The organism is Micromonospora sp. NPDC048040 (assembly GCF_055587185.1).
In genome coordinates this window covers 1-115,343 of sequence record NZ_JBVJGT010000009.1, presented here as the reverse complement: position 1 = coordinate 115,343, position 115,343 = coordinate 1, and the positions used below count along the sequence as shown (strand labels likewise).

Here is a 115,343-nt window from a genome sequence, read left to right as displayed (position 1 = left end):
GCAGGCCGACGGCCGCCGCGTGCGGGGTGGTGAGGAAGCCGGTGAAGAACCGCGGGTTCGGCGCGGGCCCGCCACTCGTCTGCAGGGCGAGTCCATCCTGTCCCAACGCGGAGGACCCCAGATACCGGTACGTCTGCACTGCGTTCACGTCCGCGGACAGTAGAGGACCCCACCGACAGGAATCAGGACCGTTTCCCGTCGGCTGCGATCCGGACCCGTGCGGCCTTTCCGCGCGGTGGCGGCCATCGCTCCGGGTCGTGGCCTCCGGACCAAGGAGGCGGGCCAAGGACCGCTGGACGTGCGACGCCCGACCCTCGTCAGGACGCCGGGGTCAGCTCGATGAGGAACTCCTGGTGGGCCTCGCCGGTGCACGGCCCCTGCATCGCCTCCGCGCCGATGGGCGTGCGGGCGTCGTCCCGGATGCCGATGCACAGCCCGCTGGCCGCCGGCCGCAGCCGGTAGCCGCCCGGGACCGGGGTGTCGACCTTCTCGGCGGCGAAAAGTTGTTCCCTCCTGCTGGCGCTGCAGTCCGTCCAGGGTTCGAGCATGTCCTGGGCCGGTGGTGACTTCAGGACGGTGAGGCAGCCGAGGCCGAACTGAGGATGATCCCACTGGATGTGGACGAGGTTGTCGCGGACGGGTTCGAGGCGGGTGCGGGGCAGGTCGGGTTTGTCGCATGACTGCAGGGTCGCGACCGAGCCCTGGTACCGGCCGGTGCGCTCGCGCCCTTCCGAAAGGCACAAGGCGGGTGAGCCGACCGGATGGATCTGCGCCCACGCCCCCTCTTCTGGCAGGTCCAGGCTGCCGGAGACGACGGGCCGCTCCGGCTGACGGTCTGGCTGGTCACGATGCTCTCGCTGGTCCGTCGCCCACACCGCAAGCGGGATCGCCAGGCCGGCGGCAGCCAGCAGGGCGACGGCAGGGCGCAGCATCGGCCACCTGCGTCGGACCGGTGGGGCGTCACCCGGATCGGGTGCGTCCGGGGGCGGTGCCGCGGGCTCGGTCGCGGCGCCCAGTCGATCCCGTGCCCGCAGCCAGACCTCCACGTCCTCCTGGTCGCCCCCGCAGGCGCGGACGAACGCGGCGAGGAGTTCGGCGCGCGGTAGCGCCGGCCGGCGCAGGACGTCGGCGATGGTGCTGCGCGGCAGCGCTTCGCCGCCCGCGACGGCCCGTTGTTCGAGCTGCCGGTACGTACACCCGGACCGCTGCTTGAGCCGTGCCATGAGCGCGACGAGTTCAGCGACGGTGGCAGCCTCATCCGGTCGTTCGTCCCCCGTGGCTCCGGCCGACATGGCCCACAGGCTATCGCCACAACTCGATCGGCGGGGGCCGGGTCCGGGCGGTGAGCTGTCCGGACAGGTCCGAGGTACCGCGCTGACCAGGCCGGACATGGCGGCCGTGACCGGGACAGGCGTCTGTCCTTGCCGGACACACCGGTCCTCCCGAGGCTGAAGGGGCCTCGCCGTCGCGGCAGGAGCGCGCGGCGGCGGAGGACCCGGCAGACCGCTCCCGGTCCGGCCGGTCCGGGTACGGCTCGTGCGTCCGTCGCCGCTCAGGCACGGCGGGAGGCGGTGACCCGGTGAACGAGACGGATGTCGCACTGATGTGGGAGGCGGAAGCGTGGCCCTGCCCGAATCGATCCGATACCGGATACTCGGTCCCGTACAGACGAAGTCGGCCGACGGCACCTGGCAGGACTTTCGGCAGGACAAGTGGCGCACGCTGCTCGCGGTCCTGCTGGTCCGGTCGAACCACGTCGTGCCCTGCGGCGAGTTGGTGCGGCAGCTGTGGCCGGAGGAGGCGCCGGGCAGCCAACGCAAGCTGGTGCAACAGTACGTCCACCGACTCCGCCGGAGCCTGGACGACCCTGACGGCGAAGTCCTGCGGACGCGGCCCGCCGGGTACGAGTTGCGGGTGTCCCCGGGCGAGCTGGACGTGGACCGGTTCGACGCGCTCTGCGCGGACGGCCGACGGGCGCTCGCGACGGCGGCGTACGAGGAGGCGATGGCGCACTTCGGCCAGGCGATGGCGCTGTGGCGCGGAACGGCCATGGCGGACGTCGGGAACGCCCCCGTGGTCGCGGCCGAGCGGATCCGGATGACCGAGCGCCGGCTCGCCGTGACCGAGCTGTGGTTGCGCGCGGGTCTGGCCTGCGGCCGGCACGACGTCCTGATACCGGAGCTGGAATGCCTGGTCGTCGCGCACCCGCTGCGGGAACGCTTCCGGGAGCTGCTGATGACCGCGCTCTACGAGACCGGCCGGCGGGCGGACGCCCTCAGCGTCGCCCGGCACCTGCGCTGCCTGCTCAGGGAGGAGCTGGGCATCGACCCGGGGGCCCAGATCCAGCGGCTGGAACGGACGATCCTGCTCGGGGAGGACGTGGACCTGTCGCTGCTGCGCCCGCTCGCCGTGCCCACCGATTCCTGACCGGCAGGTCACGACGGGGCGATCCGGGTGCCACCTCCCGACACCCGGATCGCCCCGTCCCGACGGGGGCGCGACGCTCAGGCGGCCACCACCTGGTGCCCTCGCTCGGCCGGCCGGCCCGGATCGCCGCCGTGCCCCGGGGCGTCCAGCAGCAGGACGTTCGCCACCCGGTGCGGCATCGCCACCCGGAGCAGGCCGTAGCCGATGCCGGCGAGCCCCATCAGCAGCCCGGGCGTGCTGACCTGCTCCGGGACCCCGGCCCGGGGCGCGCCGGCGAGGACCTGCTCGGCGATCGCCCGCGCGCACCGCAGACCCAGCGCCGCGCCGTCCGGCTCGCCGAGTGCCGAACTGGCCGCCAGCATGGTCTCGACCAACCCGAGGTCGCCGTGGCAGATGGAGTCGTTGCCGATGCCCGTGTACCGCCCGTCGGCGACCAGGTCGCCGCGGACCTTGCCGGTCGCGATGTGCAGGTCCTCGCGGATCAGGTCGTGCCAGGGAGCCAGCACGGGCAGTCGCAGCATCACCGCGCGTGCCAGTCCGATCCCGGCGGCGCCGTGGCACCAGGCGTTCATGAAGGCGCCCGGACCACTGATCACCCGCAGGTCGGGCCAGTTCCGGCGTTCCGGCGACAGGTGGTGCCGCTCGAAGCGCAACGCCCGCCCGCACACCTCGGCGAGCTGGTCGTCGCCGGTGAGCTGGGCGATCCGGGCCAGTGCGTACCCGATGCCGCTGGCGCCGTGGGAGAACCCGAGCAGCGCCGGCGCGTTCTCGTACTCGACCTGCCATCCTGTCCCGCCGGGCACGTCGATCGCGCGGTCGGCGATCGTCCTGCCGGCCGCCTTGAGGGCGTCGAGGGTCTGCTCGTCGGGATGGGCGTCGTGCAGGGCGAGGATCGCCAGCGCCGCCCCGGCGGTGCCGCTGATCACGTCGAGCACCTTGTCCTCGGCGAACCGTTCCTGGCACAGCACTGCGGCCTGCCGGGCCGCGTCGACGAGCGCGGGCGCCCGCAACACCTCGGCGAGCTGGCCCAGCACGTAGACGAGGCCGCCCAGCTCGCTGAAGCCGCCGATCGGCAGCCCGGCCCCCCGGTCCGGGCTGGCGGCGAGTTGGCGGGTCACCTCGGCGAGCTGGGCGGCGAGCTGTTCGGCGGGCCGGCGGAACCGGGCGTCGCCGGTGACCGCGCCGAGCTGGCCGAGGAACAGGGCGACTCCGGCGACCCCGCTGTACAGGTCGATGCCGGCGTGGCCGACCTTCCAGTACCGGTCGCCGATGAAGTTCACCGACAGCCACGACGGCGCCTCGCCGTCGGCGGCCAGCGCGGCGTCGAGCAGCAGGTCCGCGATCGACCGGGCGGCCCGCACGGCGAGATCGGCGTCGATCGGCGCCTCCGGCAGCGGCCTGGACTCGACCCGCTCGGCGCGGGGCGTACCCACCGTGAGCCCGGACATGGAGGCGCGGATGCACCAGAGCTGTCGCCGCAGGTCCTCCTCGGACATCGCGCCGATCCGCGCCCGCACGGCCGCCAGTCCGCTGGTTTCCAGGAAGTCGTGGGCCACCACCCCCTGCGCGTCGTAGAGGTCCGTCGAGCCGGGAGTGGTGTGGAACGCCGGGATGTCCTGGTCGGCGAGCTGTCGATGTTCGCTGCCGAACAGCACGTCGCGGTCCGGCAGGTCGACGAACGCGGAGGAGAGCACCTCGTGGAAGATCTCCCGGTCGAGCGAGTCGCGCAGCAGGTCCGGGTGCCAGGACTCCGACTGGACCCGGCCGTACGTCATCGTGGGGCGGGGGATGAACCGCACCTCGTCGTCGCGGAACCGGGCGATCGGTCCGCCGGCGGCGAGCAGGTCGTCGCGGTGGGCGGCGATGATCCGGTAGCAGTCGGTGAAGCCGGCGGCGAGGGCGTCGGTGTGGGCCAGCGCGTTGACGGGCCGGCCGTCCAGCCGTACGCGGTTCTGCGTCTCCGGCATCTCCCGGCGGTCCCGCACGACCCGCATCTCGTCGGTGCCGCCGGCGACGAAGGTGGGCAGGCGGGCGGGTGAGAGTTGGCCGCCGGAGCCGGCCAGGCCGCTCACCTCCGCGTCGTAGATGCCCTCGTCGTCGGCGGTGATGATGCGCTCGGGCAGGAGGCCGACCCGGAGCACCGAGTCCCGCACCACGCGGGGCGCCTCGCCGAAGGTGAGCGGCGCCAGCTGCGCCCCGGTGACCCGGGGCAGCACCTGGAAGATCGCCTCCAGATCCACGGGGACGGGGTGCTCCCCGGACGCGATGACGTTCTCCAGGTGCAGGTCCGAGCCGCAGAGGGCGTGGAACAGCGCCAGGAACGCGCCCTGCCGCCAGAAGAAGCGGTCCACCTGCTCCTCGTGCTCGCACGACGCGACGTCGACGTGCTCCACCCAGCCGTACCCGCCCCGGTCGAGGACGAGCAGCGGCCGCAGCGGGTGGCGGAGCCCGTGGCCGTTGAGCCAGTCGAGGACCTGGTTGAAGTGGACCTCCACGCTGAGGCTGCGTGGCTTGTACACCAGCTTGCGGCCGTCGGTGAAGGTGAGGATCGCGACGGTCTGGCCGCCGCGGTGGGTGTCACCGGCGCCGAAGCTCACCCGGGCCAGGTCGGCCAGTCCGTGCCAGTCCCCACCGAAGGTCTGCCGCAGCTCGGGCAGGTCGGCGAGGAGCCGTTCGGCGAACCGGGCCCGGACGTCGACGGTGGTGCGCAGGCAGGTGACCAGTTCCCGGGCGAGCACCGGGTACTCGGCCAGGATGCCGAGCGCCGTCTCGGGCGTACGGATCTGCGCGATGAACGACGACATCCGCTCGGCCGGTGTCACCCCGGCCAGCCGGCCCTCCACCCGGGCCACGTTCACCTCGAGGATCATGACAGAGATGATCATTTGCAGGAGTCGATCGAGCGGCGGTTGCAGCAGCGAGTGGTCCGCCGGCAGGCGGCCGTCGTGGCCGTGCCGGGCCGCCAGCCGGGCCACCCGGCTGCCCAACTCCTCCTGGCCCCACGCCAGCAACGGCGCGATCAGGTTCAGGAACACCACGTTCCCGGCCTGGTCGTGCCCGTGGTCGTGGTCGTCGTGATCGCATCCGGTCGCCGGGCCGCCGCCGGCGAGGTCGTCGAGGCGCGTCGACCCGAACCGCCGCCACGCCTCGGCGATCACGCCCAGCCAGGCCGGCCGGTCGGGGATCCTGGCGGCGAGCGACTCGGCCGGTTCGGCCAGCAGCTCGACGATCCCGTCCTCGGCCAGCCCGAGTCGTTCCCACCGGTCGAGCGAAATGTCGGTGCCGCGCAGGATGTGGCCGCCACGCCAGGCGTCCCGCCGGCGGCGACCGTGGTCGTGTTGCTCCGCCGTGATTGACGGCGTGCCTCCGACCCGTTCGGACCGGGTCAGGCCACGCCACCAGTTCGGCGCCTGAAGAATCTCGTCGAACATTTCTCCGCCCTCATTTATCCGCGTCCGGGGCGGCCGCGGCTGTCGTGGCCCGGCCCTCCGGCCCGGGGTGGACACCGTCACCACGATGCCCACCCCGGCCTGCGTGGAAATCGGTCAGTCGTCGGTACCGGAATGCGGTTCGCCGACCGCCGTCAGCAGCTTCCCGACGTGCATCCGGCCGTCATGATCCAGCAGGTGTTGGTGCAGCCGAGGCTGCCCCACTGGCAGGTGAAGCAGGTGTAGAAGGTGAACGCCCGGTCACCGCCGAAGATGTCCGCCAGATCCGAGTCCAGGCCACCGACGGCGCCGACCGGGCTCTCCGGCAGGAGGGCGATGTCGGCGTCGTCGAGCGTGGTGCGGAAGGCGGGGTCCTTCCATGCGCGCACAACCGTGTTGTTCATCAGCATCCCCAGCAGGTGCGGCAGGTCCACAGCGGGTAGCAGGTGAGGCAGGTGCGGAAGGTGTAGGGCTCCCCGTTGCAGCAGCCCATCGTCGCGGTGGACTCGGTGCCGGCGCCCCGGGTCCCGTCCGTGACCATCTCACCCAACTCGACCCGGCCGACCGGGTGGGCCGGCAGCATGGCGAGTTCGCTGTCGTCGAGAGTGGCCCGGAAGACCGGGTCCTTCCACGCCCTCGCAGCAGTTTCCATGATTTCTCCGATCGATAGAAGAAGTGTCGCCACGCCTGCCGATCCACCCCGGACGACGGGTGCGGCAATTGCGGCGGGCGGCGATGAGCCCGCGGTCAGAACAGGCGACGGAATCGGAAACTCGGCTCGGCCAGGAACCGGTGCCGCCCGATGACGGCAGAAACCACACTGGACGCCGCCGGCTCACCGGTCAAGACCGACGGCGACCGGTTCTACCGCGACTGAATCGGCAGCGAACCGAGCGTCGACCGGAAAACAACCAGCGTCTGAAAGGCTCATCCCGCTCGGCCAGAACAGCGACGGTTCGCGATCTGACGAGGGGAGGTGACAGAAATGACGGAACGACCGGAACTCGTCGAGGACCCGATCGGTCAGCTGGACCTGACCGACCTCGACCAGGAGATCAACGGTGGTAGCAGCGCGGTGTGCTTCACCATCACGGTCACGATCTCCACCTTCAAGCACAGCATCTGTGGCACCTGCGGCATCTTCAGCGTCGGCTGCTGCTGATCCCGCGATGGCGATCGGCACTCCGGTCGCGTCACCGGGTGGGCGGAGGCGTCCGCCGTCCCCGCCCACCCGGAACCCGTTCCATCGTGACGAGCCGCAACGGAGAGACGTGATGGCCCCACGCAACACCGCAACGAGCGATCGCGCCGACCTCGGCAGCGACGTGTTCGACCGACCAGCCTGGTGGGCTGCCCTGTCCCTGGAGGAACGGCGGCGTGTGCCGGTGCCCGACACCGAGGCCGCCCGCAGCCGGGGCGCGCGCCGGCTCGACGCCTGGCGGACCGTCCGGGCCGCCACCGGCGGACTGGAGCCGAACCTCGCCCGGTGGCACGAGGCGGGCCTCAGCGAGGAGGAGTTGGGGCTGCTCCTCGGGGAGTCCTCCGACAGCCTGCGCGACCGGGTGCCGCAGCCACCGTCCTGGCTGACGAGCGTGGCCCAGGCGTGGTCCACCGATCCCGCCGACCTGCCCGCGTTCGACGCCGGCCCGACGGCCGACCTGGGACCGACCGCCGACCTGCTCGCGCTGGTGCACCCGTTGTCGCTCCGCTATCAGCAGCGGTTGCACGAGGAGGTGCGCCGACTCGCCCGCGACCTCGGCCACCGGGGCGAGGTTCCGCCGCACCACCCGTTGCTGCGGCCGAACCACGAGGTCCACCTGGCGATGATCAGTCCGGTGCTCGCGGTCCACCTGCAACGCGCGCGCAGCGCAGGGACGCTCTCCGGTGACACGCCGGCAGCACGCTTCGGCGACTTCGTCCGGCAGCTTCGCCAGCCCGCGTACGCCCTGCGGATCCTCGCCGAGTATCCGACGCTCACCCGGGAGCTCGTCGACGAGATGGAGACGTGGCTGGCGGTACGGAGCGAGCTGGCCCGACGCGTACTGGCCGACCTGCCGGCGCTGCGCGCGGAGTTCGGCCTGACCGCTACCTCGCTCGACGATCTGGTGGAGGTACAGACCGGTGCCGGCGACACGCACCGCGGCGGGCGGAGCGTCGCGATCCTCACCTTCGCCGGCGGCGGCAAGGTGGTCTACAAGCCGCGCCCGCTCGCCGTCGAGTCGCACTTCTACGCCCTGGTCGACTGGCTCAACGCCAAGGGAATGGCCTGCCCACTGCGTCGGCTGACCATCGTGGAGCGGGCGGGGTACGGCTGGGTCGAGTTCGTCCACCCCGAGAGCTGCGCCGACGAGGAGGGGCTGCGCCGCTTCTACTGGCGCCAGGGCGCCTACCTGAGCCTGCTGTACCTGCTGCGCGCCTCGGACATCCACCTGGAGAACGTCATCGCCGCCGGCGAGCACCCGGTGATCGTCGACCTGGAAGCGATCTTCCAGCAGGCTCGGCCGACCACCGACACCCGGCCGCTGGTGCTGCCCGCCGAGGCGATGCACCGCATCGAGGAGTCCGTGCTGTCGATCGGCCTGCTGCCGCAGCGCCTGATCCAGCAGGACGGCGACGCGGTGGTGACCACCGAGCTGTCCGGGATGGCCGGCGGGCGGGGGGAACTGAGCCCGATGAAGGTGCCGCGGTGGCAGGACACCGGCACCGACCGGATGCGGCGGACCCGGGCCCGCATGGAGATGCCCGGCGGGCACAACCTGCCGACGGTCGCCGGCACCGCGGTGGACCCCGCCCGGTACAGGGCCGACCTGGTCTCCGGTTTCGAAGCCTGCTACCGGCTGCTGCTCGCGCACCGTGACGAGCTGGCCGCACCCGACGGGCCGGTTGCCGCGTTCGCCGCGGACGAGATCCGGTTCATCGTGCTGCCCACCATGGTGTACGGCCGTATCCTCGGCGAGTCCTGGCACCCGGTGGTGCTGGGCGACGCCCTGGACCGGGAGTGCCTGTTCGAGGTCCTCGCCACCCGCCATCCCGAGCTGGTGGCTGACCGAGCCGTCGCCGCCAGTGAGATCCGGCAGCTCGCCCGGCGGGACATCCCGTTCTTCCGGACCCGACCCGACTCCCGGGACCTGTACGACGACCGCGGCCTCGTCGTACGCGACTTCTTCCCCCACCGCGGACTGGACCTCGTCCGGGACCGGATCGCCGGGCTGTCCGCCGCCGACCTGCGCCAACAGAGCTGGGCCGTGTCGGCGTCGCTGGCCGCGCTGCAACTCGGCGACGGCCAGGAGGCCGTCGCACCCCGCACGCGCGTGGCGCCGGCCGAGGAGATCGACCAGGCGCTCGCCGAGCGTGCCGCCGTCCGCCTCGGCGACCGACTCCTCGAGACCGCGCTCGGCGACCCGGCCCGGCCGGTGTGGCTGACCCTCGCGCTCGTCACCGACCGGCACTGGAGCGTCGTACCCACGGCGTTCGAGAGCTACAGCGGGCTGTCCGGGATCGCGGTGTTCCTCGGCCAACTCGGCGAGCAGACCGGTCTGGCGCGGTTCCGGTCCGCGGCCGAGGCGATCGCCGCGATGCTCAGCGGACACGTCGACGCCCTGCTCGACTGGCCGGAGACCGACCGTGACCTGCTCGGCATCGGGGGCTTCAGCGAACTGGGCGGCTACGTCCACGCGCTGACCCAGCTCGGCGCGCTGTGGCGAGCGCGACCGCTGCTGGACCAGGCACGACGGCTCGTCCCGGAACTGCTCCGGCGGTTCGACGGCGACCGCCACCTCGACGTGGTCGCGGGCACCGCCGGCGCGGCGCTCGCGCTGCGCGCCCTGCACTCGGTCGAGCCGGACGAGCGGACATCGGTGGCGCTGCGGGCGGCGGGCGACCACCTGCTCGCCACCGCCTCCGCCCACGACCCCGGGTTGGCGTGGCCGTCCGCGATCCCCGCGCGATCGCCGCTGCTCGGCTTCTCGCACGGGGTGTCCGGCATCGCCTACGCACTCGCCGAGATCGCCCGGGTGACGGGCGAGCAGCGCTACCTCGACGCGGCCGAGCGTGCCGTGCGGTACGAGCACCTCCAGTACGACGCCGCCGCAGCCAACTGGCCCGACCACCGCGACGTCACCCCGCCGGGCACGTTCATGAACGCGTGGTGTCACGGTGCGGCCGGCGTCGCGCTGGCCCGCGCGGCCCTGCTCGGCACCGTGCGCATCCCCGAGGTGCGTGCCGACCTCGACGCGGCGGTCGCCTCGGTGCGGCGCAGCCTCACCTCGGGCGAGCTGCTCACCGGCACCGGCAACGACTGCCTGTGCCACGGCGACCTCGGCCTGGCGGAAGCCCTGCTCACCGCTGGCCTGGCCACCGGCGACGGAACGCTCGTCGCGACGGCGCGCAGGGCGACGCGCGCGGTCGCCGAGACGGTGCTCGCCGGCGAGGAGCTCTGCGGCGTACCGCAGGGGATGCACGTGCCGGGACTGCTGATGGGCACCGCCGGCATCGGCTACGGGCTGCTGCGGGCCGCTCGGCCCGACCTCACGCCGAACGTCCTGCTGCTGGCTCCGCCGGTCGGCGCGGCACCCCGCGACCGCCAACCACCTGGCCCGGCCACCGCCGCCGCCCGTGCCGTCGCCGAGGAGGAAGCGTGACCCGCGTACCGGTGATCGTGCAGATGAGCAGCACCGAGTGCGGGCCGAGCTGCCTGGCCATGGTGCTCGGCGGGCTGGGACGCGCCACCGAGGTCCGGGAGCTGCGCGCCCACTTCGGGGTGGGACGCGACGGCACCAGCGCCCGCCGCATCCTCGAGGTGGCCCGCGAGTACGGGCTGGCCGCACGGGGACTGCGGGTGAACCAGGCCGGGCTGGCCAGCGTCCGCCTGCCTGCCATCGCACACTGGGGCGAGGACCACTTCACGGTGCTGGAGAAGGTCGGGCCGCGCCGGATCCGGATGGTGGATCCCGGACACGGCCGGCGGCGGCTGACGCACGAGGAGTTCTTCGCGGAGTTCTCGGGCACCGTGCTGGAGTTCACGCCGGAAGAGTCGATGCGGCGCCGGCGCCGCCCGATCCGCGACCACCTCGCCCTGCGGTTCCTCCGCGACCTGATCCGGCTGGCGCCGCTGCTCATGGTGTTGGCCGTGGCGCTCTCGGCCGTGGTGCAGGTGCTCGGGCTCGCCTCCGCATGGGCGACGAAGTACGGCGTGGACGTCCTCATCGGGCAGCGGGCGGACACCCTGTCCCTCTTCGCCCTCGGCGTGGGCGCGTACATCGTGACGCACACCCTCGCCACCCTCTCCCGGGGGCTGGCGCTGCTGGTGCTCCAACGTCGGCTCGACGGCACCCTGGGTGAGCGTTTCATGAGCCACCTGATGCGGCTGCCGTACGCGTACTTCCAGACCCGCGGCGCCGGCGACCTGATGGGCCGGCTGAGCAGCAACATGGCGGTGCGGGACATGCTGACCTCGCAGCTTGCCACGCTCCTGCTCGACACCGTCTTCGTCTTCATCTACACCGCCCTGCTGGTGGCGCTGAGCCCGGCGTACGCCGCGGTGGTCGCAGTCCTGGCGGTCGCCCAGTTCGGCATCGTGCTGAGCACCATCCGGCTGGTCCACGAGCGTGCCCAGCGCGAGTTGGCCGCCGACGCGAAGGCGCAGAGCAGCGCGATCGACGCGCTGGCCGGGGCGGAGTTCCTGAAGAGTTCCGGGCTGTCCAACTGGGCGTTGCGCCGGTGGGCCGACCGGTTCACCGTGTCGGTGCGGGCCGGGTTCGAGCGGCGGCGGCTGGACCTCGTCAACGAGTCGGCGATGGGGATGTTCCAGGTCGCCGCGCCGCTGGTGCTCCTCCTGTTCGGCGTCGTCCAGGTGGTGGCCGGCCGGATGTCGCTCGGCACGATGCTCGGCCTGAACGTCGTCGCCGGGCTGCTGCTGGCGCCCGTCGGGCAGGTGATGGGTGCGCTGCGTTACCTCCAGACGATCGGGTCCCACCTGGAGCGCATCTACGACGTGCTGGACGAGGAACCGGAGCCGGCGCGCCCCCAGGCCCACCAGCCGGTCGAGCTGCGCGGGGAGATCGAGCTGCGCGGGGTCGACTTCCGGTACGACCTCGGCACACCGCTGGTGCTCAAGAACATCGACCTGCGGGTCGCGGCCGGGTCGAAGGTGGCGGTGGTCGGGTCGACCGGCTCCGGCAAGACCACCCTGGTACGGCTGCTCACCGGGCTGCTGCGGGCGAGCGCCGGGAGCGTCCTGGTGGACGGGCGGCCCCTCGACGAGTACGACCTGGAGCCGCTACGCCAGCGCTTCGGCGTGGTCACCCAGTTCCCGTACATCTTCGGCGGTTCCATCCGCGACAACCTGACTCTCGGCCGGCTCGACGTCACCGACGACGAGCTGCGCGAGGCGTTGCGCAAGGTGCAGTTCCTGCCGGATCTGGAGCGCATGCCGATGGGCCTGAGCACCGGCGTCGGTGAGGGCGGCGGCGCGCTCTCCGGTGGCCAGCGGCAGCGGCTGGCGATCGCCCGGGCGTTGCTGGCCAGGACGAGCGTGCTCCTGCTCGACGAGGCGACCAGCCACCTGGACACCCTGACCGAGGCGGCGATCGCCGCCGAGCTGTCGGCGCTCGGCTGCACCCGGATCGTGATCGCACACCGGATCAGCACGGTCAGCGACGCCGACCAGATCGTCGTGCTGCATCAGGGCGAGATCGTCGAGCGCGGTACCCACGAGGAACTGATGACATTGGGCGGCCGGTACGCCGAGCTGGCGCGGCGGCAGACGGGTCGGTTGACGGAGCGTGCGACAGCCGGGGGCTAGGCCGTGTCTCCTGGATCATGGTTTGGGGTGGTCCGGTTTTGCGCGTAGCCAGATGAGGATGTCGGCGATCTGCACGGTGGCGCGGTAGCGGCAGGCGAGTTTGTCGTACCTGGTGGCCACGGCGCGGAACTGCTTGCGTCGGTTCATCAGCCGTTCGATGGTGTTGCGCTGCCGGTAGCGGTGCGGGCGGAAGGTGGGTGGGCGGCCACCGCGTGATCCTTTCCGGGCCCGGTGGGCTTTCTGGTCGTCTTTCTCGGGGATGTCGTGCGGGATGCGTCGGGCCCGCAGCGAACGGCGGTTGCCCCGTGAGCTGTACGCCTTGTCCGCCGAGAGGGAATCGAGGCGTTTGCGCGGACGGCCGATCCGGCCGGGGCGTGCCACGGCCACGTCGTCGAGCAGCCGCACCAGTTGGCGGGTGTCGTGGTCCTGGCCCGGGGTCAGGTGGCTGGTCAGGTTCCGGCCTCGCCCGTCCCCGATCGTGTGGATCTTCGTGGTCCACCCGCCGCGCGACTTGCCGAGCCCTTCCCGTCGCGCTGCGTCACCACTGCTCAGCCCCCTTTACGCGCGCCGGCGGCATGCTGGTGGGCACGCACGATCGTGGAATCGGCGTTGCCGTGCCAGTCCAGGCCCCCGGCAGCGTCCGCGTCGGCCGGCAGCATCGCCTCGATCCGCGCCCAGGTCCCGTCTTCCTGCCAGCGGACGAACCGCTTGTACAGCGTCTTCCACGGCCCGTACCGTGCCGGAACGTCCCGCCACGGCACCCCGGTCCGCACCCGGAACACGATCCCGTTGATCACCTGCCGGTGATCACGCCACCGCCCACCACGCTGCGGTGTCATCGCCGGCAGCAACGCCGCGATGCGCGCGTACTCGACGTCCGTCAGCTCGAACCGTCCACCCACGACAGGTGTTGATAGCCGAACCTTGCCCCAAGATCCAGGAGACACGCCCTAGTCGAAGGTCCGCTGCTCGATGGCGGCGGCTCGTCGTGCGCCCGCCCTGCGGGCGCACGCGTGCGTCACGGTCCGCTCGAACACCGCGGAGCGCTGTGGGATGCCACGGGTACGAGGTGGTCGTGAACGACCTGGGGCAGTACTCGACCTGGCCGGCCGACCGGGAGCCACCGGCCGGCTGGTGGCAGGTCGCCGCACCACGGCAGACCGTGGGGGACCGGCGAGGCGGCGGCCCTCCTGTTCGCCGAGGCCGGCAAGCGGGCACTCGCGCGTCGTCTATATGTTCGGTAAGGAGCGGGCGTCGCCCTGGCCGCGCAATTTCGACCGAAGTCGTAGCCGAGATGCGTCGCGTTGCCGGGAAGTTCTTTCGTATCCGGCACATTCGCCGTGACCAGCGCCGATGTGGCTGAGGGTCGGCGGGGCGGATTATCGCGGGTTCACGGTTCTGTAGCCGCCATGCTACGGTCGCTCGAAGCACATGCACGGCACTCTATCTAAGGGCTGGACGCAGCCTGCGACTGCCGCCGATGTCTGGGCTTTGTGGGAAAGTTGAGCTAACGCCACGCGATACGGGGGTTTCCTGTGGCAGGCAGCAGAGTCATGACTGGCTCCCGGCGAACACTGGGAACGGTGGCCCATTCGGCCGGCGGTCGGGATTTCATCCGCGGCGTTCCCCTGACCTCGTCCCATGCGATTTGTCGGCATCGCGGTCCGTCAGCGGGCAAATGCGACACCCTTCACCGAAATGCATGTGCCGCGCCTTTGCCGGGCACCGCACATGTCCGATGAGTCATTTCGGGTCGACAGTGCGGAAGTGCGGATAACCACCAGCCAACTGTGGGATACGCTTTCCAGCCTGTCGATTCTTCGACGCTACGGCGACCGGGCTCCCTGGCCCTACACGCGCTGGTCGGAATGGGCCTACCGGCATCTCCAGCACAGTCCGAAGCTCACATCCGTGCGGTGGTGGCAGGAACAGCAACCGGCTCCCTGGCCGGAATTCGTGCGGCCGTTGGCGGTCCCCACCGGGCTCGGGTTGCGCAAGGAACTGGCCGCCTTGAGGTCCGGCGCCGACGCGGTGCTCGCCGAATGGGCGGCGAAACACGTCCCGCGAGAAGCGCTGCCGGGGACGGGTGACGATCCCACCGAAGCGGTGAACTGGCTGGCCGACGGTTTCGCCGCGTACTGGGAGCTGGCGCTGGCGCCGCTCTGGAACCGGATGGGCGTCCTGCTCGACGACGAGCTGCTGCACCGGGCGAAGACGCTGGCGACCGAGGGACCCGCTGTGCTGCTGTCCCAGGTGTCGGCGCGCCGCGGAGCTCAGTTTCGTCGTCGCGGTGACACCGGATCTGACCGTCGTGGCCACACGTACGTCATGCCGCTGATCTTCTACACGGACGATCCCGCTACGTTGACGGACGACGCGGGCAACGTCGTGATCGTCTACCGGGCCGGGGGAGTGGCGACCCTCGCCGAGGCGGTCGGCGACACCGGCGGCACCGCGGCCCGCCCCGCCGAGGCCGGTACGACGAGCAAGCTCGGCGTACTCATCGGGCGAGGCCGGTCGATGGTGCTGAAAGCGGTGGATTCTCCGAACACGACGGCGGGGCTCGCGGACGAACTCAGCCTCGCTCCCAGCACGGTGTCCGAGCACCTGGCCACCTTGGCGGAAGCGGGACTGGTGAGCCGGCGTCGAGTGGGCCGCCATGTGCTCTATGAAGTCAACTCCGTGGGCGCGGCGCTGGTCCGGCTGATGGACGAGTCGATGGACTGGGCCAGTCTGCCCAACAACCTGCCACGTCGTAGCGTGCCGCGGTAGCGCGTGGTCGGCGGGGCCCGACCCCGGACGTCGTGCACGACATCACGCGTCTGGGGCCGGGCCTCGTCAGCAGTCGGTCGGGAGCTCCGCTAGCCGCGGCTGGTGCCGGCGAAGGAACGGTCCCGGTCGGGACGGCGGGCGAACTGTGCCGCCTGCATGCGATACATGTCCGCGTACCGCTCGTTCGCTCGCATCAGCTGGTCGTGGTGTCCGTGTTCGACGATCTCGCCCTGCTCGAAGACGTAGACCCGATCCACTCGCGAGAGCGAGGCGAGCCGGTGCGTCACCAGGACGACCATGTGCCCCTGCTTGGCCAGCTCCATGGTCCGGTCGAAGATGTCGATCTCCGTCTGCGGGTCCAGTGCGGACGTCGGCTCGTCGAGGATCAGCAGCGGCGCGCCCCGGTACCAGGCCCGTGCCAGGCCGATGCGCTGCCACTGGCCGCCGGACAGGTTGGTGCCGCCCCAGAATTGCTGTGCGAGCAGCGCGTCCCAGCCGTCCCGGAGATTTTCGATCACCTGATCCGCCCCGGTCGCCTCGGCCGCGGACCACAGGCGATCCGTGTCGGTGACCGCTTGCGAGCGGCCGATGGCCACGTTGACGGAGGCGGTGAACGGCCACTCGACGGGCTTCTGCGCGACCAGCGCCACGTGTTCGGAGAGCGTGGCCCGGTCCAGCTCACCCGTGGGCACCCCGTCCCACTCGACGGTGCCGCCGGTGGGCAGATAGAGCCCGCTGAGCAGCTTGACAAGGGTCGACTTCCCGGAGCCGTTGGCCCCGACCAGGGCCACGACCTCACCGCGCCGGATCGTGAAGTCGACGTTCCGCAACACGGGTGCGGGGGAGCTGGGGTACCGGAAGGTCAGGCCCTTCGTGGCGATGGTGGCGGGTGCGGTGGCGACCGGCTGCCCGCCGCCACTGTCGGACAGCTCCTCGGCGCGCTGGCACGCCTCCTCCCAGTCGGAGACGTAGAGCGTGTCCTCGAACAGCTGCTGCCCCTGGATGAGGAGCGAGCCGACGCTCATCGTCGCCGACCGGATGGCGAGCGCGGCCGTCGCGGCGAAGGCGAGGGGGATCTGCCCCTCGACGGCGGCGAAGATCAGGAGGCCGTAGGTCAGCATCATCGCGCCACCGGCCGCGGCGCTCGTGATCATCTGGACCCGTGCCTCGCGGTTCGCCAGCGAGATCTCCTCGGCCACGGACTCGAGCGAGAGCCGGTCGTGGTGGCCGAGCAGGAAGCGCTGCACCCGGTGCGCGCGCAGCTCCTCCGCGGCCTCCCGGGTGGTGAGCAGCCGCGCCAGCATGTCCAGCTGCCGCAACAGGGGTTGCCGGCGGCGCATCGAGGCGTGCCACCGGCCGGCGATGTGGATCGACGCCCACGCCCGTGGCACCAGGGGGAGGAAGAGCAGGGGCAGCAGCCGCGGGTCGAGCACCACCAGGACCGAGCCCACGGTCACCACGGAGATCAGCCCGCTGCACATCTGCACACTGCTGTCGATCACCCGCTTGAGGGCGTCGACACCGCGCCGCCCCGCCGCGACGAGGTCGTTGACCTCCGGGTCCTCGATCGCGCTGAGCCGTGCGTACGAGGCCTTGCCGAGCAGTTCGCTCTGGGCCGCGTGCGCCACCCGGGGGGCCAGGCGCCCGGAGAACCGCAGGCTGACCGACTTGCAGGTGCCACCGCACACGGACGCGGCGACGACGACCAGGAGGGGTGGCAGGAGCGCGGGCAGCCCCCGGCCGCCGGCGATGAGCCCGGTGAACAGGTCGCGCAAGGCAAGCAGGTTGACGGCCATAACGACGCCCGACAGGAGCTGGCAGCCCACCACGAGAACCAGCGCGACCCGGTCCACTGACCAGCTCCACCGCAGCACCAACGCCACGATGTGCGGGAGACGACGAACCATCGCCGCCTTGTTCGCGGAGCGTGCCTGGCGCCAGTTCTCCGGGGCCAGCCGGATACCTTTGCCGAACAGCGCGTCTTTCGTCACCTCGTCTTTTGCCGCGCCGTCTGTTGTCGCGGCTTCCTCAGTCACTGCGTTTTTTGCCACGGCCGGCCTTCCTGACGCAACCACACCATCACCACCACGTCTCAGGAATTGGTGGAACAAATCTGGCAAGAACCTGCGATCAGGTTGAATGGCAGTGAGCCGGCAGGGTGGCCGGCCGTGGGTTCCACATGGCGAAACAGAACCGCGGTCCACGTGTTCAGTGAATTGTGTACCGCTGCCCAGCCCGGCCCGATGTCCTCAGCCGGACGAGGGAAGGTGGATCAACTAGCCCGCGCAGCGGGGGCACTCGTACGCGATGGTGACCGTGCCGCAGGTGTAGGCGCAGGTGTTCATGCAGGTCGCAAAACACGTCCAGAACGTGATGGAGTCGGGGCCTGCTTCCGTGCCCGTCGCCTGGACGCTGGTCGTACGCAGATCGAGGTCGAACTCGCCCATTTGCCACTGCCTTTCTCGTCGCGTTCGGTCAATTGAAGGAGGCGCCGGCATGCTTTCCCTCCGAGGACGCAAGGTAGTCGTGTGCGAGGCGATTGCGCCATAATTCGGCTGCCGCCGAATAGTCGGAGAAGTGTTGACCAGCGGGGTTCGCGTCGTGTAGCCAGTTGTTGGCGGGTGAGCGACGAAAGGCTATGCGGTGACGGCGACTGGTGTACACGGAACCGGCGAGGACATGGTGACCGCGGAGGTGTCGATCGGCAGGCTGGCCGGTTTACCGACGCATTATCCGATGCCTATGCCCCCGGATGACCCCGGCGACCAGGACGGGGTTGTGACATTTCTCCGTGCGGTAGCGGCCGATCCGGTGCTCGCCGAGGCGATCACGGTCTCCAGCCCGTCGCTGGCGAGAACGTTGCAGGACGTCACCGAGGCGCGCCGGCTCAAGCCCGCGAAGCTGCGGCGGGCCTGTCTCGCGACGATGAGCTACCTCTCCCGGGCGACGCACCGCACCACCCCGTTCGGCTTGCTCGCGGGCGTCTGCCCGGTCGCGCTCGGCGACGAACCCAAGATCCGGATCGGCACCGAGCACGCCAAGGTCGCGTACGCCGACTACGGCTGGCTCGCCGGGCTGGTGCGTACGCTGCGCACCGATCCCGCGGTGCTGCCCACCCTCTCACTGATCGCCAACGACCTCTGCGACGTACGGGACGGCCGCTTCGTCCTCGCCTACCTGCCGGTCGACGACGCGCAGGCGAAGAACCGCGACCTGGAACGCACGGTCCGGCGAACCCGGGCCACCGCCCTCGCCCTGGCATCGGCGCGCACCCCGATCCGGTATCCGGACCTGCTCGCCGTACTGCGGTCGGAGTTCCCGGACGTCGAGCCCGCGGTCGTCGCCCGGGCGATCGCGGGGCTGGTGGAGAGCGAGTTCCTGCTGACCGACCTGCTGCCGTCCGTGACCGCAGTGGATTCGTTGCGCCACATCGTGGACCGGCTGCCGCACGACCACCCCGTCCGAGGCGAGCTGACCGAGCTCGACGAGCGGATCCGCGAGTACGGCGGCACCGGCATCGGGGGCGGCCGGGACTCGTGGCGGGACACGACCTCGCGCGCGAGTTCCCTGCACAATGCGGAGAACCTCCTGCAGGTCGATCTGCGCGTGGATGCAGACATCACGCTCCCGAGAGGGCTCGGCGCCGACGTGGCGGCGGCGGTCTCGATCGCGTGGCGGCTGCAGGGCGGTACGACCGACGCGGCGTCGGCGATGGCGCCGTACCGGATGGCCGCCGTCGAGCGCTACGGCGCGGGCCGGCTGGTGCCGCTCCGTGAACTGCTCGACCCGATCACCGGCCTGGGGCTGCCGGACCACTACGAGGGCCACCACCACGACGCGGATGGGTCGAAGCGACGCGACCGCGCGCTCGTCGCCCTGGCGCAGGAGGCGGCGTTCACGGGACAGCGTGAGGTGCTGCTGGACGAGGCGCTGGTGGCACGGCTGGCCCATCGCGACGGGGAGCCGGGGCCTTCCGAGAGCGCCGAGGTGCTGGCCGAGCTACTCGCGGACGACGACGAAGCCCTGCGCACCGGGGACTACCGCCTGGTGCTGACGAACGCCGGCAGCCGGCCCGGCGCCATGTTCGGCCGGTTCCTCCACGCCGTCGGCGAGCTGGCCGGCCCCGTCGCGCACCGGCTCCACGACCTCCACACCGCGGCGCCGGACGGCGAGGCGGCGGTGCCGGCCCAGGTGTGCGTGCCCCCGGGCGCCTCGCGGCAGTTCAACGTGCTGCGCACCCCGCTGCTCGCCGGCAGGGCGATCTCCATCGGCGGTGGGCTCGGCTTCCCGGGCGCCGATACCACGGTGAGCACGCTCGACGACCTGGCCATCGCGGCACACCACGACCGCATGGAGGTGCACTGCACGCGCACCGGCACCGAACTCGTGCCGTTCGCACCACACGCGCTGAACCCCGCGATGCTGCCGCCGGCGGCCAGGCTGCTGCTCGACATCGGTGCGCAGTGGGCGCCGCCCATCATGCCCTGGTACTGGGGCGCGGCGGCCAACGCGCTGCCGTACCTGCCGCGCATCCGGCACGGCCGGGTGGTGCTGTCCAGCGCGCGCTGGATCCCGGACGCCTCGCTCACCGGCAGCGACCTGAGCTGGGAGCGGTGGCGCGTGCGGTGGCAGGAGTGGAAGGAGCGCTGGCGGGTCCCCGACGTCATCTACCTGACCTTCGCCGACCACCGCCTCCGCGTGGATGTCCGCCGCGAGGCCGCCCTGCGCATGGTGCGCGCCGAACTCGACCGCAAGCCGGGCACGGCCATCTACGAGGAACCCGCGGGAGGCGAGTACGGCAGGGGGTGGTCTGCCGGGCACGCCAACGAGATCGTCTTCGCCGTACGGGGAAAGCAACAGGGAAGGCAGCCCGAGGGCGAGCGGCAGAGGAAGCACCGCGACCGGGTGCCCGCGGCCTCCGCCGCATACCCGCCCGGCGGTGAATGGCTCTACCTCAGCGTCCTCTGCCCGGCCGCGGTGCAGGACCAGATCCTCGCCGCGCACCTGCCCGAGCTCGTCGACCGGGCCCGCGAGTTCTGCGACCGGTGGTTCTTCCTGCGGTACGCGGAGGACGGCAAGCTGTCGCTGCGGATCCGGTTCCACGGCGACCCCGGCGACCTCAACGGAAGGCTGCTCCCGGCGGCACATGCGTGGCTGTCCGAGCTGCGCGTGGCACACCTGGCCGAGGAGATGCTCCTCAGCACCTACCGCCCGGAGATCGGCAGGTACGGCGGCCCGGCCGCGATCGTGGCCGCCGAGCACGCGTTCGCGGCCGACTCCGAGCTGGCGCTCGAGCTCACCGCCATGCTGGCCGACGGGCAACTGGACGTACCACGGAACCTGCTCGCCGCTGCCAACCACCTCGACCTGATACGCACCCTCGCACCGGACGACTGGAACACGTGGCTGGTCGAGGCGTATCCGAAGGACGACCGGCACCACAAGGCATTCCAGGCGCACCGCCGCCGCGCGCTGGAACTGCTCGACCCGGCCGACGACTGGGCAGCCCTCCGCGAGGTCCCCGGTGGCGAGCGGCTGCGCGACGCGTGGCGGCGGCGCGCTCCCCGGGTGGCCGCGTACGGGCGGCTGATCCGGGACATGGTCGCCGACGGGCGGCTGGCCCCGCACCGGACGGAGTTCAGCTCGCTGCTGCACCTGTCCCACAACCGGCACACGGGGACGGACAGGGACGTCGAAGCCTCCACCTACGCCGTGCTGCGCGGGTTCGCGCAGGCCCAACTAGACAAGGACCGGCACCTGGGATGACCACGACCATCACCGGCAACCAGGCGCTCCGGCAGGAGGCCGCGGCCGCCGTCGCCGAGATCGCCGCCCGGCTCGACGATCCGGAGCGCGTGGCCGCACTCAGCCTCGCCTCGGAAGAGGCCGCCAAGCCGACCGGGCAACCGTACAACCAACCCTGGATTCCGCTGGGCCTGGCCGACAGTTACGTCGGCGTCGCAACGCTCTACGCCGAGCTGGCGCAGGCCGGCGACGAACCGGACGACCGCTACCGGAAGGTCGTGCACGACTACCTCTCCCACGCGCTGCACAACCCGCAGGGAGTCCCGGCGAGCGGGCTGGGACTGTACATGGACGCCGTGTCGATCGCGTTCGTCGCCACCTGCGCCGGTGCGCGTACGGGTGACTTCAGCAACCTCGGCAGGCAGCTCGACGACCTCATCGCGCCCGATGCCGGCAACGGCATCGACCGCATCCGGGCCATGATCGAGGAGCGGGGCGGGGTCAGCGCCAGCCCGGACTACGACGTCATCTCCGGGCTCACCGGGCTCGGCCGGCTGCACCTCATGCGGCACCTCCAGCACGGGAGTTCGCGTGCCGGGCTCGACGCCATTCTCGGCCTCTTCACCGAAGTGACGACGGCACCTGACATCACGGTCGGCGGAACGCGGATCTCGCCCTGGTACTCGCTGGACCGGATCGGGAAGTGGCCGGACGAACCCGGCATCGTCAACCTGGGTATCGCGCACGGCATCGCCGGCCCGCTGGCGCTGCTGTCCTTCGCGCAGCGCGACGGCGTCACCGTGCCCGGCACGACCGAAGCGGCGGAGGGCATCGCGCGCCTGTTTCTCGAGTACCGCATGCTGGACGAGTTCGGCCCGTACTGGCCGGCCGGGATAACCGTCCAGGACGGCGCGATCGTGCCCTACTCCGAGGGGCGCATGCGCGACGCATGGTGCTACGGCTCGTTCGGCGTCGCGCGGGCGATGCAGGTGGCGGGCGAGGCCTTCGGGCGACCGGACTGGGTCCAGGAGGCCGTCGCCGCCGCGAACGCGGCGGTCCGCGCCGCCGAGGCGCGCCCCGAACTGGTGACCGACTTCGCGCTGTGCCACGGATGGGCCGGGATCCTGCACACCGTGCAGTGCATGGCCGCCGACACCGCAGACGCCGAGCTGGCCGCGGCCGCCGAGCGCATGGCCAGGCGCGTGCTCAGTGGCTTCGATCCGGACAGCGCGTTCTGCTACGTGGAGAACAGCATGCCCCCGGTGGCGGCCGACCGGCCGGGATTCCTCCTGGGTGCAGCGGGGATCGCCCTCGCGCTGCACGGGTTCGCGACGGGCCGGCCCTCGGTGACCATGTGGGACGCCGCGCTGATGTTCAATTAGCGGCCCGTGTACGACACGGACATCTGGTCGCGTGGGATCGCTCCCCGGGAGTGCTGCGCGGCAACGGCGAGACCGGCGGCGACGTCGGCCTCCGGGTGGGAGGCCGACGTCGTGGCGCGATCAGAAGGGCCACTGCTCGCGGGATCCCGCCTCGATGAGCGGGATCATCGCGAACGCCGCGTCGGACAGGCCGCCGAACGTGTGCCGGTTCCCGGCCGTCGGGGCGTGCCCGACCCGGTATCCGGCCAGGTTCCAGGTGTACACCGGCACCTGCCCGGGCACCGCCGCCGTCACGTCCACCGAACGGTGCCAGTGCGCCTGCTCGTCGGTGAGGATGACCACCCGGTCGTGCCCGGCGTAGTGCCGACGCACCGCCTTCTCGGTCTCGGTTCCGCCGCCGTAGAAATAGCCGTCCTCCTTGAACCGGCGCACCGCCGCCAGCACCGACTCGCCCGCGACGGCCGGGAACACCCGGGTGTCGTGGGAGAAGGACACGACCGTCGCGTCCTGCGCGCGGGCGGCCAGCGCCAGGCCGAACACGGTGGCCGCGTCCCAGCAGCGCAGCGTGCCGTCCTTGCTGAAGGCGCTGTTCATCGAGCCCGACGTGTCGATCAGGACCAGCGTCCGACCGTCCAGGGCCGGCACGTTCGCCAGCGCGTGCTGCAACGCCTTCTCCAGCGGGTACCCCCACCGCAGGCTCGGCGCCGCGTTGTGGGCCGACAGGAAACGCATCGGCAGCACCCGCGACCTGGCAACCTCGCCCGGGTCGGACAGCTTGGCCGCCACCGTCTCGGCGACGGCGTCACTGACGCCGGCCTGGTCGAAGTTGCGCAGGTTGCGCAGCAGCGCCAGGTAGCCCATCGTCGGGATGATCGCCTCCCAGGCCGGGGCGTCCATCGCCGTCTGCCGCCAGCCGGCGAGGGCCTCCCACGTCATGCCGGCCGCGCCCAGCACCGCCGGGTCGGTGATCTCCTGACGCCGCTCGACCGGCAACGCCATGAGCTCGGCCCGCGCCGCCAGCACGGTCAGCGACGCCGGCAGCGGGTTGTCCCGCTGGTGCCGCCGGTCCAGCGCGTGCCGGAACAGCTCACCCTGCCGCTCGTCCCGGGCGGTCGGGTGGGTCAGGTCGACGACGTCACCGAACCGGACCGCGTTGCGGTCGGAGTCGTACTTGAGCAGGCTCCGCTCGTGGTACAGCCGCACGGCCGCGTCCGCGATGCCCCGCTTGACCGGCTTCGGCAGCGCCCGGCCGTGGCGACCCAGCCAGTAGGCGAGGGCCTCGCCCGGCTCGTCCGCGCGCTGCAACGCCGAGTTCACGATGGACCGCGATCCGGGAATGCCGGCCGCCACCTGCGCGCGGGCACCCTCGAGGGCGGCCACGACAGCCGCCGAACGCAGCATCGCGCCGGTGCGCAGCCACGGCACGAAGCGGGCGAACCAGTCGGGGTCGGCGACGGCGACGGTGGCGACCAGCTCACGGAACCGAGCATCCCGGTCGGCGGCGCCCTCGTAGAAGGTGTCCTCGCCGACCATGTTCGACACGCCGAGCAGGAACAGTTCCGTGCGCGGCCCGCGGGCGAAACCCGGGGCGCCCTCGGCGGTGACGACCTCATGGTCGTCTTCGTGCCGGTTCTTGCGCAGCTTGAGGTTGAACTTGGCCATCACGTCCCCCATGTTTCGTACGAGAGGACGCGGCCACACGCACACCCGAGACCAGTGTCGGCGACGGACTTGTCCGCCGCTCTGTCCGATTGAGCTACCCGCCCGAAGGCATGGGGGGACTCGAACCCCCACCTGCGGATCCCGTGAAGTAACCGTCGCCTGCGCACCGGGTGTGCTGTGGTCGCGCCTCCCGAGATCGGAGCCGGTGACGGATGCGCCCTTCGCAGGGGCGTTCGCCCCTCCAGAGGTAACCGTCACCTTCGCACCGGGAAGTGCGGACCGACCGTAGCGGCGGCACCGGCGGCCGGGCAACGGAGTTTGCCGTTCCGCGATGGTGGGTGGCAGGAACGGTCGCGCCGCGTACCCGAGACCAGAAGGTCGACGACGGAAATGCCTATTGCTCTGCCAACTGAGCTACCAGCACTGAGGCTGGAGGGGACTCGAACCCCCGACCCATAGATTAGAAGTATCCGTCGTCTGCGCACCGGGTACGCGGCGTGAGCACGTCCCGAGACCGACGACGGCGACGGGCTCGTTTGGGAAAGAAGTATCCGTCACCTTCGCACCGGGACGTGCGGCAACAACGTACAGGCGGCGGCTCGGGAGCGGCAAGGGATTTCGCGTCCGTCAGACGTTCACGCCGCTCACCCGAGACCAAGGTTGGACACGGCGTGTGCGGGCTCGAACCGCAGAGCCCTATTGCGGGCTCTCTGCCAGAAGTAACCGTCTCCATCGCACCGGGTGAGCGGCGTGAGCGCGCCTCCCGAGACCAGATGCGGCAACGGAGACCGGCCCTCGCGGGCCAAGGTGACCTGGGCCGCTGGTCGACACCGCGTTTCGGCGGCGGCGGGATTCGAACCCGCGTCTCCCCGTGGGAAGCGGAAGTAGCCGTTGCCTGCGCACCGGGAGGTGCCCGACCACGGTAACGACCCCGTACACGTCGGCCAACCGCATTTATCTCGTCCCCTGAGCGGCGGAAGTTAGCGGCCGCCGCGCTTGTGCTTCGAGCGGCTTGTGAACGCGGCACCGTCCCGGGCTCGCGGAGTCGAGGGCTGCGGCGGCGTACGCCGAGGGAACCAGCGCCCGAACGGGACGCGGGACAGCGTCAGGGGGACCGCCACGACCAGGATCCCGAACCCGACGGCGCCCAGCCCTCCCTGTACGCGGCCCCGGTGCCCGCTGAGTTGGTCGAAATCGGTGACGAAGTCGCCCGGATCGCCCCGGTTGACCCAGATCCGCATCTCGTCGCCGACGGACCGGCACACCTCGAAGCAGGCGACCTCCCGCGTGTACGTCCGGCCGGACAACTCGTACCGGACGTGCATGGTGGTCGACGTGCCGCCACGCTTGGACCCGCGGTCGTGGACGAGTGCCCGCGCCGGCACGCCCTGCGCCCGCAGGTCGGTCTTCCAGTCGTCGAGTGCGTACTGGGTGTGGAACGGCAGCCAGAGCAGCGCGCCGCCGACCACCAGCAGCAGCACGCATCCGACGGTCACCCAGGCCGGGGACCGTCGCGGTGTGGTCGCGGCATGCACCCGGTCATCGTGCCGGCCGCCCGCAACCCCGTGGGCGCTCGACCCGTTCGGCGTCTCGCTCCCGATCAGAATCAGCTGTGACCGCTCCGACGGCCAGCGCCCGAGACCACTGGCTCCATGCGCCGTGCTCCTTCCGCCCGTTGAGGCTCCGCCGAGTCGACCTGACTTGATCTCTAACGGACGCGCAGATCAGCCGGTATCGACTGGGTGACCAACGCCGGTGATCAGCCCGGGGGCGATCGGGTCGACCATGTCGATCCACCACCGCGCCCCGGCCGGGAGGGTGCAGCCGAGCGCATAACCCACCATCTCGCCGTTCGTCACCCCGGTGGCCAGGGCGAAGCCGTTCCGTGCGGCATACGTTTCCAGGCGGTTCTGGTAGCGAGGTTCGCTGTAGAACGGATCGTGCAGGTTGTCGTTGTGCACCTCTCGGTATACGGCGCGCAGGTGTTCGTGCTGCTGGTGCAGGTCAGCCTGCCCGTCGCGGGTAATGGCCAGTGCCGTCACCTGGCGCCAGCCGGTCGCGGAGGGTGGAAACCGCGGCCGGCTTGCGGGCATCGCGTGGGACGGCGGCCAGTACCGCGGTGGCGACGGTGTCGACGCTTTCGATGCGCACGGTCGCGTCCAGGTCGTCGAGCACGTCGGTCAGTCTCGTCCTGCACCACGTCGAAGTCGAGCGCTGGCCGGAATCAAAGAAACCGAATGGTGCGCGCGGTCATTCCGGCATTCCTGTCCGTACTGCTGTCATGAGAATTCCGTTGAGGCCCTCCTCGAACAGCAGGTCGTCGTCCCATTGGGTGTCGTCGAGATGGCCAGAGGCGTTGAGGGTCGGATAGGCGTTGGCGTTGGCGCCGACATGGTCGCGGGCTGCGGCTCTCACGTCAGGGTCCGCGGTCTGGTGCCACGTGGCTTCCGTGAGCGAGGCGCCGATGACGTAGTTGGCCAGCATTCGCGTGGCCACCGCAAGCTGAAGTCCGCAACAGCCGCCGCGCACCAGCGCCGATTGCAGAAACTCGGTACGGGCCAGGACGTTGGGCCCGAGCATCGGACGTCCGACCAGCCTTGGTGCCCAGGGATGGCCCAGCATGGCGCCACGCCAGCCCCGGACGAGGGCGCGGATGTCCTCTAGCCAGTCGTCGCTCACGTCCGGAATCGGCACGTCGCCGAAGATCCGGTCAACGGCCAGGTCCAGGACGTCATCCTTCGTCCTCACGTGCCAGTACAACGCAGTCGCCGTCACGTTGAGCTGTTGGGCGAGGCAGCGCATCGTCAGGCCCTCGATGCCGTGCTCGTCCAGCATGGTCACCGCTGTGTCCACAATGCGCTCGAGGGTCAGCGGCGGTTTGCGCCGTGCACGTGAGGGTTCCGCCCGCAGCCATACCGGTGGCGGGGTGCGGCTGCCCCGTCGCCCCGCCGAGGGTGTCGTCGGCGCACCGGGCTCTGCGGTGGTCATAGAGCCAACTCTAGTCCGGTGGACAGGCAACTTAACAGCGGTAAGCTAGTTGAACGTACGAAAGGATGGCCTTGACGGTCGGCAAGGAGTTCGCCATGCCTCTGCTGCGAGTCCACCTCGACAGCGACCGGACCAATGCCCGTCGCGTCCTGCAACTGCATCAAGAGGGCAAGATCCATCACGAATCGCGGGAAGCTGCTCGGGAACAGGTGTGGCGCCAGGGCCGCATCCCGGCCGGTGACCCGCTCTTCGTCGGCATCACGAACGGCCGCCGCAACGTGCAGTTGCTCTACGACGTCGAGGTCTACTCCGACACAGTCCCTTGAGCACCCGCCAAGCTCGCGCCACCCAGGCGGTGGTGGACACCTCGATGAGGGCACCCGGGCTGCGCAAAACCGCCACAGCCCGGTCCGGCCGCTCTGAAGCCGCGGTGGCTGACATGCGCTGGCCCTGCCGAAGTCGGGAGCGGGAACTGCGCGGGGAAGTCGAGGGCACTCCCCGTATCCCTGGCTCGCTACCCGGGTGCCCAACTTGTCCATGCGTCGACCGACGTCAGCGGAGTCCGTGGCGGCAGCCGGACCGGACCGCGACGCAGCCAGCGCGGATGGAGGGGCGACTCATCGCGACAGCCGCTCGACGACCTCGGCGGTCGTGACCACCTCGCCGAGCTGGCCCCACGTCTCCAGGCTCGCCCGGTGGGCCTCGTCGGTCGCGGCCGTGCAGGCGTCGGAGACGATCACGGGCCGATATCCGTGGTTGACCGCCTCGAAGGCGGTTCCCGCCACGGACAGGTTGGTGGCGACGCCGGTGAACAGGATTGTCTCGATCTGCCTGCGCCGCAGCACCGTGTCGAGTTCGGTGCCGAAGAAGCCGGTGAGCCGCACGTGGGTGATGACGACGTCGCCCGCCTCCGGCGCGACCTCGTCGATGATGCGGGACTTCGGCGCGCCCTCCAGGAATGCCTGCCGCTCGGGGATCATGGCGAAGCTGGGCGTGTTGGGGATGAGGTCCGGGTAGCCGGGCCGGTGGGCGACCCGCGTGTAGACGACCAGCCCGCCGCTTGCGCGTACCGCCCCGGCGACCTGGGCGGCGTACGAGGCGACGCGGTGTCGGGCGACCTGCTCGGCGAAGAAGGGACCGAACAGCCCGTCGGGGCTGACGACCTCGTGCTGCCAGTGGACGCCGACCACCGCGGTGCGCGCCGGGTCGATGTCTCGCATTGTTCCTCCCGTCACGAGGCGGAGAGTTGTTGCGGTGCCGGCTGGTAGCCCTGCCTGCCCGCGGCGGCCGGCCCCCTGCCGTAGGCGTCGAACCGCCCCCACCGGCCGGGGATGCCGTGCAACGCCACGAAGTCGAGGTTAGCGGGGAGGGCGGGCCTGACGACGAGGTCTTCGCCCACCGGGTGGAGCCCGAGCATCGTCCTCAGCAGGAGCAGGGTCGCTCCGGCGGACCACGCCTGGGGGCTGCAGGCGGTGGGATAGTTGACCGGGTACCGGGTGTCGGTGCGAAAGGATCCGGAAAAGGCTTCGGGCAGCCGGCCGTCGTAGAAGACGGCGGCGTCCAGGATGCCGGCGGCGATCCGCGCCGCCTCGTCGGCGTACCCGTAGCGCCGCAGTCCCCAGGCGATGAAGGAGTTGTCGAACGGCCAGATGGTGCCCACGTGGTAGCCGATGGGGTTGTAGCGGCCCTGGTTCTCGGCCAGCGTGCGGACACCCCAGCCGCTGAACAGGGCGGGCGACATCAGGTGCCGCACCAGGGCTTCCGCCTTCGGCTTCTCGACGATGCCGCTCCACAGCAGGTGCCCGATGTTGGACGACAGGGCGTCCACCTGGCGGCCGTCGCCGTCGAGGGCGAGCGCCATGTACTCGCCGTCCGCCACCCAGAAGTCGCGGTTGAAGCGTTCCTTGAGGTCGGCGGCCTCCTGCTCCAGTCGGTCCGCGTACAGCGGGTCGTTCCAGACGCTGCGGGCGAGCCGCGCGGTGCGCATCTTCGCGTCGTACGCGTACCCCTGCAGCTCGCAGGTCGCGCGGGGAAAGCCCGGCAGCCGACCGTCGCGGTAACAGATGCTGTCCCAGGAGTCCTTCCAGCACTGGTTCTCCAGACCGTTCCTGGTGTTGCGCCGCTCGTAGGAGATGTAGCCCATGCCGGTCAGGTCGGCGTAGTTGTTGATCCAGTCGATCGCCGCGCGCGCCTCGTGCTCGACCGAGCGTACGAGGTCGACGTCGCCGGTCCACCGCTCGTACTCGTCGAGCAGGACGAGGAACAGGGGAGTGGAGTCGGCGCTGCCGAAGTAGGGCGTGTGCGGGGTCTCCTCGAAGATGCTCATCTCGCCGTACCGCATCTCGTGCAGGATCCGGCCGGGCTCCTCCTCCCGGAAGTCGTCGACGCGGCTGCCCTGCCGCAGCGCCAGCACCCGGAGGGTGGTGGCGGCGAGTTCGGGTGTGAACGGCAACGCCTGCAGACTGGTGAAGATGCTGTCCCGACCGAACATGGCCATGAACCAGGGCAGGCCGGCGGCGGGGACCCTCTTGTCCTCGGCGAGGAAGGGACTGAAGCGCAGCGCGGCCAGGTCGATCAGGCTCTGCCGGTACGTGCCGCTGAGCGGCTCCCAGCCGGATTCCAGGCGCGGCGCGTGGTCCAACCACTCCAGGAGATCCTGTTCCTTGTTTCTGCCCTTGCCTGCGGCCCGCCCCGGGATCACGAGGCGTTCCAGCCCTCTGGGCATCGGAAGGTCCGGCAGGGCGCTGAGTCTGACGGTCCATCGGCTGCGAGGTTCGAGGTGGACCTCGAACGTCAGGCCGTCGTCGTCCCATGCGGCCGGCGCCGACGCGGAGATGATCGTCTCCCGTCGGAACCGCTCCCGTTCGTAACCGAGGACGAGGCGCCCGTCGTCGACCCGCCGGTAGTGGCGGCCCTTCTTCCTCACCGCCGCGTCCTTGACCTCGAAGAGGTCCGCGAAGTCGGCGTCCGCCTCGATCCTGAGGGTCACGTCGGCCGGTTCGTTGGCATAGTTGATGACGGTCAGGTCCTCGTGGAGGCCGCTGTCCAGGCTGTGCAGCCGGCGCACCCCCACGGTGCTGTTGACGTAGACGTCCTGACGCCCCGGAACCTGGAAGAACCGGTTCTCGAAGTAGTGGATGTCGTCGATGGAAAGGGTGGTCAGTCGTTCCCCGTTCACCGTCAGCACCCACTTCGACAGCAGCCGGGTGTCGTGGGCGAAAAGGCCCATGGGAGCGTCGGGTGACGGGATGATGTCGCCCGAGCGGTTACACACCATGAAGGTGGTGCCGTCCAGGATGCCCACCTGATCCTCACTCATGGTCACCTCCTCGGCGCTCGGTCCCCGCCGACCTGGGTGGTGGCGGGAACAACCTACGGAGGCTCGCGAAGAGCCGGGGGCTGCCCGCCACGGTCGCCTCGCCGCGCAGGACGGTGGTCAGGAAGTACGCCTCGCCGCTGGCGATCCGGTCGAACACCGCCGCGTCCGCCTGGACGACCGCGTCCCCGCCGGTCGCCTGCTCCGAGACCGTGACGTTGCCTTTGTCGATGGAGACGAGCCAGCGGTCGACCCGCCCGTCCCGGCTGATCTCGAAGCGGACACTGCCCTCGTCGATCGCCGTCAGGCGGCGGTCGTGTCCACGCTGAGCCAGGCTACGGAAGAAAGCCTGGGTGGCATCCCCCATCGCGCCACCTCCTCAGGGCCACCATTCCCGCGAATCGCGGCTTCCGCCTCATCCGGAAGAGGTGAATTTCCCCGCCGCCGACCGCCGCTGTTGCCACCCCGGCGTCCTCGACGCCGCTACGCCGCCGGCCACCGTCAGGCCGTCCGCGTCGCGGCGCGCCGGCCCGGCCCGGCCGGCGGACCCTGGCCCGGCCGGCGGGCGACGCCACTAGCCTGGGACCCGATGGATCCCATCAAGGCAACGCTGCTCTTCGCCGCCGGTGTCGCCACGGGCGCCTTCAACGCGGTCGCGGGCGGCGGCTCCCTCATCGCCTTCTCGGCGCTGCTCGGCACCGGCATACCGCCGCTGACCGCGAAGCTGACCAGCACGGTCGCGGTGTTCCCGGGGAACGTGGCCAGCGTCGTGGGCGGTTACCGGGATCTGCCACCGCGGCGAGACATCAGGCGGATCCTGCCCGCCGCCGTGCTCGGCGGGGTCGCCGGGTCGGCGCTGCTGCTGCTGACGCCCAGCCGCGTCTTCGACATGATCGTGCCGTTCCTGGTGCTCGCCGCCTCTGCCGTCCTCGGCCTCCAGGGCCGCCTGAACGAGCTGGTCAGGCGCTCCGTGCTGCGTGGCCGACAGAAACACCCGGCGACGCTGCAGGTGCTGGTAGCCCTGGGCGGGGTCTACGGCGGCTACATCGGCGCGGGGTTCGGCATCGTGCTGGTCGCCAGCCTGGCTCTCCTGCAGCAAGAGCCGCTCACCAGGACGGTCGCCCTGAAGAACCTGCTGTCGGCCGTCATCTCGTTTACGGCGGTGGTGCTCTACGTCTCCTTCGGCACCGTCAGCTGGGCGGGGGCGGCCATCCTGGTCCCAGCGACCGTCGTCGGCGGCTACGTCGGGGCGCGGCTGCTCCGCAGGCTCCCCGGTGCCCCGCTCAAAGCCGTGGTCGTCACGTTCGGGGTGGTCTTCGGCCTGGTCCTGCTGTGGCGCAACGTGCTGTAGACCGGGTCAGTCGACGGCCGGGGCGGCTCGGCGCCGGCGAGGTGTCGCAGGACCGCCCGCGCGGTGCGTCGTTTGTGCCGGAAGGCCGGCGCGTCGACCCGGGGCGGCGCGAACGCCATGGCGTGCCGGCCGTCGGGGTACGGCCGCGCGCGTACCGGCGTGGCCCGGCGGCCGGTGTCCGTCGGGCGCGGGGGACCCGCCGAGTGGGCCCGGCCCCGGTCATCCGCGTCGGATGACCGGGGCCGGGCCGTCGCCGGTCAGGTCAGCGGCACGTGGCGGGCCAGCGCGGCGCCGCCGGCCTCGAACGCGGCCAGCAGGCCGTCGGCCGTGCCGCCGGTGACCGGGACCAGCACGGTCACCGGGTCGCCGGGGCGCAGCTGCACGGTCCGCTCACCGAGCGAACGGTCGCCGTCCCAGGCGTGCAGGTACGCGGTGCCCGCACGGTCGGCGAGGACCGTCACCTGCACCCCGCCGGCCACCTGGCGCTGGCCGGTCAGCCGCAGCGCCCGCTCGGGGAGCCGGGCCACGGCGGCCGGCGCGACGCCGTCGACAGCGGATTGCGCGATGGTCTGCGGGCTGTGCACGCTGCGGGCGGCGGTGTCCGGGAACACCGGCGCGCTGGGCTGCCGCTGGGTCGGGGTGTACCCGGGCAGGGTCATCAGGCCGTACCGGTACGGGTCGGCGCGGACGCCGGTGAAGGTGGACCAGCCCAGCCGGGACTGGGAGGTCAGGTCCTGGGTGTCCGAGTCGTAGACCAGCACGTTGAAGCCCATCCGGGCCGGGTCGACGGCGTCGGGCAGCACCGCGAACGGGATGCTCGCCTCGATGGTGTAGCCGGCGTACGGCGCGGTGACCTTGCTGACCACCGTCATTCCCGGTGCGGTCGTGGCGCCCGGGCCCTGCCGGTTGTCGGCGTCGCGCTGCCAGCACGGTGGGTTGCCGCCCGCGGGGTCGTCGGTGACCGGGAAGATGCCGGCCTTGAACACCGTCGAGGTGTCCGTCGAGTTCCCCTTCGGGTCGACGATGATCTCGACGCTGTCGGTACGCCGCTGCCGCTTGCAGTCCTGCGGCACCACCTTCTTGCCGAGCACGTCGTCGGTGACCTGGACGAACACCTTCAGCGCGTCCTCGGTCCAGGCGACGCGGCCCGTGGCCGAGGCGTCCTGCGGCGTGGTGGCCTGCCCCTCCCAGATCCGGGACAGGTCCAGCTCCTCGCCGGGGTACTCGCCCGGGGAGGCCACCCCGTCGACGGCGTGGTCGTGCCCGGCGTGCGGCACCTCGCTGGTGGGCACGATCTCCAGTGCGCCGGTTTCGACGGTGCTGCCGGCGGCGCTGGTGGTGGTGATGGTGATGCCGTAGTCGCCGCCGTCGCCGCCCTCGTTGGCGGTCGGCAGGGTGGCGTCGCTGTTGGTGACGGTGAAGGTGACCGCCCCGGTCGCGCCCGGCGCCAGCTCGGCGTAGCTCTTGGTCGCCGCGTCGGCGGTGAAGCCGGCCGGCAGGCCGAGGGTGACGGTGCCGCTCTGGGGGGCCTCGCCGTGGTTGCGCAGGTCGACCCGGACGGTCCGGCTCTTGCCGGAGCCGAGGGTGAGGACCGGCTTGATCAGGGTGTCCAGCTGCGGGTAGCCGCTGTCGCCGGCCCAGGTGCGGAACAGCCCGACCTCGGGCAGTGGCTCCAGGGTGCCGCGCACGTCGGCGACCACCCGGACCGCGCGGTCGGTGCGGCCGGCGCCCTGGCCGGTGGTCAGGTTCGCGCCGACGAGGTGCTGCTCGTTGGTGTCGGCGCCGGCGGGAACGGTCACGGTGAAGGTGACGGTCCGCTCCGTGCCGGCGGGGACGGCGCCGCGCAGTGCGCCGGAGCCGGTGGCGGTCCAGCCCTGCGGCAGCCGCAGGGAGACCCGCGGCGCGGTGAGCGCCCGGTTGTGCGGGGCGCGGACGTGCGCGGTGACCTCGACGGTCTCGCCGGGGGCGAGATCGAACCGGTCGGCGGTCAGGTAGAGCTCGGTGCCCTGGGGAAGCCCGCCGGCCGTGGCCGGCAGCACCGAGCCGCGCAGGATGGCCTCCGGCGAGGTGTCCGCCGGGTCGTACGGGACGCGGCTGTCGACCAGGGTGTAGAAGTCGCAGCGGATCTTCGCCGGGTCGGTGGGGGCGGCGGCGGTGCCGGCCCAGCCCTGGGTGACGTAGTCCCGGCGGGCGTCGACCTCGACCTCGGCCCAGGTCCTGCCGTCGGCGCTCGGGGTGCCCTCCCAGACGCCGAACACCTGGTCGGTCGGGACGGTCGGCACGAAGCTGGACGCGCACTGCGCCCCGGTCGCCGAGCTGCCGGTCCCGCCGGTACGCAGGAACTTCGCGGCCCGGAACGGCTTCAGGCCCTCCTGGGTGAGCTGCTCGGGGAAGGCGGCCGGGTCGGCGGCGGCGTGGAACGCCTCGGCGGCGAACCGGGCGGCCTGCTGGTGGTTGCCGTGGTTGCCGGGCGTCGGCGACGGGTTCATCGTCATGACGATCTCGGGCCGGGTCTGCCGGATCACCCGGACGATCTGGGCCAGGGTGTCGTCGTGCCCCCAGATCTGCTCGGACAGCGGCGCGGAGGCGGTGTACCAGAAGTCGACGCGGTCGAGGTTGTACAGGTTCTCCACGCCGGCCCGGCCGATCGCGGTGCGCTCCTCGCGCTCGCGGATGATGCCCAGCGGCGGGCCCTCCTCGAGGCCGACGGCGTTGCCGCCGCCCTCGCCGCGGGTAATGGTCACGACGCCCGCCTTGGCGCCGTGCTTCTCCTTCCACTGGCCGAGGGTGGCGAGGCTGCCGGCCTCGTCGTCGGGGTGGGCGCTGACGAAGAGGACGTCCAGGTCGACGGTGTCGGTCGGCGGGGCGTCGGTGGGGGCGGCTAGGGCGGCGGCGGGCGCCCCGGACAGGGCCAGGGCGAGCGCCGTGGGTAGCAGGAACGACTTGAGTCGCATGCAGGTCCTTTCGCGACACGCGAGGTCCGCGCAGCGGCCACCGACGTCGGGCGCACGGCGGCGCGGACGCGGGGTCGTGGTCGGACGGCGAGACGGCGGAGGTGGGGGGTGCGGGGTGCGGGGCGCGAGGGGCGCCACGGCACCGGGGTACGCAGCGGCACGGAGATCCGTACACACTGGAAGGCCTTCGCCCGGTGACGCTAGGGACCGGTGCGGCGGCCCGTCAATGCTTTGCAAGGTCTTTCTTTATTTGCGAAAGAAACAAACAAGGGGTCAGGCGGTCTTCCACGCCTCGGCCGGCGGCGCGCGTGCTCGACTCCGGCGGGATCCGCGAAGGGTGTTTCTGCTGCTCGTGAAGGTGGCCGCAAGGTAACGAGACGGTTTCGTTACTTGACTCAATAGTTCGTTCGCCGTAGGAAGGAAGTGTGACTGACGTGGTGACGCCACCGACGAGCCCGGTGAGCCGGGAGCGGTCGAAGGAGATCAAGCGGCTTTCCGTGATCTCGACCGCCCGCCAGGTGCGGGTGCTCTCCCGTGCCGAGCTGACCGAGCTCACCGGCCTGAGCCCCGCCACGCTCACCCCGCTCGTGCGGGAGCTGATCGCCGAGGGTTACCTCATCGAGCGTGGTCCCGGCGCGTCGCGTGCCGGCCGTCCCCGGGCGATGCTGGAGTTCAACCCCCGGGCCGAGCTGGTCGCCGCGGTCTCGCTGGAGCCGTCCCGGCTCAGCTGCGAGATCGCCGACAGTGACGGGACCGTGATCGCCCACCGCGCGGTGCGGCTCGCCGGCGACATCGTCGACACCATCTGCCGCTCGGTGCCCGAGCTGGTCGGCGACGGCCTGCCGGCGCTGCGCGGGGTGGCCGTCGCCGCGCCCGGCATCTCCACCGGCGGCGCCGTCCGCCTGGCCCCCTCGGTCGGCCTCGTCGAGGCGCGGCCGGTGGGGGAGTCGGTGCAACGCCGGCTCGGGGTGCCGGTGCTGGTGGACAACGACGTGAACCTGATGGCCGCCGGTGAGCACGCGGTCGGCGCCGGCAGCGACGTCGCCGACCTGCTGCTGCTGCACGTCGCCGACGGCATCGGCGCCGGCCTCGTGCTCGACGGGCAGGTCCGCCGGGGCGCCGGCGGGGCCGCCGGCGAGGTCGGCTTCCTGCCGCTGGACCCGGCCGACCGGGGCCACGACGGAATCGGCCCGTTCGAGGCCCGCTGGTCGGAGAACGCCATCGCCGAGCGGGTGGTGGCGCTGGCCCCCGGGCGGCGCCCGGACTCGCCCGTGGCCGCCCTGGTGGAGCTGGCCGCCACCGACGGACGGGCCGCCGCGTACCTCGACGAGCTGCTCGCGGCCTGGTCCCGGCTGATCGTCTCCTGCGTCTGCGTCGTCGACCCCGGGCGGGTGCTGCTCAGCGGCGCCGCCGCCCAGCTCGACGACGCCGCCGTCGACCGGCTCCAGGCGCTCGTCAGCGCCGCCGCGCCGAGCGCCACCGACGTCCGCCGGGCGGTGCTCGGCGACCGGGCGGTGCTGCACGGCGCCGTCAGCTACGCCCTCTCCGCGGCCGCCGCGGGCCTGCCCACCCTGCTGCCGACCCCCTGACCTCACACCCCGAACAACGTAGTTCCCCTCACCCCTCGGAGGTACCCCATGAAACGTCGCCTTCTCCTCGCCGGCGCGCTCGCCACCGTGCTCGCCGCCGGCACCGCCTGTGGCGGCGGCGGTGACGACGCGGCCAGCGGCGGCAGCGCCGAGAAGCTGACCATCTACACCGCCCGCGACAAGAAGGTCTCCGACTACGTCGTGGACCAGTTCACCGCCAAGTACCCCGAGTACAAGGGCAAGGTCGAGATCCTCAACCTCGGCGCCCAGGAGATCCTGGAGCGGGTGCGGGCCGAGAAGGCCAACCCGCAGGCCGACGTCTGGTGGGGCGGCACCCAGCAGGGCCTCGCGGCCGGCGCGTCCGAGGACCTGCTGACCTCCTGGCAGCCGACCTTCGCCAGCAAGATGGACGCCAAGTACAAGGACGCCGAGGGCCGCTGGTTCGGGGAGATCCTGCTGCCCGAGGTCATCATGTACAACAACAAGGCCCTCACTCCGGAGCAGGCCCCGAAGGACTGGGACGACCTGCTCAAGCCGGAGTGGAAGGACAAGATCATCATCCGGGACGTGGCCGCGTCCGGCACCATGCGGTCGATCTACGCCGCGATGATCGTGCGCCAGTCCGCGGACGGCAGCAACCCGCAGCCCGGCTACGACTGGCTCAAGAAGCTCGACGCCAACACCGGCGCGTACGCGGCCAACCCGACCGACCTCTACCTGAAGCTGTCCCGCCAGCAGGGCACGCTCAGCGCCTGGAACCTGCAGGACATCCTGCTGCAGGCCCACCAGTCGAACATGCCGTTCGGCTACGTCATGCCGGCCTCCGGCGCCCCGGTGCTGGTCGACGGCCTGGCCGCGGTCAAGGGCGGCAACAGCGAGGGCGCGCAGAAGTTCATCGAGTTCCTCTTCGACGACAAGCTCCGCGCCGACCTCGCCAAGGACTACTACCAGATCCCGGCCGTGGACATCGCCGAGAAGCCGGAGTGGCTGGCCCAGCTCCAGCTCAAGCCGCTGGACGTCGACTGGGACGTGATCGGCAAGAACGAGACCGAGTGGATCAACCACTGGAACAGCCAGATCAAGAACAAGGGCTGACCGCCCGGGCGCCGGGGGCGGGCCCGTCCCGTCCCCGGCGCCCCGCCGCCCGCCCCCGGGGCGCCGGCACGGTGTGAGAGGCGAGCCCCTCTCCGCCGGAGGCGTCAGGAAGGTGCCCTTCCCGTCTCCCGCCCCCCATCCCACGACCGACAGGTCCGGTACCGCACGAAGGAGAGGACCTCATGATCGATGTCACGCTGGAGTCGGTGAGCAAGCGCTTCGCGCGCGGCGGCGACACCGCGGCCGTGGACGACGTCGACATCACCATCGCCGCCGGGGAGTTCTTCACGCTGCTCGGCCCGAGCGGCTGCGGCAAGACCACGACCCTGCGCATGGTGGCCGGGTTCTACTTCCCCACCTCCGGCCGGATCCGGTTCGGCGCCGAGGACGTCACCCGCCGACCGCCGAACAAGCGCGACACCGGCATGGTGTTCCAGAACTACGCGCTCTTCCCGCACATGAGCGTGGCGCAGAACGTCGCGTACGGGCTCAAGATCCGCAAGGTCGGCCGGGCCGAGTCGCGGCGCCGGGTCGAGGAGGCGCTCGGGCAGGTGCACCTCGCCGGCTACGGCGACCGCCGTATCGACGAGCTCTCCGGCGGCCAGCAGCAGCGCGTCGCCCTCGCCCGGGCCCTGGTGATCCGGCCGCGCACCCTGCTGCTCGACGAGCCGCTGTCCAACCTCGACGCCAAGCTGCGCGAGGAGACCCGGGTGGAGATCCGCCGCATCCAGCGCGAGGCCGGCACCACCTCCATCTACGTCACGCACGACCAGGCCGAGGCGATGGCCATGTCGGACCGGATCGCGGTGATGCAGTCCGGCCGGGTGCAGCAGATCGGCGCCCCGCAGGAGATCTACCACCGCCCGGCGACCAGCTTCGTGGCTCGCTTCATCGGCCGCAGCAACGTGCTCTCCCTGCCGGTGGCCGGCGCCGCCGAGCAGGCCGTCACGGTGAAGCTGCCCGCCGGCGGCGAGATCGCCGTCCCCGCCCCGACCGGGCACGGCCTGCGCCAGGGCGACACCGCGCTGGTGTCGGTCCGCCCCGAGCACATCGGCCTCACCTCGGCCACCGACGCGGACGCGCTGCCCGGCCGGGTCACCGAGGTGGAGTTCACCGGGATGGCCACCAACCTCGTGGTCGACGTGGCCGGCGAGTCGGTGCAGGTCGCCGCGATCGACGTGCCGGACGGGATCGCCGCCGGCGACCAGGTCGGGCTGCGGCTCAACCGCGAGCGGATGTGGGTGGTGCGCCCGTGAGCACCATTCCCGCCACCCCCAGCCCGGCCACCGTCGCCCCGGTCACCCAGGAGCCGACGCCGCCGCGCGCGCCGCGCCGCCGGCTCGCCGACCGCTTCGCCGGCGGCACCGGCTCCCGCTGGTTCCCGTACGTCCTGGTCTTCCCGCTCGCGCTGATCCTCTTCGGGTACGTCGTGCAGCCGATGTTCGCCACCTTCGCCGAGAGCGTCGGCGTGGACGGCGTGGAGAACTACGGCGCCTTCCTCTCCGGCGACGGGGTGGCCCGCTCGTCCCTGGTCACCTCGCTGATCATCTCCGCGGCCAGCGTGCTGCTCTGCGGCATCGTCGGCGTGGCGATGGCCTTCCTGCTCAAGCGGTTCTCGTTCCCCGGCCGCCGGCTGATCGAGGCGATCATCCTGGTGCCGGCGGCCCTGCCGCCGCTGATCGGGGCGATCTCGTTCCAGCTGCTCTACAGCGAGACGGGCATCCTCCCGCGCGGGCTCCAGCAACTCTTCGGCACCGAGAACCCGGTGCTGCCGTTCAGCGGCATCGCCGGGGTGCTGGTGGTGCACACCTTCACCATGTACCCGTACTTCTACCTGTCCGCCTCCGCCGCGCTCGGCGGGATGGACCCCTCGGTGGAGGAGGCCGCGTACAACCTGGGGGCCGGCCGCGTGCGGGTGTGGCGCACGGTGCTGCTGCCGATGCTCACCCCGGCGCTGGTCTCCGCCTCGCTGCTGGTCTTCATGACCTCGCTGGCCTCGTACACCGCCCCGCTGCTGTTCGGGGTGGACCAGACCATGACCATGCAGATCTACATCAACCGCACCAACGGCGACCTGCCGATGGCCTCCACGTACGCCTCGGTGCTCGGCGTGGTGTCGGTGCTGTTCCTGCTCGGCATGCGCTGGTACGAGGGGCGGCGCAGCTACCGGTCCCAGTCGAAGGGTGTCGCCGCGCACCGGCGGGAGATCACCAACCCGTTCGGCAAGTGGCTGGCCCTGGTCGCGTCGATCCTGGCCACCGCCGTGCTGCTCGCCCCCGTGGCGACCATCGCCTTGGTGGCGTTCTCCGCCGACGGGTCCTGGACCACCGAGGTGATCCCGGCGGCCTACACCACGCAGAACTTCGTCACCATCTTCTCCGACCCCGAGGCGTTCCAGCCGATCCTCAACTCGCTGCAGATGAGCCTGATCGCGACCGTCGGCTGCGTCGTGGTCGGCGTGCTCATCGCGTACGCGGTGCGGCGGCTGGACTTCCGCGGCCGGGGCCTGCTGGACGTGGCGGTCATGCTGGCCTGGGCGCTGCCCGGCACGGTGGTGGCGATCAACCTGATCTCGGCGTTCAGCACCGGCAACGCGTTCAGCTTCGGGCAGGTGCTCATCGGCACCTTCTGGATCATGCCGCTGGCGTACTTCGTGCGGTTCCTGCCACTGGTGTTCCGGTCCAGCTCGGCCACTCTGGCGCAGATCGACCCGTCGCTGGAGGAGGCCGCGCGCAACCTGGGCGCGTCCTGGTGGCGGGCGTTCGGCACGGTCACCCTGCGGCTGATGCTGCCCGGCGTGGTGGCCGGCGCGCTGCTCGCCTTCGTGCACGGCGTCGGCGAGTTCGTCGCCTCGGTGCTCATCTACACCTCCGACACCGCGCCGATCTCCGTCGAGATCAACAACCGGATGTACTCGTTCGAGGTCGGCACCGCCGCCGCGTACGGCATGCTCCAGGTGGTCCTGATCTTCGTGGTGATGGTGGTCTCCGGCCGGCTGGAGGGCGGCCGGCGCTCCAGCCGGGAGGCGGCGCGGTGGACGGCGTGAGCGCGGCCTGGCCGGCGGGCGGCGGGCTGGTCCCCGCCGCCCGGATCCCCGGCGGGGAACTGGCGGCGGTGGCCGAGGCGGCGGACTTCGCGGTGCTGCCGGTCGGGGCGGTCGAGTGGCACGGCCCGCACCTGCCGCTCGGCACCGACCTGATCCTCGCCCAGGGGTTCGCCGCCGAGAGCGCGGTCCCCGGCAACGGCGCCGCGGTGCCGTCCGGCGCCGCGACCCCGGCCGGCGCACCCGGCACGACGCCGGGTCCGCGCGGGGTGCTCTTCCCCGCCGTGCCGTACGCCGCGTGCCCCGGCCAGACCCGGCCGTGGCCCGGCACCGTGGCGATCCGGCCGGAGATCGCGGTCGGCTACCTGGCCGACGTGATCGAGGGCATCGTGGCGGCCGGGTTCCCCCGGCTGCTGATCGTCAACGGGCACGACGCCAACATGTCCACCGTCCGGGCCGCCATGGAGTGGGTCTCCGGGCGGCGCACAGCCAGCCTGCTGCTGGTCAACTGGTTCCAGCTCGTGACCCCGGCCGAGACCGCCGAGCTGTACGGGCCGCTGCCGGCGCGCGGCCACGGCGGGGCGTACGAGACCGACGGGGTGCTCGGCTTCGACCCCGGCGCGGTGCGCCTCGACGCGGTCGCCGACCTGCCGCCGAGGCCGAAGCTGCCGGTGACCCACCCGTACGTGCTGGTGGAGTCCCGCCCCGACCCGTGGCAGGGCTGGTCGGGGCACGTCTCGCTGGCGGGCGAGGAGACCGGCCGGCGGGTCCGGGAGCTGGCCGCGACGCGGCTGCGGGAGGTCGTCGCCGCCTGGGTGGCCGCCCCGCTTCCCGCCCCGCCCACCGACGCCCCGCTGCCCGCCGACACCCCGGTCGGCGCCGCCCCGCCGCCCACGGACGTTCCGCCCGCCGGCACCCCGCCGGCCGGCGAGCCCGAACCAGAGGAGGCACCGTGACCGTCGACCGCGGACTCGACGTCGTCGACTTCCACCTGCACTTCCGCATCGGCGCCGACGAGACGATCCGGGCGTGCGAGCACGCCGCCGGCATGCACCCCGGCGGCGAGCACGAGCGCGCCGTCCGCGCCGCCGGCTCCGCCCCGTACGCGGCGCAGTGGCGGCAGGCGTGGGGCTTCCCCGACCCCGAGCCCCCCGCGTCGCGGTGGGAGGACGAGGCGGACCGGTGGGCGCAGGAGCTGCGCGCGGTCGGCATCCGCCGCGCCGTCTTCGTCACCGGCGGCGGCAACGACACCGTCGCCGACGTGGTGGACCGCCACCCCGACCTGCTGCTCGGCTTCGCCCACCACGACCCGTACGGCCCGGACGCCGCCGCCGAGCTGGAACGCGCGGTCGTCGAACGCGGCCTGCGCGGGCTGAAGCTCTTCGCCCCGCTGCTGCGCGGCCCGCTCGACGACGAGGCCCTCGACCCGCTGTGGGGCACCGCCCAGCGCCTCGGCGTGCCGGTGCTGATCCACATCGGCCACTACGGCAGCGCCGGCGGCCTCTCCCACGGCCGGTACGGCGGCCCCGACGAGCTGGCCCGGATGGCCCGCCGTTTCCCCGAACTTGCCGTGGTGGTGCCGCACTTCGGCGTCCAGCACGTGCAGGATCTGCTCTTCGCCGCCTGGGGCTGCCCCAACATCCACGTCGACACCTCAGGGTCGAACCAGTGGGTGCGCTGGATGCCGTACAAGCTGACGCTGGACGAGCTGTTCCGGCGCTGCTACGAGACCATCGGCCCGCACCGGATCGTGTTCGGCAGCGACTCGTCGTGGTTCCCGCGCGGCTACGTCACCCGCTACCTCGACGACCAGCTGCGGATCTGCCGCGAGCTGGGCCTGCCCGACGACCACCTGCGCGCGATCTTCGCCGGGAACGCCGAGCGTCTGCTCGGCCTCGACCACTGACCGGCTGACGACCGGGCGCGACGGGTGACCGGCGCGCCCGGCACGGGAAGGAAGGAAGTAGAGAACCGTCTTGACATCCTCCCGGCCTGAAGGGCCGGGATTCCCCCTGGTCGCCCGTGGGGGTTTCCTGCTTCGTCGCCGACTGCCCGCCCGGAGGGACTCCGTTGAGGTCTTACATCAGCTCCACAGGCGTTTTACCTGTCCGCCAGCCCGGCGGCCAGAAGGTTTTTCGCTGCGTTGATGTCCCGGTCATGGGTCACACCGCACGGGCATTGCCACGACCGGATGTTCAGCGGCAGGGATTCGGTCAGTTGCCCGCAGGCCGAGCACAGCTTGGACGACGGGAACCAGCGGTCCACCGCGATCAGTTCACGGCCGTACCAGGCGGCCTTGTACTCCAACATGGCTCGCAGATCCGACCAGGCCGCGTCGGAGATCGCGCGGGCCAGCCGGTGGTTGCGCAGCATGTTGCGCACCGTCAGGTCCTCGATCACGACCGTTTGGTTCTCGCGGACGAGTCGAGTCGACAGTTTGTGCAGGTGGTCCCGGCGCCGGTCGGCGATCCGGGCGTGAATCCTGGCGACCTTGAGTCGAGCTTTGACCCGGTTGGCCGAGCCTTTCTCCTTGCGGGCCAGGTCCCGCTGGGCCCTGGCGAGTTTCCGCCGGTCGGCCCGCTCGTGACGGGGGTTGGTGACCTTCTCCCCGGTGGACAGGGTCACCAGGCTGGTCAGGCCTACGTCGACGCCGACCGCCGTGTCGAGAAGTGGGAGGGCCTCGACGGTCGGATCTTCGACGAGCAGGGACACGAACCAGCGGCCGGCCCCGTCTCGAGACACGGTGACGGTGGACGGTACGGCGCCGTCGGGCAACGGACGCGACCACACAATGTCCAGCGGGGCGTCCATCTTCGCGAGAGTCAGTTTCCCGTCCCGCCAGCGGAACGCCGACCGGGTGTACTCGGCGCTGGCCCGGGACTTCCTCTTGGACTTGAAACGGGGGTACCGGGCGCGTTTGGCGAAAAACGCCACGTAGGCGGCGTGCAGATGCCGCAATGCTTGTTGAAGCGGAACGCTGGATACCTCGTTGAGGAACGCCAGATCCTCGCCGCGTTTCCATTCGGTAAGCGCCGCCGACGATTCCGTGTAGCTGATCGAGCGGCGTTGGGTGGCGTATGCGCGGGTCCGCATCTCGAGGGCTTTGTTGTAGACCAGACGCACGCACCCGAAGGTGCGGTGGAGTTGTTCGGCCTGCTCATCGGTGGGATAGAAGCGGTACTTGTGCGCCCGCTTCACCACCCCGCCCACATTTCACAGGCTATCAGTCCATTGTGTTACACGATTGTTGAGGGGAGGCAGCGGCGTTTCCTCCCGGCCCTGAACGGCCGGGTTTCCACGCCGCAACTCTGATGAACACACCCGCGCTGACCACCTACCAGCGGCACCACCTCCGGCCGACCTACGACCACCACGTCGGGTACCTGTTCCCGGCCATGGTGCGGGCCAGCCAGGCGCACGTGGTGATGCTGACCGAGCAGGGGCTCATCCCCGCCGAGCGGGGCGCCCGGCTGCTGCGCGGGCTGGCCGAACTGCGCGCCGACACCGCCGGTGCGCCGGAGTTCGACGGCACGTTCGAGGACACCTACTACCTGATGGAGAAGCGGCTGGCGCAGGCGTGCGGCATCCCCACGTCCGAGCTGGACGTGCAGATGGCCCGCAGCCGCAACGACCTCGACGCCGGGGTGTTCCGGATGCTGCTGCGCGACCAGTTGCTCGGGGTCCTCGACCGGGTCCTGGCCGCCGGCGCGACCGCCCTGGACTCGGCGCACCGGTACGCCGACGTGGTCATCACCGGCTACACCCACCGCCGGCCGGCCCAGCCCACCACCATCGGGCACGCCCTCGCCGGCTACGCCGAGGCCCTCGCCGGCGAGGCCGTCGCGTACGCCGACCTGATCGAGACCCTCAACACCTCGCCGCTGGGCTCCTGCGCGTTCGCCGGCACCGACCTGGACATCGCCCCGGCCCGCGTGGCCGAGCTGCTCGGCTTCGGCGGCCTGGTCACCAACTCCTACGAGGCGGTGGCCGGCGCCGACCACCTCGTCCGGGTCGGCACCCTCAACGCCCAGGCCCTCGCGACCGGCGCCCGGCTGGCCCGCACCCTGATGGACTGGCTGAGCTGGCGCTGGGTGACCACCCCCGGCGACTTCACCCAGGGCAGCAGCATCATGCCGCAGAAGCGCAACCCGGTGGTGCTGGAACACCTCGTCTCGATGGCCGGCGCCACCGCCGCCGACGCCGCCTCCGTGCTCAACAACGTCGGCGCGGCATGGTGGGAGGACTCCAACAACGCCACCACCGACGTGCAGGTCCGGCTCTGGGAGAGCAACGACCGCACCGACCGGTTCTTCGCCCTGCTCGGCGGCTTCCTCGCCGAGATCGAGCCGCTCGAGCCGCCGTCGCGGGAGGAGATCGTCGCCTCCGGCGCCACCACCACCGCCGCGGCGGACGCGCTGACCCGACACGGGGTGCCGTTCCGGGCCGCCCATTCCGTGGTCGGCCGGCTGGTGCGCGGCGGCGCCCCGGACACCTGGACCGCGCAGACCGTCCGCGCGGCGGCCGAGGGGATCGCCGACGGGCTGGCCGATGCCGCCGTCGCCGACCTGATCGCTGCCGCCGTACGCCCCGAGCTGGTGCTCGACCGCGCCCAGGTTGACGGCCCCGGCGCGGACGCCGTCCGGGCCCAGGTGGCGGTGCTGCGTGGCACCTTCGACACCGTCGCCGGCCGGCTGGCCGCCGTCCGGGACCGCCTGGCCGCCGCCGACAAGGCGCTGGACGCGGTCGCCGCCGAGCGGGCGGGCCGATGAGCGCCGGCGCGGGGGTCGTGACCACGGGGACGGGACGGTGAGCGTGCGGTTGGCCGGTCGGGCCGCCGAGGCCGCCGAGGCGGCCGGCGACGCCGGCGTGCTGCTCGGCATCGACTTCGGCGGCACCAAGATGGCGGTCGGGGTGGCCGACGGGCAGGGGCGGCTGCTGGCCCGCGAGCGGGTCCCGACGTACGCCGAACGGGGCGCCCCGCAGGCCCTCGACCGGGCGCTGGAGCTGGCCGCGAAGCTGGTGGGGGAGGTCGGCTCGCCGGTCGTCGCGGCCGGCATCGCCTCGCCCGGCGTGGTGCGGCCGGATGGGATCGACCTGGCCCCGAACGTGCCCGGCTGGGACCGGCTGCGGCTCGCCGACGCGGTCCGGGACCGGCTGGCGGTGCCGGCGGTGGCGGTCGACAACGACCTGAACGCCGCCGCCCTGGCCGAGCTGCGGATCGGCGCGCTGCGCGACGCCGACCCCGGCCTGGTGGTCGGCCTCGGCACGGGCGTCGCGGCGGCGGCCACGGTGCGCGGGGCGGTGCTGGCCGGTCACCACGGGGCGGCCGGTGAGATCGGCTACGCCGTGGCCGGCGGCCCGTGGCCGGGCACCATGCTGGAGCTGGACTTCTCCGGCCGGGCGCTGGACGGGCTCGCGGACTCGCTCGGGCTGCCGGGCGGCGCGCCCGCGCTGGCCGCCGCCGCCGAGCGTCCCGGCCCGGCCCGGGACGCGCTGACCGCCCGGGTGGACGAGCTGGCCCGACACCTGGTCACCTGCTGCCTGCTGCTCGACCCGCAGCGGGTGGTGCTGGTCGGCGGGGTGGCCGGCAACGAACTGATCCGGGGTCTGCTGGGGGAGCGGCTCGCCGCCGTCCTGCCGTACCCGCCGGAGGTGGTGCTGTCCCGGTTCGCCGACGACGCCGCGCTGCTCGGCGCGGTGATCCTCGCCCGCGAGGCGGTCCCGACGCCCCGGTGACACCCGGCGCTGACCGGCGGCCGGCTCCCGCACCGGGGGCCGGCCGCCCCGTCGTTGTCGGTGCCCGCCGATAGGGTCCCGGCCGTGACGCACACCGACTGGTCAGACGTACGCGGGCGGCTCGCCCGGCTGGCCGCCCACCCCGGCGGTGACAAGGTCTTTGGTGCCCACGCGCACCGGTGGACGCTGGAGCCGCCGCTGCGCGCCGAGGAGATGGCCGAGCTGGAGGGGCAGCTGCGGGTCGAGCTGCCCGAGGAGTACCGCTCGTTCCTGCTCGCCGCCGGCCGGGGCGGCGCCGGTCCGACCTACGGGCTGTTCCCGCTGCGCAGGGTGGACGGCCGCTGGGCGTGGGAGGGCGACGGAGCCGACCTCACCGATCGGGACACGCTGCACCAGCCGTTCCCGCACACCGAGCCCTTCAACCCGGCCGACGGGCTGCCCGAGCCTCCCGACGAGGAGGACTACGACACCGTCGAGGCGTTCAACGAGGCCGAGGACGCCTACTGGGAACGGCACGACACGTTGGTCTACGCCCCCGAGCACTCGATCGGGCTGCTCTACCTGTGCCATCTCGGCTGCGCGATGCGCGAGGCGCTGGTGGTCAGCGGCCCGGCACGCGGCCAGATGTGGGCCGACGACACCGCTGACGGCTCCGGCTTCCGGCCGCTGCGCGACGCCGACGGCACGCCGCTGGGCTTCGCCCGCTGGTACCGGCGCTGGCTCGACGAGGCCGACGCCGCCGTCGCCTGACCGGCCGCGCGGCCGCCGTCCGCTGCTGGCAGCGCAGCCGAACCGACGGCCGGCGAGGGCGGCAGAAGTGTCGGTGGGCGCGGTTACGGTGCGGGCATGACCGCCCCCGGAGACGTGCCGTCGGAGTTCCTCGACCGGCTGCGGCCGATCTGTCGCGAGCTGCCGGAGAGCTACGAGGAGCCGGCCTGGGTGGGGGTGCGCTGGCGGATCCGCAAGCGCACCTTCGCCCACGTGCTCACCGTCGACCCCGACCACCAGATGGCGTACGCCCGGGCCGCCGCGACCGACGAGCCAACCTGCGTGCTGACGTTCCGCTCGCCCCTCGACGAGGTCCACGCGCTGGTGGCCGGCGGTCACCCGTTCTTCAAGCCGGACTGGGGCGCCGACGTGCTGGGCATGGTGCTCGACGACGGCGTCGACTGGGCCGAGGTCGGCGAGTTGCTTACCGAGAGCTACTGCCTGCTCGCCCCGAAGAAGCTGGCCGCCCGGATCACCGGGCCGGCCGGGCCGGCCTGAGTCCCGGCAGCACGCCGGTCACGACGACCGCCGCACCCGGCAGTCGGGTGCGGCGGCGAAGACGTTCGGCACCGACCGGGCGCGTACGTCCGGCTCGGCCCGAGGTTGGCGCCCTAGGCGGCCGACGCGGCCGGCCGGGGGCGGCGCGCCGACCCGGCTGCGGCCGGCCGGTCGGTACGGTCCGGTTGCCTCGGGACGCCGGGCGACGACGGCTGCGTGGCGGAGTCGGCCCGGGCCACGCGCAGCGCGTGCTGGGCGTTGTTCCAGGCCGGGCAGGGCCACGCCTGGCCCGCGCAGAGCAGGTTGCGGCAGCCGCCGTTCCCGTCCGGTTCGTGGGCGTCGGCCACGTCCAAGGCGAGCTTCCACAGCAGTGGATCGGTCACCTCGTCAGGACGGTCGGCCTGGCGGTCGGACCGGTCGATGCTGGTGTCGGACACGGGTGATCCCCCCTCGGGCGCAGGTGCGACTTCCACCTTCTCCATTTTCCGTGCCGGTGAAACCTCTACCCCCGGCACAGCGTGGCAGGTGTCGGGCGGGTGCCCGGGGAGGCTCGCGCGGTCAGTTCAGGTCGAGTCGCACGGTGACAATCTTCCCGGCCGGCATCGGCAGCCGCACCTGCCGTCACCGTCGTGGTCGGCGGGTTGCCGAGCCTGTCGAGGACGTCTGCGCTGGTCAACACTACACCGTGCCCATCCGCCGCCAGCCCGGTGGTCGGGGCCGGTGGCGGGGGTGACGCTGGTCGGGCGATCCACCGCCGAGGGGCTAACGCCGACGGGCATGCTGCGCGGCGTGCAGGTAGGCGACCAGGAGGTCGACGATCTCGTCGGTCAGCTGTCGGGTGTCGGTGTCGCCTGGTTGTTGGCTGACGTACCGGTGGACCAGGGACTCGATGACCGCTACCACGATGCGGGCGTTGCGTGCTGGTTCGGGGAGGTCGAGGGCGGGGTCCTGGCGCAGGAGTTGCTCGACGGTGTCGGCGGCGTCGCGTTCGGCCTGGTGGAATCGGGCCAGCAGCTCGGGCGGGCGCGGGGACTCCTCGAACAGCACCTTGTGCAGGCGCGGGTTGCGGGTGTGCAGGTCGGCGTACGCGGCGACTGTCGCCGGCAGCCAGTGCATCAGCGTTGGAGGGGTGGCGGTGACGGCGAGGGCCGCTCGCACGGTTGCGGCGCTCTCGTCGATGTGTGCGAGTGCGAGGGTGAGCAGGATCGAGTCCTTGTTCGGGAAGTACTGGTACACCGAGCCGACGGAGAGCCTTGCGGCCTCGGCGATGCGGTCGGTGGTGCCCGCGGCATGCCCGTAGTCGGCGAAAACGCGAGCCGCAGCGTCGAGGATGCGCTGGCGGCTCTGCCGGGAGCGTTGCTGCTGGGGCGTTTTCCTGGGCTGATGCGATGACGGCCGAGAAGGCAATCGAGCTCCCGAATGCGAGTACCAGAAAGCGAGGAATCCCTCATACCATAGCCGGGAGCTGCGGAAACTCGCCTACTGCGAGGCGGTAGGCATGGCGAAGCCGAATGAGATCAGCGGGGAGGGACCGATGGTGGTCGCGCAGGACACCTATCAACACGTCACGCACTGGCACGCCTACCAGCGGTTCTATCCGGCACAGTTGCGCGTCACCGCAGCCAACGCCCCAACGGAGCAGTGGTGGAGGTGGCGTGACACGGACGTGCACCTGGACCGGCTGGCAGCGCCCGACGCACCGGCCAAGCTCATCCTGCTGCACGGCGCGGGCGGTTACGGACGCATGCTCGCGCCCTACGCGCGCCTGCTGACCCGCACCACACCGATGGAGGTGGTGGCGCCGGACCTGATCGGCTACGGGCTGAGCAGGATCGGCAAGCGACCGGTCGGCTACCAGGAGTGGATCGACTGCGTGGCCGACCTCGTCGTGGCCGAGAAGGCGCGCGACGGACGACCGGTGTTCCTGCTCGGGGCGAGTATGGGTGGGATGTTGGCCTACTCGGTCGCCGCCCTCGGGAACGTCGCCGGCCTGATCGTGACCTGCCTGCTCGACCCGCGCGACGTCGCGGTCCGGATGCGGATGACCCGCCTGCCGATCATGGGAAGGACAGCGCTGCCGATGTTGCACCACCTGCGCTGGCTGGGCCGGCTTCACATCCCCATGCGCTGGGTGGCGAACATGGGCGCGATGAGCAACGATTCCGCGTTGACGGCGCTGGTCGCAGCAGATCCCGCCGGCGGCGGCAATCGCGTCTCGCTGACGTTCCTCCGCACCTTCCTGTCCTCAGCGCCACCGGTGGAGCCAGAGCAGTTCACCGCCTGCCCCGTGCTGATGGCCCACCCGGCAGCCGACCGCTGGACCCCACCGGAACTGAGCCTGCCCTTCTTCGGACGTATCACTGCGCGCACGCAACTTGTGCTGTTGGGCGAAGCCGGGCACCTGCCGATCGAGGAACCGGGCCTCTCCCAGATGCGGCAGGCCGTCGACGGCTTCGTCAGCCAGCTTCTGCCGAGGTGACACCGCTGATCCTGGCCACGATCGGGGTGCGTGGCAGGACTGCGGCGGGCACCCTGGCGCTGCCGGCGTTCGTGCACTGCAGCGGGTGTCTCATCGCGGCGTTCGGGCGGCCACCCAGGGAGTTGAGGCCTGGTCTCGACTCGGGTCGGGTCTGGCGGGAACGGGGGAGTCTTCGTTTGCCTTGGTGGGCATCCGGCAGGCCTGGGCTATCGTCTGGGCCATTTCGTCGATGCCGTGGACCAGTGCGGTGCCGTTGATGTGCACATGATGCTGTGGGGCCGGGTGGGCATGGAAGAAGCTGCCGGGATGAACGACGATGCCGTGCCGACTGAGTCGGGTGCAGACCGAATGCTCGTCGGGAACCGGCAGCCAGATGTGGGGTCCCTCGGTCGGTTCGAGGTCGAATCCGCGTCTGGTGAGGGCCTGGCTGAATTCGGAATGCCTTCGCTTGCACTCCGCGATGAATTCGTTCGTGTGGCGTATCGCATCCGCGTCCGTCAACTGGAACGCCAGCGCGAGTTGCAGGACGCGGCTGACCCAGCGTGACGAGTAGGTGAGTCGCAGCCACATCATGTCGATGTACTCCGGCGAGCCGCCTACGACGGCGACGCGCAGGTCGGCGCCGAAGAAGAAGTTGTAGGCCTGCATGTGCACGACGCGGCTCGGAAGGCGGGTCGCCAGAGACCGCTGCGCTGACCGCATGAGGGCGGTCTGCGAAAGTTCGAAGATGGGAAACGCTTCGTTCTGGAGCAGGGAGGCCGCCCCGTCGATCCACTCGTCGCTGACTGTCAGTCCGGACGGCGCGTTTCCGCTGGGCTGGTAGATCATCGCGGTTGGTTTGCTGATCAGCGCAACCCGTAGTTGATCAAGATCTGGGCCGCCCGGTCGGTAGTCGATGGGGATCGTGGTGGCACCGATGGAATCCAGGATGTCGAGCACCCGTGCCTGGGTGGGTGACTCGATGATGACCCGATCGCCCGGGCGGACCACGGCGGCAAGCGCCAGTTCGATGGCGTCGATGATCCCGTGGGTGGCGAGAAAATGGTTCGTCTCGAACGGCCAGAAGGGCTGGACCGCCTCCGCCAACTCGGGGGCGACCGGGTCGGCGAAGGTGTTGTGCAGTGCCCGGTTGCTCAGCGCGTAGGCGAGCGCGGGTGCCAGGTCCGGAGGGGGCAGATCATCCCGTCGCAGATTTCCCAGATCGATGGGCATCGTCGACGAGGTGCGCACCATGCTGTCGAATCGCCTGGCCCGTGGCGGCTGCGGCGGCCCGAGGACGAAAGTGCCGCCGCGGCGCCGGGTCTCGATGACGTACCGGGAGCTGAGCGTCTTCCAGGCCTGCGCTACCGATGACCGGCTCATCCCCAGTTTGGCCGCCAGATCCCGCACGGTGGGCAGTTGCGATTGGGCCGGCAGGTCGCCGGACGCGATCAGGTCGAGGATCGCCCGGGCCAACGCATTGGTCGTGCGCAATGTGAGCCGCGACTGGATGAGTCGCATGCATTCCTGGCTGTCCAGCGGCGCTGGTGGTGTCACGGTTGGTGTCCTCCGAATAGCGAAACGCGCCCGAGGGTCAACGCCGTCGACCATCAAGCGCCGCGGTCGGCGGGGTAGGCGTGCCGGGTGGTGACTGTAGCCGCCAGGTGTGAGGCACGGGGGGCGCCGGCCCGCGGGTGCGGGGCCGGCCCTCGAGGAGGCGGTCGAGGAGGCGGTCGAGGAGGCGGTCAGGATATGTCCATAGACATTGTAATGTTGACCAGAACATAAGCCGAACTTAGCTTCTACGGCGTTGACCTCGAACTTTGAGGGTCCTGGCCGCGGAGTCCAGCCACCCTGGCAACCGCCCCCCGGAGTCGAACACCAGCCACACGACGTCGCGTACCCCCATCACTTGAACCAGAGGACGTGTGCCCGTGAAAGCCTCTCGACGCCTCGTGGTCGCTGTCGCGCTCGCCGCGCTGGTCGGGCCCGCAGGTTGCACGAAGATCGACGATGACAAGTCCCAGACGCCGACCGCCGCGAGCGAGGTTACGGCCGGCGGGACGTTGACCTTGGCCGCCACCAGCGCTCCGGTGGACTGGAACCCCCTGTCCGCCGCCGGCGACACCACCGGCCAGCGCCAGCAGCAGTGGCCCTTCTATCCGCATCCGTTCCTGACCAACCCCGACACCAGCGTGGTGCTCAACAAGGCGCTCCTGGAGTCCGCCGAGGTGGTTGGCACCAGCCCGATGAAGGTCGAGTACAAGATCCAGCAGAAGGCCGTCTGGTCGGACGGGACCCCGATCACCGGCAAGGATTTCGCGTACACCCAGGCGGTGCAGGACCCGAAGAAGTGCGCCGGGTGCAAGGCCGCGTTCACCGAGGGCTACTCGCTGATCACCTCTGTCGAGACCAGCAGCGACGGCAAGACGGTGACGATGACCTACGCGAAACCGTTCGCGATGTGGCAGGCCCTGTTCAACTACATCCTGCCGGCGCACGTGGCCGAGACCTACGGGGACCTGGCGACCTCCTTCAACGAAGGCTTCGGCAAGAACGTGCCGAAGTTCTCGGGCGGGCCGTACCTGATCAAGGACTACCAGGACGGCGTCTCGATGACCATGGTCAAGAACCCCAAGTGGTACGGGGATCCGGCGAACCTGGACACCATCACGACGCGTTACATCTCGGGCCAGGGCGCGCAGATCACGGCGCTGCAGAACGGTGAGATCGATCTGGTCTACCAGAACCCGACTCTCGACACCGTCAACCAGGTGAAGGCCATGAACGGCATGACCGTTCAGGTCGGTTCGACGCTCACCTACTTCCACCTCGGCATGAAGACCACCGGCGACGTGATGAGCGACGCGGCCCTGCGCAAGGCGATCGCCACCGCGCTCGACCTCGACGACATGCGTAAGCGCACGGTCGGCCAGTACGCGCCGGACCTGGTGACCATGAAGAGCAGCACGTACGTCCCCGGGCAGAAGGTGGGTGGCATCGACGCCTACCGCGAGAACATCGACGAGCTCAACATCGGCAAGGGCGACAGCAAGGCCGCGCTCGACATCCTGCAGAAGGCGGGATATCGCGTGACCGACGGCAGGCTGATCCTCCCCGACGGGAAGCCCCTGCGCGATCTGAAGATGTTGACCCTGTCCACCGACGTGCTCCGCATGGAGCTCGCGCAGATCACCCAGTCCCAACTCAAGCAACTGGGCATCACTGTGGCCATCGACGCGGCCGACGGCTCGCGCTACTCGCCGGCGCTGCGTACGGGCAGCTTCGACCTCATGGCCACCGGAACGGCGCTCGACCTGGGTGCGCTGTCCCTGCAGCAGTGGTACGGCACCGGCGCGGCCCGCTCGTTCGGCTACTCGTCCGCCGAGGCGGACCGGATCCTGGCGGCGGCCGCCACCGAACTCGATCCGCGCAAGCAGGTCGAGCTGATGAACGAACTCGACCGGACCCTGATGTCCGACGGTGTGGTGCTGCCGCTGTTCGCCAGCCCGCAGATGGCCGTCCACCCGAACAAGTTCGCCAACATCTTCATCAACCCCAGCAAGTACGGAACCACCATGAATGTCGAGCAGTGGGGTCTGCGCAAGTAGTCGCGCAATCATTCGAGAAAGGATTTAGATGACGATCGACTTTGTGGTGGCCACCCCGCATGACGCGGTGGAATTCAACGACGTCTACCGCAACACCACCGCGAGTGCCGGATACATCGCCTGCAACAACATCTACAACCGGGTGGTTCTCAACGAGTGGTTCGAGATCAACCCGTTCCCGGACCTGGCCACGCACTGGGAGCAGTTGGACGGGTCGCGCCGGTGGCGCTTCCACCTCAACCAGGCGGCCCGCTGGCAGGACGGCACCCCGCTGACCGCGCACGACGTCGTCTACACCCACCTGCACGCGATGAAGATGGGATACACCGGCGGCCGGTTCCTGAAGGACGTGGAGACGATCGTCGCGGTTGACGACCACACCGTCGACTACCACCTGCACACCCCCAACGCCGGATTCCTCGTCCTGCTGGGGAACTTCATCTTCACCCACATCCTGCCCCGGCACCTGTACGAGGGAACGGACTGGGCGACGAACCCGCACAACCTGAAGCCGGTCGGCTCCGGCCCGTTCCGGCTGGCGGAATGGATACCGGGCGAGCACGTCGTCATGGAGGCGGTGAAGAACCACTGGGGGCCGCAGCCGGAGATCGACCGACTGATCCTGAAGATCGTCCCGGACCGGGACGAGTGCGTCCGGATGGTGGCCCGCGGTGAGGCTCACTTCTTCCCCCAGGACACCCTGACCAAGGACCGGCTGCACCTGCTCGACGGCGCCACAGCGGACATCGAGCTGCTGCGTGATCCGGGGCCGGGAATGGCGCTGCTGGACTTCAACCACGGCCGGGAGCTCTGGCAGGACCAGCGCGTCCGGGAGGCGGTCGCCCTCGCCGTCGACCGGAAAGAGATCGCCGAACTCGGCGACCCGGGAGTTTCGCAGGCGTGGGACCACTACCTGCTGGGTTCGGTGGAGTGGGCGTTCAACCCGGATGCCAAGGCGCCGGGCCATGACGTGGAACGGGCGCGCGCGTTGCTCGACGAGGCCGGCGTGACGGCCGACGCCTCCGGCGTACGGGCCCGGCTCTCGATGTTCTACATGGACAGCTTCCACGGGCACAAACCACTGGCGGAGATGATCACCCGTCAGCTGGGCGCGATCGGCTTCGACGTCACCTTCGAGGGACTCTCGTCCGTGGACTGGGCGCGCCGGGTCACCGGCGCCCACGACTTCGACCTGATCATCGTCGGCGGATCGATGGCGCCCGACCCGGAGATCACCGCCCCGAAGTACACCAGCGGCGGCCAGGGCAACATGGCCCAGCACCACAACCCTGACGTCGATGCCGCCTACCTCGCCGCACGCACTGCGGGCAGCCTGGCCGAACGCGGCGCGCACTACCGGCGCCTGCAGGAGATCTGGGCCAGGGACACCGAGTGGGTGCCGCTGTTCTGGTACGGCACGTACTTCGCCCGCAGCAGCAAGTTCTACGGCTGGTCCGACCAACTCGGCTACTCCGTGCCCTGGTGGCACTGGGGCCGCATCCGCGCGGTCTGAACCCGCGGTAACCACAGACAGATCTTCCCGAGGAGAGGAGGCGCGGAGACATGATTCGGTTGATCCTTCGACGGCTGGCAAGCGCCATCCTGGTCTTGCTGCTCGCTTCCATCGTGATCTTCACAGTGATCTCGGTCTCGGGAGATCCGCTGGCCGAGCTCCGGGACCGGCAACCGCCGGTCCCGGAGTCGGTGATCGCCGCCGAGGAAGCGCGGTTGGGCCTGAACCGACCGCTACCGCTGCGCTATCTCACCTGGCTCGGCGGGGTGCTCACCGGCGACTTCGGTCCGTCGACGATCGCCACCCGCGACATCGGGGCCGAGCTGGGCACCCGGGTCGGGGTCACCCTGCGCCTGGTCCTGCTGGCCATCGTGCTGGCGCTCGTGCTTTCCCTGATCGCCGGCACGGTATCCGCGCTTCACCAGCGTCGCTGGCCGGACCTGCTGATGACCCCGGCCGCGTTCGTGCTTCTCGCGCTGCCGTCGTTCTGGCTGGCAGTGTTGTTGAAGCAGTGGGGGATCGGGCTGAACGACCTGACCGGCTACCAGATCTTCTACACGGTGGGGGAGGCGTCGGTGCCCCGACCAGAGGGCCTACTGCCCCTGGCCGGGGACATCGCCGGGCACCTGGTCCTGCCGACGATCGTGCTGGCCCTGGTGCACTTCGCGACCTGGAGCCGCTACCAACGCGCGGCGGTGGCCGAAGGACTGGCCGGGGACCACGTCCGGTTCGCCGTACTCAAGGGGCTGTCCCGCCGGCGCATCGTCAGGTCGTACGTGGTCCGCCCCGCGCTCATCCCGATCGTGACCATCGTCGCGCTGGACCTTCCGGTCGTCTTCTCCGGTGCGGTGATCACCGAGACGGTCTTCCAGTGGCGCGGCATGGGCGGGTTCCTGCTCGAGTCGATCGCGCTGCGCGACACGAACGCCGTACTCGCGTGGTTGCTCATCGCCGCGACCGCCGTGGTCGTTTTCAACCTTCTCGCCGACATCCTGTACGGCTTCGTGGATCCGCGGGTGCGTTATGCCAAGTCCTGAGCTCACCAAAGATCTGGCGATCGAACCCGGCGCGACGGGGCGTGAACCCGGGACGTCGAGGCTGGCCGTCACCGCCCGCCGGTTTCTCCGGCACAGGGTGGGCATGGTCGCCCTGGGCGTACTCGTCGTCGTCATCCTCGCGGCCGTCATCGTCCCGCCGCTCTGGCCGTACAACTACACCGACATCACGTCCGAACTGTCGCAGGCGCCGTCACCGCAACACCCGATGGGTACGGACACCCTGGGCCGTGACCTGTTCGCGCTGGTGCTACGCGGCATGCAGCAGTCGCTCCTGATCGCCTTCTCGGTCACCATCGTCGCCTGCATCATCGGCGTGGTCCTGGGCGTGACGGCCGGGTACTTCGGCAGCCTCGTCGACGCCACCGTGATGCGCGCCGTCGATCTCGTGCTCACGCTGCCCACCCTCGCCCTCGCCGCGTTCCTGGGCTCGCTGGTCGCCGGCCGGGGAGTCTCCTGGCTCGGCCTCGCGCTGGTCCTCGGGGCGCTCATGTGGACCTCGGTCGCCCGCCTGGTCCGCGGTGTGGTGCTGAGTCTGCGCGAGCAGGCCTTCGTGGATGCGGCGCGGGTGATGGGGGCGAGCCCGGCCCGGATCATGTTCCGGCACCTGGTGCCCAACGTTTCGGACCACATCGTGGTAGCCGGCACGCTGATGTTCGGCGTGGCGATTCTCGCCGAGAGCAGCCTGTCCTTCCTCGGGTTCGGGGTGCAGCCACCGGACACCTCGCTGGGCCTACTGGTGGCGAACGCGCAATCGGCGGTGCTGACCCGGCCGTGGCTGTTCTACTTCCCGGGCTTCCTGATCATCACCATCGTGCTGGCGGTCAACTACGTCGGAGAGGGGCTGCGGGACGCCTTCAACCCGAAGTCCTCGCCGACCAACCCCTTGGCGAAACCGCGCTCAACCGCCAGCCGTCGCCGCCGCGGGGAGCCGCCCGTGCGGGAGGTGGCAGGGGCGGGGGAGGCACTGCTGAAGGTGACCGACCTCTCCGTGCGGTTCGGTGCGCAGGTGGCGGTGGATTCGATCAGCCTGGAGATCCGGCCGGGCGAGGTGGTCGCCCTCGTCGGCGAGTCGGGGTCAGGAAAGTCACTGACCGGACTGTCGCTGGTGGGGCTGCTTCCCAGCAACGCGACGGGCACCGGGTCGGTCGTCTTCGACGGCGCCGAACTCACCGGCCTGAGCTTCGAGCAGTGGCGGACGTACCGGGGGCGGAGGATCGCGATGATCCTGCAAGATCCGTCCACCACCCTCAACCCGGTGCTCACCATCGGCGCCCAGTTCGAGGACTCGATGAAGCTGGCCGGCGCCGTCAGCCGCGACGAAGCCCGGCGGCGGGCGGTCGAACTCATGGAGAGCGTGGCCATCAAGGACGCGGAGGCCCGCCTCGACCAGCATCCCCATCAGCTCTCTGGCGGCATGCGCCAGCGGATCGCCATCGCCCTGGCGATGGTGCACGACCCGGATCTCATCATCGCCGACGAACCCACCACCGCCCTGGACGTCACGGTGCAGGCCCAGGTGATGGCCACCCTCGCGGTGGCTCGGGAGCGTACCGGCGCGGCCATGCTCTTCATCACCCACGACCTGGCCCTCGTCGCCGGTATCGCCGATCGCGTCGCCGTCATGTACCAGGGCGAGATCGTCGAAGAACGGGACGTCTTCGACATATTCGACGACCCCCGATCGGACTACACGCGGAAGTTGCTGTCGTTGGCCCCACGGCTCACAGGCAAGGCGGTGGAGGGGAAATGAGTGTGCAGACGCGCCCCGGCGATACCGCCGAGCTGCTGCGGGTCATGGAGCTGGTGAAGCACTTCGGCGCGCCGCGCGCGGCCCGCCGGCGCGGACAGTCCATCGTCCACGCCCTCTGCTCGGTTTCGTTCTCGGTCGGCCCGGCGGAGACCGTCGGCATCGTGGGCGAGTCGGGTTCGGGTAAGACCACGCTGCTACGAACCATCCTCGGACTACAGCGGCCGACCGCGGGCCGGGTGCTGTTCCTCGGCGAGGATGTCTCCCAGCTCAAGGGCGCGAGCGCCCGCGCGTTGCAGCGTGAGCTGTCGGTCGTCTTCCAGGACCCGTACACGTCGTTGGATCCGCGGATGACGGTGGCGGACATTCTCGCCGAGCCGGCGCAGATCCACGGCCTGCCGGCGACCAGCCGGAATGCGCTGGCCCTCCTCGATCAGGTGCGGCTGCCGGCGACCAGCCTGCGGAAGTTTCCGCACGAGTTCTCCGGTGGTCAGCGTCAACGCATCGCGATCGCCCGCGCGTTGGCCCTGAATCCGAAGCTGATCGTGCTGGACGAGCCCGTGTCCGCACTCGACGTCTCGGTTCAGGCGGCGATCCTGGATCTGCTCAAGGAGTTGCAGCGGGAGCGGGAGGTCTCCTACCTCTTCGTGGCGCACGACCTCGCCGTCGTCGCGGAGATCTCCCAGCGGGTCGGCGTGATGTATGGCGGGCAGATGGTCGAGCTGGGCGCGACCGAGCAGGTGATCGGCGAGCCGAGGCACCCGTACACCCGGGAACTCCTCGCGGCCGTGCCGGTGCCCGACCCGCGGATCGAACGAGCCAAGCCCCGAATGCTGCAGCGCCGGTGGCCGACGGAATCCGACGGACTGCCGCCCTGCCCGCATGGCGATCTTCGCTAGCGACCGCCGAATGGCCAGCTACTTGTCGAACTGCACAGAAACGGAGAGACGCGCCTATGTCTGTCGATTTCGTGGTGGCGACGCCGCATGATGCGGTGGAGTTCAACGATGTGTACCGGAACGTGACGGGTAGCGCTGGCTATCTGGCCTGCAACAACATCTACAACCGGGTCGTGCTGAACGAATGGTACGAGACCAACCCGTTTCCCGACCTGGCCACGCACTGGGAGCAGTTGGACGGGTCGCGCCGGTGGCGCTTCCACCTCAACCAGGCGGCCCGCTGGCAGGACGGCACGCCGCTGACCGCGCACGACGTCGTCTACACCCATCTGCACGCCAAGGAGATGGGCTATCAGGGCGCGATGTTCCTGACGGATGTGGAGACCATCGTCGCGGTCAACGACCACACCGTCGACTACCACCTGCACACCCCGAACGCCGGGTTCCTCGTCCTGCTCGGCAATTTCATCTTCGCGCACATCCTGCCCCGGCACCTGTACGAGGGAACGGACTGGGCGACGAACCCGCACAACCTGAAGCCGGTCGGCTCCGGCCCGTTCCGCCTCGCGGAATGGGTCCCCGGCGAGCACATCATCATGGAGGCGGTGAAGAACCACTGGGGCCCGCGACCGCAGATCGACCGGCTGATCCTGAAGATCGTGCCGGACCGGGACGAGTGCGTCCGGATGGTCGCCCGCGGCGAGGCCCACATCGTTCCCCAGGACACCCTCACCCGCGACCGGTTGGGCCTGGTGGAAGGGGTGCCGGGAGTCGAGATCCTCAAGCGGGAGGGTCCGGGCATGGCGCTGCTGGACTTCAACCACGGCCGCGAGTTGTGGCAGGACCGGCGGGTGCGTGAGGCGATCGCGTACGCGGTGAACCGGGACGAGATCGCCGACCTGGGCGATCCGGGGGTCTCCCAGGCATGGGACCACTACCTGCTCGGATCCTCGTGGGCCTTCAACCAGGACGCCAAGGCGCCCGGTCATGACCCGGAACGGGCACGCGCCCTGCTCGACGATGCCGGTGTCACCGCGGACCGGTCGGGAGTGCGTGCCCGGCTGTCGATGTTCTACATGGACATGTTCCACGGCCACAAACCACTGGCCGAGCTGGTTGCGCGCCAGTTGGGCGAGGTCGGTTTCGAGGTGACCTTCGCCGGCCTGTCGTCGGTGGACTGGTCCCGCCAGGTACGCAAGCAACACGACTTCGACCTGATCATCGTCGGCGGGTCGATGGCGCCGGATCCGGAGATCACGGCGACCAAGTACTCCTCCGGCGGGCGGAACAACATGGGCCTGCACCGCAATGCCGACGTGGACGGCGCCTACGCCGCCGCGCGGACCGCCGCGACGAGGAACGAGCGCCGCGAGCACTACCGGCACCTGCAGGCGGTGTGGGCCAGGGACACCGAGTGGGTGCCGCTGTTCTGGTACGGCACCTACTACCCGCGTAGCGAGAAGTTCTTCGGCTGGGCCGACCAGATCGGCTTCTCCGTACCCTGGTGGCACTGGGGACGCATCAGGCCGGTCTCCTGACCGATGACGACGTCCGGGTGGGCGTCGAGCAGCTCGGTGACGCGCTTGTCGCAAATGCGCAGGCGCCGGTGCCGAAGCTGATTGACGACCAGTCGACACGCCGCCCGGCCCTGCGGGCGGGCGGCGTGTCGGCGTCAGGACGCTCTGGAGTAGTTCAGAAGCTGCTGACCAGCTTCACGAATGCCTCGTCGATCTTGGCAGGGTCGGTGGCGTCGAACGCCTTGCCCGACGACGCCTTGGCGATCCGGTCCAGCGTGGCGAAGTCCGACTCCCGGTCGAAGGCGATGCAGAAGACCTTGACCGGGCGCCGCGGATCCAGGGCGACATCGGCGAGCAACCGGGCCAGGTCGTTGTCCCGACCGTACTCGTTCTTGCCGTCGGTCAGCACCACGACCGCGTTGATCCGTTCCGGGTCGTACCGGTCGAGCAGGTGTCCGTGGGCGGCCCGGACCGTCGCGTACAGCGCGGTGCCCCCCTCGACATGCAGGCCACCGATCCGGCGAGTGATCCGCTGCTGGTCGAAGTCATCGAGCCGGACCTCCTCCCGGTACGGGCCGTCGGGCCGCTTCGACGTCTCCGAGGAGAACGACCAGAGCCCCACCCGGTCCTCCGAGTTGAGCAGCGCGAGTCCCTTGGCCGCCGCCGCCGAGGCGACCTGGAAACGGGTACGGTCGCCGACTGCCGCCTCCATCGATCCGGAGGTGTCCAGCGCGATCAGGATGTTGGCCTTCTTGCGCAGCGTGCTCCAGCCGTCCAACATCGCGTTCACCACGGCCGGGTCCGGCGGCTCGAAGTAGGTCAGCCCGCCGGTGGGCTCGGTGCCGACGCTGGCGAGCAGTTCCGCCGGGGCCCGGCGTTCGTGGTCCCGGAAGCCGAGCCGGGCGAAGCTCCGCTGCTGGGCGTCCTCGGTCAGGAAGGCCAGGAAGTCGGCTGCCGCCACGCGTTGCCGTTCGTCGGCGGAGGGGAGCACCACGAACGGGTGGTCCAGGTTGAAGGTGCCCTCCTTCGGGTGGACGGCGATCAGCGGGACGTTCGGCCGTTGGCCCCGCTCCTGACCGTCGTGCGTCGGGCTCAGTCTCCCCTCGTTGTAGAGGTGGACCAGTTCCTCCTGCATGACCATCGCGCTCATGTCGTCCGTGCTCCCGTCCCCGCCGGCCAGGTCGGCCTCGGCGAGGTCCCGCAGCAGGTCCACCACGTCGTCGCTGTAGTGCGACACGTTGGCCTCGATCCGCCGGACGAACTGGGTCACCTTCGGGTCCACCAGGTCCGACCGGGTCAGGTCGCTGGACCGCTGGGCGGCGGCGTAGTAGGTGGCGATGGTCGCCGCCAGCCCCGACGTGGAGAGGTTCGGGTTGTCCTTGCCGAAGGTGAAGCGGCCCCACTCCGGCTTACCGAAACCGGCCCACCCCTCCCGCCCGGAGAGGCCGAGGATGTCCCCCCAGCCCAGCGCTCCGCGCTGGCGTACCAGTTCGCCCTTCGGCTGTCGCATCGCGATCACGAGGGGACTGTTGGCGATCGACGGATACCGGTCCGGCGTCTGCGGCGCTCGCCCGGCGGCCTGGTCGAACAACCGGAGCTGACCGGTCCACAGGCTCGACGTCGGCAACCAGACCTGCGGCTCGGGTAGGCGGACGCCGCTCCAGCCGGCGCCCAGCGCCTCCGCGGCCTTGCCCGAGTTCAGGGCACTCACGTGCACCTGGGCGCAGCCGCCGCCGTCGAGCGACCGGTCACTGCTGTTGTACCGCTCGGCCAACTCGACCAGCAGCGCCGCCTTCTCCGTCGAGGAGTTGACCTCGAGTTTGGTGGTGCAGTCGGCGCGGGGCCGGTCGGTGCCCGCGTCCCGTTGCCGGACCAGCACGAACGCCCCGGCGATGACCAGCAACCCGATGGTGACGGCGGCGGTGTACGGCAACCACTGCCGTGTCTGCGGCGGGGCTGGGGCCATCGGAAATGTCCTCCTCGACGGGTTGACGGATAGCAGTCAACCTATCGCTCCAGCGCCAACCGGGACGGCTCCGGACCCGGCCGTCAGAGACGGTCGGAGGCGCCGCCGCCGAGAGCCGTCGCGACCAGCAGCCGGACCAGGTAGACCACGACGAAGGTGGCCGTCCCCATCGCTGCGGCCACGCCCACCGTGCTCGACGCGACGTAGCCGGCGGCCGCGCCCCCCGAGCCGAGGACGATCGCAGTCGACACACCCCAGGGCTCGACGGACTCACGGCGCAGCCGCCGCCCCCAGCCCTCGACCGGGCGGGACGACGCGACGGGTGCATCCGACGTCGATGCCCGAGGTTGGTCCGGCGGCGGCATCGGTCGGGCCTGCCTCGGTGCCACACGTGTCGGCTCGGCTTGCGGCGTCGCCGACGTGGGCAGCGGCTCGTTCGTCGTCGGCGCGCCGGCGGTGTCGTTTCCCATCTGGAGCAGGTTCTCCTGGCGGACCCGACCGCTGACCCGGACGTCCTGCCCGAGCAGCCGGATCAGCACCTGCTCGGCCGCCGGCCGGTCCGCTGGATCCTTGGCCAGACACTCCCGGATCAGTTCCTCCAGGCCCGGCGGGAGCGGCGGCAGGTCGGGCGGGTCGTTCAGGACCCGGTGCATGACCGCGAAGAGCGAGTCGTTGCCGAACGGCGGCCGGCCACTCGCGGCAAAGGCGATCGTGGCGGCCCAGGCGAAGACGTCGCAGGGCGGGGCGACCGCGTCGTTGCGGAACCGCTCCGGGGCCATGTACGCGGTCGTTCCCATCACCCGGCTGGTCACCGTCTCGGTGACCCCGAGCGCGCGGGCGATGCCAAAGTCGATCACCCGGGGGCCGTCCCGGCCGAGCACCACGTTGTCCGGCTTCAGGTCGCAGTGCACGACGTCGGAGCGGTGGATCGCGGCGAGCGCGGTGGCTGTGCCGACGGCGAGCCGGTGCAGCGCGTTGCCATTGACCGTCCCGTGTTCGCGGACGTGCCGGTGCAGGGTCGGTCCCTCGATGAACTCGCTGACCACGTAGGGCGGTTCGCCGTCCACCTCGGCGAAGAGCACCTGCGCCGTGCAGAACGGCGCGACCCGGCGTGCTGCCGCGATCTCCTTCGTGAACTGCGACCGGGCCCGGGGGTCGCGCAGGTCGATGTTGATCATCTTGACCGCGACGCGGTGCCCCTGGTCGTCCTCGCCGAGGTAGACCACGCCCTGCCCGCCCGCGCCCAGACGACCGACCAGCCGGTAGGGGCCGGCGGTGACCGGGTCGTGCGTCCACAGTGGGGTCAGCCCCGGCACCGGTGCGCCGGCCAGTCCTGTCATCCCGACTCCATCAGTGTCGTGTCCCGACCACCCGGCGGCGGAGGACACCGAGTATCGTGCCATGCCGGCACCGCACAGCCGAGGCTGTCCGACCGGGCAAACGGCGGATCCGGTGCCCGAGGCGGCGGATCTCGCTGGTGCGTGTCGCGCGCTGGAAGCCCTCGCCCAGGTGCGTGTCCGGATGGGGCGCAAACCGGGCGACGCGGGCGTGCTGCTCGACGAAATCGTCTCGATCGGGTCGCGTCGCCGCCCGTCTACGGCGATGGCTGATCGGCGTACCTCTCGGCTCACCGGCCGGTCTTCGGAGAGGCCGTCAGGAACCTGGCATCATGGCCCCGTGCGGCGAGATCCGACCAGGCCACCGGCCTCCGTGCTGGCGGGCGCCGACGTGGCGCTCGTAGGCCTGTTCTCCGCGAAGGACGATGAGTCCGGCCCAAAGCTCGACCTGCTGGCGGCTGCGGTGGAGGCACACGGCGGGCGGGTAGCGAGCCGGCACGTCCAGCGGCGGGGTGTCTCGCACGGCGGTGCGGCCAAGATGACCGAGCCGTTCTCGCGGCGGACGCTGCTCAGCGCCGGCAGAGCGCGCGAAATCGCGCAGGCGTGCCGGGCCGCGAGGGTCGGCGTCGTGGTCTTCGTGAACCCGCTGACGAGCCACCAACGCGCTGCCCTCAGCGACATGTTCGGGTGCTTCGTGATCAGCGGCGAGGAGCTTGTCGCCCCCGGCCGGTGAGCGCCCGCACATGCCACGAGTCGCGCGCAGCCTTCAGGGAGAGATCGACCGGTCGGGGTCGTTCCTCGGCCAGTGGAACCCGGTGGCTCAGCCAACCTGGATCGACACCGTCAGGTCGGTGAAGGACGCGGGGCCGGCCCCGCCGGCGGTGTACGCGAGGAACGAGGCGTCCTTGGTCAACCCGACCACGAAACGCGGACCACTTTCCGCAGTCGTGCCGGTCGTCGCGGTGGACTGCCCGGCGTCGGCGAGGTCGAGGGCGGCGTCGCGCAGCGCGTACGAGCCGAACACGTCGGTCGACGGCGGTGCCGCCGCGCGGTCGTGCGGCGAGGCCGGCACGCTCGTCGCGCCCTTCGTGACCTGCCACCGGCCGGGATCGTAGCTGTCGCCGTCGGTGAGGTAGCTCCACCGGACACCGCTGATCGACCAGTGCCCGCCGACTGCGCCGACCTGGGCCGAGCGCAGGTCGAGGATCGACACCCCGTTCGTGCCGACGACCCGCGCGGTCTCGCTCGCCGTGCCCGCTCCGGTGACCACCAGCGCGGTGTTCTCACCCACCCCGTACACCCGGTCGTGCCCGGTGTCGGCGGCGAGCCGGAGCGACCGCCCGTTGCGGCCGCGCGCGTCGAAGTGGGTGTCGACGAGGCCGGAGGTGAAGAAGTTGAAGCCACCGGCGGGCCAGTAACCGAGGATCTCGTCGGTGTCGTAGTAGCCGGTGCGGGCGCCGTCGCGGATCCCGTAGTAGCTCGACCCGCCGGTGATCATGTCGGGGCCGGCGAAGATCTGCATGCCGGCACTGGTGCCCGCGACCGGCGCGCCGGCCTGGAAGCGTTGCCGGATCGCGGCGAGTACCGCCCCGTCGGAGCCGTCGGCGTGGATCATCGACTCCACGTAGCGGAACTGGTCGCCACCGGCGAAGAAGAAACCGGTCATCGACGCGGCCAGCGCGGCGTTCGCCGCGTCGTCGCCGCTGCCCTTCTTCTTCACGCTCACCGGGATCCAGGTGACCTCCGCCGCCCCGTACCGCTCGAGGACCTTGCCCACCTGGTTGGCGGCCCAGTGCGGCGACGCCGAGGACGCGCTCAGCACGCCGATACGCGCTCCGGAGCCACCGGCCTGCCGGACGAACTCCCCGTAGACGGCGCTGTTGTCGTCGGCGAGAGCACCGCCGATCAGCATGACCGCCCCCGGTCCGCTCGCCGATCCCGCGAGATCGGCGGACGCGGCTCTGGCGGGCAGGGCCGCCGCGGTCACGGTGATGATCAGGGCGGTGAGCAGCGGCAGAAACTTGGGCCGGGTCATGGCAACCGACGCTAGACAGCCGGATGAAAGGCGTCAAGAACGCCGATGCCTGTTGGGCGACGGCTACCTGCCACCAGGGCGGGTTGCGGCGTGCCGTCAGGCAATGCCGGATCGTCGACGTTGACGGCAAGCCGTGGCCGTTGGTTGTCGGGCCGCCTAACGCGGAGTCGCGGTGGCGGAGACGGCGTTGGCGACGGCCACGCGGACCGGGTCCGGGTTCGCCCAGCTCCAGTTCGGGTGGGCGCGGTTTGTCAGGAGGACCAGGACCATCCGGCGGTCCGGGTGGACCACCAGGGAGGTGCCGGTGAAGCCGGTGTGCCCGAAGGTGCGGGGGCTGCTGAGCCTGCCCATGAACCAGGGCTGGTCGAGCACGACGCCGAGGCCGTGCGCGGAGCTGCGGTGGGGTCGTTCCGGGTCGACGGCGGGCAGGCCGGTGTTCACGTTGGTGAGCATCTGCCGGGTGATCTCTTCGGAGAGGATCCGGGTGCCGTTGTGGATGCCGCCGTTGAGCAGCAGCTGCCCGATGACGGCTACCTCGGCGGCGGTGCTGAAGATGCCGGCGTGGCCGGCGATTCCTCCCATGTGGTTGGCGACGTCGTCGTGTACCACGCCGCGGAGCAGCCCTCGGGAGGAGCGCGCGTCTGTGGCGACGAGTCGGCTCGCCTGATCTGAGGCGCTGAGCCAGGTCTTGGGGTTGAATCCGGTGTCTTTGAGGCCGAGTGGCCCGGTCAGCCCGGTCTTGAGGGCTTGGTCGAGCCGCTGTCCGGTGACCTTTTCGACCAGGAACGCGAGGACCATCAGGCCGACGCTGGAGTAGCGGAAGACCGTGCCGGGGGTTGCGTCGCTGACCAGGGGAGTGGCGAGGACCGCCGCCCGGCGGGCCGCGTCGTCGGGCAGGCCGGCGACCTTGGCTCCGACGGGTAGCCCGCTGGTGTGTGCCAGCAGCATGGCGACGGTGACCCTGGTCTTGCCCGTGCCCGTGAATCCCGGGAGGTATTCGGCCACGGGCGCGTCGAGGTCGATCCGTCCCTTGTCGACCTGTTGCAGCGCGAGGATCGCGGTGTAGACCTTGGTGATCGAGGCGAGGTCGAAGATCGAGTCGGGCCGCATCGCGACCTGCTTGGACTCGGGCAGCAGCACCGGGCCCGCGTCGTAGCGCAGCGCCTTGCCGACCCACGCCCGCGCCGTGGTGGTGCCGTTCACCTGGCAGAGCGCGATCGCGCCCGCGTACGCCGGGTGTTCGGGGTTGGCGCTGGTCGGGACGAGGTGGCGGTCGAGCTCGCGGAGCAGCCTGCGGTCGGCGAACGTGACGGGGTTGCCGGTGGTGGCTGGCGCCGCGGCCCTCGGGGCCGCATCCCGTCGCGTTGCCGGTCGCGGCGACGCGGCCGACGGGCTGGGCACGGAGGTGGGGTCGGCGGTGGCCGAACGGACCACCTCGCGGCAGCCGGCGAGGGTGGCGGCGGCGGCCGCGAGACCGGCGCCGAGCACGGTACGGCGGCGCAGTGACATGCGCGGCATCATGGCAGGTCAGCCTGACCGAATCCAGCTCGCCCGGCCGGTCCGCCCGTTCGACGGACAGTGTGCCTACCTGATGGGCGGATGGCGACGTCGTCGTGTGGCCTCCGGCTTGGAAGGGACCGCAGCCGCCCGGCGCCGTGACCGCCCGTGCTTGCCGACACGGAGGGGTTGACGAGCAGCTGACCGCGGCCCGCCAACCCCCGACACGTGCGTGGTTACTTGACGCCGCCGGCCCGGAATGCCACCCAGGCGTCGCTCATCCGGTCCGCCTGGCCCGGGGTGAACATGTTCATGCAGGCGTCCTGCGTGTAGTCCATGAAGTTGTGGATCGGGTCCAGCCCGGGTGCCGTGCAGGTGTCCGCGCCCACCGGGCAGTTGAACTGCGGCGCCGCCTCCCGCGGGGTGTCCGCGACGTAGTCGCCGGCAGCGGAGCACCCGTGCGCGAAGGTGTGCTCCAGCATCAGCCAGTGCCCGACCTCGTGCGTCAGCGTGTCACCCAGGGCGTACTTGCCCGCCGTGCCGCCCGGCATCGACTCGTCGAGCATCACCACGCCGTCGATGTAGTCGCGGCCGTTGTTGTAACCCTTCGGGAAGTACGCCCAGCCGAGGAGCCCGCCGCCGATGTTCGCCGCGTACACGTTCAGGGTGCGGGAGTCGCCGGTGTACAGGGCACGCTTCATGTCCCGCTCGTTCTTGCCCGGCACGACCGTGTACCAGTCGCTGTTCACCGTCCACGTCGTGTCGACGAGCGAGAACCGGAACGGCGTGTCGGAGGCGTTCGCCGCGGTGCGGCCCGCGAACGAATCGTTGAGCACCGTCATCTGCGCCGCGATCAGGGTGTTCCACCTGTTCGTCTCGGCCGCGCTGAGGGGGTGGTCGGAGATCATGTGGAAGACCGTGGGCACGGTGACGCTGCCGTTGGGCAGGCGCGGCGAATCCTTGATCACGCCGTAGGCGTTCGCCTCGTTCTTGGAGTACAGCTCCGGCTCCTGCGCGGTGGCGCCCTCGGCGACCCGTGCCGCGCTGTGCCCCTCGGCCCCCGGCTCACACTCCGCGACACCCGCGGAGGCGGTCACGGACCCTGCCGTGCCCACCGCCGCGGAGGCCCCACCGGCCGCCAGGAACGTCGCCGCGGTAGCGGTCAGGACTGCCAGTTGGAACGTCAGTCTCCTGTGCATCGTTGCACCTTTCACGCATGGGGGATGGGGTCGTGGAGCGGGACGAACGAGGGTCGACCCGACCAGCTCACAGACATCGTCGTCTCGGTATGAGAACACGCCGCCGGCGGTAACAACAGGCCCCAAGTGAGGGAGCATCGCCGGTCCGTCGGCGTTCGACGGCAGCATTCCGGCATCGAAGATCCAACGAATGGCCCTGTCCGAGCCCCGTGGCGGCTGGTGGCGGCCGGGCCTCGTGGGCTGCTGCCGCCGGCCGCCATCGCCGGTCAGCCGCATACCGGCCCCTCGGACCTGCTCCACCAACCGCGTGACCAGGCCAAGCCGCCGTGGGGTTGGGTGTGGGCGGCGTCGTGTGGGCCGGCGGAGACGGGGACGCTGGCAGCCGCCGGCCGCCCGGAGCGGCCCGGCTGGCCGGGTGGTGTCTGTGTGCACCACAAACTGCTCACCCGGCGGCCTCGGATCAGGGCAGCGGGTCGGCGGTTCCGACCGGCACCTCCGGCCGGCAACGGCGCAGCCGGGCGGCCGCGAGCCGCCCGCCGACGGCCAGCCCGTAGCGGTCGACGGCGGCGAGTCCGTACGCGCTGCAGGTCGGGGTGTACCGGCACTGCCCCGGCCAGCGGTGCGACAGCCAGCGGCGGTAGCCGCGGATCGCGGCGAGACCGGCCCGGTCCAGGGTTCCCGGCCGATTGCCGGCCGATCGGCCCTCACGGGCGGGTGCCCGGCCACCGGCGACGCCCGCCACGGCGGCGCCCAGGGTGAGCAGGGTGGAGTAGAGCCCGAAGTCGCAGCAGCCCGGGCTGCTGCAAGGGTCGTCGCCACAGGAGTCCAGGGCCCCCTTGCGGCCCTTGCAGCCGGGTCCCTGACGACGGGAGCCGACCTGGCTGTGGCAGTGGCCCATGGCGTGGCAGGCGGCCGAGTTACGGCAGCGGCAGGGCCCCTGGCTCCCGGAGTGGCCGGCGCTGTTGATCGTCATGGGTGGGATCATGCCTGGTCGGGGCAAGACGCCCGGCCGGGGATGCACCCGGAGCCTGTTGGTGGTCGCGGTCATCGGAGATCGACGTTGCCGTGGGCCCGTGCGGATGCGCGGGCTTGGACTCCCTACCGTTGGCCGCCTTCACCCCGCGCGTCATTGCGCCGCCGTGGGGCCGCCAGGATCAGGACGGTTAGCACGAGGGCGGCGCCGAGGCCGAGGCCGGCGGGCACGGACAGGGACGACGATTCCCCGGCCCCGCCGTGTTGCTCGCCCTTGACGGGGACCACGGGGCGATCGTGCTTCTTTTCCTCGGGTGCGACCAGGTGGCCGACGGACGCGCCGGCAGGAAGAGCGAAGCCCCAGTCGAGCAGCGCTGCCGCCTCACCCAGACTCCCCAGCGGCGCGGTCTCCGCCCCGAGCAGGGTCACCGCGAGCCGTCGCCCGTTGCGTTCGGCTACGCCGACGTACGTCTGCCGAGCCAGGTCGGTGAAGCCCGTCTTTCCTCCGAGCGTCCCGGGGTAGTGGCCCAGCAGCGTCTGGTCATGGGTGATCTCGATTGCCGGGTTCTCCGGCCGTGCCGGTATCTGTGCCACCTCGGTGGCGATGTAGCGCCGGAAGTCCTCGCGGGCGAAGACGGTTCGCGCGATCAGCGCGAGGTCGTACGCGCTGGTGTACTGGCCGGGGCCGTCCAAGCCGGAGGGCGTTGCGGCGTGTGTCTGGTTCGCGCGCAGCCGCTGCGCCTCGTCGTTCATCGCGTCGACTCCGCCCTGCCTGCCGGCGGCGCCGCCGCCGACGCGAGCCAGCACGTTGGCCGCGTCGTTCCCCGACTTGAGGAGAAGCCCCAGCCACAAGCTCTCGATCGAGTACCGGCCGCCTTCGACCACCCCCATCAGCGAACTCGCCGGATCGAGATCGCGCAGATCCGCCCGGGTCACCTGAACGACGTCGGCCGGATCGAGGCGGGGCATCAGGGACGCCGCGAGCAGCAGCTTCTGCACGCTGGCTGGCGTTCGGTGCTCGTGGGGGCCGCACCCGCCCAGGACCTCACCGCTGTTGAGGTCCGCCACGAGCCACGCGGTGGCGGTCACTGCCGGAGCTTTCGGCGCATCCGCAGGGATGGCCAGTCCCGGCGTCGCCAGCGCCTGCCCCCCGACCGCCCGCTGAGCGGGGTCAACCGGTGGCGGAGACGGCATGGCGGGCGGAGGAACCGACGGCTTCACGGCGGGGCATGGCACGTACGGCGTGGCTACCGCCGGCGTTGGTGTCACGACGAGCGCGCCAGCGGGCAGAACCAGGAGCGCGCTGAGCGTCAAGGCGGTAACCCGAAAGTCAGTCACGTTAACGTACGGTAATCGTCGCAGAGGCGGGTACGGTGCGATTGGAGAAAAGCACGTCGCGGTGACTGCGAGCATGCCCGGGCACTGAAGCCGGTGGCCTCGGTGGCCGATTCCCTGCCGCGGCCACATGGCAAAGGGGCCGACGGCTCCATGTTTGCGCTGCTCAGAGGCGGGTAGCCTGCCGTTTGCGGCTGCCGGAAGCCGACCGCCGGAACCGGGCGGGGGCACCCGGCGGCGGCTCGGGGCCGGGTCAGCCGGTGCGGCGGGTGCGGGCCAGAGCCAGCCCACCGAGGACGCTGCTGATCAGCCCCACCACCAGGGCCACGTAGGCTCCGCCGCGCCCGTTGCCGGTGCCGATGCCACTGTCGGAGGTCGCCACGACCAGTCCACCGAGGGCGATGCCGATCAGCCCCGCCACCAGGGCCGCGGTGGCTCCGCCGCGCCCGTTGCCGATGCCGATGCGACTGGAGGGGCGGGCCAGAGCGAGCCCGCCGATGATCACGCCGATCAGCCCCAGCACGGCGGCCACGCTGGCCCCGATTCGCCCGGCGCTCATGGTGTAGACACTGGCCGCGGCCGGCTGGGCCGAGACGTGCGCGGCCGCCGGTGCGGCAAGTCCGAACGCCCCGAGCAGGGCGGCTGCGGCGGCGGCAAACATGTGGCGGATGGACATCGAGGATTCCTTCGGTCGCGTGACGGGTACAGGCGGCAGCGTATGTACCAGCGTGGCTCCGGGTCGTCATGCCGGAGTTGCCGATGGGCCTACCACCCGGGTTGTACGCGCTCCGGGCGTCGTACCGCTGCGGTTGTCTCCCCGTACCGGCGCAACCGCACACTCGCCCCGCAGGCAGATCCGACGAGCCGCACCGCCAGGCACCCGGCGTGCCCGGGAGGTTGTTGTCAGGAGCGGGCGAGCCAGCCGGGGACGGTCAGGCCGGACTCGTACGCGAGGATCACCAACTGGGCCCGGTCCCGGACCTGGGCCTTGGTCATGATCCGGCTGACGTGCGTCTTCGCGGTGGCCGGGCTCAGCACCAGCCGCGCCGCGATCTCGTCGTTGGACAGGCCGGCGGCGACCAGCGCCATCACCTCACGCTCCCGTTCGGTGAGCGCGCTCAGCCGCGGCCCCGGGTCCGGATGCGTGGCCCGGGCGGTGAACTCGGAGATCAGCCGGCGGGTGATCGACGGCGCGATGAGTGCGTCACCGCGCGCCACCACCCGCACTCCGTGGATCAGCTCCGCCGGCTCGGTGTCCTTGACCAGGAAGCCGCTCGCGCCGGCCCGCAGCGCGCCGTAGACGTAGTCGTCCAGGTCGAAGGTGGTCAGGATGACCACGCGGACATCGGAGCTCGCGGCGATCTCCCGGGTGGCGGCCAGGCCGTCCAGCACGGGCATCCGGACGTCCATGAGGACGACGTCCGGCCGCAGCTGCCGGGCGAGCCGCACCGCCTCGGCGCCGTCGGCGGCCTCGCCGACCACCTCGATGCCGTCCTCGCCGTCAAGGATGGACCGGAACCCCGCGCGTACCAGGGTCTGGTCGTCGGCGAGCAGCACCCGGATCACGCCGCGCCCCCCGGTTCCGATCGCCGCGCCGGCGCTCCCGCCGGCACCGGGTCGGGCCGCAGCGGGAGGCGGGCGCGCACCCGGAAGCCGCCGTCCGGCCCGGGGCCCGTGCTCAGCGAACCGCCCAACGTCTGGGCCCGCTCGCCCATGCCGAGGATCCCGTTGCCGGGCGGGCCCGGTGCGCCGGTGCCGTCGTCCTCGACCTCCACCAGCACGTCGTCGTGGTCGGGCCGGACTCGGATCACCGCGGCGGCCGCGCCCGCGTGCCGGGTCACGTTCGTGAGCGCCTCCTGGACGATCCGGTACGCCGCCAGGTCGACCTCCGGTGGTAGCGGCCGGGTTTCGGTCAGCTCGGTGCGGATCTCCAATCCGGACCGGCCGGCCGCCGTGACCAGCTCGTACAGGCGATTCAGACCGGGTGTGGGCGCGGTCGGCGCCTCGCCCTCCTGCCGCAGGATCCCGAGAGTCGTACGCAACTCGCGCAGCGTCTCCTTGCTCGTCTGTTTGATCGCGGTCAGGGCCTGCGCGGACCGGGTGGGGTCCGGCCGGTGCAGCGCGGCGCTGGCCTGCACGTTGATCAGCGAGAGGTGGTGCCCGAGCACGTCGTGCAGCTCGCGGGCGATGCGCAGCCGCTCCTCGGTGGCCCGGCGCCGGGCCTCCTCCTCCATCCGCTGCTCGGCGGCGAGCGCCCGGGCCTGTCCCTCGGCGAGGTAGGCCCGGCGGTTGCGGGTCACGCCGACGATGACCGCGACGAGCCAGCCGGCGTGCAGCAGCGTCGCCCCGTTCGCACTGTTTGCTGTCCTGTTGTAGCTGTCCGCGACGGCGAAGGCGAGCACCGAGGCGAGACCGAGCCCGACGGCGACCGCGAGGTGCCCCTCGTCGACGACGGTGTAGAGCGCCACGACGAACACCAGCATGATCGGCCCGGGCCGGTGCAGCAACACTCCGTACGCGCCGACGGCGGCCAGCGCCACCACGCCCACCGCGACCGGATGGCGGCGGCGGACGTACAGCGCGCCGGAAGAGGCCAGCACGGCCAGCAGCGCCGCCCGTTCAGCGGCGGTGTCGATGCCACGCGACTGCACCACCAGGCCGACGAGGGCCACCAGGCCGACCACGAGCACCAGGGCGATGTTCGCCGGACGGCCCTGCCATCGCCACCTCGACATGCGCCGAAGCCTAACCTCCCGGCACTGGCCGGGAGAACATCCGACCGGCGGGCGTGCGGTCAGGTGGCGGGCGACCCGCGCTCCACACCTGTCTGGACGTCATAGCGGTGGCGGTGATCGGAGCCGGGCGGCGTCGGCCTGCCCGCGCGTGCTGTCGGCCAGGCATCGGGGGCACGGACGGCGGATCGCTCACAGTAGACGGTCGGTGACAGAATCGCCGTGTCCGGCCGTGCGGTGTTCTGGTCTCCGCTCGCCGGCTGGTTCGCGGGCGCGCTCTTCGCTCTCTGGCCGGCGACAGCCGGAGCGCTGCTGGTCGACGGCGTGTACGCCCGGGTGGGCATGGCGGTCGCGGGGGAGCCGCAGCCGGAACCGGCTGATTGAACCGGGTACAGCTCAGAGCGTCGCAACGAGGCGGAACCGCTCCAGCACGACCGGCGTGTCGTCGTTCACGGTGAAGTCCGGTCTGCCCAGCCAGCCCCGGTAGTCCGTCCCGTGCCAGTAGTCCTCGTGCCCGGCTCGCCAGGCCGCAACCGAGTCGTCCCCTTCGCCTTCGTCGCGAGCGTGGTCGAAATCGACGTCGCCAAGTCGGCTGACACGCACGTCGGTCACTTCGATCACTGCGACCCGGCGGCCGGCGGAGTCGATCACCGCCGCTCGGGTGCCCACCACCGGCAGCGGCTCGCCGTCGATCTCGTAGTCCTGGAGCAGACCGGTGGTGGTGGTCTTCGTCCCGTCGAGTACGGCGGCGACCAGCTTGTCGCGCAGCGGGCCAGGGAAGGCGAACTCGAACGCGGGCAGATCAGCGATCACCCGGACGAGGGTAGTGCGGTGTCCACAGACGTTCACCGGGTTTTCCGGCGGGCACCAAACAACCACCCCTGGCAGGGCTCCGCGTCGGCGTCGAGCTCAGACGAGCAGCCCGCCCGTCGCACGGATGTTCTGACCGGTGATCCACCGGGCGTCGGACCCGGCGAGGAAGGCGACCACGGCCGCGATGTCGTCGGGCTGGCCGAGCCGTTGCAACGCGGTGAGGGCGGCGGTCTGGGCCAGCGCCTCCGAAGGGTTGGCGGCGCGCAGCAGGTCGGTGTCGGTCGCGCCGGGCGAGATCGTGTTGACGGTGATGCCACGGGCGCCGAACTCTCGGGCGGCGACCGCTGTGAACTGTTCGAGCGCGGCTTTGCTGGCGCAGTAGAGGGAGTGGCCGGGCGCCGGCACCACCGTGTTGAGGGTGGAGATGTTGATGATGCGGCCCTGGTCGCGCAGCACCGGCGCCGCTTCGCGCATGGCCAGCACGGGGAACTTGGTGTTGACCGTCAACACTCGGTCGAACTCGTCCTCGGTGATGTCCGCGATCAGCGCTCGGGGGTTGACAGCGGCGTTGTTGACGAGGATGTCCAAGCCGTCGCGAACCGGCTGGAACATCGCCGAGATGCTGGTGAGGTCCTCCTGGTCGGCGCGGACGGCGATCGTGCCGGCGAGTTGGCTGACGAGGTCGTCGGCTGCCGCCTTGTTCTCCTTGTACGTGAACACGACCGTCGCGCCTTCGCGGGCGAGTCGATGCACGATCGCCCGGCCGATTCCCCGCGAACCGCCGGTGACGAGTGCGGTCTTGCCGGTGAGCCTCATGCCGGGGACGCTAGCCGGGGGAGAGCTCCTGGTATTGAAAGAATGCGCACAGCTCGGTCGGGGTCAGGCCGGACATGGCGCGTACCTCACGGTTGAAGTGCGGCTGGTCGGCGTAGCCGCAGTCGACCGCCGTCCGTGGCAGGCCGGCGGATCGGGTGAGCATGCGCAGGGCGCGCTGAAACCGAGCGATCCTGGCGACAGTTCCGGGCGACAGGCCGATCTGTCGCTGGAACCGGAGCTCGAGGGTGCGCCGGCTGACGCCGAGCTCGTCGGCCAACGCGCTGATCCGGAGCCGATCCGCCGATTGCTGAAGTCGCCGCCAGGCACGCATCGTCAGCCCGTCCGGCCCGGTCTCCGCGGCAAGCCGAGCGGTCAGGAAGTCGTCCAGCAACGCGAACCACGCCGGCCGGTCCGGTGCCTCCCCGAGTCGCTCGGCCAACTCCGCCTCCCGGTGGCCGAGGACGTCCGCCAGCCGGAAGGTGCCGCCGGCCACCTCCCGCATCGGCACGCCGAGGAGTGCGGTCACTCCGGCCGGCGTCAGGCCGATCGAGACGCCGTCCCCCCACGCGGTCTGCTCGTAGACGACGGGGTCACTTCGGGGCCCGGTGACCACCCTGCTCGGCCCGGCGAAGTCGACGATCATCGTGGCCAGGTTCATCGGCAGGACCCGGTGCCGTACGGCTGCTCCCGAACCTGAACGGAAGCCCGCGTAACCCACGACATACGGCCGCAGTCGCGGATGCGGGAGGCTGGCGATCGTCTCGCACGGCTCAGGAGGGACCCGCACCGGTATGGAGTGCACGTGGCTCACAGCCGCCATCATCCACGCGTCTGGGGACTGGTTCGAGTCGCAGTGGCGCGTCGCTGACCCGCCCACACATCGATTTGCCGGGCATCCGCTTCGGTCGACAGCGTCTCCTGGGTGCCTGCGCGGCGCACGGCTCGGCCGTGGCGCCACCGTGTCGGTCGTTCGGCGGGTCGGGCATCGGATTCCGGGCGCGCCGGCGATCGTGACCGGCGGCCACACCCCGGCGCCGCCGTCCTCGCGCCTGTTCTCGTGCGGCCCCGCCGGCGCGGACGGCCGGTTGCGCGGTTACCCTGCGGCGGTGGTGGTCGGTGAGGACGGGGAGCGGTTGGCGGCGTCGCTGGCTGACCGGCTCGACGCGGTCTCTTTCACCGACCTGACGACGGACCAGGTCACCGCCCGGCTGATCGACGCGGTGGTCGACTGGGCGGAACAGCGGGGCTGGCGGGTCTACCGGCGGGCGTTCAGCGTGCTGCCGCTGCCGCCGCCGATGTCCGCACAGCAGTCGGTGCTCGACGTGGCCTGTGCCCGCCCGGACGGCCCGCCGGTCGTCGTCGAGGTCGATCACGGTACGCGCCGCCGCACGTGGGAGAAGCTGCTCGCCGAAGCCGACGCGGGGCGGGTCCCGCTGTGGGTGCGCTGGGGTGCCGGCCGGTTCACGGCACCGCCTCCGCCGATCCGGATGGTGACCTGCGAGGTGAGCCGGCGACCGGACCCGACTGGCCGGGGCAGGGTGCACAGCCGCTCGCCGCGAGCCGACATGCTGCCGCCGGCGCACTCCGCCGTGCGGGTGGGAGCGGTCGCCGCCGTCGAACTGCCGCTGCCGCCGCCGGAGTCACCCGACGTCGAGGACTGAGATGGCCCCTGCCCAGGCCGCAGGCGGCACGGCACTGTCGTCGCGGTCGTGACCACAGATCATGCAGGTCAGTCACTTGATCGTCAGCCAGCGCCTGTTATTTCGCGGGCCCCGCGCCAGTTGATCCGCGTTTCGGGAGCGGGACGGGGACCAGCGATCCCCGCAGGGCACCAGGGCCGTTTTGGCCTGTGTTCCCCACGGCGTCGCTGCCTTGCACGGGTGACGACGTACAACCGCCGGCTCAGGCGAAGTCGCGGTGCTTCAGCTTTGCCCTCCGGCCGTCCGGATGGTGCCAGACGATGCCCTCGTACTGAGGGTGCGCCAGCAGCCAGTTACGCAGGCCGGCCAGGTCGCGCGGCACGTCCAGCCTCTCCGCGTCGCCGTGCGGTACGAGTTCGTGACCCCGTACGCCCTCGGGGTTCCCGTTGATCTTCGGGCCGATCAGCTCGTAGGTGCCGGCGCGGCGCCGCTCGGGCGCGGCGGCGAGAGCCTCGGCGTGGTACCGCGCGTACGGCGACTGCGCGATCGGCTCCCACCCCACGGTCTTGCCCGTGACCTCGTCCGTCATCACCGGCCGGTAGCCGGGCGGTCGCGTCCGGCCGGGCCGCACCTCGCGCCGTGCCCACCAGGTGCCGTCCTCGTCGAGCATGACGCAGGTGCCGTCGTACTTGCGCGTCGGCGTTCCCTCGCCGTCGAGGACCCATTGGCAGGCAGGGTCTGCCTCGGGCAGGACGCGCTTGCGGTCGTCCGGGTCGCGGCGGAACAGCGTGGGGATCTTGTTCACGCCCGCATGGTCTCACCAGTGCAAAACGGATATCACCTCGCGTTGCCGCCAGGACTGGCGCGGTGCAGGGCGCGACCGTCAACACCGTGCTCCACCGTCTCCGGCGCCTGCACCAGCGGTCCCGGCTGCCCGCGCCGCCCCGGATCGTGGTGATGATCCACTGTGGGACCATGGCGGCTCATGCGCGATATCGGCGCCGGAGCATTTGGGGGACTGTGTGCGTGGACCAGCGCGACGACTGACCATTTCGATCATCGCCGCCACTGTTGCGGCGGTGGGGCTCGCTTCGCCCGCTCAGGCCGCGACGAATCCGTTCACCGCGGCGCAGGCGTGCAACAACGACTTCGGTGGCTCGTGGGCGTACGCCGGTGACGGCCACCGGTCGATCTACGCGCCGGATGGCACCAAGGTGGGCGACGTCTACCTGATGTACAACAGCGCCACCGCGTACAACTGTGTCGCCACCCTCAAGCGGGTGGCTGTCGGCTCGACGACCGGGGTTTCCGCCGGGATCCGGGTGGAGGGTGGTTCCTGGGTCTACGACTCCGGAAACTTCAAGTACTACGCCGCGATCCAACGCTCTGCCCGTGACAAGTGCGTGATGTACAGCGGCGAGGTCCTGTACGGCACCAGTTGGCAGGGCGCCGGCCGGTACAGCTGGGGCAACTGCGGCTGAGCTGCTCTCAGCCCGGATCCACCGGTGGACCCTGACCGGCCCGGCCGCGTGACCCGTATGCCAGGGGTCGCTCGGCAGGCCAGCGAGAAACCGGTCCCACCGCCGGAGACCACTCGGCGGTGGGACCGCTCGGGTGCCCGGGGATCAGTGGTGCCCCGGACCGCCGAGGCGAATCCCCGGGGGCTCACCGGAGGTATTGACAGATCACTTTGGGCGCGCTGAGGATTGGCGCAGTCCACCGACCGTCACCGGAGCAGCCTCCCGTCTCTCAGCCTGACGACGTTTCCGCAGCTCGGCGATGCGGCCAGCGTCGGTCCGCCGCAACCGGACAGCACCACCACCTTCCTTCCACCATGTCGTGGCGCCGCAGGTGTGGCGCGCGACCGACGGGGCGGAGCCGCGTACCCCGGGCGGGCCCCTCGGCCATCTCGTTCGGTCACCCGTGCCGACGAACAGAAGGGTCGACAGATGCGTGATCCCCTAGGTCCCCGGTGGCGACGCCGCCTTCCCCTTCCCGCCGTGTTGGCCGGGGCCGTGGCCGTGGTGCTGCTGGTCAGCCCGGCCTCGGCCACCGCACCGTCCGCCGCCCCCGCCGTCGACCTGGTCCGGGTCGGCGACGAGGAGGCGAACGTCGTCGAGGTGCTGCTCGCCGGCACCGCACAGCTGGACGCCCTTGTCGCCACCGGCGTCGACCTCGACCACCACGTCGCCCGCACCGAGGACGGCGTCGTCGCGCACGCGGTCGTCACGGCCGGCGAGGCGGCGGCGCTGACCGAGGCCGGCTTCATGCTCGGCAGGGTGCTGCACCGGCCCGCCGACGCCCGGGAGCGGGTGGCGGAACGCGAGGCGACCATCGCCGGCCGCGTGGCCGAGAACCGGCAGTTCGCCGCCGCCGCGGCCGATCCGACCGCCCCGGACGTCTCCGACGTCAAGATCATCCGGGCGGACTGGTACACCTCCGGCACCAGCCAGATCCTCTCCGTCGAGGCGAAGTGGGCGCAGGGTCAGACGGCCGCGACCCCCCTCACCGTCGAGCGGGACAGCGGCCCCGGCACCGAGTTCGGCTCCGGCGGGACGCAGACCATCTCCCGGTTCGTCGACGCCGGCGTCTACCTGTACCACCGGGGCGCCGCCACGGTGACCAGCCGCCCCGACCGTATCCGGATCACCAGCCCGACCGGTGACGTGGCCGTCGCGCAGGTGCGGGAGTGGCTGCCGACCCCGGGTGCCGGCCCCGAGGGCCCGGGCTACCAGAAGGACTTCGTCACCAGCTACCTGACGCCCACCGAGCTGTACGCGCGGATCCACCAGCTGGCCGCCGAGTTCCCGCAGCTCGCCGAGGTCGTGGAGCTGCCCTACAAGACCAACGGCTACCGGCGGCACGCGCAGGCGGTGCTCGGTACCGCCACCGCCAGCCGCGTCGGGGTGGACTCCCTCGCCTGGGGCCACGAGGGCGGCAACGCCATCTCCGTGGAGCTCGCCGACCCGGGCGCGGCGAACACGCCGCTGTCGGTGACCGTCACCGGCTCCGCGGTACGCGTCACCCTGGGCACCGACGGCGCGGGCGTGGTGACCAGCACCGCCGCCCAGGTCGTCGCGGCGCTCAACGCCGGCGCCGGGGCGCTGCTGCGGGCGTACACCTATCGGGGCAGCCCGGGCACCGGCGTGGTCGCGCCGGCGCCGCGGACCCCGCTAAGCGACGGCCTCAGCGCGCCCGCCAGCGTCTCCCGCGACCCGCACCCGGTGTACGCGATCCGGATCGGCAAGCACCGCGACGGCTCGAAGCTCGGCGTGCTCGCCTACGCCCAGGAGCACGCTCGCGAGTGGGTGCCGCCGCTGGTCACCGTCGAGACGGCCGAACGGCTGCTGCGCAACTACGCCCACGACGGCCAGACCAAGCAGCTGCTGGACAACCTCGACATCTGGATCGCCCCGTCGGTCAACCCCGACGGCGGGCACTACTCGTTCTACGACTTCAACTCCCAACGCAAGAACATGACCAACCACTGCCCGTCGACCGGGGCCGCCGACTTCCTGGCCCGCAACTCGTGGGGCGTGGACAACAACCGCAACTACACCGAGTACAGCCTCTTCGACGGCTACTCCGGCGCGTCGTCGAGCTGCACCAGCGGCACCTACGCCGGCCCGAGCGAGCTGTCCGAGCCGGAGAACCGCAACGTCGACTGGCTGGCCGCCCGCCCGAACATCAGGTTCTCGATGAACCTGCACTCGTCGGGCAACTACTTCATGTGGTCGCCGGGGGCGTACGCGCTGCCCGACCGGGTCTCCGCGCCGCGGCCGACCCTGGCCGAGGAGTCGGCGTTCTGGGGCGCGTCGTCGCGGATCCTGGCCGCCATCAAGCGGCACCGCAACATGGCGGTCACCCCGGCGCGCACCGGCCCGATCTCCGACGTGCTCTACTCGGCGGCCGGCAACTCCGGGGACATGCTCTGGTACAAGTACGGCATCTACGCCTGGAACTTCGAGGTCGGCACCTCGTTCCAGCCGGAGTGGGACGAGGCGCACGACGAGACCATGGAGTTCGCCAACGGCCTCGTCGAGCTGATGCGGGTGGCCCGTGACTTCGCCAAGGACAACAGCCGGCCGCGCAGCACGCTGGCGGTCGCGCCGAGTTCGACGCCGGGCATGGTGACCGTGACGTTCTCCACGAGCGAGCCGGCGGCCGTCTTCTACACCCTCGACGGGGCCGCCCCGACGTACGCGTCGACCCTCTACGGCTCCGCCGGCGTCCGCGAGGGCGGGGAGACGCTGACCGTCCCGGCGGGCACCACGGTCCACTGGTTCTCGGTGGACTCGGCGGGCAACGTCGAGAACAATTACCACCCGGACGGCAACGGCAGGAACTACCGCCAGGGCACCGCCGTGCTGCCGGCCGGCTGAGGGTTCTCCGACCGGTACCGATGCTCCCGCCGCGCCCTTGCCGTGGAGCCGGAACGGCGCGGACCGCCTCGGTGGTCCGCGCCGTTTCCGCACTGCCGGCTGCCGGCTGCCGGTCAGGCGATCGGCAGGTTGTGGAAGGTGAGCAGGCCGCTGCCCGTCGCGTTGACGATCCACGGGCCGGCGCGCAGGTGGCTCAGGTAACTCACCCCGGTCGCCCCGTCGGCCGGCGCGGAGAGCGTCAGCACCAGCCGACCGCCCGCCCGGTATTCGACGTCGGTGACCGTCGCCGTGCTGCCGTTGATCCGGAAGTCGGCGGCGACACCGGGGTCGACGACCAGCGGGTCGTCGCTGCGCAGCTGCACCGTCACCTCCGTTCGTGCCGGGTTGGAGAACGTCGCGCTACGCGGGTTCGGTGGTGCCACGCCTTCGCTGGGGCCGTGGTAGAGGTCGCGGGCCACCACGGCGAACGTGTGGTCGCCCATCTCCCGGTAGCCCTGTTCCCAGGCGTAGTGGCACCCGTCGTGGCCGGACAGGCCGTTCGTGGACAGCAGGGTGACGCCGAGCGTGTCACCCATCTGCCGCTGCGCCTCCCGCAGTGCTCCCGTGGTGCTGTTGCCGCAGGGGGACGTGCGGACCTGGTAGACGAAGTACCGGGCGCCGTCGCCGGCGCGGGTGCCGATCTCGCTGCGCCAGTCGGTGAGCAGCGCGGTGAACCCGGAGACGTGGACGGCGGCGTTGTCGTTGTCGGACTCGCCCTGATACCAGAGCAGACCGCGCACGTCGGCCTGGACTCCGGCGGCGACCAGTCGTTGCCGCAGCCGTCCGTAGTTGGTGCTGATGGCGTCGGGGTCGGCGTCGTCGCGCTGGAAGAACGAGATGGGTCGGCCGCCGTGGCCGCCGTTGACGAGGGCGACCGGGACGCCGTAGGTGTCGACGATCCGGCGGGCCATACGAATGCCCCACTGGCCGACGGAACCGGGCTGGTTGGTGACCTCGCTGGCGGCGTAGTTCCAGCTGCGTTCCGACGCGGACAGCACCGGATCCGCGGTGGGTGAGCCGTAGCTGCGGATGAACGGCGACTCCTCGCCGGCGGACGAACCCCGGTACACGGCGGAGACGGCGTTGGACTGGCCCTGGATGACGTAGACGTCCCCGGCCAGGACGCCCTCCCACAGGCCGGCCCGGCGGGTGACGCCGGCGCCGAGCGCGCGTAGCTCGAACCGGTACTCGCGTAGCGTGGCGTCGATGCGGGGGCTGAAGGAGAAGTCGCGCCGGTCGGTGACCGCCGTGGTGTAGGTCCACTCGTCCTCGCCGCTCGTCACCGTCAGCTGTACCGCCTTGACCCGCGGATCGGTGACCGTCCCGGACACGGGCACCGTTGCCGCGTTCGAGGCGTCCCGTGGGTACAGTTGGCGGTCCTGCGGGTGCTGGTCGAGGGCGAGCACGGCTGGCCGGGCGTACACGGTGAGCCGGCGCTGCGTGAAGGTGCCCGCGTTTCCCGCGAAGGTCCAGTCCGGGTGCCCGCTGGGCGCGGGGCCGATGCCGAGCGAGAGCGGCGCCCCGGAGGAGGTGAAGGTGTTGACTGCGAGCACCGTGCGGGGCGTCACGGACGACGGGCGGGTGGCGCCGACCTGGTGCACCTGGAAGGACCCGTACCCGCCGGACGGGTTGACGGTGTCGTCGGCGTCGTAGACGCTCGGCGAGGCACCGGCGATCTGGCGGGACCCTCCGCTGCTGTAGGTGTGGGGCCACATCTCCACGTGACCGGCCAGGTCGGTGCCGGTGGTGACGCCCGGGACGTTCGAGGCGACCTCCAGGTCGCTGACCCGCTGTCGGATGATTTCCCCGGCGCGGGTCGGCAGGCCGAGCCGGCCGGCGTCGGTGGTGAACGGCGCCATCGCCGTCCACACCCACTGCGGGCCCGCCGGAGTAGCCAGCTCCAGGCAGTATCCGACCCGGTCGAAGCCGGCGGCCACCTCGGCGGTGCGGTCGAAGGCGTACGGCGGCGTCTGGTTCAACCAGCTGGCCCGTTCGGGCAGGTCCAGCGCGAGGACGGGAGTGAAGTCGGCCATGCCGTCGACGTTGGCGGCGCACGAGGTGCCGTCGACCGGCCTGGAGCTGACAGGATCGGGTGCGGCGCCGGCGGCAGGCGGCTGCCCGAGCACCACTGCGACGGTGGACAGGAGGAGGCCTACTGCGGCGATGGCGGCACGGCGCGTGTCGCGTCTCCGCCGGGAACGGGGTGAATGGGGCATGACTCGGACCTCCAGCAGGTCGGGTAGGTCGGGTCCGCCGGAGCGGCGTGGGTCATGCCTAGCGATCAATATTCATCGACCGCAATGCGCATGCGATGAGCGGTGGGATCGCCGCGGCGGAAGCGCATGTCACGGCGATGAACGGGTGACCGGTTGCCGGGTGCCGCCGCCTCGCCTCGGCCGGATGCGAGACGACGACGGCGGTCACCGGCGACATCGGGGACCACCGTCACGACGACTGCTTGCTCCGCCGCCTTCGATCAGTCCGGCAGCAGCGGCATCTCCAGGCCTGGCTCGCGGCCCAGCAGCGCCGCCCGGGTGAGCGCCGCCGACCCGAACCGGTCGCGCACCGCGTCCACCGCCGCGTCCAGGTCCGCCCCCGGGTCGCGGTCGAACGGCAGCGGCGGCTGCACGGGGGAGTCGTCCAGGTTGCCCACCGACACGCCGATCAGCGTCACGCCGCGCCGCTCGATCTCCGGCAGCGCCACCCGCAGCAGCGCCCGCGCCGCGCCCAGCAGCGGCGTCGTGTCGGCGGTCGCCTTGGCCACCGTGTGCGAGCGGGTCGCGCGGGTGTAGTCGCCGAACCGCAGCCGCAGCGTCACCGTCCGCCCCGCCCGCGCCGCCGCCCGCATCCGCCGGGTCACCCGGTCGACCAGGCCGGCGAGAATCGCCTCCAACTCGGCGGGGGAGTGCGGGACGGGACCCAGGGCGTGCTGCGCGCCCATCGACCCACGCCGGCGGCCGACCTGCACCGGCCGGGGGTCGCGGTTGTGCGCCAGGGCGTGCAGGTGCCGGCCCGCGCCCGCGCCGAGCAGCGAGACCAGCGTCGCCTCGCCGAGCCGGGCGACCTGCCCGACGGTGCGGATGCCCCGCTCGCGCAGCTTCCCCGCGGTCACCGGGCCGACACCCCACAGGCGCTCCACCGGCAGTGGGTGCAGGAAGGCCAGTTCCTCGTCCGGCGGCACGACCAGCAGGCCGTCGGGCTTCGCGACGCCGCTGGCCACCTTGGCGAGGAATTTCGTCCGGGCCACGCCGACGGTGATCGGCAGGCCGACCCGCGCGCGCACCTCCCGACGTAGCCGGGCGGCGATGTCGGCGGGCGGCCCGACCAGCCTCCGCAGGCCGCCGACGTCGAGGAACGCCTCGTCGATGGAGAGGCCCTCGACGACCGGGGTGGTCTGCCGGAAGATCTCGAACACGGCGCGGCTGGCCGCCGTGTAGGCCGCCATCCTCGGCGGCACGACGACGGCCTCCGGGCAGAGCCGGCGGGCCTGCCGGCCGCCCATCGCGCTGCGTACGCCCCGGGCCTTCGCCTCGTAGCTGCACGCCAGGACCACGCCGCCGCCGACGATCACCGGCCGGCCCCGCAGGCGCGGGTCGTCGCGCTGCTCGACCGACGCGTAGAACGCGTCCAGGTCGGCGTGCAGGATGCGGGCCTCGCGCGACACGAACACATGTTCGCACGGAACGGGTCGACATCGGCGCTGACCTGCCCGGACAGCGCCGGGCGGCCACCGCCGCGACGGCGAGGCCGAGCGGCACGCGCGGTCTGGACGGCCAGGGCGTTGGCCGTCACGATGATGGCGATGCCGAGCCACTCGTGTGGTTCCAGGACCTGGCCGAGGAGGACGAGGCCGGCGAGCGCGGCCAGTACCGGGTGGATGCTCATGAACACGCCGAAGAAGCGGGCCGGCACGGTACGCAGCGCGACCAGGTCGGCGGCGTAGGGCACCACCGAGCTGAGGATGCCCGCACCGACGGCGTAGAGGATCGCGGTGCCGGCCAGTCGTCCCTGCGCGAGCAGGATGGCCGCGACCGGCAGGTAGAGCAGCGCGGACACCAGGGTCGCCGCTGCCGGTGCCTGCAACCCCGGCAGGCGGGCCCCGACGAGCCGGTTGAGCAGGATGTACGCCGCCCAGCACGCCGCCGCGAGCAGGCCGAGCCCCACTCCGAGGTGGTCGCTGGCCGGGCCCGGTAGGACCAGGACGTACACGCCGATGCAGGCGCCCGCCGCGCAGAGCAGGTCGAGCCGGGTTCGGGAACCGGCCAGGGCGACGGCGAGCGGGCCGAGGAACTCCAGGGTGACGGCCAGGCCGAGCCCGATCCGGTCGATCGCGGTGTAGAGGCTGAGGTTCATCGTGGCGAAGACCAGCCCGAGCAGCAGGGTCGGCCACCATTGGGCCCAGGTGAAGCGACGCAGGTTCGGGCGTACGGTCGGCAGTAGCACCGACGCCGCGACGAACTGCCGCACGGCGGCGACCCCGGCGGGCCCGAGGGTGGCGAACGCGTGCGCTCCCACGGCCGCCCCGACCTGGCTGCTCGCCGCGCTTGCGGTCATCGTGGCGATCCCGCGCAGCAGCGGCCCACGGCCGTCGTCGGTCGGTTGGCGGGGGGCCTGAGCAGCAACTTCACCTGCCGTCTTCACGGTCATGACGGCAGTGTCGACCCGCGCCGACCGATACCAGAAATGCACCAGCCGCCGGAGTTATACGCTCGGCGTATGGATGTGCAGCTGCGTCAGCTCCGCACGCTCGTCGCGGTGGTCGACGCCGGAACCTTCACCGACGCGGCGGCCGTCCTGGGGGTCTCCCAAGCGGCGGTCTCGCGTTCCGTCAGCGCCCTGGAGGCGGCGCTCGGCGCTCGCCTGCTCCAGCGAACGACCCGGCACGTCTCGCTCACCGGCACCGGCACCCGCGTCGTCGCCGCCGCGCGCCGGGTGCTCGACGAGGTCGCCCACCTGCGACGGATCGTCGAGGAATCCCGCACCGAGCTGCGCGTCGGCTACGCCTGGGCGGCGCTGGGCAAACACACCAGACGACTGCAGAAGACCTGGGCCGCCACCCACCCCCAGGTGCCGCTGGTGTTCGTCCAGTCCAACACCCCGACCGCCGGGCTCAGCGAGGGCACTGCCGACGTCGCCGTGATCCGCCGGCACCTGGCCGATCCCCGCTTCGACACCGCACTGCTCGGCGTGGAGACCCGCTACGCCGCCGTGGCCACCGACAACCCGCTGGCCCGGCGACGATCGGTACGCACCGCCGACCTGGCCAGATACCCCGTCGCCATCGACAGCCGAACCGGCACCACCACACCCGCCCTGTTCCAGCCGGGCGCCGAACCCGCGACCATCCGCACCACCCACGGCGTCGACGAGTGGCTCACCCTCATCGCCGCCGGCCAGGCGGTCGGCATCACCTCCGAGGCCACCGCCAACCAGAACCCCCGGCCCGGGGTGGCGTACCGCGCCGTCCGCGACGCCCAGCCGATACCGGTCTGGTTGGCCTGGTGGAAGGACGACCCACCCGCTCACCTCACCGAACTCGTCAACCTGGCCTGCGAAACCTACCGGGCGGTTCCACCCCGGCAGGACCGCCCCGCGTAGTGGAGGGCGCCGCCCACGACGACCGTCCCGAGCCCGCGCCCGCCAATCCCACCACCGGCGAAGACTCGACCACCACACCAGCCGACAGGGCGAGCGACGTGGAGGCGTGCGGAGCTGTCAGGCGACGCGCGGGGCAGCGACGATCGGGAGCAGGCCGCGGGAGGCGGGTCGGTCGATCTCGCCGGTCTGCTCCACGGCCGAGGCGGCACGGGGGCGGGCCGGTGCGGCGCCCTGCGCGGGCCCGTCCGGGGCGGGGGCGGTGATGTCGGTGAGCAGCGACAGCAGCCTCGGCAGGTCGGCGGCGGCCAGCCGGAAGGACCCCCGGCACACCGTGCCCGACCACAGGGACAGCACCACGGCGCCCCGTTCGGGATGCCAGCTCACCCGCATCGTCCGGTCGCTGCCGCGCAGATCGGTGAACAGGTCACCGAAGCTCGGCATCGGTAACACCTCTCCCATCCGCCAATCATGCCCGACGATCGACAGGAGGCAAAGGCCGTCAGGGCCGCCTACAAGTCGTCGAAGGGGCGGGCGTAGGTGAACTCGCCCCGGATCGACGGCCGCCAGGCGCTCATCGGACGCGCCATGAAGTATTGCGGCCCCCACGGCTGCGGCGGGGTGACGCCGAGGTCGACGGCCGGGCCGAACCCGAAGCGGGGGTAGTAGTCGGGGTGGCCGAGGAGCACCACCAGCGGCTCGTCGAGCGCGTCGGCCGCGCCGAGCACCGCGTGCATCAGCGCGGAGCCGACCCCGCGCCGCTGCCAGGCCGGCAGCACGCCGAGCGGCCCCAGCCCCAGCGCGACCGGCTCGCCGGCCACCCGGCCCCGGGTGCACACCACGTGCCCCACGACCTGCCCGTCGTCGTCGGCCGCGACGAGGGAGAAGGCGGGCAGCCACCCGGCGTCCGCCCGCAGCGCGTCCACCAGCCCGGCCTCCACCGGTACGGCGTCCGGCTTGTCGGGATTGGCGAAGGCGGCCAGGTGCACCGCCCGGACGGCGTCGATGTCGGCGGGGGTCTCGCGTCTGATCAGCACCGTGCCACGATAGGCCGGGCGGGCCTCCCGGCGCCCCCGATTATCGGCGCCGACCGTTCAGTTCGCGCGCCGCCAGCGGGTGTGGCGCACGACCTGCGCCAGCGCCACCAGCGGCAGCACCCCGACGGGGTACCAGGCGAGATCGACCGGGTCGAACTGGACGCCGAGCACGAGCCGGGCCACCAGGCTGCGCGCCGACAGCGCCGCCGGGATGCCGGTCAGCTGCGACACCTCGACCGCCCAGCAGAAGGCGATCGCCACCGCGCCCGCCGGCAGCGGCGCCGTGCCCGGCCGGACGAACAGCACCCCGGCCCAGACCATGGACCCGTACAGGGCGGTGCCGGAGTGCTGTTCGAGGCCGCCGCCGGCCGTCGCGCGGATGACGAGGGCGACCGCGAGGAACACGGCCGCCGCCGCGAGCATCAGGATCCGGCACCGCCGAGGAGTGATCGACATTCCGGCGATGCTAGGCCGTGTCTCACCGGAGACATCGTGGCCACCCGCAGGGGCGACGAGGCGCTCGACCTGGCCCTCGGCAGAAGGAATCGCCGGGCGGAGTCGTGCCGAGCTGGCCGATCACGCCCCTGGGCCGTTCGCGGGGTGGCTGGGCGCAAGCGACCGGAGCGTTGCCGCAGCCTGGCAGTGTGTGTGGGCACAAAGGGGCACAAGACACTGTCAGACGTCGTCAACCAGCCGTCAACGATGGCAGCCCGAGACGCCCCGTGAGCAGGTGTCGCCGACCGTCCCCGCTGGTGGCGGGACAGCGGCTCTACGTTCCGCTTCAACGTCTGATTCCGGCCGGTCGTTTCTGACCACAAGGTGCATTAGCCTGGCCCGGTGCCAAGCGGCGACGAGGACGACGAGCTGCTGCTCGGCGCACTGGAGTGTTACGAGCGCGCGGTGCGCCGGGTGGCGCAGGACTTCGCCCGGCGGGGTGCCGTCATCGAGCCGATGGGCGTGTACCTGGACGCCGTCGACGCCTTACACGTGCGCTTCGGCAGGCGGGGGCAGGCGCAGGAGGGCATCCTGGGCAGCCTGCCTCCAACCCGCGACCTGGAGTTGGCGGTCGTCGAGATGGCCGACCTGCTGCAGGAAAAGGAGTTCGATGAGGGCGACACCACCTGGCCGGGATGTCTGCCCGGCCACTCTCATCCTCCTACTGCGGCCCTCGTCTGCGGCGTTGCCTGCTGGCAGTGTCCGCGCAGCCACGCATCCGTCTTCCCGATCGAATAGCCAATCGGCACTACGGCAACCGATCAGTCACGACGCCGACGGTTGTGGATGATCGGGTGGCCGATGCGGTGCCGGACAGCCATGGGTGACCATCTGAGTGACGATCGAGGAGCACGAGGCCGGACGCCGACGGACTACAGGGGACGGGAGAGTGGCACTCAAGAACGTCCAACGGTGGCGCTCATCCGCGTTCACCGAAGAGGTCACTGGCGATCCCGGTATCGCCCACCAGCGGGATATTCGTATGACTCCGAAACCCCGAAACCAGCTCCATCCAAATAGGTCAACCTCATGATCAAAACAACTTGATCATGAGGTTGATGCCCTTGTGCATTGATTTCCAAGTCTCCCCGACAAACAGCCGCCGTAGGGGAGGGGTTCGGTTCACTGACCTGGGTGAACAACACCGAGGTGCCACCGCCGTGGACGACGTCGATCGGGGACGTAGTCGGCTGAGGACGCGCTGTTCCCGTGGGCGAGGTCCCGCGGCATTGCCATATTCAGCCTCCGGGTGACGGCCGCTGGCGTTGGCTGACGCGCCCGTCCCGGTCTCGACGTGTCCGTCCAGTTGGTGGTCATGGCGTGCCGGCGGGGCAGTACTGCGCCTCCTTGCCGATCGCCCGGTACACGCAGTCCGCGTACTCCGAGAGGATCAGCATGGCCTCCCTGTTACGGGTGGTCTGCGGGACGATCTGCTCGTCGGGCGGGTAGAAGTCACCACCGGTGCAGCACCAGATGGGGTAGAGCTCGAAGGTGTAGGAGAAGATGCCCTGGTCGTAGAACATCCAGTCGTTGAGAATGCCGTCGGCGATGTACAGGTCGCTGGCCTGTTCGGCGGTGTAGCCGTTGGTCGCGGCCATCTGGTTGCCGATGGTCTTGAACACGTTGTTCTGGTCCACCGACATGTCGGTGCCGGTGTCCGCCTTCTTGTACCCGTACGGCCACAGGATCAGTTCCGAGTACGAGTGGAGATCGACGTTGACCTTGATCTGCTGTACCCCGCCGACGCGGCGGCTCAGCACGAAGTCTCGCAGGTGCTGGGTTTCCGGCGCCGAGAACGGCGCCGCCCCACGGTAGGTCTCGGACGAGGTGGTGCTGCTGGAGCCGTTGCAGCAGCCCCACTGGTAGCCCCAGTTGCGGTTGAGGTCGGTGCCGATGCTCTTCCTCGACGACCCATTGGGCTGTCGGTTCTTGCGCCACATCTGGTACGTGCCGGACGCGACATCGTATTCGGCACCGTCCGGGTTGATCATCGGGATGATCCAGAACTCGCGGCTGTTCACAAGGCCGGTGATCCGCGAGTCGCTGCCGTACGAGTCGGTGAACAGGTTCGCCAGGTAGAGCGCCTGCTCCACGGTGAGGTGCTCCCGGGCGTGCTGGTTCGCGTTGAACAGCACCTCCGGCTCGTTCTCGTCCGTGCCGACGTTGTCGGAGATCTTCACGCCGTAGATCGCCCGGCCCTCGTACGAGTTGCCGATGGTGAACTTCGACGCGATCGCCGGGTGGTCCGCCACGATCTTGTTGATCTCGGCGTTGGTCTCGGCGTAGTTGTGGTACAGCGAGTCGCCCGACGGGAAGTCGAACGCGTTGACCCCGTCCGGCGCGACCCGCGCCGGGGCGGTCAGCCGGGTCGCCGTGAAGCCGAGCTTGGTGATCTGCTTGACCTCGGCCAGGGTCGCGGTGATGTAGACCCTGCCGTGCTCGATCGAGTCGATCGCGGCACCGGTCCGGGCCACCGCGTCGGCGTCGTCGAACGTCCGGGGGCCGGACACGACGTACTGCGCCGAGTCGGAGCTGGACGGCTCCAGCAGCGGCGCGCTCGCCGCCGGGCCGGCCAGGACGGCGGCCGCACCGACGGCGAGCACGGTGATGAGGGTTGCGACATACCGTCGCATGAGGGCCTCCTTGAGGGGGGAAGGTGTGGGCACAGCTCACGTGGAGTTGAGCGGTGCGGGTGCCGGGCCGAACGCGTAACTGGTGGGCGACATGTGACGGCGTCCACGCTTTGCCGGCCGCGGGGAAGGTCTCCGGTCGCGGTGGTCGGGAGCCGTGGATCCGTTGCGTTGGCTGCCTGTGGTTTGGGTCGTGTTGCGGGTGGCGCGGTGCTGGTGGGCGGGGTGCTTTGGCAGCATCGCCTCGCCCACCAGCGCTGTGCGGCTTACCGGTGGTTATTCACCTCGGTCAGGTGCCGAGGTTGAGGGTCCAGCTGTCGATGTAGCCGGTGGTGCCTTGAGCCGCGGCGTCACGCGCGGTCAGCTTCCAGGTGCCGTTCGCGGTCTGGCCCGCCAGATTGACGGTGTAGACCTTGTCGATGTTGACGCTGGATACACCTGAGCGGTTGTGCAGGACGTATGAGGTGCGGTTCGGCGAGACCAGGGTGACGATCAGGTCACTGATGTAACCGTGCTTGATATGCACCTCGACCGTGCTCGACCCCACCGTCCCGGCGCAGCCGGAGACGGTGACCAGGCTCTCCTGGGCCTTCCTGCCGCCGTCGATGATCGCCACGTCGGTCCCGTTGGTCTGGGAGCAGCCGGGTGCCGCGTTCACGGTCAGGGTAAAAGTCGCGTTCTGTGTGTGGTAGGAGCCGGTACCCATGAGGGTGACCGGGTAGGTGCCCGGCGCGGTCGATGCCGAGGTCGTGATGGTCATCGTCGAGCTGCCGCCCGAGGTGACCGTCGCTGGGCTGAAGCTGGCCGTTGCCCCGGCGGGAAGGCCACCGGCTACCGCGAGGGTCACCGGGCCGGCGCTGCCGACCGTCGTGGTGGTGCTGACGGTTGCCGTGACCGAGCCGCCGATGCCGGTGCTGCCGGAGCCCGGGTTGACCGCCATGGAGAAGTCCTGCGAAGGCGGCTGAACGCTGCCGACGTAGAGCAGCCGGTTCGGTGACCCGGGGCCGGGGTCGGGGATCGCGTTGTAGGTGGCGGTGTTGACGACGAGCTTGTCGCGTACCTGCTGTGGGGTGAAACCCGGGTTCGCGGCCAGCACCAGCGCGGCCGCACCAGCCACGTGCGGCGCCGCCATCGACGTCCCGTTGACGGTATTGGTCGCGGTGTTCGAGCCGATCCACGCCGACGTGATCCCGCTGCCCGGCGCGAAAATGTCCACGCAGTACCCGTAGTTGGAGTACGACGCGCGCGTATCGGTGTTCGTAATCGCACCAACCGTGATCGCCGCCGGGACGTTGGCCGGGGAGAATGAGCAGGCGTCGGCGTTGCTGTTGGCAGCGGCGACGGCGAAGACCACGCCGTCGTTGATCGCACGCGCGACCGCGTCGTTCAGCCCCGCGTCGTACGGGCCGGCGAGGCTCATGTTCGCCACGGCGCGCGCACCAGCAGCGTGGTCGGCGGTGACCCAGTCGACGCCGGCGATGACGCCCGCATACGTGCCCGACCCGTTGCAGCCGATGACCCGCACCCCGACGAGCGTGACCCCCTTGGCGACGCCGTAAGAGGTGCCGCCGACGGTGCCGGCGACATGTGTGCCGTGACCGTGGCAGTCACTCGCGTCGTTGTCGTTGTCCTGGGTGTCGATGCCGGAGATGGCGCGGCCGCCGAAGTCGGTGTGGCTGAAGTTGATGCCGGTGTCGAGGATGTACGCCTTCACCCCCGACCCGTTGTTGGCGTAGGTGTAGGAGTTGTCGAGCGGCAGGGACCGTTGGTCGATGCGGTCCAGGCCCCACGACGCGGTGGGCGACTGGGTGCCCGCCACCGACACGGTACGGTCCTGCTCCACGTACGCCACGGCCGGGTTCGCCGCGAGCCGGGCGGCAGCGGTCGCCGACATGTGCGTGGAGAAGCCACGCACCGCGTTGTGGTAGGTCCGCTTGACGGACCCGCCGTACCGGGCGGCGAGGCCCCCGGCGGTGGCGGCAACCGAGTTCGCGCCGACCGAGTCGTTCAGCATGACGATGTACGAACCGGCGACCGCCGCCGGGTCATTGGCGTACAGGATCTCGCCAACCGGCCCGGCCTGGGCGGCTTGAGCAGTGGCGGTGGTCGCGGTCACCACGGCGAGGGCCGCAGTGACCGCCAATCTGGGCAGTAGACGCGTGAACGTCATTCTCACTCCTCGGGTGGGCGTGCCACACCGCCATTGATCAGGCAGCGGTGTGGCACGGCAAAGGGGGTTGACCAGCCGATCAGGCCCACCCTGCCCGGGGCGGAGACGTTCGGGAGGGGGGCGAGGATTCGCATCGGTCTCCTCTCCGCAAATCAGCAGGGTCGGCCGTACGGCCGATTCGCGGGCGGATCTCGTCCGGTGCTCGAAGGGTCGACCAGGCCATTCACCAGGTCAAGAGCATCGATGCCATCGCGGGACCTTCCCGCGGCATGTTCGGGCTGGTCAGCCTCATGAATACGGTGAATACGGCTCAGCCCGCCGGACCGGTGTGCCGTTGATACCAACCGCCGTCACGCTGGCGTTCCTCGCCTGTGGACGCGCTTCACCGCGAGAGGCCATCGAAGATCCTCTGCCAGAACAGTGCGCCAGCGTCACCTGCCTGAATAGGGCGGCTGAATACCGTTGAATACCACCCGTCGCCGAAAGCAGTCGAAAAATTCGGGCAGGTCGATAACGTCTCCCCCAATCGGCCATCACGGCGTGGAACCAACCGGCTGTTCACCGCAGGCGCAGTCCCACCACATCCAGGTGCCCAAGGGCGAAGCCTTCGGCCACGCCTACACCGAGATGCTCACCACCCGGAGGAACGCACATCCCTGTACCGGAAAGGAAGAAAATGCAATCAGGCAAACGTGCGCTGGCAGTCGGTGCCGTGCTCACCATCTGCGGTGTCGTCACCGCGTTCACCGCCCCCGCCCACGCCAAACCCGCCCCGGCGCACACTCCGGCGGCAGCACTGGCCAGCAAGGCGGCCTTCCTGCACGCCAGCGCGCACGACAAGTTCGTTCAGCGTTCGGTGACCGAGGCCGCTGGCCTGCGGTTCCTGGCGTACGACCGGACCTATAAGGGCCTCAAGGTCGTGGGCGGCGACTTCGTGCTCGTTGCCGATCGCAACGATCAGCTCATCGATGACTCGGTCGCGCAGGAGGCGAGCATCGGCGAGCTCTCGATCACGCCGAAGCTGAGCAAGCGGGCCGCCGAAGCGGTCGCCAAGAGCCAGCTGACGTCGGTGAGCAAAATCGAAGGCACGCAGCTGGTCGTCGACGTCATCGACGACACCGCCCGCCTTGCGTGGGAGTCCACGGTGACCGGGATCGGCGCCGAGGGCTACAGCAGCCTTACCGTCCAGGTGGACGCGCTGACCGGCGCGGTCCTGCACCGTCAGGAGCATGTCCACTACGGCACCGGCAACTCCGGCTGGAACGGCACCGTCCCGCTGAACACCACGGTTTCCGGCGGCACTTACAGCATGAACACGCCCGGTATCAGGAACATGCCGTGCCAGCAGTCCTACACCGACATCACCTGGACCGGGCCCGACGACGTGTGGGGCAACGGGATCGGCACCGACCTCGAGACCGGCTGCGTCGACGCCCTCTACGGCGCCCAGGGCATGATGCGGATGCTGTCACAGTGGCTCGGCCGCTCCGGCATGGACGGCACCGGCGGCGCCGTCCCGATCCGCGTCGGATTCCAGGGGCGCAACGCGTTCTACCAGCACGGTGTCCAGATCCAGATCGGATACAACACCGCCGGCCAGTGGATCGGCGACATCGACGTCGTCGCCCACGAGCTCGGCCACGGCGTCGACTACACCACCGGCGGCGACATCTCGACCATCGGCACGTCGGAGTTCGTCGCCGACGCCTTCGGCGCGGCCGCCGAGGCCTACCTGCTCGGCGCCACCGACTACCTCGTCGGCGACGTCGACCTGCGGGGCAACGGACTCCCGATCCGCAACATGTACAACCCGTCGCTGGTCAACAACGACCCCAACTGCTACGACGGCAAATTCTATGAGGAGCACAAGCACGCCGGTGTGGGCAACCACTGGTTCTACCTGCTCGCCGAGGGCTCCAACCCGACCAATGGCCAGCCGGTCAGCCCGACCTGCAACGGCAGCACCCTCCCCACCGGCGTCGGCATCCAGAACGCCATCAAGATTCTCTACACCGCGATGCTGATGAAGAACTCGAAGAGCTCGTACTTGACCTACCGCACCGGGACCCTCAAGGCCGCCAAGGCCCTCGACCCGACCTGCGGGCTGTACAACGCGACGAAGGCGGCGTGGAACGCGGTCGCCGTCCCGGCCGAGCGCGACCCCAACTGCTGAACACGCAATGGTGGGGCCGGCTCCGGTGTGGAGCCGCCCCACCAGCATCACCTGCCTGAATATGCCGCCTGAATACCGTTGAATACCGCTGGCGGTCACAAACACTTCAAAACCCGCCGGGATCGATAGTTCTCTTCCTAATGACCATCGCGGTGCGCCCTGCCGCGACGCCACCACCGTCCACGCGGACGCTAGAGAAGAGGAAACCCCATGAGGACAGCCCGAGCCGGTCGGCGATCTGCTTGTAGGACATCCCCTTTGCCACCAGGCGCACCTATCGGTACGCGAAGCCGCTGGCTCGGCCTCACAGCCACCTTCGCGACGGTTGCCGCAGCGATTGCCTTCGGCACGCCCGCCCACTCAGCTCCCGCCGAAGGCACCATCCTGTCCGCCGGTAACGGCACCGCCGTGCGCGGCTCGTACATCGTCGTGCTGCGCGATTCAGCGGTCGCCCCCAGCGCGGTTCCCAGCCGGGCCAGGGGCCTGGCGAGCCGATACGGCGGAACCGTCGGGCACATCTACAGCGCGGCCCTGCGCGGCTTCGAGGTCAAGCTGCCCGCACGGGCGGCACGCCAGCTCGCCGCCCACCCCGACGTCGACTACGTCGAGCAGAACCAGACGGTGTCGCTCACGGACACGCAGACGCCCGTCCCCTCCTGGGGCCTCGACCGCATCGACCAGCGGGCACGCCCGCTGGACAACGCCTACACGTACCCCACCAGCGCCGGCGCGGGAGTGAAGGCATACATCATCGACACCGGCATCAACCTCACCCACGTCGACTTCGGTGGCCGCGCGATCTCCGGCATCGACACCATCGACAACGACAACAACGCCACCGACTGCCACGGCCACGGCACCCACGTCGCCGGGACCGTCGGCGGCACCGCCCACGGCGTCGCCAAAGCGGTCACCCTGGTAGCGGTACGTGTCATGAGCTGCACCGGCGGCGGCACCACGGCAGGCATCATCGCCGGCATCGACTGGGTGACCAGTGACCACACCACGGACGCGGCCGTGGCGAACATCTCGCTGGGCGGCTCAACCAGCAAGCCGATGGATGCCGCGGTGACCAACTCCATCGCCGACGGGGTCACCTACGCGGTCGCCGCTGGCAACCTCTACGGCTCCGACGCCTGCGGCGGCTCCCCAGCCCGCACGCCCAGCGCAATCACGGTCGGCTCCACCACCGACACCGACGCCCGGTCGGGCTTCTCCAACATCGGCAAGTGCCTCGACATCTTCGCGCCCGGCAGCAACATCACCTCAGCGGGGATCGGCTCGGACACCACGACCAGCGTCAAGAGCGGCACCTCGATGGCGTCTCCGCACGTCGCCGGTGCCGCAGCACTGGTCAAGGCGCTCAACCCGAGCTTCACCCCGCAGCAGGTACGCGACTACCTCGTCAACACCGCCACCCAGAACGTCGTGACCAACCCCGGCACGAACTCACCGAACCGGCTACTGTTCATCGGCTAGTGAACCGCGCGCCGACCATGACGGCTCTGGGAGTGCCGTATGCAGCCTTCCAGAGCGTCTGGTCGCGTATCCAGGCCTCCGAAGCCTCGGCATAGCTGGGACAGCGGTGACCCGGTGCCATGAACCTTCGGCTCGGCACCCGGCAGCGACGGAGTCGCTCCTCACAGATCGGCGAGGTCCAACATCAGCGCTTCGAAGTTGGGGCTGTCCGGGAACGGCTTGACCCGCCCGAACTCGTACCATCCCCACGACCGGTAGGCGCAGCATGTCGGGCGGCCTGACCAACACCGTCAACGTTTCTGGTCAGGGCACTAGACGTCAGGGTTTCCGCCGCGTGCTGGTGCCAACTGCTGGAGGGCTGCGCCTACTTTCGCACGCGGAACCGGAGCATTGTGACGGCGCCCGACTGGGTGTTGCTGAAAGGTTCCAGGTCGATCCTGTCGAGGCCTGGGGGCGAGAAGCGGACGCCGTCGCCGAGCAGCACCGGTACGACATACACCAGGATCTCGTCGACGAGCCCGCGCTGCAGGCACTGGGCGGCCACGTCAGCGCCGAGGATCTCCAGGTTCTTGCCGCCCGCGGCGCTGCGTGCCGTGGCAACGGCTTCCTCGATGTCACAGGTGAGGAACGTGACGGTAGGGTCCGGCTCGCCGGGAGGCTCGTGGGTGAGGACGAACTGTCCTCCCCCGTCGTAGGGGGTGTCCTGGTCGGCCATACGCTTGGCGACCTCGTACGTGCCCCGGCCGATGAGCATGGCACCCGTGGCCGCCATAACCTCTGGGAACGTATCCGCAGTCAGGTACTCGAAGATCCAGTCCATCGCGTGGCCAGGACCGGCGATGAACCCGTCCAGCGACATCGCCCTGTTCACGACCACTTTGCCGGTGCCGATGCTCACATCGCTCATGCGTCTTCTCCGAGGATTTTGGGGGCCCGGGGCCGAATCATAGTTCGGTGGGGAGGGCGACGGTGGGAGTTGCACGCGTATCTGCGGTGGCTCAACGCGAACAACCGGCATCCGGATGTGCTGGTCGCGCAGCGCCGGGAACGTGCCCGGGTACGGAGTGAACGACACGTGGGGTCGTCCCCAGTCCCGGGCTGCGTGACCAACCCGGTGATCGATTGTGGTCACCGCACTGGTGAGCAGCCCTGGCAGCTTGAGACGCCGTGTGATCAGGTGTCGAACGCTGTTCCCGCTGGTGAGCCGATCACGGCTCGCAGTTCCGCTCCAACGTCTGACTACCGGATGGCCCCAGGTATCGGTGGGATCGACTTTCCGAGCCAGGAGCGCAAAGCGGCGAGAGCACTCGACGCTCTCGTCCAAGTGCAGGCCGGTGACCGGCGATTCACCCAAGGGCGGTGTGTCCATGCGGACCACGAAACGTGTGCGACCCAGCTGTCGCACAGTTCCACGAGGTTTCGTCCCGCATGCGCAGGATGATCCCAGCAAATCCACGCGCCCTTCCTTCTTCTCCCTGGGCTTGATCGGACTGTCCGTCAAGGAGGGGTGGGTGACTGTTGGGTGACGACGGGCGCGAGTGGCGGTGGACATCCACGGACGTTCGTGGACCGCTTCCACAGTTCGGCCTTGTCGCGCCGATGGTGTTGTTGCGGTTGCGGTTGCGGTTGCGGTTGCGGTCGCGGGGCTGGGGCGCCGATGGCGATGAACAGGCGGGTGCTGGCGTCGATGTCGATCTGGTTCACCGGCCGCCGCCGCGGCGCCGGGACCAAGGCGTGTTTCATAGGCCGGTCAGAGCCACTCGGTGATGAAACGCCGGGGGCGGCTTCGGGCCAGACGAGCAGGACGGGACAGGGGTATGGTCGACGATGAAGCGGCTGGTGGGGCCGATACTGCGCGGCCCGAGGTGGTTACGGCCGCCATCGCGGGCGAGGATGAGCAGGTCGGCGCCCTCGGGGGCGGCCACGACCTCCCGCTCGACGCGGCCGGTGCGCTCAACACGCTTACCGGGACGCCCCAGGCGCTGCGCGGCTTCGGCGAGGAGTCGTTCGGCGGAGGCGGTGCCAGGTGCTCGACCGCGGTGCCGGGGTCGCGTTCGGGATGGCCACGCCCGAGCAGCCCGGCAAAGGCGCCGTGCGCGGCGCCGGGGCTTCGGGGCCGGTGACATGCAGCAGCACGATGTCGGCGGCCTCGGGTGCGTGGCTGCGGGCGGCGTCGATGCAGGAGGGCCAGGTGCCCTCGGTGATCCAGGCGATGACTCTCACGGTGATCAGCCTCCGATGACGGTGAGCGAGGCCCACAGTGCCACCACCGCGAGCAGCAGGGCGGCAGGCACGGTGAACAGGCCGAGCCGGGTGAACTCACCGAGCTCGACGTCACTGTCGTGTTCGTGCATGATGCGCCGCCACAGCAGGGTGGCTAGGGAACCGGCGTAGGTGAGGTTGGGTCCGATGTTCACCCCGAGCAGCACCGCGAGGACGGCAGCGGGCCCGGACGGTGCGGTCAGCGGCAGCAGCACCAGCACGGCGGGCAGGTTGTTGATGACGTTCGCCAGCACCGCGGCCAGCACCGCGATAGCGAGCAGGGCCGCAAAGCCGGTGCCACCGGGGACCAGATGGCCCAGGCCGGTGGCGAGGCCGTTGTCGACGACCGCGCGGACCACGATGCCCAGGGCCAGAACGAAGGCGAGGAACGGGACCGCGGCGGCGCGCACGATGGCGGTGGGCCTGGTACGGCGCTGCGCCAGGGCACGCACGGCCAGTACGACGGCGCCGGCGAAGGCCGCCCAGGCAGGATTGACTCCGAGCGCGGAGGTCAGGACGAACCCGGCCAGTGTGCAGGCCACGGTGGCCAGGGCGAACACCGGCAGCTCACGGGGTTCGGCGGTGGGTGGGGCCTGGGCTCCGGCGTCCAGGTCGGTGGCGAAGAACCGGCGGAAGACCACGTACTCGGTACCGATGGCGGCCAGCCAGGGCAGGACCATCAGGGCGGCGAAGCGGGTGAAGCTCAGTCCGCTGGCAGCGAACGCGAGCAGGTTCGTGAGGTTGGAGACCGGCAGCAGCAGCGAGGCGGTGTTCGACAGGTGGGTGCAGGCGTAGACGTGCGGTTTGGGCCGGGCACCGAGCCGGGCGGCGGTGGCGAAGACCACCGGGGTGAGGAGCACGATGGTGGCGTCCAGGCTGAGCACCGCGGTGATCACTGATGCGGCTGCGAACACCTGGACCAGCAGGCGGCGCGGGCGACCTGCCGCGGTACGGGCCATCCATGCTCCGCACGCGTGAAACAGGCCCTCGTCGTCGCACAGCTGGGCCAGGACCAGGACGGCGGCGAGGAAACCGATCACCGGTCCGAGCCGCGCGGCTTCGTCGCGGGCATGGTCCAGCGAGATCGCTCCGGTGGCAATGACCACGCCTGCGGCCGGGACGGCGACGACCGCCTCCGGCCAGCCGAACGGGCGGATAACGGCGCACGCCAGCACCGCCAGGAGCAGAACGACGGAGACAGCCTCCGCCAGCGAGGAGTTCACGAACAGGTCTTCTCCGCGATGGTGCGGACTTCGGAGACCTGCCGGGCCAGCACGCTCACCCCCGGCTGCAGCACCCGGTTCCGGCGCAGCCAGCCCACCGAGTGATCGAACAGCGCCTTCGGCCCCTCCGCGTGCGCCGTCCACGCCCGGCCGTGCAGGAACGCCCTGAACCGCCGGCCCTGGGCATGGTCCTCGTACGGGTGGTAGCCGTACGCGTCACGGATCTCCCACGCGTGCTCATACGCCGTCTTCAGCCGCTCGGTGTACTCCTTGACGCAGGAGACATCCTCAATCTCCAGACGCTCCACCACGGGCCCCGGAACGGCCAGGGAGTCCTCCAGGTACAGCCCGATATACCTCACCCCGTGCACATCTCAAGCGCGAAGCCGAGACGGTTGTGGTCGCCGCGCCGGTTCGCGATCAGCTTCCGGTCCTCGTCGTCGAGAAAGAAGAATCGCTCCAGATCGGGCCTCGCCGGCTCCTCAGCGAACTTCCCGTACGCCTCAGCCTGCTTATCAGTCAGAAATTCCACCGGCATGCGGCGGACGGTAGCCACCCCTCACCAGTGATCGAGGATCTTCCGGCGAACCCCCGAACAAGACCGATCACCTGTGCTAACTTGATCTTTAACCTGTTTGGCTTGGGCGTGGTTTGCGGGTCGTCTTCGGTTTCGTTTTCGCCTTGCCTGTCGAGGTGCTGGTCGCGCCGGAAGCGGTGTGGACGTCGTGGCGTGGGGTGGGGTGGCTGTTGCGGCGGCCGATTGGCCGCCCTGGTCCTGGCCGGGATGATTTCGGTGCGCTGGCCGGGCAGGTGGCTTTGGCGCGGAGGTGCCGAAATCCTCGGCGGACGCGGGCGGGTGACAGACGCTGTGGTGGTGCCGGTTTTTCCCAGGGCCGGCGCAGATCGACGGCCAGGGCGCGGGCCAGACGCAGCTGCGTGTATGCGGCCAGGATCAGCCAGGTCCATCGGTCGGCGGCCTGCGGGGTGCGGACCTTCGGGCAGGTCCAGCCGAGGGTCTGCTTGAACAGGCGGAACGTGTGCTCGATGTCGAAGCGGCGCAGGAACGTCTGCCAGAGCCGATCGACATCGTCGGCGGTGGCGTCGACGCCGGACCACCACAGCCACACCGGCTTCGGGGTCGCGCCGCTGGGCAGGTGCTCGACCTCCAGGCGGATGACCGTTCCCTCGATGACCGGTAACACCTTGGCCGCGTCGACCCAGGCGGATCGGTGGGTCAACCGAGGGTGCAACCGGTCCCAGGCTCGGGCTCTCGCGATGCCGTAGAGGCGGGTGTCGGTCATCGTGGCCGCGTCAGGCATGCCCCACGTGGCCGGGTCAGCGAAGGCGAACTCGCCGCCGTGGCGGGGTGGCCGGCCGATCGTCCCCTGCTGCCGGGGTGGCACCGCGCGGCGTAGTACCCGGTCCGAGCGCATCCGCGCGAGGACCTGCACGGGCAGATCACGCAGGAGGAACGCCAGCCGGGGCGCGTCGTAGCCAGCGTCGGCCACGACCAGGATGTCCAGGTCGCCGGGCCGCCACTGGCCGGCCGCGACCAGCCGCTGCACAATGTCTCGTATCTGCCCCGCCGTGACTGCCGCCGCGTCATCACCCGGCGCCAACCGCACCGCGTCCAACGGCGCGGTCCACGAGCTACGGCCCGACTCCAGGGCCACCACCATCGAGTAAGGCCAACCCGGGACCACGATGGTCTGGTCCTTGCCCCGACCGTAGGTGTGACACAGCACCCGCTGTGGCGAGGTGTGCGCGTCCGGACGCAACCAGCAGGTGATGTCCACCGCCAGCACGACCCGGCCGTCAGCCGCTCGTGGCAGCGGCACCCCGGCCAGGGCGGTACGCAGCCGGTCGATGCCCAGCCGCCCACACGCGAGGGCGTCGTACAACGCGCCGTGACCGCGGCGGTGCTCACCCACCAGCGACAACTCCACCAACGACCGCACCGGCCCGTCGGCGCACAACACCGCGTCGGCCAGCTCGAACAACGCATCCGCCCGCGCAGTCAAGCAGCCATAGAACTCCCGCCGGAACCTGCCCAGCTCCCCGACGCCACCAACCAGATAAGGATCATGCACACTAATCACCGAGACAGCCCTTGGTTATTGATCATCTTCCCTCGACAAGAAGAATGATCAACCAAGGGCTGTCCCCATGATCGGTCGGGGTCACCGACCAACCGCCGCAGGTTAAAGATCAAGCTAAGGCGTGTTTCGTAAGCCAGGCTGACGGCATCGAGGTCACGGCGTGGCGGTGACTGATAACTGAAGAGGTCTCCGGTATCTGGTTCTGCGACCAAGTAAGAACCTCATACCGGAGACCTCGTGCCCAGCGTAGCGGTGACGAGGCGGCATGACCTGACCGACAGGCAGTGGGCTGTTCTGGCTCCGCTGCTGCCTGCCGCGCCGACGACGGGTCGTCCGCCGAAGTGGGAGAAACGACAGCTCATCGACGGGATCCGGTGGCGGATCCGGGTCGGTGCGCCGTGGCGGGACGTCCCGGCCGAGTACGCGCCCTGGCCCACCGTCTACGGCCTGTTCCGCCGCTGGCAGCGTGACGGGACCTGGGACAAGATCCTGTCCGCGTTGCAGGCTGCTGGCGACGCGCAGGGCCGGATCGGCTGGACGGTGAGCGTGGACTCGATGACCAGCCGCGCCCACCAGCACGCCGCCGGCGCCCGCACGGACGGGCATCTGCAGAAGGAACCACCCGGCGGCGTGCACGACGAGCCGGCCGACCACGCGCTGGGCCGATCGAGGGGCGGGCTGACCACCAAGACTCATCTGGCCTGCGAGCAGGGGCAGAAAGTCCTCTCCCTGATCGTGACCGCCGGGCACCGTGGTGACAGCCCGCAGTTCATCCCCGTCCTGCGCCGCATCCGCGTGACCCGTCTGGGCGTCGGCCGGCCCCGCACCTGCCCCGACCTGGTCCTGGCAGACAAGGCCTACACCAGCCGCGGCAACCGCAGCCATCTCCTGCATCCCCCGCAAGACAGACCAGGACGCCCACTGCATGGCCAAAGGCTCCCAGGGCGGCCGCCCACCCACGTTCGACAAGGACCTCTACCGGCTACGCTACGCCGTCGAACGGCATCAACAGGCTCAAACGCCATCGTGGCGTCGCCACCCGCTACGACAAGCTGGCGGTCCGTTTCCAAGCCGTCCTGACCATCACCATCATCACCGAGTGGCTCTGACCGGCTCATGAAACACGCCTTAGGACGCTTGGCGTTCGCTTGGTTTCCGAGATCCTGACCCGTTGAGCCAGGTCGGCGGTCACCGTTGGCGGGGATCAATTCGATCGGCATCTTGACGGGTGGGGCGGGATGTGACGTAGTTGATCGAGCGGCTCGGATCGATATCGGCCGGCCAGCTACGGTCTGTGACGTCTAGGAGGATTCCCCGTGTCTTTGTCTCGCCGCCAGTTCCTGTCCCGATCGGCCGGAGCTGGTCTCGCCGTGGCCGTGGCCGGTTCGGTCGATGCCCTGTTCACCGCGGCACCCGCGCTGGGGGTGTCCGGCCCGGAGGTCGGGTACGGTCCGCTCGTGCCTGACCCGGCCGGCATGCTCGACCTGCCGGTGGGCTTCCGCTATACGGTGCTGTCGCGCGAAGGCACTGCCCGGCCGGACGGTGGTATTGTGCCGAGCCGGTTCGACGGTATGGGTTCCTTCGCCGACGAGGCGCGTGGCACTCGCCTGGTGCGCAACCATGAGTGCTCCCCGACCGCGAAGATCAAGGTGGTGGCTCCGCCGGAGCGTACGTACGACCCGGCCGCCGGGGGCGGGACCAGCACGCTCGCCGTCGACGCGTCGAACCGCGCCGTCTCCGAGCACGTCAGCCTGGGCGGCACGGCCATCAACTGTTCCGGCGGCCGGACGCCGTGGCACACCTGGCTGACCTGCGAGGAGACCGAGGACAAGGCCGGTGTCCGCGGGTACACGAAGGACCACGGGTTCATCTTCGAGGTTGACCCGTACGACGATGCCCGCAACACCGATCCGACACCGCTGACCGCGATGGGCCGGTTCCAGCACGAGGCGGTGGCGGTCGACCCGCACACCGGCATCGTCTACGAGACCGAGGACGCGTTCGTGGCGCCGCTGGGCAGCTTCTATCGCTTCCTGCCGAACCGGCCGCTCGGCGGTCACGGGAGCCTGCGGGCAGGTGGCCTGCTGCAGGCTCTGCACGTCCCGGACCTGCCCGACCTGTCGGTGGTGACCGAGGCGGGCACCTCCTTCTCCGGCATCGAGTGGCTTGACGTGCCGGATCCGCTGGCGACGACGGAGTCGGTCCGTGCCCAGGACTACGGCAGGCCGATCACCGGTGGGTACAAGATCGAGGGCGCCTGGTGGGGGGAGAAGGACGGCTGTGCCTATTTCGTCTCGTCGTTCGCCCGGCGTGAGCTGGGCTCGGCCCGCGACCACGACGGCCAGGTCTGGCGGTACGACCCCCGAGCCAACACGTTGCGCCTGGAGACCATCTTCACCCGTCCGACGCCGGCGCCGGAGAACCCGGAGTTCGACGCCCCGGACAACATCTGCATGTCGCCGTACGGGGGCCTGATGATGTGCGAGGACGGGATCGGGGACCAGCACATCCTTGGTACGACCGCCGACGGCGAGGTGTTCGTCTTTGCGCGTAACCGGGTCAACGTCGGCACCGCCGGGGACCCGGAGTACGGCGAGTTTGCCGGCGCGACGTTCTCCGCCGACGGCCGGACCATGTTCTTCAACGTCTACAACCCGGGCATCACGTACGCCGTCACCGGCCCGTGGAACCGCCGCCAGTTTTGACCACGCAGCCGCCTGGCGGGGCTCCCCGGTCCACGATGATCGGGGAGCCCCACCACGCCTGGGGCTCGGGGCGTCATCGGTGAGAACCGCAGGGCGGCGATCTTCCAGATGCGGCGATCGGTCTTCAGGGGATGACCGGCCGCAGCTCGACGACATGATTGAGCGGCTGGCTGCAGGCGCCGGGAGCGGCTGACACACTGGCGGCGATTTCGACAGCTCTTTCGAGGGTCTCGCAGTCGACCAGCCAGTAGCAGGTCACGGCGTCACCGTCCGCCCTGCTGGCGTCGTCGATGGCGACGTCTCCGCCAGCGGCGCGGACGACGCGTGCCTGCGGGGCGAGTGCCAGCTCGTGCGTGGAGACCAACTCGCCGGTGCTTCCCAGTGTCCGGTTGAGGTCGCGCATGTACCGGAAGTGTGCTTCGAGATCCTCGGGTCGCCAGGCGACAGCTCCGGTGGCGTCGGTGGTCACGACGCTGAACCGACTTAGCAGGACAAACCTCATGTTCTACTCCCTGGCTCCCGAGAGACGCAGGTGGCGCTCTATGAGGGGTCGAAACGGAAGAGGTCGCCTCGACATGCCTCGCCACATTGGCCGACCCGCCCGGAGAGCCGCCCGGAGCCTGGCCGCGTGCCGCCAGCGGGCCGCCTTTGCTAGGCCGTCCTCGCGACGCGTCCTCTTTGCAGCGCGTGGCCGGGGCCGGGCCCTTCCGTGGTGTCCTCGAGGGCAGGCCCATCGGGCGCCGCCCCGTCGGACGTGTCGCCGCCAGCCTTGGCCGCGAGCAGGTCCAGCAGTGCGGTCCGGTACCCGTCCCGGAGACCGTCGGGATCGAGGTGATCCGTCATCGAGTCGATGAGCGAGATGGTCATGGCCAGTTCCGCGGGCCGCACCGTCGTCGTCTCGCGAAGGAAGGGGAAGTCCGGTTTGCGGAGCTCGTCAGGCCAGAGCATGGTCTGAAGGACGAGCATGTCGTCCCGTTCCCGGATGGTGGCCAGTCTCTCGACCTGGCGTAGCGCGACCTTCGCGATCGCCACCCGACGGCTGTTCCTCAGCGCGTTGCGCAGGAGGGCGTACGGCGTGACGGCGATGTCCTCCGGCTCCAGGTAGTAGGTCCGGTTGTAGAGGACGGGGTCGATTTCCTCGATGTGGACGAACTTCAGCACCTCGATGGTGCGTACCGTCGGCAGCGGCAGTTCGGCCAACTCGTCGTCGGTGACGACGACCAGGCGCCCGTCGTCGAACTCGTACCCCTTGGCGATGTCCCGGTAGGGGACCTCGGTCTCGCAGTCGTCACAGAACCGACGGAGCGTGATCCGGCCGCCGTCGTCCCTGTGCACCTGCCGGAACCGGACCGACTTCTCCTCCGTCGCGGCGTACAACCTGACGGTGATCGAGACGAGGCCGAAGGAGACCGCGCCTTTCCACATTGCCCGCATCCGCGCTCCCGGTCGATCGCTTCTCGTGCCCTTGGGATCAGCGTGGCACCGTCGTGTGCTCGCCTCTTCCTCCTGCGTGCGGTGCAGGTGACGTCTGCGCACGCAGCAAGGTGCGGCGGTGCGGGCGGCTGGTGACGATCAGGCTGGACCGCCCACAGCCGGCATCGAGCGGCTCGGTTGCGGATCCACACGACGTGGAGGTGGGCGTATGGGCGGCGGAGCAGGTGGCGGGATGGCCAAGCATGTACCGGTCAACCAGGTGCTGCGTGAGTACTTGCTCGCGTCGATGACACCACCCGACCCGGTCGTGGACAGCCTCGTCGCCGCGACCGAAGCGCTCGGGGAGGCCGCCGGGATGATGGTGCCGGTGGAACAGGCCAGCCTGCTGACCCTGTTGGCGCGGATATCCGGTGCCCGGACGGTGGTCGATGTCGGCACCTTCACCGGACTTTCCGCTCTGGCGTTCGCCCGGGGCCTGCCGCCCGGGGGTCGGGTGATCACCTGTGACAACAGTGATCGCTGGCTCGATCTCGCCCGTGCCCACTGGACGCGGGCGGGGGTTGCCGACCTCATCGACTTCAGGCTCGGGCCGGCCGCGCGGACCCTGCGTTCGCTGCCGGGGGAGCGCTGCGTCGACATCGTCTTCGTCGACGCGGACAAGGCGAACTACCCGACCTACTACGACCTCGCGGTGCCGCTGCTGCGTCCGGGTGGCTTGCTGCTGCTGGACAACGTGCTCCTTGACGGCTTCGTGACGGCGCCTGATTTGGCCGCCGAGCCGTTGCAGCGGAGGTGCGCGGCCGTGATGCGTGAGGTTAATGCCGCCGTCGCGGCCGATGACCGGCTGGAGGCGGTCATGTTGCCGTTGGCCGACGGGCTCACCGTCGCTCGGAGACGCTGAAGAGGTACGAGCGAGGGGCACCCACCGAATGGCGGGTGCCCCTCGGGCGTTCAAAGGGTCGCGGGAAGGTTGAACGTGGGGAAGACCTCCGGCGGGAACGCCGTGATCTCGGCGATCATGCCGTCCTCGATCCTGAAGACGTTGAGGACCTGCGGACGGTAGACCGCATCACCCGGACGACGCACGTAGCCGGCGACGGCCGGTTGCATGTTCGCGTGGGCCGGTAGCGCCCGCCACTCCCCGAAGTAGGCCGGGGATGCCGGGTCGAACTGGGCGAGGAGACCGGCGACGAAGGTGTCGCGGCCGACGATCCAGAACGGGTCCGGCGGCATCGTCACCCGCACGTCCTCGCGTACGAGCTTCGCGAAGTTCTCCGCGTCGGCTTTCTCGAGCGCCTCGATGCATCGCTGCATGAGGGCCCGCTCAGCCTCGGCCGGATCGGTGGCGGGGCCCCAGTCGATCGGCCTCGGGGGCAGGCGGTCCTTCAGCGTCGCCCGCGCCCGCTGCAACGCGCTGTTGGCGGAGGCGACGCTGATGTCGAGCATCGTGGCGGCTTCGTTGGCGGACCAGCCGAGGACGTCGCGCAGAATCAACACCGCCCGTTGCTGGGGCGGTAGGTGCTGGATCGCCACGAGGAACGCCAGCTCGATGGTCTCCCGCGCCATGATCTGCGAATCCGGCTGGGAGTCGGGCGGGGCAACCGGCTCGAGCAGGTGGTCCGGGAAGGGCTGGAGCCAGGGCACCTCGTCCGTCGGGGGCGGCGGTGTGGACGGCCCCGCCCCGAGCGCCGGCTGGCGGTGCGCCACCGGCATGCGCGCGTTGCGCCGCAGGAAGTCGAGGCAGGCGTTGGTCGCGATCCGGTACAGCCAGGACCGGGCGGTGGACCGCCCCTCGAACGTCTCACGCTTGCGCCACGCCCGCAGGTACGTCTCCTGGACCAGGTCTTCCGCATCCTCGAAGGACCCCAGCATCCGGTAGCAGTGGACCTGCAACTCGCGTCGATGCCCCTCGACGAGCGCCGAAAAGCCCTCGTCGTCGATGGTGATGGCAGTCGCGGGCTCGGCGTCGGGTTGCGACGCATTCGTGTCAACGGTCGCCATCTATCCCTCTTTCATCCACTGGTAGCGCAAATATGCATCTCCCACTATACCGATCGCGGACTGTCCTACCAGGCCGGCGACACGGGGCGCGACCGGGCTGCTCCGAATCGTCGTCCCCCCGCAACACCGAAGGTGTGCCCCCGGGATCTTCGATGCGAGGGTGGTGGCGACCGGGCGGAGACGACGACACAGAAGCGAGGAGCGATGGGCTCGACGACACCCAACACCGACGACATCGGCCGGATGTACGACGAGACCGCGGCGCTGTCGCAGATCTTCATCGACGGCCAGGAACACCTGCCGTACTGGTATGACGACCACGACGACACGCCGGTGGTCGAGGCCGCCAGGCGGATTACCCGGAAGGTGGGGGCGGCGATCGGACTGCGCCCGGGAGAGCACGTCCTCGACGCCGGTTGTGGCGTCGGCGCCCCGGCGGTGCAGCTGGCCGAGGAGCACGGCGTACGGGTCACCGGCATCACCATCAGCTCCGTGCAGGCCGCCGAGGCCCGGCGGCGCGCCGAGCGCAGCGCCGCGGCCACCCGGATCGTGTTCGCCCACGGGGACTACAACCACCTGGACTACCCGGACGGCACGTTCGACGCGGTCATCGCCGTGGAGTCGCTCATGCACGCCGACGACCTGGCGGCCCCGCTCGCGGAGTTCCGCCGTGTCCTGCGGCCCGGTGGCCGGTTGGCCATCGCCGACTGCACCCGCGAGGCGCCAGCCGGGTCGGAGCGCGCCGCCCGGTTCACGGCGGCCTTCCAGGTCGGTCAGCTGCTGTCGGTGCCGGAATGGATCTCGCGCCTGCGGACGTCGGGGTTCGACGTCCAGGAATACACCCAGTGCGGCCCGCGGGTGTACGGCATGGGGCTGCGCTACCTGGACCGTGCGAACGAGCTGCACGATGAGCTCGCCTCGCGGTTCGGCGAGGAGATGGTGGGTGAGCTGAAGCAGTCGTACCGGGACTACTTCGCCTACGGCGCCGACATCGGCTACGCGATCATCGCCGCGCGGAGGCCGTATCTCTGACCCGCTGGGTGCCGTCCCGGGCGTGTGGCGTTCTGCGCCGCGCGCCCGGTTCGCTGTTCGGCCCGGTCCGGGTGGACCGCCGAGCCCTTCCTCCTGGCCGATGGCGGCTGCCCTTTTGGTGGAGCCGCTATCAGCCGTAAGGACAGCAATTGCCCTTGTGTGAATGCTCGCTTCCGAAACCGATGAGTTGTCCGGCGCCGCTGCGTCATAAGGGATGTGGCTGGCGCGCCAGACGATCGACGGCACGAACGTGTCGTGGCTCCGCTCATCCCCGGAAGGTGCCGCAGCGGTGCCCTCGTGGTCTGGCGCGCTTGACACGCGACTCGGACCACGTGTTCGACGTGCGTGTCGTGCCACGCCTTCATCCGCATCGAAACATGCCAAGGAGCGATCATGTCTGACAACGCGCAGCAGATGCCCCCGCCGCCGCAGCCCGACCCGGCCCTCCGGCGCCTCGACTACCTCGTGGGCACGTGGAAGCTCAGCGGCAAGACCGAGGCCGGCCCGATGGGCCCGCCGGCGGAGCTGTCCGGCACGGAGACCTTCGAGTGGCTGGAGGGTGGATTCTTCCTCGTCCACCGCTGGAACTGCGCGATGGACCTGGGACCGGCGGGCAAGGTGCCCGACGTCGGGTACGAGTTCTTCGACTACGACCCGGAGACCCAGAAGTTCCGGACGCACTACTTCAGCAGCTTCGGACCGTACAACGCCGAGCAGAGCCACTACATCGGCGACTTCGAGGACGACAAGCTCGTCCTGGTCGGCCCGGCGAAGTACATTCGCAAGCTCAACGAGGACGGCACCATCAGCTACGACTGCGACTTCCCGCTGCCCGACGGTAACTGGGTTCCGTTCATGCACGCCACCCTGACCAAGGTGTCCTGAACACGGACCGACGTGGCGGGCACCGCGCGATCAGCCACACCCCAGAGCGATCGCGCGGTGCCCGCCGGGCGTGGGGCGCCGGGCCCACCACGCCAGGGTTACGCCGGCCCGGCCGGCGGGGGCGACCGATCCGTGCGGATCGGCCGCCAGGCATCACCGCGGCACCGATGTGATCAGTCCGCCGTCGACGAGCAGTTCCTGACCGGTGATGTACGCAGACCGGTCGGACAGCAGAAACACCACGGCTTCCGCGACGTCGTCAGGCCGTCCCAACCGGCCCAGGGGCACCTGGCTCCGGGCGGACTCCCTGGCCTCCTCCGTCACCGCGATGCCGAGGAACATGTCGGTCACGATGTAGCCGGGGCTCACCGCGTTGATCCGGACACCCCGGGCCCCCAGGTCGGCGGCGAGCGACCGCGCGAGGTTCACCACGGCCGCCTTGCCCGCCGCGTACAACGGCGTCGTCGCCAGCCCCCGGTGCACCAGCCAGCTCCCGTTCACCACCACCGCCCCACCGTCGACCAACAACGGAAGTGCCTTCTGGACGGTGTAGAAGACGCCCCGGACGTTGGTGCCCATGAGGTCGTCGTACTCCTCGTCGGTCACCGCCGCGCTCGGATTGAACCGCGCGACGCCGGCGTTGCAGAACACCCCGTGGAGGCGGCCGAACCGATGCTCCACCACGGTCATCAGCCGGTCGAGATCCCGCCCCTTGGCGACGTCGGCCGGAACGGCCAGCACCCGGTCGGGCGCGCCGAGCGCCTCGACGGCACCCTGTAGACGGGCGCTGCTCCGACCTGAGATCACCACCTGTGCGCCGACCCCCAGCAGCCTGCGTGCCGTGGCCAGGCCGATGCCGCTGCCTCCCCCGGTGACCAGTACCGTCCTGCCGTCGAAATCCGCCATGAGCACAGCGTGGCAGCGCCCGCCTGCCCCGGGCACCTTCGTCCGTGCGCCGCCACCGTCGGGTCGAGGCCGCCGGGGGAGACGGGCCGGGCGTGCCCGCACGGCCGGAGATGCGGGCCCGAGGCAGGTGTTGCGAGGGTCGGTTCCGGACACGTCGGTCCGCGCCGTGCGTCGACCGGCCCATCGTCGCAAGGCCGCAGTCAGCTCGTACGGCTCCGACGTGGCTGCGCCGAGGCGCACCGGGACACGACGCCATCAAGGAGACCCCATGACATCTGGTCCGCGACCCGCCACCCCACGCGCCGCCGGGCGCGGCACGCTGCGATCGGTCGGTGTCACCTACGACACGGGTACGAACTTCGCCACCGGACAGGGAGAGCTGTCCCGGCTCGTGTGGAGCCGGGACCGGATGGAGCAGGAGATCGGCGCGATCCGCCGGCAGTTGAGCTGCAATTCGGTGACCGTCTACGGCAGCGACCTGGGGCGGCTGACCGCCACGGCCCGGGCCGCCGCCGACGTCGGACTCCACGTGTGGTTCCAGCCCCGCCTCGTCGACCGGCCCCAGCAGGAGATCATCGACCACCTGGTCGAGGCGGCACGCCTGGCCGAGCAGTTGAGACGGGACGGGGTGCGGATCAGCTTCTCCATCGGATGCGTACACCTGGTCTTCACCCCGGGCCTCGTCCCCGGCGACCGGTACCACGAGCGAATGGCCAACATCTTCGCCGAGGCCGACCACCAGGTCCTCGCTCCTACCGGCACGGTCGACCTGGACAGCGCCAACACGCGCCTCAACCAGTTCCTCGACCGGGCTGTCCGGTCAGTGCGGCCCGTCTTCGCTGGCGAGGTGAGCTACGCGGCGGCGCCGTTCGAGGACGTCGACTGGCGACTGTTCGACACGGTCAGGCTGATGCACTTCTACACCCTCGCGTACCCGACCAGCGACGACGATCACGTCCGTGAGCTCGAGCGCTATCACCGGTGGGGCAAGCCGGTGATGATCGCGGAGTTCGGTACCGCCACCCATCCCCGCGCCGGCGAGATGGCTTTCCTCTCGTTCGACGTCGTCGACCGCCGCGGACCCGTGCACACGGTCGACGAGGGTGTGCTGCGCGACGAGCACGCCCAGGCGGCGTTCCATCACCGGATGCTCGAGGTGTTTCGACGGGCTGGCATGGACGGCGTCGCGGTGAGCGAGTTCATCCACCCGACGCACCCGCACTCCGCGGACCACCGGCTGGACCTCGATGCGGCCAGCATGGCGTTGGTCAAGACCATCCGGGACGATTACCACGATCCGGCGTCGCCCTACCGGTGGGAGCCCAAGGAATCCTTCCGCCAACTCGCGGCGCACTACGCGCTGCTCCGGCGGGACGAGCCCGATCACCTCCCCTGATAGTTCCCCGGCGGGCACCTCCGCCACCCGGCGCGGCGCGTCGGGTGGCGGACCGCTGCCCGGGAGAGGATCCGGGACGCACGAGACGCCGGTTCGTGACAGGTGGCTGTCACGAACCGGCGTCGTCGGTGCCGCTCGGAACACGGCGTGCGACGTGACGGGCCCTACCAGGTCACCGGCAGGGTCGTGAGCCGCTCCATGGGGCCGGTGACGCTGGTGCGGATCTCGCTTGCCGGCACCGCGAGCCGCAGCTGGGGAACTCGCCGCGTCAGCGTACGGAATGCGAGCTCCAGCTCGATGCGAGCGAGGTTCTGCCCGATGCACTGGTGGACGCCGAAGCCGAAACCGAGGTGGTGCCGCGGCGACCGGGTCACGTCGAGTTGCTCCGGAGTCGACACCAACGCGGTCGAGAAGTTCGCCGCCGCCGCACCGATCAGGAGGCCCTCACCGGCCTTGATGTGGTATCCGGAGATCTCGATGTCCTCGAGTGCCACCCGGGATATCGCCTCGATGAGGGAGACGTAGCGCATGATCTCCTCCACCGCCCCGGGAGCGAGATCCGGATCGTCGCGCAGCTTGGCGAACTGGTCCGGGTGTTCGAGCAGCGCCAGCGTCCCGAGCGAGATGACGTTTGCGGTGGTGTCCTGCCCCGCGATGAGCATGAGCATCGCGTAGCGGACCAGTTCCTCTCGAGAGAGCGAGCCCTCACGTACCGCGCCGGCGATCAGGTCGTCGAGCAGACCTGTGCCCGGGTTGGTCTCCTTTTTGCGGATGAGTTGCCCGAAGTAGTCGCTGAGCGCGGTCATCGCGTCCGCGGCCTGCTCGGGGTCGGTGTCGAAGAGGCTCCGGGCGGGCCCCTCGAAGGCATCGCGATCCTCGTAGGGGACGCCGAGCAGCACGCAGACCGCCATGGACGGCACCGGCAGCGCGAACGTGGCGACCAGGTCCGCCGGCGGGCCGGCGGCCAGCATCGCATCGATGCGCTGATCGACGATGTCCTGGATGGCGGGGCGGAGAGCGTTCATTCGACGTACCGAGAAGCTCGGAATCAGCATGGTGCGCTGCCGGGTGTGCAGCGGCGGGTCGACGCCGATCAGGACGTCCGTGTAGCCGGTGTTCTCCAGCTCGGCCATCTCCGCGCTCAGGGCGGGAAAGCCGTCGAGGCGGGGGTTGATCGAGACGCGCCGGTCCGCGAGAAGCGCCCGTGCCTCCGGGTAGCCGGTGATCAGCCATGCCTCGCGTCCGTCGTAGAGCCGTACCCGCGACAGCGGTCCCTTGCTGCGGAGGTCGGCGTAGCCCTGCGACGGTCGGTAGGGGCACTGCCGTCCGATGGGAAAGGCGGGTGCTTCTGCTGGGATCGACATGCGTCCTCCTCGTGGTCGGAACTCGATCGGGCCGCGACCACGTGGTGTCCGTTCTGCCGGTGTGAGGGCGCCGGACCGGGCCCGCTGCGGCACGGGGCGCGGGAGAGGCCCCCGCTCCCATGCCGCGGCCGGGCCCGGACCTGCCCGCGTGACCGGGGCCGGCGCGGCCGGCTGGACCCGGATGGGCGCCGGCGTTGTCCGCTCCGGCACGGCGGCGGTGACGCCAGCCGACGATGTGCCACGGGCGACCCGCCGACGTCACCACACGCGCATGGTCACGTGCGCCGATGTCGTGTCCAGCCTGCCCGCAGGACCGGCGGGTGTCTTCTCGTCACGTGCGGCGCTGGGCGGTTGCGGGAAGGACCGGGCAGCATGGACGGCGCCGCGCGGTGCCGGCCCGCCGAGGCTGCCGCCCTGCCGTGGTGCACCACTCGCTCCGCGCGATCCGGCGCCCGGAGTTTCCCGTCGATCGGAAGCGGTGGGCGTCCACACCGCCACGTGCCGGAATTCGAAGTCCGTGGGGTTTATCCGGGTGGCGTCGATCGACCGTTCTGGTTGGCAAAAAGAGGTGATCGTCCATCGCCACGGTTGGCTGCCTCCTGTAGGCTCCATGCATTGTGCATATGGCGGTATATGTGCACAGCACCCGTGTCGCGGAACTGTTCAGGAAACTGAAGGATGGGTTGTCATGGATTCTGCTGTCTCGCAAGCCGCCGTAACTCCGGCCGGAAGTCGCAGCGTACGGTGGCGTGATCGTGCGCTCGGTGTGCTGCTGGCCGTTCTGGCCGCCGTGCTCATCTGGGTCGTGGCGGCTCCTGTCGCCGGCGTCGACCTGGAGGCCACGCTGGCCGAGGGTGAGCCGCCCATGAAGATCGGTTTGGGGGCGGTGATCGTGTCGTCGCTGCTCACCTCCCTGCTCGGCTGGGGGCTCCTCGCGCTCCTGGAGCGGGTCACCCGGCACGGCCTGCGTATCTGGGTGATCGTGGCGGCGGTCTTCACTCTGCTCTCCCTGGCCGGGCCGACCGCCGCGGACAGCGGCGGCGCCATGGTCGCCCTCGCGTTGATGCACGTCGCCGTCGGTGCTGTTCTCATCGCGGCGATGGTCCGCAGCGTCCGACGCTGACGCCTTGGCGGCGGTCGGGCTGCGTGGCCAGCCGTGGCCGCTGGGGAAGCGGGCTACGGCCGGGGCCGCAGTCGTCGGATGGAACGCCTCCCACAGTCGACGGTCATGAACGCGAGACGGTCGTGGGGGGGGGGGGGGGGGGGGGGGGGGGGGGGGGGGGGGGGGGGGGGGGGGGGGGGGGGGGGGGGGGGGGGGGGGGGGGGGGGGGGGGG

The 115,343-nt window shown here is 70.7% G+C and carries 95 protein-coding genes and 3 pseudogenes (1 of these 98 running past the window's edge); 45 read left to right on the top strand and 53 right to left on the bottom strand.

The features are described from left to right. Window positions 1–148 carry the 5' portion of an SWIM zinc finger family protein gene (locus tag ACZ6O2_RS12655; RefSeq protein ID WP_466022916.1) on the bottom strand. It extends 1,190 nt beyond the left edge of the window, so only the first 148 of its 1,338 coding nucleotides appear in the window; its start codon is at window positions 146–148; its stop codon lies off the left edge, out of view. Between the two features lie 169 nt (window positions 149–317). After that, window positions 318–1,292 (bottom strand): RICIN domain-containing protein, encoded by a 975-nt coding sequence (locus ACZ6O2_RS12650; protein ID WP_466022915.1) that lies wholly within the window; start codon window positions 1,290–1,292, stop codon window positions 318–320. A gap of 328 nt (window positions 1,293–1,620) precedes the next feature. On the opposite strand from ACZ6O2_RS12650, the gene ACZ6O2_RS12645 reads away from it, so the two are divergent. After that, entirely contained in the window at window positions 1,621–2,427 is an 807-nt protein-coding gene (locus tag ACZ6O2_RS12645) for an AfsR/SARP family transcriptional regulator (RefSeq protein ID WP_466022914.1), read from the top strand. Window positions 2,428–2,504: 77 nt separating this feature from the next. Here ACZ6O2_RS12645 and ACZ6O2_RS12640 read toward each other — a convergent pair whose 3' ends face one another. The 3 genes from ACZ6O2_RS12640 to ACZ6O2_RS12630 form a co-directional block, all read right to left on the bottom strand. After that, window positions 2,505–5,858 (bottom strand): type 2 lanthipeptide synthetase LanM family protein, encoded by a 3,354-nt coding sequence (locus ACZ6O2_RS12640; RefSeq protein ID WP_466022913.1) that lies wholly within the window; start codon window positions 5,856–5,858, stop codon window positions 2,505–2,507. Between the two features lie 152 nt (window positions 5,859–6,010). Beyond that, a complete protein-coding gene (locus tag ACZ6O2_RS12635; protein ID WP_350706121.1) occupies window positions 6,011–6,259 on the bottom strand; it encodes a mersacidin/lichenicidin family type 2 lantibiotic in 249 nt (82 codons plus the stop codon). Beyond that, window positions 6,259–6,507 carry a mersacidin/lichenicidin family type 2 lantibiotic gene (locus ACZ6O2_RS12630; RefSeq protein WP_350706123.1) on the bottom strand — a complete coding sequence of 83 codons (249 nt, stop codon included), beginning with the start codon at window positions 6,505–6,507 and terminating at the stop codon, window positions 6,259–6,261. The genes ACZ6O2_RS12635 and ACZ6O2_RS12630 overlap by 1 nt, the downstream gene beginning before the upstream one ends. A gap of 333 nt (window positions 6,508–6,840) precedes the next feature. On the opposite strand from ACZ6O2_RS12630, the gene ACZ6O2_RS12625 reads away from it, so the two are divergent. From ACZ6O2_RS12625 to ACZ6O2_RS12615, 3 genes are all read left to right on the top strand, one after another. Beyond that, entirely contained in the window at window positions 6,841–7,017 is a 177-nt protein-coding gene (locus ACZ6O2_RS12625; protein ID WP_176737180.1) for a hypothetical protein, read from the top strand. A 112-nt stretch (window positions 7,018–7,129) separates the two neighbouring features. After that, window positions 7,130–10,495, top strand: a complete 3,366-nt coding sequence (locus tag ACZ6O2_RS12620) for a type 2 lanthipeptide synthetase LanM family protein (RefSeq protein WP_466022912.1) — start codon at window positions 7,130–7,132, stop codon at window positions 10,493–10,495. Beyond that, window positions 10,492–12,657 (top strand): peptidase domain-containing ABC transporter, encoded by a 2,166-nt coding sequence (locus ACZ6O2_RS12615; protein WP_466022911.1) that lies wholly within the window; start codon window positions 10,492–10,494, stop codon window positions 12,655–12,657. Before ACZ6O2_RS12620 ends, ACZ6O2_RS12615 begins: the two co-directional genes overlap by 4 nt. Window positions 12,658–12,672: 15 nt before the next feature. Here ACZ6O2_RS12615 and ACZ6O2_RS12610 read toward each other — a convergent pair. Beyond that, window positions 12,673–13,496, bottom strand: a protein-coding gene (locus ACZ6O2_RS12610) for an IS5 family transposase (protein WP_466022910.1) whose coding sequence is annotated in 2 segments (ribosomal slippage) — window positions 12,673–13,212 and window positions 13,215–13,496 — 822 coding nt in all. Because the reading frame shifts where the segments join, the coding sequence is not laid out codon by codon here. Here ACZ6O2_RS12610 and ACZ6O2_RS12605 point away from each other — a divergent pair. Together ACZ6O2_RS12605 and ACZ6O2_RS12600 are read left to right on the top strand one after the other, a co-directional pair. Next, window positions 13,490–14,020: an MbtH family NRPS accessory protein gene (locus ACZ6O2_RS12605; protein WP_466022909.1), complete on the top strand. Its 531-nt coding sequence runs from the start codon at window positions 13,490–13,492 to the stop codon at window positions 14,018–14,020. The genes ACZ6O2_RS12610 and ACZ6O2_RS12605 overlap by 7 nt on opposite strands. Window positions 14,021–14,298: 278 nt before the next feature. Further along, window positions 14,299–15,429 carry an ArsR/SmtB family transcription factor gene (locus ACZ6O2_RS12600; protein ID WP_466022908.1) on the top strand — a complete coding sequence of 377 codons (1,131 nt, stop codon included), beginning with the start codon at window positions 14,299–14,301 and terminating at the stop codon, window positions 15,427–15,429. An 89-nt stretch (window positions 15,430–15,518) separates the two neighbouring features. Here ACZ6O2_RS12600 and ACZ6O2_RS12595 read toward each other — a convergent pair whose 3' ends face one another. Together ACZ6O2_RS12595 and ACZ6O2_RS12590 are read right to left on the bottom strand one after the other, a co-directional pair. Beyond that, window positions 15,519–17,420: an ABC transporter ATP-binding protein gene (locus tag ACZ6O2_RS12595; RefSeq protein WP_466022907.1), complete on the bottom strand. Its 1,902-nt coding sequence runs from the start codon at window positions 17,418–17,420 to the stop codon at window positions 15,519–15,521. A 285-nt stretch (window positions 17,421–17,705) separates the two neighbouring features. After that, window positions 17,706–17,876, bottom strand: a complete 171-nt coding sequence (locus tag ACZ6O2_RS12590) for a hypothetical protein (RefSeq protein ID WP_350706137.1) — start codon at window positions 17,874–17,876, stop codon at window positions 17,706–17,708. Window positions 17,877–18,207: 331 nt separating this feature from the next. On the opposite strand from ACZ6O2_RS12590, the gene ACZ6O2_RS12585 reads away from it, so the two are divergent. Continuing rightward, entirely contained in the window at window positions 18,208–21,195 is a 2,988-nt protein-coding gene (locus ACZ6O2_RS12585; RefSeq protein WP_466022906.1) for a lantibiotic dehydratase, read from the top strand. Next, window positions 21,192–22,556, top strand: a complete 1,365-nt coding sequence (locus tag ACZ6O2_RS12580; RefSeq protein ID WP_466022905.1) for a lanthionine synthetase C family protein — start codon at window positions 21,192–21,194, stop codon at window positions 22,554–22,556. Before ACZ6O2_RS12585 ends, ACZ6O2_RS12580 begins: the two co-directional genes overlap by 4 nt. 120 nt (window positions 22,557–22,676) lie before the next feature. Here ACZ6O2_RS12580 and ACZ6O2_RS12575 read toward each other — a convergent pair whose 3' ends face one another. The 5 genes from ACZ6O2_RS12575 to ACZ6O2_RS12555 all read right to left on the bottom strand — a co-directional run bounded on the left by ACZ6O2_RS12575 (window position 22,677) and on the right by ACZ6O2_RS12555 (window position 27,206). Further along, entirely contained in the window at window positions 22,677–24,230 is a 1,554-nt protein-coding gene (locus ACZ6O2_RS12575) for a TROVE domain-containing protein (RefSeq protein ID WP_466022904.1), read from the bottom strand. A 968-nt stretch (window positions 24,231–25,198) separates the two neighbouring features. Next, a complete protein-coding gene (locus ACZ6O2_RS12570) occupies window positions 25,199–25,753 on the bottom strand; it encodes a DUF3592 domain-containing protein (RefSeq protein WP_466022903.1) in 555 nt (184 codons plus the stop codon). A gap of 189 nt (window positions 25,754–25,942) precedes the next feature. Further along, window positions 25,943–26,260, bottom strand: a complete 318-nt coding sequence (locus ACZ6O2_RS12565; RefSeq protein WP_466022902.1) for a hypothetical protein — start codon at window positions 26,258–26,260, stop codon at window positions 25,943–25,945. Next, entirely contained in the window at window positions 26,223–26,393 is a 171-nt protein-coding gene (locus ACZ6O2_RS12560) for a hypothetical protein (protein WP_466022901.1), read from the bottom strand. The genes ACZ6O2_RS12565 and ACZ6O2_RS12560 overlap by 38 nt, the downstream gene beginning before the upstream one ends. Before the next feature lie 75 nt (window positions 26,394–26,468). Further along, on the bottom strand, window positions 26,469–27,206 hold the full coding sequence (locus ACZ6O2_RS12555; protein ID WP_350706148.1) for a TetR/AcrR family transcriptional regulator: 738 nt from the start codon (window positions 27,204–27,206) through the stop codon (window positions 26,469–26,471). 71 nt (window positions 27,207–27,277) lie between these two features. On the opposite strand from ACZ6O2_RS12555, the gene ACZ6O2_RS12550 reads away from it, so the two are divergent. Further along, complete coding sequence (locus ACZ6O2_RS12550) at window positions 27,278–27,532, top strand: hypothetical protein (RefSeq protein WP_350706150.1); 255 nt, start codon at window positions 27,278–27,280, stop codon at window positions 27,530–27,532. A 291-nt stretch (window positions 27,533–27,823) separates the two neighbouring features. On the opposite strand, the gene ACZ6O2_RS12545 is transcribed toward ACZ6O2_RS12550, so the two are convergent. The 3 genes from ACZ6O2_RS12545 to ACZ6O2_RS12535 are packed head-to-tail and all read right to left on the bottom strand — an operon-like array spanning window position 27,824 to window position 30,889. After that, the gene (locus ACZ6O2_RS12545) at window positions 27,824–28,426 is read right to left on the bottom strand and encodes a cysteine hydrolase family protein (protein WP_350706152.1); all 603 of its coding nucleotides are present in this window, start codon (window positions 28,424–28,426) and stop codon (window positions 27,824–27,826) included. Between the two features lie 11 nt (window positions 28,427–28,437). Beyond that, entirely contained in the window at window positions 28,438–30,525 is a 2,088-nt protein-coding gene (locus tag ACZ6O2_RS12540) for an amylo-alpha-1,6-glucosidase (RefSeq protein ID WP_466022900.1), read from the bottom strand. Next, window positions 30,518–30,889: an SCP2 sterol-binding domain-containing protein gene (locus tag ACZ6O2_RS12535; RefSeq protein WP_350706154.1), complete on the bottom strand. Its 372-nt coding sequence runs from the start codon at window positions 30,887–30,889 to the stop codon at window positions 30,518–30,520. Before ACZ6O2_RS12535 ends, ACZ6O2_RS12540 begins: the two co-directional genes overlap by 8 nt. 222 nt (window positions 30,890–31,111) lie before the next feature. Here ACZ6O2_RS12535 and ACZ6O2_RS12530 point away from each other — a divergent pair, with 222 nt between their 5' ends. Then, window positions 31,112–31,873 (top strand): sulfite exporter TauE/SafE family protein, encoded by a 762-nt coding sequence (locus tag ACZ6O2_RS12530; RefSeq protein ID WP_466022899.1) that lies wholly within the window; start codon window positions 31,112–31,114, stop codon window positions 31,871–31,873. Between the two features lie 257 nt (window positions 31,874–32,130). Here ACZ6O2_RS12530 and ACZ6O2_RS12525 read toward each other — a convergent pair whose 3' ends face one another. Then, complete coding sequence (locus tag ACZ6O2_RS12525; RefSeq protein WP_466022898.1) at window positions 32,131–34,827, bottom strand: sugar-binding protein; 2,697 nt, start codon at window positions 34,825–34,827, stop codon at window positions 32,131–32,133. A 425-nt stretch (window positions 34,828–35,252) separates the two neighbouring features. On the opposite strand from ACZ6O2_RS12525, the gene ACZ6O2_RS12520 reads away from it, so the two are divergent. From ACZ6O2_RS12520 to ACZ6O2_RS12495, 6 genes are all read left to right on the top strand, one after another. Further along, window positions 35,253–36,416, top strand: coding sequence for an ROK family protein (locus ACZ6O2_RS12520; protein ID WP_350706160.1), 1,164 nt, complete (start codon window positions 35,253–35,255; stop codon window positions 36,414–36,416). Between the two features lie 48 nt (window positions 36,417–36,464). Next, complete coding sequence (locus tag ACZ6O2_RS12515; RefSeq protein ID WP_350706162.1) at window positions 36,465–37,511, top strand: extracellular solute-binding protein; 1,047 nt, start codon at window positions 36,465–36,467, stop codon at window positions 37,509–37,511. A gap of 182 nt (window positions 37,512–37,693) precedes the next feature. Further along, window positions 37,694–38,767 carry an ABC transporter ATP-binding protein gene (locus ACZ6O2_RS12510; protein ID WP_357699696.1) on the top strand — a complete coding sequence of 358 codons (1,074 nt, stop codon included), beginning with the start codon at window positions 37,694–37,696 and terminating at the stop codon, window positions 38,765–38,767. Beyond that, window positions 38,764–40,557: an ABC transporter permease gene (locus tag ACZ6O2_RS12505; RefSeq protein WP_393264260.1), complete on the top strand. Its 1,794-nt coding sequence runs from the start codon at window positions 38,764–38,766 to the stop codon at window positions 40,555–40,557. Before ACZ6O2_RS12510 ends, ACZ6O2_RS12505 begins: the two co-directional genes overlap by 4 nt. Further along, window positions 40,554–41,510: a creatininase family protein gene (locus tag ACZ6O2_RS12500; protein ID WP_466022897.1), complete on the top strand. Its 957-nt coding sequence runs from the start codon at window positions 40,554–40,556 to the stop codon at window positions 41,508–41,510. The genes ACZ6O2_RS12505 and ACZ6O2_RS12500 overlap by 4 nt, the downstream gene beginning before the upstream one ends. After that, window positions 41,507–42,460, top strand: coding sequence for an amidohydrolase family protein (locus tag ACZ6O2_RS12495; protein ID WP_350706170.1), 954 nt, complete (start codon window positions 41,507–41,509; stop codon window positions 42,458–42,460). The genes ACZ6O2_RS12500 and ACZ6O2_RS12495 overlap by 4 nt, the downstream gene beginning before the upstream one ends. Window positions 42,461–42,654: 194 nt before the next feature. Here the strand turns inward: ACZ6O2_RS12495 and ACZ6O2_RS12490 are convergent, their stop codons facing one another. Further along, complete coding sequence (locus ACZ6O2_RS12490; RefSeq protein WP_466022896.1) at window positions 42,655–43,764, bottom strand: RNA-guided endonuclease InsQ/TnpB family protein; 1,110 nt, start codon at window positions 43,762–43,764, stop codon at window positions 42,655–42,657. 101 nt (window positions 43,765–43,865) lie between these two features. Between ACZ6O2_RS12490 and ACZ6O2_RS12485 the strand changes: the two genes are divergently transcribed. The 4 genes from ACZ6O2_RS12485 (at window position 43,866) to ACZ6O2_RS12470 (ending at window position 47,556) form a co-directional block, all read left to right on the top strand. Next, window positions 43,866–45,323, top strand: coding sequence for an argininosuccinate lyase (locus ACZ6O2_RS12485; protein ID WP_357461829.1), 1,458 nt, complete (start codon window positions 43,866–43,868; stop codon window positions 45,321–45,323). Window positions 45,324–45,360: 37 nt separating this feature from the next. Next, a complete protein-coding gene (locus ACZ6O2_RS12480; RefSeq protein ID WP_350712142.1) occupies window positions 45,361–46,290 on the top strand; it encodes an ROK family protein in 930 nt (309 codons plus the stop codon). Window positions 46,291–46,374: 84 nt separating this feature from the next. After that, the gene (locus ACZ6O2_RS12475) at window positions 46,375–47,040 is read left to right on the top strand and encodes an SMI1/KNR4 family protein (RefSeq protein WP_466022895.1); all 666 of its coding nucleotides are present in this window, start codon (window positions 46,375–46,377) and stop codon (window positions 47,038–47,040) included. Between the two features lie 96 nt (window positions 47,041–47,136). Then, entirely contained in the window at window positions 47,137–47,556 is a 420-nt protein-coding gene (locus tag ACZ6O2_RS12470; RefSeq protein WP_466022894.1) for an MmcQ/YjbR family DNA-binding protein, read from the top strand. 113 nt (window positions 47,557–47,669) lie between these two features. On the opposite strand, the gene ACZ6O2_RS12465 is transcribed toward ACZ6O2_RS12470, so the two are convergent. Together ACZ6O2_RS12465 and ACZ6O2_RS12460 are read right to left on the bottom strand one after the other, a co-directional pair. Beyond that, on the bottom strand, window positions 47,670–47,993 hold the full coding sequence (locus tag ACZ6O2_RS12465; RefSeq protein ID WP_350712145.1) for a hypothetical protein: 324 nt from the start codon (window positions 47,991–47,993) through the stop codon (window positions 47,670–47,672). 325 nt (window positions 47,994–48,318) lie between these two features. Beyond that, window positions 48,319–48,963, bottom strand: coding sequence for a TetR/AcrR family transcriptional regulator (locus tag ACZ6O2_RS12460; RefSeq protein WP_466022893.1), 645 nt, complete (start codon window positions 48,961–48,963; stop codon window positions 48,319–48,321). 127 nt (window positions 48,964–49,090) lie between these two features. Between ACZ6O2_RS12460 and ACZ6O2_RS12455 the strand changes: the two genes are divergently transcribed. Then, on the top strand, window positions 49,091–50,035 hold the full coding sequence (locus ACZ6O2_RS12455) for an alpha/beta hydrolase (RefSeq protein ID WP_466022892.1): 945 nt from the start codon (window positions 49,091–49,093) through the stop codon (window positions 50,033–50,035). A gap of 90 nt (window positions 50,036–50,125) precedes the next feature. On the opposite strand, the gene ACZ6O2_RS12450 is transcribed toward ACZ6O2_RS12455, so the two are convergent. Then, a complete protein-coding gene (locus ACZ6O2_RS12450) occupies window positions 50,126–51,535 on the bottom strand; it encodes an aminotransferase class I/II-fold pyridoxal phosphate-dependent enzyme (protein ID WP_466022891.1) in 1,410 nt (469 codons plus the stop codon). Between the two features lie 413 nt (window positions 51,536–51,948). On the opposite strand from ACZ6O2_RS12450, the gene ACZ6O2_RS12445 reads away from it, so the two are divergent. The 6 genes from ACZ6O2_RS12445 to ACZ6O2_RS12420 are packed head-to-tail and all read left to right on the top strand — an operon-like array spanning window position 51,949 to window position 60,380. After that, complete coding sequence (locus ACZ6O2_RS12445; protein WP_350712149.1) at window positions 51,949–53,625, top strand: ABC transporter family substrate-binding protein; 1,677 nt, start codon at window positions 51,949–51,951, stop codon at window positions 53,623–53,625. A gap of 28 nt (window positions 53,626–53,653) precedes the next feature. Continuing rightward, the gene (locus ACZ6O2_RS12440) at window positions 53,654–55,138 is read left to right on the top strand and encodes an ABC transporter substrate-binding protein (RefSeq protein WP_466022890.1); all 1,485 of its coding nucleotides are present in this window, start codon (window positions 53,654–53,656) and stop codon (window positions 55,136–55,138) included. Between the two features lie 50 nt (window positions 55,139–55,188). Then, window positions 55,189–56,175 (top strand): ABC transporter permease, encoded by a 987-nt coding sequence (locus ACZ6O2_RS12435; RefSeq protein ID WP_466022889.1) that lies wholly within the window; start codon window positions 55,189–55,191, stop codon window positions 56,173–56,175. Further along, entirely contained in the window at window positions 56,162–57,946 is a 1,785-nt protein-coding gene (locus ACZ6O2_RS12430; protein ID WP_466022888.1) for a dipeptide/oligopeptide/nickel ABC transporter permease/ATP-binding protein, read from the top strand. The genes ACZ6O2_RS12435 and ACZ6O2_RS12430 overlap by 14 nt, the downstream gene beginning before the upstream one ends. Then, a complete protein-coding gene (locus tag ACZ6O2_RS12425; protein WP_466022887.1) occupies window positions 57,943–58,842 on the top strand; it encodes an ATP-binding cassette domain-containing protein in 900 nt (299 codons plus the stop codon). Before ACZ6O2_RS12430 ends, ACZ6O2_RS12425 begins: the two co-directional genes overlap by 4 nt. Before the next feature lie 56 nt (window positions 58,843–58,898). Then, entirely contained in the window at window positions 58,899–60,380 is a 1,482-nt protein-coding gene (locus ACZ6O2_RS12420) for an ABC transporter substrate-binding protein (RefSeq protein WP_350712154.1), read from the top strand. A 154-nt stretch (window positions 60,381–60,534) separates the two neighbouring features. Here the strand turns inward: ACZ6O2_RS12420 and ACZ6O2_RS12415 are convergent, their stop codons facing one another. Next, the gene (locus ACZ6O2_RS12415) at window positions 60,535–62,325 is read right to left on the bottom strand and encodes a vWA domain-containing protein (RefSeq protein WP_466022886.1); all 1,791 of its coding nucleotides are present in this window, start codon (window positions 62,323–62,325) and stop codon (window positions 60,535–60,537) included. An 83-nt stretch (window positions 62,326–62,408) separates the two neighbouring features. Further along, on the bottom strand, window positions 62,409–63,665 hold the full coding sequence (locus ACZ6O2_RS12410) for a serine/threonine-protein kinase (RefSeq protein WP_466022885.1): 1,257 nt from the start codon (window positions 63,663–63,665) through the stop codon (window positions 62,409–62,411). Between the two features lie 112 nt (window positions 63,666–63,777). On the opposite strand from ACZ6O2_RS12410, the gene ACZ6O2_RS12405 reads away from it, so the two are divergent. Further along, window positions 63,778–64,395, top strand: a complete 618-nt coding sequence (locus ACZ6O2_RS12405) for an HflX-like GTP-binding protein (protein ID WP_466022884.1) — start codon at window positions 63,778–63,780, stop codon at window positions 64,393–64,395. Window positions 64,396–64,482: 87 nt separating this feature from the next. Here the strand turns inward: ACZ6O2_RS12405 and ACZ6O2_RS12400 are convergent, their stop codons facing one another. The 8 genes from ACZ6O2_RS12400 to ACZ6O2_RS12365 all read right to left on the bottom strand — a co-directional run bounded on the left by ACZ6O2_RS12400 (window position 64,483) and on the right by ACZ6O2_RS12365 (window position 73,435). Continuing rightward, a complete protein-coding gene (locus tag ACZ6O2_RS12400) occupies window positions 64,483–65,697 on the bottom strand; it encodes a cyanophycinase (protein ID WP_466022883.1) in 1,215 nt (404 codons plus the stop codon). Window positions 65,698–65,853: 156 nt separating this feature from the next. Further along, window positions 65,854–67,206, bottom strand: a complete 1,353-nt coding sequence (locus ACZ6O2_RS12395; protein WP_466022882.1) for a serine hydrolase domain-containing protein — start codon at window positions 67,204–67,206, stop codon at window positions 65,854–65,856. A 224-nt stretch (window positions 67,207–67,430) separates the two neighbouring features. Next, entirely contained in the window at window positions 67,431–68,393 is a 963-nt protein-coding gene (locus ACZ6O2_RS12390; protein ID WP_350712160.1) for a zinc metalloprotease, read from the bottom strand. 460 nt (window positions 68,394–68,853) lie between these two features. Beyond that, complete coding sequence (gene yidD, locus ACZ6O2_RS12385) at window positions 68,854–69,366, bottom strand: membrane protein insertion efficiency factor YidD (RefSeq protein ID WP_466022881.1); 513 nt, start codon at window positions 69,364–69,366, stop codon at window positions 68,854–68,856. A gap of 125 nt (window positions 69,367–69,491) precedes the next feature. Then, a complete protein-coding gene (locus ACZ6O2_RS12380) occupies window positions 69,492–70,703 on the bottom strand; it encodes a D-alanyl-D-alanine carboxypeptidase family protein (protein WP_466022880.1) in 1,212 nt (403 codons plus the stop codon). A gap of 250 nt (window positions 70,704–70,953) precedes the next feature. Then, entirely contained in the window at window positions 70,954–71,376 is a 423-nt protein-coding gene (locus tag ACZ6O2_RS12375) for a DUF6223 family protein (protein WP_466022879.1), read from the bottom strand. Between the two features lie 227 nt (window positions 71,377–71,603). Beyond that, the gene (locus tag ACZ6O2_RS12370; RefSeq protein WP_350712163.1) at window positions 71,604–72,266 is read right to left on the bottom strand and encodes a response regulator transcription factor; all 663 of its coding nucleotides are present in this window, start codon (window positions 72,264–72,266) and stop codon (window positions 71,604–71,606) included. After that, window positions 72,263–73,435, bottom strand: coding sequence for a sensor histidine kinase (locus ACZ6O2_RS12365; protein WP_466022878.1), 1,173 nt, complete (start codon window positions 73,433–73,435; stop codon window positions 72,263–72,265). Before ACZ6O2_RS12365 ends, ACZ6O2_RS12370 begins: the two co-directional genes overlap by 4 nt. Before the next feature lie 219 nt (window positions 73,436–73,654). Here ACZ6O2_RS12365 and ACZ6O2_RS12360 point away from each other — a divergent pair, with 219 nt between their 5' ends. Then, on the top strand, window positions 73,655–73,816 hold the full coding sequence (locus tag ACZ6O2_RS12360) for a hypothetical protein (RefSeq protein ID WP_466022877.1): 162 nt from the start codon (window positions 73,655–73,657) through the stop codon (window positions 73,814–73,816). A 12-nt stretch (window positions 73,817–73,828) separates the two neighbouring features. Here ACZ6O2_RS12360 and ACZ6O2_RS12355 read toward each other — a convergent pair whose 3' ends face one another. The 3 genes from ACZ6O2_RS12355 to ACZ6O2_RS12345 form a co-directional block, all read right to left on the bottom strand. After that, window positions 73,829–74,245: an ASCH domain-containing protein gene (locus ACZ6O2_RS12355; protein WP_466022876.1), complete on the bottom strand. Its 417-nt coding sequence runs from the start codon at window positions 74,243–74,245 to the stop codon at window positions 73,829–73,831. A gap of 96 nt (window positions 74,246–74,341) precedes the next feature. Beyond that, window positions 74,342–75,061, bottom strand: a complete 720-nt coding sequence (locus ACZ6O2_RS12350) for an SDR family oxidoreductase (protein ID WP_466022875.1) — start codon at window positions 75,059–75,061, stop codon at window positions 74,342–74,344. Between the two features lie 10 nt (window positions 75,062–75,071). Then, window positions 75,072–75,881 carry an AraC family transcriptional regulator gene (locus ACZ6O2_RS12345; protein WP_466022969.1) on the bottom strand — a complete coding sequence of 270 codons (810 nt, stop codon included), beginning with the start codon at window positions 75,879–75,881 and terminating at the stop codon, window positions 75,072–75,074. 286 nt (window positions 75,882–76,167) lie between these two features. Between ACZ6O2_RS12345 and ACZ6O2_RS12340 the strand changes: the two genes are divergently transcribed. Further along, window positions 76,168–76,722 (top strand): hypothetical protein, encoded by a 555-nt coding sequence (locus ACZ6O2_RS12340; RefSeq protein ID WP_466022874.1) that lies wholly within the window; start codon window positions 76,168–76,170, stop codon window positions 76,720–76,722. A gap of 241 nt (window positions 76,723–76,963) precedes the next feature. Here ACZ6O2_RS12340 and ACZ6O2_RS12335 read toward each other — a convergent pair whose 3' ends face one another. Next, window positions 76,964–77,506: an RNA ligase 1 family protein gene (locus ACZ6O2_RS12335; protein WP_466022873.1), complete on the bottom strand. Its 543-nt coding sequence runs from the start codon at window positions 77,504–77,506 to the stop codon at window positions 76,964–76,966. A 274-nt stretch (window positions 77,507–77,780) separates the two neighbouring features. Between ACZ6O2_RS12335 and ACZ6O2_RS12330 the strand changes: the two genes are divergently transcribed. Together ACZ6O2_RS12330 and ACZ6O2_RS12325 are read left to right on the top strand one after the other, a co-directional pair. Further along, the gene (locus ACZ6O2_RS12330) at window positions 77,781–78,182 is read left to right on the top strand and encodes a hypothetical protein (RefSeq protein ID WP_350712170.1); all 402 of its coding nucleotides are present in this window, start codon (window positions 77,781–77,783) and stop codon (window positions 78,180–78,182) included. Window positions 78,183–78,650: 468 nt separating this feature from the next. Beyond that, window positions 78,651–81,083, top strand: coding sequence for a M14 family metallopeptidase (locus ACZ6O2_RS12325; RefSeq protein ID WP_466022872.1), 2,433 nt, complete (start codon window positions 78,651–78,653; stop codon window positions 81,081–81,083). Between the two features lie 113 nt (window positions 81,084–81,196). On the opposite strand, the gene ACZ6O2_RS12320 is transcribed toward ACZ6O2_RS12325, so the two are convergent. The 3 genes from ACZ6O2_RS12320 to ACZ6O2_RS12310 form a co-directional block, all read right to left on the bottom strand. Continuing rightward, window positions 81,197–83,248: a sialate O-acetylesterase gene (locus ACZ6O2_RS12320; protein ID WP_466022871.1), complete on the bottom strand. Its 2,052-nt coding sequence runs from the start codon at window positions 83,246–83,248 to the stop codon at window positions 81,197–81,199. Between the two features lie 350 nt (window positions 83,249–83,598). Continuing rightward, a complete protein-coding gene (gene dinB / locus ACZ6O2_RS12315; protein ID WP_350712173.1) occupies window positions 83,599–84,786 on the bottom strand; it encodes a DNA polymerase IV in 1,188 nt (395 codons plus the stop codon). Continuing rightward, window positions 84,690–85,769 (bottom strand): EamA family transporter, encoded by a 1,080-nt coding sequence (locus ACZ6O2_RS12310; protein ID WP_466022870.1) that lies wholly within the window; start codon window positions 85,767–85,769, stop codon window positions 84,690–84,692. Before ACZ6O2_RS12310 ends, dinB begins: the two co-directional genes overlap by 97 nt. Before the next feature lie 69 nt (window positions 85,770–85,838). Here ACZ6O2_RS12310 and ACZ6O2_RS12305 point away from each other — a divergent pair, with 69 nt between their 5' ends. Then, the gene (locus ACZ6O2_RS12305) at window positions 85,839–86,720 is read left to right on the top strand and encodes a LysR family transcriptional regulator (protein WP_466022869.1); all 882 of its coding nucleotides are present in this window, start codon (window positions 85,839–85,841) and stop codon (window positions 86,718–86,720) included. A 117-nt stretch (window positions 86,721–86,837) separates the two neighbouring features. Here the strand turns inward: ACZ6O2_RS12305 and ACZ6O2_RS12300 are convergent, their stop codons facing one another. From ACZ6O2_RS12300 to ACZ6O2_RS12290, 3 genes are read right to left on the bottom strand one after another with little or no spacing between them, the layout of a single operon-like run. Further along, a complete protein-coding gene (locus ACZ6O2_RS12300; RefSeq protein ID WP_466022868.1) occupies window positions 86,838–87,179 on the bottom strand; it encodes a hypothetical protein in 342 nt (113 codons plus the stop codon). Between the two features lie 50 nt (window positions 87,180–87,229). Then, window positions 87,230–87,754, bottom strand: a complete 525-nt coding sequence (locus tag ACZ6O2_RS12295) for a GNAT family N-acetyltransferase (protein WP_466022867.1) — start codon at window positions 87,752–87,754, stop codon at window positions 87,230–87,232. Window positions 87,755–87,811: 57 nt separating this feature from the next. Next, on the bottom strand, window positions 87,812–88,210 hold the full coding sequence (locus ACZ6O2_RS12290) for a ribosomal maturation YjgA family protein (protein ID WP_466022866.1): 399 nt from the start codon (window positions 88,208–88,210) through the stop codon (window positions 87,812–87,814). 381 nt (window positions 88,211–88,591) lie between these two features. Between ACZ6O2_RS12290 and ACZ6O2_RS12285 the strand changes: the two genes are divergently transcribed. After that, on the top strand, window positions 88,592–88,987 hold the full coding sequence (locus tag ACZ6O2_RS12285) for a hypothetical protein (RefSeq protein ID WP_466022865.1): 396 nt from the start codon (window positions 88,592–88,594) through the stop codon (window positions 88,985–88,987). A gap of 575 nt (window positions 88,988–89,562) precedes the next feature. Here the strand turns inward: ACZ6O2_RS12285 and ACZ6O2_RS12280 are convergent. Next, the gene (locus ACZ6O2_RS12280) at window positions 89,563–90,882 is read right to left on the bottom strand and encodes a M14 family metallopeptidase (protein WP_466022864.1); all 1,320 of its coding nucleotides are present in this window, start codon (window positions 90,880–90,882) and stop codon (window positions 89,563–89,565) included. A 286-nt stretch (window positions 90,883–91,168) separates the two neighbouring features. Next, the gene (locus ACZ6O2_RS12275; protein WP_466022863.1) at window positions 91,169–93,049 is read right to left on the bottom strand and encodes a S8 family peptidase; all 1,881 of its coding nucleotides are present in this window, start codon (window positions 93,047–93,049) and stop codon (window positions 91,169–91,171) included. 676 nt (window positions 93,050–93,725) lie between these two features. On the opposite strand from ACZ6O2_RS12275, the gene ACZ6O2_RS12270 reads away from it, so the two are divergent. Continuing rightward, window positions 93,726–95,222 (top strand): M4 family metallopeptidase, encoded by a 1,497-nt coding sequence (locus ACZ6O2_RS12270; protein WP_466022862.1) that lies wholly within the window; start codon window positions 93,726–93,728, stop codon window positions 95,220–95,222. Between the two features lie 276 nt (window positions 95,223–95,498). Continuing rightward, window positions 95,499–96,698 (top strand): annotated as a pseudogene (locus ACZ6O2_RS12265) (S8 family peptidase); the annotation flags it as partial. A gap of 367 nt (window positions 96,699–97,065) precedes the next feature. On the opposite strand, the gene ACZ6O2_RS12260 reads toward ACZ6O2_RS12265, so the two are convergent. Continuing rightward, window positions 97,066–97,608 (bottom strand): dihydrofolate reductase family protein, encoded by a 543-nt coding sequence (locus tag ACZ6O2_RS12260; RefSeq protein ID WP_466022861.1) that lies wholly within the window; start codon window positions 97,606–97,608, stop codon window positions 97,066–97,068. A 66-nt stretch (window positions 97,609–97,674) separates the two neighbouring features. On the opposite strand from ACZ6O2_RS12260, the pseudogene ACZ6O2_RS12255 reads away from it, so the two are divergent. Continuing rightward, window positions 97,675–97,807, top strand: a pseudogene (locus ACZ6O2_RS12255) (IS630 family transposase); the annotation flags it as partial. 920 nt (window positions 97,808–98,727) lie between these two features. After that, window positions 98,728–98,943, top strand: a complete 216-nt coding sequence (locus tag ACZ6O2_RS12250; RefSeq protein WP_466022860.1) for a hypothetical protein — start codon at window positions 98,728–98,730, stop codon at window positions 98,941–98,943. Here ACZ6O2_RS12250 and ACZ6O2_RS12245 read toward each other — a convergent pair. From ACZ6O2_RS12245 to ACZ6O2_RS12230, 4 genes are all read right to left on the bottom strand, one after another. Then, a complete protein-coding gene (locus tag ACZ6O2_RS12245) occupies window positions 98,930–100,174 on the bottom strand; it encodes an SLC13 family permease (RefSeq protein ID WP_466022968.1) in 1,245 nt (414 codons plus the stop codon). The two genes, ACZ6O2_RS12250 and ACZ6O2_RS12245, sit on opposite strands and share 14 nt — an antisense overlap. A gap of 8 nt (window positions 100,175–100,182) precedes the next feature. Beyond that, window positions 100,183–100,548: a DUF4158 domain-containing protein gene (locus ACZ6O2_RS12240; protein ID WP_466022859.1), complete on the bottom strand. Its 366-nt coding sequence runs from the start codon at window positions 100,546–100,548 to the stop codon at window positions 100,183–100,185. After that, complete coding sequence (locus ACZ6O2_RS12235) at window positions 100,545–100,724, bottom strand: DUF4158 domain-containing protein (protein ID WP_466022858.1); 180 nt, start codon at window positions 100,722–100,724, stop codon at window positions 100,545–100,547. The genes ACZ6O2_RS12240 and ACZ6O2_RS12235 overlap by 4 nt, the downstream gene beginning before the upstream one ends. An 88-nt stretch (window positions 100,725–100,812) precedes the next feature. Further along, a complete protein-coding gene (locus ACZ6O2_RS12230; protein ID WP_466022857.1) occupies window positions 100,813–102,285 on the bottom strand; it encodes an NF041680 family putative transposase in 1,473 nt (490 codons plus the stop codon). A 237-nt stretch (window positions 102,286–102,522) separates the two neighbouring features. Between ACZ6O2_RS12230 and ACZ6O2_RS12225 the strand changes: the two are divergent. Both ACZ6O2_RS12225 and ACZ6O2_RS12220 read left to right on the top strand, forming a co-directional pair. Next, a pseudogene (locus ACZ6O2_RS12225) lies at window positions 102,523–103,394 on the top strand (IS5 family transposase). A 207-nt stretch (window positions 103,395–103,601) separates the two neighbouring features. Next, a complete protein-coding gene (locus tag ACZ6O2_RS12220) occupies window positions 103,602–104,990 on the top strand; it encodes an alkaline phosphatase PhoX (protein WP_466022856.1) in 1,389 nt (462 codons plus the stop codon). Between the two features lie 124 nt (window positions 104,991–105,114). Here ACZ6O2_RS12220 and ACZ6O2_RS12215 read toward each other — a convergent pair whose 3' ends face one another. Together ACZ6O2_RS12215 and ku are read right to left on the bottom strand one after the other, a co-directional pair. After that, the gene (locus ACZ6O2_RS12215; protein WP_466022855.1) at window positions 105,115–105,492 is read right to left on the bottom strand and encodes a YciI family protein; all 378 of its coding nucleotides are present in this window, start codon (window positions 105,490–105,492) and stop codon (window positions 105,115–105,117) included. A 149-nt stretch (window positions 105,493–105,641) separates the two neighbouring features. After that, complete coding sequence (ku, locus tag ACZ6O2_RS12210; protein WP_466022854.1) at window positions 105,642–106,424, bottom strand: non-homologous end joining protein Ku; 783 nt, start codon at window positions 106,422–106,424, stop codon at window positions 105,642–105,644. 208 nt (window positions 106,425–106,632) lie between these two features. On the opposite strand from ku, the gene ACZ6O2_RS12205 reads away from it, so the two are divergent. Further along, window positions 106,633–107,325, top strand: coding sequence for an O-methyltransferase (locus tag ACZ6O2_RS12205; RefSeq protein WP_466022853.1), 693 nt, complete (start codon window positions 106,633–106,635; stop codon window positions 107,323–107,325). A gap of 50 nt (window positions 107,326–107,375) precedes the next feature. On the opposite strand, the gene ACZ6O2_RS12200 is transcribed toward ACZ6O2_RS12205, so the two are convergent. Beyond that, window positions 107,376–108,425 (bottom strand): RNA polymerase subunit sigma-70, encoded by a 1,050-nt coding sequence (locus ACZ6O2_RS12200; RefSeq protein ID WP_350710530.1) that lies wholly within the window; start codon window positions 108,423–108,425, stop codon window positions 107,376–107,378. A 204-nt stretch (window positions 108,426–108,629) separates the two neighbouring features. On the opposite strand from ACZ6O2_RS12200, the gene ACZ6O2_RS12195 reads away from it, so the two are divergent. Further along, a complete protein-coding gene (locus ACZ6O2_RS12195; protein ID WP_350710528.1) occupies window positions 108,630–109,457 on the top strand; it encodes an SAM-dependent methyltransferase in 828 nt (275 codons plus the stop codon). Window positions 109,458–109,850: 393 nt separating this feature from the next. Then, window positions 109,851–110,342, top strand: coding sequence for a DUF1579 family protein (locus tag ACZ6O2_RS12190; RefSeq protein WP_350710526.1), 492 nt, complete (start codon window positions 109,851–109,853; stop codon window positions 110,340–110,342). Between the two features lie 153 nt (window positions 110,343–110,495). On the opposite strand, the gene ACZ6O2_RS12185 is transcribed toward ACZ6O2_RS12190, so the two are convergent. Next, window positions 110,496–111,248, bottom strand: a complete 753-nt coding sequence (locus ACZ6O2_RS12185; protein ID WP_466022852.1) for an SDR family NAD(P)-dependent oxidoreductase — start codon at window positions 111,246–111,248, stop codon at window positions 110,496–110,498. A gap of 268 nt (window positions 111,249–111,516) precedes the next feature. Between ACZ6O2_RS12185 and ACZ6O2_RS12180 the strand changes: the two genes are divergently transcribed. Continuing rightward, entirely contained in the window at window positions 111,517–112,644 is a 1,128-nt protein-coding gene (locus tag ACZ6O2_RS12180) for an abortive infection protein (RefSeq protein WP_466022851.1), read from the top strand. A gap of 164 nt (window positions 112,645–112,808) precedes the next feature. Here ACZ6O2_RS12180 and ACZ6O2_RS12175 read toward each other — a convergent pair whose 3' ends face one another. Further along, a complete protein-coding gene (locus ACZ6O2_RS12175) occupies window positions 112,809–114,008 on the bottom strand; it encodes a cytochrome P450 (RefSeq protein WP_466022850.1) in 1,200 nt (399 codons plus the stop codon). On the opposite strand from ACZ6O2_RS12175, the gene ACZ6O2_RS12170 reads away from it, so the two are divergent. After that, complete coding sequence (locus ACZ6O2_RS12170; protein ID WP_466022849.1) at window positions 113,974–115,131, top strand: DUF6069 family protein; 1,158 nt, start codon at window positions 113,974–113,976, stop codon at window positions 115,129–115,131. The genes ACZ6O2_RS12175 and ACZ6O2_RS12170 overlap by 35 nt on opposite strands. Window positions 115,132–115,343: the final 212 nt, after the last annotated feature.

What these genes read in the sequence shown, in the direction of transcription:
- ACZ6O2_RS12650 (WP_466022915.1), bottom strand. Translation starts at nt 1,292, where the DNA reads ATGTCGGCCGGAGCCACGGGGGACGAACGACCGGATGAGGCTGCCACC.
- ACZ6O2_RS12640 (WP_466022913.1), bottom strand. Translation starts at nt 5,858, where the DNA reads ATGTTCGACGAGATTCTTCAGGCGCCGAACTGGTGGCGTGGCCTGACC.
- ACZ6O2_RS12635 (WP_350706121.1), bottom strand. Translation starts at nt 6,259, where the DNA reads ATGAACAACACGGTTGTGCGCGCATGGAAGGACCCCGCCTTCCGCACC.
- ACZ6O2_RS12630 (WP_350706123.1), bottom strand. Translation starts at nt 6,507, where the DNA reads ATGGAAACTGCTGCGAGGGCGTGGAAGGACCCGGTCTTCCGGGCCACT.
- ACZ6O2_RS12625 (WP_176737180.1), top strand. Translation starts at nt 6,841, where the DNA reads ATGACGGAACGACCGGAACTCGTCGAGGACCCGATCGGTCAGCTGGAC.
- ACZ6O2_RS12620 (WP_466022912.1), top strand. Translation starts at nt 7,130, where the DNA reads ATGGCCCCACGCAACACCGCAACGAGCGATCGCGCCGACCTCGGCAGC.
- ACZ6O2_RS12600 (WP_466022908.1), top strand. Translation starts at nt 14,299, where the DNA reads ATGCGATTTGTCGGCATCGCGGTCCGTCAGCGGGCAAATGCGACACCC.
- ACZ6O2_RS12590 (WP_350706137.1), bottom strand. Translation starts at nt 17,876, where the DNA reads ATGGGCGAGTTCGACCTCGATCTGCGTACGACCAGCGTCCAGGCGACG.
- ACZ6O2_RS12580 (WP_466022905.1), top strand. Translation starts at nt 21,192, where the DNA reads ATGACCACGACCATCACCGGCAACCAGGCGCTCCGGCAGGAGGCCGCG.
- ACZ6O2_RS12575 (WP_466022904.1), bottom strand. Translation starts at nt 24,230, where the DNA reads ATGGGGGACGTGATGGCCAAGTTCAACCTCAAGCTGCGCAAGAACCGG.
- ACZ6O2_RS12555 (WP_350706148.1), bottom strand. Translation starts at nt 27,206, where the DNA reads ATGACCACCGCAGAGCCCGGTGCGCCGACGACACCCTCGGCGGGGCGA.
- ACZ6O2_RS12545 (WP_350706152.1), bottom strand. Translation starts at nt 28,426, where the DNA reads ATGCGAGACATCGACCCGGCGCGCACCGCGGTGGTCGGCGTCCACTGG.
- ACZ6O2_RS12540 (WP_466022900.1), bottom strand. Translation starts at nt 30,525, where the DNA reads ATGAGTGAGGATCAGGTGGGCATCCTGGACGGCACCACCTTCATGGTG.
- ACZ6O2_RS12535 (WP_350706154.1), bottom strand. Translation starts at nt 30,889, where the DNA reads ATGGGGGATGCCACCCAGGCTTTCTTCCGTAGCCTGGCTCAGCGTGGA.
- ACZ6O2_RS12530 (WP_466022899.1), top strand. Translation starts at nt 31,112, where the DNA reads ATGGATCCCATCAAGGCAACGCTGCTCTTCGCCGCCGGTGTCGCCACG.
- ACZ6O2_RS12525 (WP_466022898.1), bottom strand. Translation starts at nt 34,827, where the DNA reads ATGCGACTCAAGTCGTTCCTGCTACCCACGGCGCTCGCCCTGGCCCTG.
- ACZ6O2_RS12515 (WP_350706162.1), top strand. Translation starts at nt 36,465, where the DNA reads ATGAAACGTCGCCTTCTCCTCGCCGGCGCGCTCGCCACCGTGCTCGCC.
- ACZ6O2_RS12510 (WP_357699696.1), top strand. Translation starts at nt 37,694, where the DNA reads ATGATCGATGTCACGCTGGAGTCGGTGAGCAAGCGCTTCGCGCGCGGC.
- ACZ6O2_RS12485 (WP_357461829.1), top strand. Translation starts at nt 43,866, where the DNA reads ATGAACACACCCGCGCTGACCACCTACCAGCGGCACCACCTCCGGCCG.
- ACZ6O2_RS12470 (WP_466022894.1), top strand. Translation starts at nt 47,137, where the DNA reads ATGACCGCCCCCGGAGACGTGCCGTCGGAGTTCCTCGACCGGCTGCGG.
- ACZ6O2_RS12455 (WP_466022892.1), top strand. Translation starts at nt 49,091, where the DNA reads ATGGTGGTCGCGCAGGACACCTATCAACACGTCACGCACTGGCACGCC.
- ACZ6O2_RS12450 (WP_466022891.1), bottom strand. Translation starts at nt 51,535, where the DNA reads ATGCGACTCATCCAGTCGCGGCTCACATTGCGCACGACCAATGCGTTG.
- ACZ6O2_RS12440 (WP_466022890.1), top strand. Translation starts at nt 53,654, where the DNA reads ATGACGATCGACTTTGTGGTGGCCACCCCGCATGACGCGGTGGAATTC.
- ACZ6O2_RS12435 (WP_466022889.1), top strand. Translation starts at nt 55,189, where the DNA reads ATGATTCGGTTGATCCTTCGACGGCTGGCAAGCGCCATCCTGGTCTTG.
- ACZ6O2_RS12430 (WP_466022888.1), top strand. Translation starts at nt 56,162, where the DNA reads ATGCCAAGTCCTGAGCTCACCAAAGATCTGGCGATCGAACCCGGCGCG.
- ACZ6O2_RS12425 (WP_466022887.1), top strand. Translation starts at nt 57,943, where the DNA reads ATGAGTGTGCAGACGCGCCCCGGCGATACCGCCGAGCTGCTGCGGGTC.
- ACZ6O2_RS12420 (WP_350712154.1), top strand. Translation starts at nt 58,899, where the DNA reads ATGTCTGTCGATTTCGTGGTGGCGACGCCGCATGATGCGGTGGAGTTC.
- ACZ6O2_RS12415 (WP_466022886.1), bottom strand. Translation starts at nt 62,325, where the DNA reads ATGGCCCCAGCCCCGCCGCAGACACGGCAGTGGTTGCCGTACACCGCC.
- ACZ6O2_RS12410 (WP_466022885.1), bottom strand. Translation starts at nt 63,665, where the DNA reads ATGACAGGACTGGCCGGCGCACCGGTGCCGGGGCTGACCCCACTGTGG.
- ACZ6O2_RS12400 (WP_466022883.1), bottom strand. Translation starts at nt 65,697, where the DNA reads ATGACCCGGCCCAAGTTTCTGCCGCTGCTCACCGCCCTGATCATCACC.
- ACZ6O2_RS12395 (WP_466022882.1), bottom strand. Translation starts at nt 67,206, where the DNA reads ATGTCACTGCGCCGCCGTACCGTGCTCGGCGCCGGTCTCGCGGCCGCC.
- ACZ6O2_RS12390 (WP_350712160.1), bottom strand. Translation starts at nt 68,393, where the DNA reads ATGCACAGGAGACTGACGTTCCAACTGGCAGTCCTGACCGCTACCGCG.
- yidD (WP_466022881.1), bottom strand. Translation starts at nt 69,366, where the DNA reads ATGACGATCAACAGCGCCGGCCACTCCGGGAGCCAGGGGCCCTGCCGC.
- ACZ6O2_RS12375 (WP_466022879.1), bottom strand. Translation starts at nt 71,376, where the DNA reads ATGTCCATCCGCCACATGTTTGCCGCCGCCGCAGCCGCCCTGCTCGGG.
- ACZ6O2_RS12365 (WP_466022878.1), bottom strand. Translation starts at nt 73,435, where the DNA reads ATGTCGAGGTGGCGATGGCAGGGCCGTCCGGCGAACATCGCCCTGGTG.
- ACZ6O2_RS12350 (WP_466022875.1), bottom strand. Translation starts at nt 75,061, where the DNA reads ATGAGGCTCACCGGCAAGACCGCACTCGTCACCGGCGGTTCGCGGGGA.
- ACZ6O2_RS12345 (WP_466022969.1), bottom strand. Translation starts at nt 75,881, where the DNA reads ATGGCGGCTGTGAGCCACGTGCACTCCATACCGGTGCGGGTCCCTCCT.
- ACZ6O2_RS12325 (WP_466022872.1), top strand. Translation starts at nt 78,651, where the DNA reads ATGCGTGATCCCCTAGGTCCCCGGTGGCGACGCCGCCTTCCCCTTCCC.
- ACZ6O2_RS12310 (WP_466022870.1), bottom strand. Translation starts at nt 85,769, where the DNA reads ATGACCGTGAAGACGGCAGGTGAAGTTGCTGCTCAGGCCCCCCGCCAA.
- ACZ6O2_RS12305 (WP_466022869.1), top strand. Translation starts at nt 85,839, where the DNA reads ATGGATGTGCAGCTGCGTCAGCTCCGCACGCTCGTCGCGGTGGTCGAC.
- ACZ6O2_RS12300 (WP_466022868.1), bottom strand. Translation starts at nt 87,179, where the DNA reads ATGGGAGAGGTGTTACCGATGCCGAGCTTCGGTGACCTGTTCACCGAT.
- ACZ6O2_RS12290 (WP_466022866.1), bottom strand. Translation starts at nt 88,210, where the DNA reads ATGTCGATCACTCCTCGGCGGTGCCGGATCCTGATGCTCGCGGCGGCG.
- ACZ6O2_RS12280 (WP_466022864.1), bottom strand. Translation starts at nt 90,882, where the DNA reads ATGCGACGGTATGTCGCAACCCTCATCACCGTGCTCGCCGTCGGTGCG.
- ACZ6O2_RS12275 (WP_466022863.1), bottom strand. Translation starts at nt 93,049, where the DNA reads ATGACGTTCACGCGTCTACTGCCCAGATTGGCGGTCACTGCGGCCCTC.
- ACZ6O2_RS12270 (WP_466022862.1), top strand. Translation starts at nt 93,726, where the DNA reads ATGCAATCAGGCAAACGTGCGCTGGCAGTCGGTGCCGTGCTCACCATC.
- ACZ6O2_RS12260 (WP_466022861.1), bottom strand. Translation starts at nt 97,608, where the DNA reads ATGAGCGATGTGAGCATCGGCACCGGCAAAGTGGTCGTGAACAGGGCG.
- ACZ6O2_RS12235 (WP_466022858.1), bottom strand. Translation starts at nt 100,724, where the DNA reads ATGCCGGTGGAATTTCTGACTGATAAGCAGGCTGAGGCGTACGGGAAG.
- ACZ6O2_RS12215 (WP_466022855.1), bottom strand. Translation starts at nt 105,492, where the DNA reads ATGAGGTTTGTCCTGCTAAGTCGGTTCAGCGTCGTGACCACCGACGCC.
- ku (WP_466022854.1), bottom strand. Translation starts at nt 106,424, where the DNA reads ATGCGGGCAATGTGGAAAGGCGCGGTCTCCTTCGGCCTCGTCTCGATC.
- ACZ6O2_RS12205 (WP_466022853.1), top strand. Translation starts at nt 106,633, where the DNA reads ATGGGCGGCGGAGCAGGTGGCGGGATGGCCAAGCATGTACCGGTCAAC.
- ACZ6O2_RS12200 (WP_350710530.1), bottom strand. Translation starts at nt 108,425, where the DNA reads ATGGCGACCGTTGACACGAATGCGTCGCAACCCGACGCCGAGCCCGCG.
- ACZ6O2_RS12195 (WP_350710528.1), top strand. Translation starts at nt 108,630, where the DNA reads ATGGGCTCGACGACACCCAACACCGACGACATCGGCCGGATGTACGAC.
- ACZ6O2_RS12190 (WP_350710526.1), top strand. Translation starts at nt 109,851, where the DNA reads ATGTCTGACAACGCGCAGCAGATGCCCCCGCCGCCGCAGCCCGACCCG.
- ACZ6O2_RS12185 (WP_466022852.1), bottom strand. Translation starts at nt 111,248, where the DNA reads ATGGCGGATTTCGACGGCAGGACGGTACTGGTCACCGGGGGAGGCAGC.
- ACZ6O2_RS12180 (WP_466022851.1), top strand. Translation starts at nt 111,517, where the DNA reads ATGACATCTGGTCCGCGACCCGCCACCCCACGCGCCGCCGGGCGCGGC.
- ACZ6O2_RS12170 (WP_466022849.1), top strand. Translation starts at nt 113,974, where the DNA reads ATGGGAAAGGCGGGTGCTTCTGCTGGGATCGACATGCGTCCTCCTCGT.
- ACZ6O2_RS12175 (WP_466022850.1), bottom strand. Translation starts at nt 114,008, where the DNA reads ATGTCGATCCCAGCAGAAGCACCCGCCTTTCCCATCGGACGGCAGTGC.